The following is a 112353-nucleotide window of genomic DNA, read 5'->3' as shown; positions in this document are numbered from 1 at the left end:
CCTCGATCTCGCGAACCCCAGCGTTTTCGCCTACCTTCTCGACCGGCTGTCCGTCATGGTCACCGAGGCGACGGTGGACTTCATCAAGTGGGACCACAATCGCGACCTCATCGAGGCGCCGCAAGTGCACGACCAAACCCTTGCGGTGTACCAGCTTTTCGCCGCGCTGAAGCAACGCCATCCGCATCTGGAGATCGAGTCTTGCTCGTCAGGCGGAGCACGGATCGACTTCGGCGTCCTCGAACACACCGACCGTGTGTGGACCTCCGACACCAACGATCCTCTTGACCGCCAGCAGATTCAGCTGTGGACCGGCCTGCTTCTGCCGCCGGAACTCATGGGCGCGCACGTCGGCCCGGAGAAGACACACATCACCGGCCGGGTCACCAGTCTCGGGATGCGTTGCGCGACAGCGCTTTTCGGGCATGCCGGGCTGGAGTGGGATCTGACGTCGTGCTCGCCAAGGGAGCTCGCGGAGATCGCGGACTGGATCACGCTTTACAAGCGCTCCCGGGAGTTGCTGCACACAGGGGCGGTCGTGGTGCCTGACCGCGCCGATGAGTCGTCTGTCGTCATCGGAGTCGTCTCGGCCGATCAGGCGCACGCGTTGTTCAGCTATGCCCAGCTCACCTCAACGCCGTCGAACACGCCGCTATCGCCTGCCCCGATACGGTTGCGGTTCGCGGGGTTGGCGCCGCTCATGGAGTACACCCTGAAGGTTGTTTTGGGGCCTGATCTTGATTTTGATGGTGCTGTTTTCGGCGGACGGGCGCTGGAAACCATAGGCGTGCCGGTAAGAAGACTCAATCCAGCCGAGGCAATGGTGTTCGAGATACGTAAGGTGGGCTCATGAGCTGGATCGACAACGCCGTTATCTACCAGATCTACCCCCGCAGCTTCGCCGATGGAACGGGCGATGGCATTGGAGACATCGCCGGGATCCGTTCCCGCTTGCCCTATCTCGCTGAGCTTGGCATCGATGCCATCTGGCTCAGCCCTTGGTATACCTCGCCGATGGCCGACGCGGGCTACGACGTGGCCAACTATCGCGACATCGATCCGCTCTTCGGCACGCTGGCCGAGGCGACATCATTCATCGCCGACGCCCATGCGGCGGGCATTCGGGTGATCGTCGACATCGTTCCCAATCACTGTTCCAGTCAGCATCCGGATTTCCTCGCCGCCCTCGCCGCGGGACCGGGCTCCCCCGAACGCGAGCTGTTCCACTTCTACGACGAGCCGGTCAACGACTGGCAGTCGCACTTCGGCGGCTCCGCCTGGACTCAGGTCCCCGACGGCCAGTGGTATCTGCACATGTTTGATCCCGGCCAGCCCGACTGGAACTGGGAGCACCCGCATGTGCGCGCCGATTTCGAGGCGACGCTTAAATTCTGGCTCGACCGTGGCGTTGACGGCTTCCGCATCGACGTCGCCAACCATCTGATCAAAGATCTTCATGCCGAAGGTGGGTGGGTGGATCAGGAAGGCGTGCATGAGATATACCGTTCGTGGCGCAAAATCCTTAGTGGGTACGCCCATGAGCCCGTCTTTGTCGGGGAACTTTGGTCTGAGCCATCCGCCCTCGCGAAGTATCTGCGCCCAGATGAGCTCAACACGGCCTTCAATTTCCCGTTCCTGATCGCCTCCTGGGAAGCGTCCGCTTTGCGGGAAGTCATCGACGTCACGCTGGCTGTCCCGGCGACGCCGACGTGGGTGCTGTCCAATCACGACGTTGTCCGTGACGTGACCCGCTACGGGCGCACAGCCACCGAGCACATTTGGATCATGCCGCCGACGGGCTGGGAATCTGACCTGACGCTCGGCACCCGCCGCGCGCGGGCGGCGGCGTTGCTGCTGCTGGGGTTGCCCGGCTGTGCCTATATCTACCAGGGCGAGGAGCTCGGCCTGCCCGAGGTCGAAGACCTCCCGCGCGAACTGTTGCAGGACCCGCGCTGGGAACGTTCCGGTCACACCGACTACGGCCGTGACGGCTGCCGCGTGCCGCTGCCGTGGTCAGGAACCGCTCCGCCGTTCGGGTTCTCCTCAGGTGAGCCTTGGCTGCCGCAGCCTGCGTCCTGGGCATCGCTGACCGCTGAGGCCCAGGCGGCTGACCCAACGTCGATGCTGTCGCTATATCGCGCCGCTTTGCGGCACCGGCCTAGCGGACCGTTCGCGTGGCTTGCCAGCACCCCCGACGTCCTGTCGTTCACGCGAGGCGACATCACGTGTCTCGTGAACTTCGGCTCCACGCCCGTGGAACTGCCGCCACATCAATCCGTCCTGTTGTCGAGCACTCCTCTCGTGGACGGACACCTCCCCACCGACACCTCCATCTGGCTCCACACGCCGTAGCCCCTGCACCGCTATCCCGCGCGGCGGACCCTCACCCGGCCCGCCGCGCTTTTCCTTCCCTTCCCACGGTCCGGGCCCGCATCGCCGACGGCTCTCAGGCTTGCCCGCCTTTCCCACCTCTGGCCGCCTTCCCGCCTCCTCGCCCTCCCACCTCCCGCGGCCTTCCTGCCTCCTCGCCCTCCCACCTCTCGCGGCCCTCCCACCTCTGGCCGCCTTCCCGCCTCCTCGCCCTCCCACCTCCCGCGGTCTTCCCGCCTTCTCGCCTTCCTGCCGCTTGCCTTTCTGCCGCTTGCCCCCGCTTGCCCGCTGCTCGCCCCGTTTGCCCGCCCGCCGCTTGCCGCGCTGCCCATCTCAGTGATCCACATCCCGTGGGACGTGATCAAACAGCCTATTGATCACGTCTGGGCGGATGTGGATCTGCATTCGGGATGTGGATCACGATTAGGTAGCTGGCGCGCAGGCCCTGCGAAAGCGGCTGACGCCCGGGAAGCGACTGCCGGGCGAACAGCGATGGTCGTGAGCAGCGGCTGACGCCAGCATGCGGCTGGCCGGTGCCAAGCGGGTGAGCGCGGGAAGCAGCTAGGTGTCCGGAAAGCGGTCGGCCGCAGGAAAGCAGTCGGCCGTAGGAAAACGGTCGGCCGACGACAAGCGGTCAGCCGCAGGAAAGCAGTCGGCCGTAGGAAAGCAGGTGACGCCAGCGGCAGATGAGCGAGGGTGGGCGGCCGGTGCGCGAGGTCAGCAGGGAAACGATGGTCGGCCAGAAGCGATGGCCCGAGGGCAAGTGTGTAGGGCCTGGGCTAAGCGGTGGGGGCTAGGCGGCGGGGCGAGTTGTCGTGATGCGGGCGGTGGCTGTGGCGACGGCTAGTTGTTTGCCGTCGGCGTCGTAGAGTTCGCCGGCTAGGAAGCAGATTTCCCTGCCCCGCTTGACGATGCGTCCCTTGCCGACGATCCGGCCTGGCCGGGCGGGGCGAAGGTATTGCACGTGCAGGTCAAGCGTCGGGGCGAACTGGTCGCCGGGCAGCGTTGCCACTAACGCGGGACCGAGGGTGTCGTCGAGCATGGCGGCGAGGAATCCACCTTGGATGTTTCCGACCGGGTTCGTGAACTGCTCCGACGCCTTGAAGCCGACCGAGATCGTGCCCGCTTCGGGATCGATATCGATCAGTTCCCAGCCCAGTAGCTCGGCCGCTGGAGGGGCCGGTGCCTTTCCGGCCACGAAGTCCCAGAACGGCCCGGTCCGCTGAACGTCTCCCATGCGCCCATACAACCACGCAGGGCAGTTGACAAAGTTGGCGCGCTCCCGCAGTATCGGCGCGGTAAACGGTTACCGAAACGGGCGGGGGAATTATGCCGCGTAGGGCTGCCGACCAGGCTGATCCTGAGCGACGCTCAACGATTCGCGATGTCGCGACCCGTGCTGGCGTTTCTGTCGCCACGGTGAGCCGGGTGCTCGCGGGCAATTATCCGACCGCTCCAGCGACGCGCGCGAAGGTCATGCGGGCCGTTAAGGAACTGGATTATGTGGTCAACGTGCACGCCCGGGCGCTCGCCGGGGTCACGCAGAAGACGATCGCGATCCTCACGCGCGAGGTGGTGACGCCCTTCTACGCCTACATCATTCAGGGCGTTGAGCAGCAAGCCGCGCAAGATGGACGGCTTTGCCTCGTCTGCACGACCGGTTCGGACCCTGATCGCGAGCTCGCCTACGTCAAGATGATGCGCGAGCAAGGGGCCGACGCGGTGATCATCGTCGGCGGCATGACGGAAACCCCGGAATACCGCAAGCAGCTCGGGCAGTATGCACAGGCCCTTGAGTCAGCGGGAACGAAGCTCGTCCTTTGTGGACGGCCGAGCATGGGGCCAGATGTTCCAGCCCTTATCGCGCACTACGACAACGAAGGTGGCGCTTACGCCGCGACGAGCCACGTGCTCAGCGCCGGGCACGAGCAGATCATGTTCCTGGGCGGCGTGCCTGGCTTTACCACCAGCGAACCGCGCTTCGCCGGGTGGCGGCGCGCGCTGAACGACCGCGGGATCGATCCCGGCCCGGAGCTGTTCCAGACCGGCTCGCACGGCACCCACTTCGGCTATGAGCGGCTCAAGGAACTGCTCAAGCGCAAGGCTTTCAAGGCCACCGCGATCGTGGCGAGCGATGACGGCTGTGCCGCGGGCGCGATGATGGCGTTGCGGGAAGCCAACATCAAGGTGCCGGATGAGGTCTCGATCGTTGGCTACGACGATGTGCCCATGGCCGCGCACATGTGGCCGCCCTTGACGACGGTCCGCATTCCGGCCGAAGAGCTGGGCCGCACGGCTGTTCGCATGGCGCTTGACCCGCGCGCCAATCCCGCCCGGGAAACGATCCTCGGCACGCATGTCGTCGTTCGCGAGTCGGTAGCGAGGAGAGTCCGATGATCCCCCAGCCAGTAAGTGTCACGGCCAAAGAGGGCCGCTTGACGCTGGACGGCCCGTTCAGTGGGCCGGAAAGCATCCGCGAACTCTTGAAGAGCTACGGTCTGCCGGAAAGTGGCACATGGTCCATTGTGGAAGGTCATGGCGACGAGGGCTATCACCTCAAGGCAGACACCGCGCTGACCGTCGAGGGCAGCGAGCTCGGCCTCAAGTGGGCTGTGCAAACGTTGCGCCAGCTTGTCAGCGACGGCACCATCGAACGCACCGAGATCCAGGACGCGCCGGACTATCCGTGGCGCGGCAGCCTGCTCGACGTCGCGCGCTGGGCGCTGCCGCTGGACTTTCTTTACCGCTATATCGATTTGCTCGCGCTGCACAAGCTGAACCGGCTGCACCTGCACTTGACCGACGACCAAGGCTGGCGGTTCGAGGTCAAGCGCTACCCGAAACTGACCGAGGTGGGCGGGTTCCGCAGCGAATCGCCGGTCGGGCACATGCTGCTAGAGCAAGGCTTCGATGGCACGCCGCACGGCGGTTTCTACACCCAGGACGAGCTGAAAGCCTTGGTGCGCTTCGGTCAAGAGCGGGGCGTGGAGATCATGCCCGAGATCGATCTGCCGGGGCACACTCAGGCCGCCATCGCGGCGTACCCCCAATTGGGTTCTGAAGAAGTGAAGGTCTCAACGAAGTGGGGAATCCACGACATCGTGGTGAACTCCGAACCGGAGACCCTTGAGTTCTTCAAGCACGTGCTCGACGAGGTGGTCGAGGTCTTCCCGTTTGAGTTCGTGCATCTTGGCGGCGACGAGGTACGCGGGATGCCCAACGAGCAGCTCGGCTGGTGGATCGGCCAGCTGCAGGAGCACCTGGCGGCCAAAGGACGCAAGACGGCCGTGTGGGATGAGCTGCTCGAAGCGAACCCGCCACAAGGACTCTTGTTCTTCGGCTGGCGGGACGACACGAAAGCACCAGAAGCACGTCAGGCGGGCTTTGAAGCGGTTTCTTGCCCACAAAACTACGCATATTACGACTGGGCCGAGTCCGACCGCGAGGATGAGCCGCTGGCCATCGCCGGATACGTTCCGCTGGAACAGGTCTACGAGTTCGAGCCTGGTGACGTCACCGGCGTGCAAGGTCAATTGTGGACGGAATACCTGCCCCGCCCGGAACTCGTCGAGTGGCGCGCTTTCCCCAGGCTGTCCGCGCTAGCGGAGCTCGGGTGGCGCAAACAGACGCTGGAGAGCTTCAACGAACGTCTTCCGCGCCACCTTGAGCTTCTCGACACGATGAATGTGAACTACCGGCCGAGGTAAAACGATCGCAAATCGCATCGCACCAGGCATTTTGCCTCTTGTGTGATCGCGCCCACGTGTCTAACTTGTGTCCCATCGGTAAACGCTTTCCTAGCAGACCGGAGGGACATCAATGGAGTTGTCTCGTCGCAACTTCTTGGCTGCAACCGGGGGAACAGCTGCGGCAATGCTGGTGATCAACGCATCACCGGCCTTCGCCGCAGATGAGTACGACACGCTCCGCATCCGCTGGGCGAACTACGTTAAAGGAAGCGGTTACGATCCGGCGGCCGAGCCGTTCGCATCCGCACTGTCCTCTCAGGCCACCGTCGCTTCCGACTTTCGCAGCACGATGGCACCCACCACCGGATCGCTTTGGCCCGACCTTCCTATCGGGACAGCCTCCACGAACGTCACACAAAGCTACGGCCGCCTCAGCGGCATGGCGAAAGCGTGGGCCATGCCCGGCACAGCGCAAACTGGCAACGCCGCCATGCTCACCGCTGTCCTAACGGGACTCGACTGGCTCAACGCCAACGCTTACACGGCCGGGCGCGCGACCTACAACAACTGGTGGGACTGGCAAATCGGGTCACCGCAGACCCTGCTCAGCATCATGACGCTGGTCTATGACCACCTGAACAGCACGCAGATCAGCAACAACCTGGCGGCCGTGGACCACTACATCCCGGACTCGCGCTACAACAGTTACAGCGGCACGAGCACCGGCGCCAACCGCACCGACCTGTGCCAGAGCACGATTCTGCGCGGTGTCATCGGCAAGAACTCCGCCAAAATCACGCTGGGCCGCAACGCCCTGTCCCCCGTTTTCCCGTTCGTCACCGATGGCGATGGGTTCTATGTGGACGGTTCGTTCATCCAGCACAGCGTCATCCCCTACACCGGAACCTATGGCGCTGAACTGATCCGAAGCCTGTCCAGCCTGTTCATGTTGCTCAATGGGTCAACGTGGGCGGTCACCGACCCGAACCGCCAGCTGTTCCTGGACATGGTGGACAAGGGCTACGGACCGTTCCTGTTCAATGGGCTCATGATGGACGGCCAGTCGGGCCGGGGCATCAGCCGCGGCATCAACGCCGCCGACCCGCTCGCGATTCAGCACGACGACCACAGGCGCGGGCACGGCATCATCAACAGCATTCTCGTACTGGCCGACGGGGCCTCAGCGACGGAACGCGCACGGTGGCGTGCCGCCGCCAAAGGCTGGCTGCAACGCGATTACTGGAGCCCGCCGCTGCAAGACCAGTCGATGAGCATCCCCGCCTTGGCGCGTTTCAAGGCATTGCTCGACGACAGCGGCGTGAGCGCCACGGCCGAACCGGTCAACAGCCGCATCTTCACGGGCATGGACCGGGCGACGCACCGTCGCGCGGGCTGGGCCGCCTCCATCAGCATGTGCTCGACCCGCACGTCGTTCTACGAACACGGCAACGGTGAGAACGTGCGTGGCTGGCACACCAACAACGGCATGCTCTACACCTGGGGTGCCACTAGCGGCAACGGACAGTTCTCCGACGCCTTCTGGTGCACGGTCGACCCCTACCGCCTGCCCGGGACAACGGTGTCCCGCAAGCCTTTGGCCGACGGTGCCGGGGCCGCCTGGGGCGGGTTGATGCCCACGAACGCCTGGGCCGGAGGTGCCACCGACGGAGAGTTCTCCATCATCGGCCACAACACCCAGGGGGCACAGTCGACGTTGCAGGCCAAGAAAACCTGGGTCTGCCTCGACGACACCATCATCTGCCTCGGGGCCGGGATCAGTTCCACCGACGGGTACGCCGTTGAGTCCATTGTGGACAACAAGAACCTGGGACCGGGCACCGGCACGCACACGTTCCTCGTCAACGGAACGGCCCAGCTGCCCACGGTCGGGTCGTCCGGCACCTTTACCGGCACCCAATGGGCGCACCACTCCTTCGCCGGCTACGTGTTCCCCGGTGGGGCGACCGTTAAGGCGATCCGCGAGAACCGCAGCGGAAAGTGGCGCGATATCAACGTCAACGGCAGCACCACCGTGCTCAGCCGCAAGTACTTGACGCTCTGGTATGACCACGGCACCAATCCCACGAGTGGGACCTACGCCTACCAATACCTGCCCTACGCCACGAGCGCGGCCACGTCGGCCCGTGCCGCCGACACGGCGTGGATGACGGTCTACAACAACTCCACCTGGCAGCAAGCGGTGCACATCCCTTCGCTGGGCGTTACCGCGATTAACTTCTGGACCGCTCCCCTGGGCGCGATCGGCAACATCTTTGTGGATATGCCAGCCAGTGTGCTGCTGCGCAAGAACGGCAACACGGCGACGGTCTGCCTGTCTGACCCACGGCAGAACCAAGGCGACATCACGCTGACTTACAACAAGCCCGTGTCAGCGGTGACGTCGGCGGATCCCGGTGTGACAGTGGTGTCCACGGGCGCGTCGCTCGTCCTGCGCTTCGCTACGGCCGGCTCGGCCGGCAAGACCTTCAAGGCCACGTTCACGCTCGCCTAGTACTCCCGCTGTGTGTTCCTCCAAAACACACAGCGGGACCCTCATGGAGGCAAGATGTCCCGAAAGTTTGGGCTTGTTCTCGCGGCGGTGGTGGCCACAGCCGCTATCGCCGTGCCAGCCCACGCCGCTAATACGGCCTATTACGTCGACTGTTCCGCGGCCACGAATGGCACCGGAACCCAAGCGAGCCCTTGGCACAACCTCGCCACTGTCAACGGCCGCACCTTCCAGCAAGGCGACACCGTCAACTTCAAGCGGGGAGCCACCTGCAACGGGCAGTTCAAACCGCTCGGCTCTGGCGTCGCGGGCAATCCCATCAAGGCTCAGGCCTACGGCACCGGAACGCTGCGGCCGGTCATCGCCGGTGGCGGCACGGTCTATGCGGCCGTGCACCTTTATAACGTGCAGCAGTGGGAGATCCGCGACCTCGAAGTGACCAACGACGCCGCGACCGCGGCTGAACGCAACGGCATCCTGGTGCAACTGGATAACTACGGCACAGGAACCCACTATCTGCTGTCCAATGTGTACGTTCACCACGTCAAAGGCAGCGACGCGCAGAACAAGCTCAGCAACGGCATCCAGTTCCGCGTCTCCGGAACGGCTGTGCCGACCCGTTTTCACGACGTCATCGTGGAAAACAGCGAGATCTACCACGTGGACCGCGAAGGCCTGACGACACGGTCCGATCAGATGTGCCGGCCGATCTATGGCACGGGTGACGGCTGCGGAACGACGCAGAACTGGCTCGCCTCAACGGGAGTCATCTTCCGCAACAACCTGCTGCACGACATCGGCGGCGATGGCATCGTCATCCGGGTCACCGATCACGCGCTCGTGACCGGCAATGTCGCTCACCACATCAACATGCGCTCGGCCTACAACAACGCGGGCATCTGGACCATCAACACCGACTACACGACCGTTGAGTTCAACGAGGTCTACCGGGTGCGGCGGCCCGCCGGGCAAAACGACGGCAACGCCTTTGACTCAGACTTCGGCGTGCGCTGGGCGACGTTCCAGTACAACTACAGTCACGACAACGAAGGCGGCTTCATTCTGTTCTGTGGCAGCTGCGGTGCCGGGTCCAGCTCGACCGGGACTGTCGTGCGCTACAACGTTTCCAAGAACGACGGTTCGCGGTTGTTCTTCACCGTCGGGGAACAGTCGGCACAGGTTTACGGCAACACGTTCATCATGCCGGCCGGGGGCACGACGAAAGTCATCGAGCAAAACGGCAGCCACACCTACCTGACGTTGAGCAACAACATCTTCCACAACACCGGCACGGGTGGCTACGGCGGAAGCAACTACTTCCCCACTGACTTCACGTGGCGTAGCAACGTCTTCTACGGATACCACCCGGCGAACGAGCCCGCCGACCCCGGCAAGATAACGGCCGACCCGTTGGTGGGCACCGATTTCCGGATCCCTGCCAATAGCCCCGCGGCCCTCAACGGCGTGCTCATTAGCAACAACGGCGGGCGGGATTACTTCGGCAATAGCGTATCGGGCACCTGCCGGCCTGACATCGGCGCGCACCAGGTCAGCGGTGGCAACTGCAACCTGGCCGCCAACGGCGGTTTCGAGACCGGCTCGATCAGCCCGTGGACGCAATACCTGCGTGGCGTGATCGACACGTCAAGCCCGCATTCGGGAAGCTACAACGTCAAAGTGGGGCCATACCCGGGCTCGGTTGAGCAAGTCGTCACCGTGACTCCAAACACGACCTATCGTCTCGATGGCTGGGGCAAAGTCTCCAGCACGGACACTCAGGTCGTCATCGGCGTCAAGAACTACGGAGGCACCGAAACCCGTGCCCCCGCGTTCACCACGTCTTCTTATACCTACGGCAGCGTCACGTTCACTACCGGTTCCACGAACACCACGGCGAGAATCTATTGCTACGCCAGGGTTGGCACCGGCTATGGCTATTGCGACGACATCACCTTGACGAAGCTGTAGCAGCCTGCCATTCCTTGAGCCGGTTCAGAATCTGCTCCGGCGGCTCAGACGCACCACCGATGGGCACGAAGAGATTCGTGCCCAAATTCTTCCATCGCCGTTTTTGGGCGACCTTCACTCCACTACCCGAACCTGGAATCAGGAAGGCCTCCTCCAATCTCTTGTCGACGGGAGGAAAGCACAGGTTCGGGCCGTGGAGCTTGCCGAAGCGCATGCCTTCGATCTGGTCCCAGCGCAGGAATAGGTGACGCTTGGCGTCCAGCGCTGGCCGCAGGTAAACGCCCTCCTTGTTCGCACCAAGGGCCGGCCCGGCATTGACTTGCCGCACGGTGCCCAGCGCGAACCTAATCATGACGAACAGGCCTAACGCGCAGCACAGCCAGCCGGCGACAGGGCCGGGCACCTCTCCGATGCCGTATTTCTTGACATAGACCGTATCCGGGCCAGCGATGGCAAGCATGGCACCAAGAACGGCCATGCTGAGCCCGATCGGGACGAATATCAGAAGCTGGGCGAGGCAGTGCTTGAGGAGGTGAGGAACCAGCCGCACCTGCACGGTGCAGGGGAGGGTTTCTGGATTCACGGTGGCACGGTAACGCAAAAGGGCGGGTTGGGGGACCCGCCCTTTTGCTTTCTGGGGTGTGACAGTTAGGCCTTCTCGGCCGCGGCCTTTTCCTTCGCGTATTCCTCGGCGGCCTTGTCGGCACCGGCGGACTTGAAGGTCTTGACCAGACCGTCCCAGTCGGACAGCGGACGGCGGCCCATGACGATCGCGGCGATGGCGTCCTCGACTGGCTTGCGGAACGCCGCACTCTGGCTCGTCCAGGTGTTGGACATCAGACCGTTCGAGGGGTCGGCGATCGAGTTCTTCAGCGCCGCCTTCTCCCAGTCGTAGATTCGCTGCGCGGTCTCGCCACCACCGGGGTAGTACAGAACGCTTGGTGCGGCGGCGATGTACTTGACCGGAACGTTGGTGTTGTTCTCCGTCTTGGCCAGTTCTGTCTTGACGATGCCACCGTCGGTGCCACGGGTGAAGTGCGTGCCCTCGACACCGAAGTTGACGAGTTCGTACTCCTGCGTGCCGAACGGTGCGGCGAGGTAGTTCATGACGCGAAGCAGCATCTTGATGCGCTCGGCCGGGGCCTTCTTGAGCGTGACGTAGCCGAACCGGCCCGAGCCCTGCCAAACCTTGGCGTCCTTGGTGTACGGCAGCGCGAAGTCGATGGCGAACTTGCCCGCCACCGCGTCGGAAGCGGCCGTCCACGCGCCGTAGCCGTCGGTGAAGGTGGCCACGGTCTGGTTGTAGAAGTGCGTCTTGAGGTCGGTCTGGCTGACGGTCGACGAGTCGGGGTAGTACAGTCCCGCCGCGGCCATCTTGATCATGACCTCGAGGCCGGCTTTGAACTCGGCCGTCTCCCACATGTGCACGAACTTGCCGCCGTCGGCCTTCCACGTGTTGGGAGCACCGAAGGAGGACGCGTGGTAGTTCGTCGCGCCACCGGTGAGGCTCTGCGCCGACGCGCCGATCGCGTACTTCTTGTCGCCGTTGAGCTTCTTCATCGACGTGACGAACTCGTCGGCCGAGCTCCACGTCTTGGGGACCCCAGCAGCGTCCAGCGCGGTCCGGTTGACGATGAGCTGGTTGCCTGGCATCGGGCGCTCGATCGGCACACCGTAGATCTTGCCGCCGATGCGGCCCATGCCCTGCCAGCTGTAGGGCGGGATGTTCGCCAGGGCCGGGTAAGCCTTGACGTTGTCGCCACCGAGGTGGGCCGACAGGTCCTCGCACTGCGCGGCGATGAACTGCTGCTCGTCGCCGAGCTGGTAGCCGCCGCCGAACATAATCATGTCGGGCAGGTCGTTGGAGGCCATCATCGTGGCCATCTTCTTCTTGAAGTCCGCGTCGGGCACCAGGATCAGCTCGATGTCGACCCCGAGCGCCTTGTTCACCGCGTCCCAGAACTTGTTTTCAGCGGCAGCCTTCGGCGGCGTGCCGTAGGTGATGACCATCGCCTTGATCTTCGAACCGTCGCCGGGCTTACCGTCGACAGCCTTAACGAGCTTGGCGGGGTACTTCTTGTACAGGGCCTGCACACCGGTCGCGTCAGGCGCGCCGTCCGGGGTCGGGCCAGCGAAGGGAACGTAGGTGGGCCAAGGGGTCAGCGCCTTGTCCACATTGGAGACTCCGGCGTTATCAGTGCCAGTGCCGCAAGCGGAGAGTAACGGAACGCCGGTCGTGGCAAGAGCGCCCGCACCGACCAACTTAAGCAGGGACCGACGGTCCATCTCAGTTTCCTTTCAAGGGGGTGGTTATTTAGCCCTTAACAGCGCCGAGGAGCACGCCCTTGGCGAAGTAGCGCTGAATGAAGGGATACACACAGACGATCGGCAGAGTCGCGAGGACGACGACGGCCATCTGCATCGATTGCGGGGCGAAGGCGAGGCTCTCGCTTCCGGCATCGCCACCGGCTCCGGCGTTGACATAGCTGCGCAGCACGGTGCCGAGCGGCCACATTTGCGAATCGTTGAGGTAGAGGATCGCCTCAAACCAGCGGTTCCAATAGGTCACGCCGTAGAACAGGCCAACCACGGCGACAACCGATTTGGACAGTGGCAGGACGACCCGCCACAGCACACCGAATTCACCCGCGCCGTCCATCCGTGCCGCCTCAAGCAATTCCGCTGGAATTCCCATGAAGAAGCCCCGCATGACGACGAGGTTGAACACGCTCACCAGGAACGGCAGTACGAGTGCCGCGTAGGTGTCGGTCAGCTGAGTGTTCTGCACGACCAGGTAGTTGGGGATCATCCCGGCCGGGAAGAGGAAAGTGAAAAGGATCAGTTTGAGAATCAGGCTGCCGCCGACGATCTGTGGGCGGCTCAGCGCGTAAGCGAGGAACACCGTGCACGCCAGCGAAATCGCTGTGCCGACAAGGGTTACGCCGGTGCTGATGAGCATCGCCTTAGTGACGACGCCTTCGTCAATCAGCGACTTATAGATGTCGAGGGTCGGGCGTTGCGGCCAGATCACGTAACCGCCGTTGGCGATCACTTCCTGAGGGTCGGCGAGGCTCGTGGCCACGACGATCCAGAACGGGAAGAGAACCAATAGCACCGTGACGATCAGCGCGATCGCCTTGGCTAGCTTGGTGACGGCCTTCGGTTCGCCCATCCAGGTGGGACGATGTTGCACATTGGCGCTCATCGCGAGTACACCCCCTGCTCGCCCAGCCGGTGAGCGACCTTGTTAGCGGCGAAGATGAGGATGACGCCGACGACACCCTTGAAAAGCCCTGCGGCGACACCGAATCCGTAGTCACCCGATTCGATACCGAAGAAGTAGACGAAGGTGTCGACTACCTCGGCGACTTCGGGGCCAACCGCGGTGCGCTGCAAGAAGAACTGCTCGAACCCGACGGACAGGATCTCGCCGAGGCGCAAGATGAGCAGCAGCACGATCACTGGGCGCAGAGCGGGCAGCGTGACGTGCCAGACGCGGCGCCACCAGGTGGCACCGTCCATGGCCGCCGCCTCGTACTGCTGCTCGTCAATGTTGGCGAGGGCAGCGAGGAAGATGATGGTGCCCCAGCCCGCTTCCTTCCAGATCACCTGGAAGACAGCTAGCGGCCGGAACAGATCGGGGTTGCCGATGATGCTGACCGGATCCATCCCGCCGTCGGCGAGCAGGCCGTTGAGCACCCCGGCCCCACCGAGCATCTGCTGGAACAGAGCGACCACGACGACCCACGAAATGAAGTGGGGCAGGTAGACCACACTTTGCACAAAGCGCCTGATCGTGTTGCGCGTCAGGCTGTGCAGGAGCATCGCCAGCGCGAGTGGCACCGGGAAGAAGAACACGATCTGCAGGAACGAGATGTAGAGCGTGTTGAAGAACGCGTGCCAGAAGTCCGGGTTGCTGAACAGCCGCTCGAAATTGGCGAAGCCAACGAACTTGCTGCCGGCCAGCCCGAGGAACGGTTTGTATTCCGTCAGCGAGATGGTCAGACCGGCGATCGCGCCGTAGTGGAACACCAGGAAGTAAAGAACTCCCGGAACCATGAGCAGAAGCAGGATCCGGTCGCGGCGGACGCGACCCCAGAACCCCGTCTTCGGCCTGGAAACACGCAACGGGGCAGCCGGCTTCTTTACCGGCGTTGTTGCGTCAGGCGGTGCGCTCAGCACGCTCACGGGACCTCCTCGTCTCCTTCAGCTTGTGACGGGCAACATAAAACGGTTACTACAGTTCGTCAAGCCCGTCGTTAACAGTTCGTTACCGTCGCGACCCAACTGCAACCCTCTCGAAGCTCTGAACTGGGGATTCATCTAGCTGTTGCCTTTTTGCTGCCCTTGGCCATAAGGTGCTCGGTCATAGCAACCGTTTACTAGATCGCCCGCCGAAAGGACGACCACAGTGGTCCCGCCTGCACCAACGTCAGCCAGCCGGCCTAGCGCCGCGTTCGCGCTTTCCGTCGGCCGGCTCTTCCCGGATTTGTTCCCGGAAGAGGTGCACAAGCGGATCAACAATGTAGCTGAAGTGGCACCTGTGCTGCTAACGGAGTTCGACAGCGAGCAAGCGCGGGAAGTGCTGGCGCACACGGAAATTCTGCTCACCGGCTGGGGTTGCCCACGGCTTAGTGAAACCGTTCTCCTGAACGCTCCGCGACTCAAAGCGGTCATTCACGCCGCAGGGACCGTCAAGCACCACATCACCCCCGCGGTCTTCGAGCGCGGCATCCTCGTTTCGTCGGCCGCTGACGCCAACGCCCAGCCGGTCGCTGAATACACCGTGGCGATGCTGGTGCTAGGCCTCAAGCGGGCGTTCCGCTACGCCAACGAGTACGCGGCGGGGCAGCCCAAGCACGCCCACGAACTCGGCGACCCAGTCGGGCTGACCGGCACGACGGTCGGCGTCATTGGCGCCTCACGCATCGGGCGGATCGTTATCCGGATGTTGCAGGCCTACGACGTCAGGGTGCTCGTGCACGACCCGTATGTCAGCGCCGCTGAGATCACGGCGCTGGGCGCCGAGCCTTGCGATCTGGACATTCTGTGCGCGAGTTCGCACGCTGTCAGTGTGCACGCGCCCGAGCTGCCCGAGACCCGCCACATGGTCAACGAGGAGCGGCTGGCCCTCATGCGCGACGGCACGCTGCTCGTCAACACCGCCCGCGGCTCACTCGTGGACACGGCCGCACTAGCCAGACATTGCGCGACCGGGCGCCTCGATGCCGTCCTCGACGTGACCGAACCCGAACCGCTGCCGGCCGGCCACCCGTTGCTGGGCCTGCCCAACGTCATCGTCACCCCGCACCTGGCCGGCTCGCGTGGCCGCGAACTTCGCCTGCTCGGCGCCTTCGCCGCCGCCGAGCTGGAACGCTACGCCGCCGGGCTTCCGTTGCGCGGTCTCGTGGCACAGGCTGACCTTCACCGCATCGCTTAAGGAGAAGACTTGAAACACATCGTGGTTTTCGGCGTCGACGGTGTGCGCACGGATACGCTGCGCGCGGCGCACACGCCCCGCATTGACACGATCGAGGCGGCCGGATTGTTCAGCGAATTCGAGCTGAGCACTGACGCGCCAACGATGTCCGGGCCGACGTGGGCGACTGTCGCGACTGGACAGTGGCCAAGCCGGCATGGTGTGTTCAACAACAACTTCCCGAACAACCGTTTGAGTTCCTTCGCGGATTTCCTGACGCGGGTGCGGCAGAGGAAGTTGCTGACCTATCTCGCGACCTCGTGGAGTCCTTTGGTGGCAACGGAATGGGGCGGCCCCATTTTCCGGTGCCCGAGCTACGCCACCTTCATCAACGGTGACGATCTCGATTACGGCGCGGTCGATGAGGCTCTCGCTAACGACGCCGCCCGTGTGCTGTCCACTTACGACATCGCGGCATCGTTTGTGTACCTGGGCAATCCGGATCATGTCGCGCACCACGTGGACACCGAGTCGAGCTACGTCAGCGCGATAGAAGCGGCTGACCGTCAGATCGGCCGGGTTATGGATGCCATCGCCTCGCGCCCCGCCTATGAACAAGAAGAGTGGACCTATCTCGTCGTGACCGACCACGGCCACCTCGACGGTGGTGGACACGGTGGCCGCAGCAAGTGGGAGCGCACGGCCTGGATCGCGGCCGCGGGACCCGGCGTCGCCGGTGGGCAGCAGGCATCCCACGTTGATGTCGCCCCAACGGTTCTGGCCGCACTCGGCTTGCCTATCTATCCCGAAGACGGCTTCCCAGGCAACGCCTTGGTCAGCTCCCTGGCGACGGCCGCGCACTGATATGTCGCTCACGGCTTTTGGTTTAGTCGCCGCGTCGGTGCTGTGCCACGCGACGTGGAACCTTATGGCCAAGCGCGCCGCGAACGTCGGCGGCACGGTCTTCACGGCCCTGTGGTCACTGGTCGCCGCCATCATCTGGGCCCCGCTCGGCATCTACACTCTGGTGTCGAGCTGGGACCAGCTCGGAACGTCCACTTTGGTCTTCATCGGCGGCGCGCTGGTGCTGCACACGGGCTATTATCTGTTGCTGCAGAAGGGTTACTCCAGCGGTGACCTCGGCGTGGTCTACCCCATCGCCCGGGGCCTCGGTCCCGTGCTCACGTGCCTGGTCGCGGTGCCGTTCTTCCACGAGGATCCGGGTTTGCTCGGCTGGGCCGGCACCTTCGCGCTCGCGATCAGTGTCGCCGTGCTTGGCCGCCCACGGCTGACCGCGTTGAAACCCGTGTTCTACGCGATCGGTGTTGGGGTGTTCATCGCCGCGTACACGTTGTGGGACAAGCAAGCCGTCGCGGTGGCTTTCGTGCCACCGATTCTGGTCAACTGGGGCACCGACACGGGTCGCGCGATCCTTTTCCTGCCCTGGCTCATCAAGCGCCGGGCCGAAGTCAAACGCATCTGGAAAGAACACCGCACCCAGGTCATCGGCATCGCCACCTGCTCCCCCGCCGCCTATATCCTCGTGCTGACCGCCTTGACCATGGCCCCGGTCACGATGATCGCACCGCTTCGGGAAGTCAGCGTGCTGCTCGTCGTCTTCCTAGGCGCCAAATTCCTTGGGGAACAAGACATGTGGCGTCGTCTCACCGCCGCCCTCGGTGTCGTCCTCGGCGCCGTCGGGGTCACTCTTGGCAAATCATGAGGGTGTACTCAGTGAGCCCGCCCGCTAGCCTGAAGGAACCATGATGGCCGCACATGTCGACAGTCCGCTCGGGCGCTATGGCGCCCTCGAGCCAGGGCGTGCTGGCTGGCGCCAGGCCTTGCTGGCGCTGACGACGCCGGCCGTGCGGCGGGCCGCGCTCGGGCCGTGGCAGCAGCCGGCGACGAGCAGCACCAGCGACGGTCTCGCGACGTGGTGGGAACTGCTGACAAGGCCGCTGTGGGGTTTGGCCGCGTTACGCGAGCACGACCTGTGGCCGACGATTCGCGCGACGATCGCCCGTGCTGTTGACCCGGATGATGACTGGTATATAGGCGGCCCGCGCGACCGGCACCAGTGCCTCGTGGAGTCAGCCGCCGTGGGCTATGCGCTGACTCTTGCCCCGCAACACCTTTGGGACCCGCTGACGGACCGTCAGAAGAAGCACCTCGGCACCTGGCTCGCCAAGGCCGCCGCTGCCGACCCGGTCGACAACAACTGGCACTACTTCCCCGTCCTAGCCGGGCACGGGCTCGATCACGTCGGCTTTCCCCGCGATACGAGCACGGACAAGGCACACCTCGCGCGGCTGGATTCCTTTGCCCTGACCGACGGCTGGTACCAGGACGGCTTCACCGATCGTTGCGACTACTACAACCCGTTCGGCTTCCACTTCTACAATCTGCTCCTCAACCGTGGGCACGAACAGGCGGCCGCGTTCGCCAGACAATTCCAGTTCTGGTTCGCCGCTGACGGTTCGGCCGTCCCGTTCGGGCGCAGCCTCGGTTACCGGATGGCGCAGGGCGCGTTCTGGGGCGCGCTCGCTTACGCTGACGTGGAAGCGTTGCCTTGGCAGGACATCCGTGGTCTGGCGCAGCGGCAGCTGGAGTGGTGGTGGCAGCAGCCGGTGCTCGATGGCGACGGCCTGCTGTCAGTCGGCTACGTCTACCCCAATCACGGCGTCGTCGAGCAATACATGGGCGGCGGGTCTCCTTACTGGGGCACAAAGTTCTTCCTGCCGCTGACACTTGAGGACGACCATCCGTTCTGGGCCGCCGAGCCGCGTCCCGTGCTCGATGGTGTAAGCCCGCAGCCCGCTCCGCGCGCGGTGCTGTCGCGTTGCGACGGTGAGGTCACGCTGCTCAATGGCCAAGGCTGGGCCGACTGGGCCCGTGGGGGCACCGCGAAATACGCCAAGTTCGCCTATTCCACCAGCTCTGGCTTCAGCGTTTCGCTCGGTGAGCACACGCTGGAGCACGGCGCGTTCGACAGCACCCTTGCGCTAAGCGACGATGACGGGCGCCGCTGGCGCACGCGCGAGGAGGCGCTGGAGTCCTATGTGGACGGCGATGTTGTCTACTCGCGCTGGCGGCCCTGGCCCGACGTCGAGATCGAGACGTGGCTCAAGCCTGGCCCCCGAGGCTGGCATGTGCGCCTGCACCGGATCGTCACCGCACGGGCTTTGCGGACAGCCGAAGGCGGCTTCGCCCGCCCGTGGACGGACCGCACCCCACCATCGCGAGCCACCGGCTTGGTAGATCTGCGCCGTGAACGCCACCGCACCGTGATCACACCGCTCGCAGGCACCAACGTGCTACACCCCCGCACGGCTTTGCCAATGCTGCTCGGCGAGCTTTCCCCTGGCGTCCACTGGCTATCGACCGCCGCCCGCGCCTAACGCGAAATAGGTCTATCCTCGCGGCATGAGCGCGGGGACGAAGCCGGTTTGGCTGCTGGACATCGACGGGGTGATCAACGCGATCACCAAGAAGCCAGACCCCAGCGTCTGGCCCCGCGACCAGTGGGTGCGCACGACAGCTTTCAGCGGTGACGACATCGAGTGGCCGATCCTCGCCGCGACACCGGTTCTTGACTTCCTGCGGCGGGTGCACGAGAAGGGCAGAGCCGAGATCTGGTGGCACAGCACGTGGCAGCACTACTCGGTCAACGTCGGTAAGGCGCTGGACCTGCCCGAGTGGCCGGTCCTTGACTGCCCTGAGTTCGCCGGGCAAGAGACCTTCATCGCGACTGCACTCGTGGAACGCGAACGCGTTTGGTGGAAGTTCCCTGCGGTGCAACGACTTCTGGCGCAAGGCAAACGTCTGCTATGGACAGACGATGACGCGAAGTTCCAGCTGGACTTCAGGAAAAAGCGTGAGTGGGAGCCGCAGGCGCTGGTGGTCGCCCCGCACGAAACCACGGGACTCGCGCCCAGACACCTGCGGCACATCGACCGCTGGCTAGCCTAGGGAACTTGCCAGGTGTAGGCCTGCACGGGACGCGACTTCACCGATTCACCGGCTGAGTTCAGGCCGGTGATCTCAAAGGTGTAGAGCGTGCCGTGCCGCAGGCCGGTCACCTGGAACGCCGGGCCGTAGGACCAGCCGACCAGGACGCCGTCCTGATAGATGTTGTAGCCATCGGTTGCCGTCATGACCGCTTCCCACGCGAGCCACACGTGATAGGCGTTCGGGGTCGCGACGACCGACCGCACTTGGTGGGGCACCTCGTCATAGCGTTGCGCCGTCCGGACATCCACCACTTCGGACGGTCCCGACTCACCGGCCCGGTTCAGCGCTGTCACGTGAAAACGGTAGGAGGTCGCTGGTGTGAGCCCGGTGACGAGAGCCGATGCCGAACTGACCGACGCGACAACTGTCCCGTCTCGGTAGACGCGGTAACCCGTAGCGCCGGGGGAGCCAAGCCAGCTGAGGCGTTGCGTAGAACTCGTGGTTTGCGTTGGTGCCACGTGCGACGGCGGCACCGGGCGGCGGACGGCACTGTCCAGGCCGGACAGCACGACATCGTCGACCTCGATAGCGTCCGCGGCGTACCAGCCATGGAGGTAGATCTGGATCTGATCGCCTGAAGCCGTAAAGGTCGTCGTCAGCTGAGTCCACGCCGATGTAGGCGGAGTCCAGATGACGCCGAAGTCGTGGCCAAGGAAGGCATACCCACCGCGTACCCAGGCGGACAAGGTATAGGTCTGCCCCGGCTGGACCGGCACGTGCTGAGCGCAGCGGCCGTTGGCGAAGCCCGACGGTGTCGAAAGCAGCGACCGAGTGCCAGTGCGCGGTGAACCGGTGGCAACCGCGCCCGCGTCGCAGGTCCAGCCAGACGCGACCGAGTCGTGCTCAAAACCACCGTTCGCGGCCAGGTTTCCATAAGCGGCGACAGCCGGGCTGGGAGCCGCGAGCGCCGTAGTAATGAGGAGCAGAGGAACGAGCAACCGGCGCATGGGACGCTCCAACTGTAAGGATTGCTATCAGTTAGCCGCACACGCTAAGCCGGATCATCCGCGAATGTCAATGCGACCAGTGGACTAAGGTGGTCCGGTGCTGTTCAGGACATGGGAGTCGGCCGCTCCGGCACAGGCCGTCACCGAGGTGACCGATCACGTGGGCGTCACCCACGCGGTGGTCACGTCCCATGCGCTGATCAAGCAGATCCTGACCGATCCCGAGACGTTCCGCCCGGACAACGCCTTGGACGCGATGACGCCCTTGCCGGTCAGCGTGATGCGGGTGCTTGCTGGGCACCGGTTCAAACTGCCTCCAACGCTGGCGAATAACGGTTCGTTCTCGCATCCGGGCATCCGGGAGATAACGGCCCGCGCGCTCGCACCCGCGCGAGTGGAAGAGCTCAGGCCCTGGCTGACCGACCTCGTACGCGAAACAGTGGCATCACTGGAAAAACGACTCGAAGCGGGCGAACCTGTTGACCTCTATGCGGATTTGGCGGCAGACCTCCCGTTGCTCGTGCTCGCGAAACTGGTTGAGCTGCCGATAGAGAGCGCCGCCACCGTCAAAGAGTTCTCCAGAGCGGCGCTTGAGCTGTTCTGGGCCCCGGTCGAGGAGCCGCGCCAGCACGAGCTAGCGCATATCGTCGGCGCCTTCCACGAAGTGTTGCGTGAACACGCCGCGACCGCGGGTGGCATGGTCGGCGAGTTACGTGCGCACACTCGTCTCCATGGCTTACCCAAAGACACCCCGATCGGCGCCTTGTTCTTCCTATTAGTAGCCGGGCAGGAAACGACGTCACAGTTCCTAACGCTTTTGCTGCACCGGCTCATGCAGGAGCCACACGTGCTCAGCGGCCTGCTCGACGGAACCGTCCGGCCCGATGACGTGGTCGAAGAGGGGCTTCGCCTCGTGCCACCCATCCCAACCTGGCGGCGCGTAACCGGCCGGAAAGTCACCTTGGACGGCGTAACCCTCCCTAGTGGACGCAGCGTCGTCCTCTGGCTGGCACAAGCTGGACTGGACCTCAACGGCCCACGATTCCAGCCGGGGCAAAAAGGATCACGGCGTCACCTGGCTTTCGGTGCCGGAGCACATCGCTGCGCCGGAGCACATCTGTCGCGGATGGAGGCATCGGTCGTCGTCGCCGAAACGGCATCCATTCTCGGCAATGCAAACGTCATCCGCGCGCCATGGTGCCCGGATAACCTCAGTTTCCGGATGCCTGATTCATTCATGATCTGCCGCTAAAGCGCAGAATCCCGACACAATCGGCCGGCCGTCAACTTAATCCAGCTACTTTCGTCGGGTGCGGATTTGGGAGCAGCTCATGCGGCCAGAGGGCCGCACTCACCGATTACTCGTGATCGGGGTGGCCCTGGTCTCCGTCGCCGCTGGAGCTTTCGTCATCCAGCGTTCCGTGCAGGGCCGCGACAACGCCGCAGCGAACGATCCCGCTGCCTCGGCGTCCGTCATCCCCAGCGAAGGCATCAGCGCCACAACAGAACCTTCCCTTGAACCGTCGCTGACGCCTTCGGCCTCACCATCGCCGAGCAAGAAACCATCGCAAAAGCCTTTGCCACCACGCCCAGACGTTCCGATCCCGGCCGGTTTTCCCACGAAGCAAACGACGGGCTGGCAACACACCGGCGTCACGCTCTCGCCCGTCAACGGCATCTACTACGCCTCGACCGCGGGCGAAGTCCTTGACAGTAAAGACTTCACGGGCGGCATCGTCGTGCGCGCCAACAACGTGACGATCAAACGGTCCCGGGTCAAATGCGGCACGACCGACCTCAAGTGCCCTGGTATCTGGGTCGAGCAGCAAGTCAGGGGCACCACGGTTGAGGACGTTGAGGTCACCTCGAAGTCCAAGACCGAACGCATCGACCGCGGCATCACGGCCGGAAAGACTTGGGATCTAACGATCCGCCGCACACTCGTGCACGAAACCCAGCGTGGCATCGAATATGGCTACACCGCGCTGATCGAAGACTCCTATGTGGACGACCAGTACAACCCGACCGACGCGCACGTGTCAGCGGTTGGTGGCAACACCAACAAGGGCATGAAGCTCGTCATCCGCCACAACTGGATCGCGGGCAAGCTAGGCAACAACAACTCCGGTGCGCTGCTGTTCTATCCGGGCGGCGAGTTCCCTCAGGTCGTCGACATCACCATCGAGCAGAACATCGTCAACGGCGGCACCTACTCGATGTGGCTGTCCTCGCACGCGCAGATGACCGGCTCAGTCACGGTGCGCAGCAACCTGTTTGGCACCAAGTATTCCGACCTGTGCGGCGCCTACAACACGCATTTCATTGACAACCTGGACAAGGTTTCGGGCATGCGGCTGACGTGGGAAGGCAATTACTGGTACGCCCCAGGAATGGCCAAGGACGGCAAGGAAGTCACCAAAATCATCAAGTATTAGACGTCTTCACGTGGATCGTCGGATGTGCCGTAAAGGGCTGGCGTCAGCCAGCCCGGCGCGGACCGGCGGAAGACTCCGGGCTCAAGCCCACCTGCCCCTTCCGGCAGCACACCGTGCAGTTGCCCGGGCATATCGTCGAGATTGGTGTAGTGCACCAGTTCCGGCTCGGCCGGCCACGCTCCAATGACGACATATCCAGCGATGCCTCGCCGCTGTAGCGCCTCGAGGGTCAATGCCGTGTCGCTGAGGGTACCCAGTCCCGCGCGCGCGACCACAATGGCTGGAGCGCCCGTCTTCTCGGCGAAATCCGCCATCGTCCATCCCGGCCCCATCGGCACGAGCAGGCCTCCCGCACCCTCAACGAGAGTGAGGTCAAACGACTCGTCGAGCGCGTTGATCACGTCGTCGAGATCGAGCGGCGGCAGGCCTGACACGCGTGCCGCGGCGGCAGGCGCCAGCGGATCGGGATAACTGACCAGCGTGGCCGCATGCGCCGGGGCGGCAAGTTGCCGGATGGTCGTTTCGTCGGAGTCCCCGCCCGTCTGGCCCGGCTTGAGCACAGCGACGCGCTTACCCGCCGCTGCCGCGGCTGCCGCGACCGCCGCCGTGACAATGGTTTTCCCCACACCCGTCCCGGTGCCGGTCACGAGCACTACTCCGCTGATGGGCGGCACTGCTCAATCACCTCCAGCGCATGCTCGAAGTCGTCTAGGGGCACTCCCACATTCACCGTCAGCCGCAATCGCGACCGGTTGTCCGGCGTGGACGGAGGCCGGAAACACCCTACAGCGACCCCTTTGTCCCGGCATCGCTGCGCCCACTCCACCGCCTCAGCCGCGCTCGGAGCCGCCAGCGACACCACTCCCCCCGCCGGCGCCCGGCCTTCATCCCCCGCCAAATCGGCGCCTTCAACGCTGACGCGATCGCCGCTCAGGGACGCCGGCGGCCGCGCGAAGGCGCCGTCACCTTCGCCCGCGGAAGCGGAATGCGGCACGGAAGCGGGATAGCGCGGCGTTAGGGAGCCGGGCAGCGCGGCGATGGCGGTGGCGCGGCGGTGCAGCTCGGCGCGCAGGTCGTCGGCGGAACGTGTGATGTCAAGGGCCGCAAGGACTCCGGCCATCACCGCGGGCGGTGGTGCCGTGTCGAAGATGAAGGTGCGGCTCGTGTCGATGAGGTGGCGGATGAACTCTGGCGGTCCGCCCACGACGCCTCCGGCACCGCCGAGCGATTTGGACAGGGTGGCCGTGACGATGACATCGGGCTCGCCCGCGAGACCGGACAGGAACGGACCGACGCCGAGACCGTGGGCGTCGTCAACGAACAGCAGGGCACCGGCTTGCCGGGCGACGGCGTGCAGCGCGGCCAACGGAGCCAAGTCCCCGTCCACGGAGAACACCGACTCGGTGAGGATGACCGACGGGCGTCCGGGCTCGATGAGCGAGGCCGCATGAGATACATCACCGTGCTTGAAGACGGCGACCTCAGCGCCAGCCAGACGGCAGCCGTCGATCATCGACGCGTGGCAATGGGCGTCGGAGATCAGCAGCGTGCGCGGCGACAGTGCGGCCAGGGCGCGGATCGCGCCGAGGTTAGCCAGGTAACCAGAGGAATAGACGAGCGCTGACTGAGTACCCATGAAAAGGGCTAAGGCTTCTTCGAGGTGAGCGTGCAGCGACGTGGTTCCCCGGACCAAACGCGAGCCTGTCGCTCCAAGCCCATAGGAAGTAAGCGCCGAAGCAGCCGCCGAGAGCACCAAAGGGTGCTGCGACAGGCCGAGGTAGTCGTTGCCCGCCAAGTCGATCGCGGTGGCACGCGGCACCGCTGACCTGGAAAGACCCGCCCGCGAACGCAGGTCTGCCTTGCGCGTGAGCGTCGCGAGCCAGTCGTTGTAAGGTACCGGCATGGCCTCCATCCTTGACCATGCCCGCATACAGGTTCTCGAGCAGGGGGTAGGCCTCGATGAGGCTGGCATCCTCGAAGTGCTCCAGTTGCCTGACGATCAGCTTGAAGCGGCGCTACAGCTTGCCCACGAAGTGCGCATGAAGTGGTGCGGGCCCGAGGTGGAGGTCGAAGGGATCGTCTCCCTGAAGACCGGAGGATGCCCGGAAGACTGCCATTTCTGTTCGCAATCGGGGCTTTTCAGCAGCCCGGTGCGCTCCGTCTGGCTCGACATCCCCTCGCTCGTCGAAGCCGCCCGCCAAACCGCCGCGACCGGAGCGTCTGAGTTCTGCATCGTCGCCGCCGTGCGCGGACCCGACAGCAAGCTGATGCAGCAGATGCGCGACGGCGTGAAGGCGATCAAAGAAGCGGTCGACATCAACGTCGCCGCCTCGCTCGGAATGCTTAGCCAGGAACAGGTTGACGACCTCGTGGACATGGGCGTGCATCGCTACAACCACAACCTGGAGACCTGCAAGTCCTACTTCCCCAACGTTGTCACCACGCACACGTGGGAAGAGCGCTGGTCCACGCTTCGCATGGTGCGCGCCTCCGGCATGGAAGTCTGCTGCGGCGGCATCATCGGCCTGGGCGAGACGATCGAGCAACGCGCCGAGTTCGCCGCACAGCTCGCTTCGCTTGACCCGCATGAGGTTCCGATGAACTTCCTCAACCCGCGCCCCGGCACGCCCTTGGGCGACGTGCCCGTTGTCGAGCCCAAGGACGCCTTGCGTGCCATCGCCGCGTTCCGCCTCGCGATGCCGCGCACGATCCTGCGGTTCGCCGGCGGACGTGAGATCACCCTCGGCGACCTCGGCACACGCGACGGTTTGCTCGGCGGCATCAACGCCGTGATCGTGGGCAACTACCTGACCACGCTCGGCCGCCCAGCCACCGCCGATCTGGAGCTCCTCCAGGAACTCAAGATGCCAGTCAAGGCCCTGAGCGCGACCCTATGACCGCTTACTGTGACCGCTGCGGCGAACCGGGCGTCCACGAACCCTGCGTGGCCGCCCGTCAGCTTGAGCCGCCACGGTTTTGCACCCACTGCCGCCGCCGGATGAAGGTCCAGGTCGTCCCCACCGGCTGGACCGCCACCTGCGTCGAACACGGCGAGGTCAGCTCCCTAGCGTCACGGTGACGCGGGCGGTGCGGGGGTTGTCGCGGTTGGTCTCGTGCAAGAGGCCGAGCGGATTGCTTGTCATCTCGAGCGTGTAGTCCTGCTTGGGCAGTTTCATCAGCTCGGTGACGTCGAATGACTGGCCGGGAAGGTCTTTGCCGTAGATGTCCATCCAGCCCGGCGAGATGCCCATCTTGACGGTCGACGCGTCGCGGCTTGGCGTGCACTGGAGGTAGACCGGCACGCCGCCACCGCTGACCGGCTCGGAGTCGGTGAGGCAAAAGGTTACCTTCGGCGCGGCTCTAACGACGTCGCCTGAGGCGTTGAACAAGCGGTAACGCGAGACGCCGTCGAGGTGATAGTGGTTGTGCTCGTCGTGGTAGACGATCGTGCCGATTTTCACTTCCCGGGTGCCGCCGCCGGACTGCTCGATTTGCTGGTACGCCGTCAGCGACAGGTCGCGCGCGTTACGGCGGCCGATCACGTGCAGGCCGCCTTTTCCTTTGTTGGCAACGGTTCCCGTGAACCGAAGGTATGTCTTGCCGCCTGACTCGCGCAGGTCGTGCCGTGCCAGATCGGAGCGGACCGGCTCCAGCGATGGAAGCACATCAGACGCCGCGTGTGCGGGAGCAGGGACAAAGACGGCCAGCAATAGTGCACTTAGGACAATTCGCATGTCCTCATTTTGTCTGACAGATCGCGTTGTCCAGGGTTTGGCCCGCTGGCGCGCTGACGTCTCCCACTTGCGACATCCACAGGATCGCGCCGCGGCTGCCGTCTAGCGTGAAGCCGTTGGTGCCGTATGTCCCGAAGATGCTGCCGTTGTGGCCCCAGACTTCTTCGCCACAGCTCGCCATCATCTTGAAGATGCCCAGCCCGTATTCGGTGCCTTCGGGCGCGCCCAGCTCGGCCGGGATCGGCACCGTCGTCATCATCTCGGCCAGTTCGGCCGGGGCCAGGATCTTGCCGCCCAAGAGGCTCTGCCAGAAAACCATAAGATCATCCGGGGTGGACACCATCTCGCCGGAAGAGCCAGCCATCGACGGATTCAGGGTCGTGGCATCGACTGGTACACCGAACTCCGGCGGGAAGTCCTGATAGGCCCGAGCGTGCGGACCGTTGAGCCCGGTTTCCTCGGCGGGGGCGTAAGTGCGCATCAGCCCGAGCGGACCGATGATCCGTGTCTTGACCGAGTCAGCCCACTCCTTGCCATCCACGTTTTCCAGGATCATGCCGAGCGCGACGTAGTTGGTGTTGGAATACATCCAGCTGGTGCCGGGAGCGAACAAGGGCGGATGGGCGGTTCCCAGCTCCAGAAGCTGGTCGAGGGTATAGCTAGTGAGCTTGTTGGTCTCGAATTCCTGTTTCGTACCACCAAAAACCGGCAGGTCTCGCAGATAGTCGTCGATGCCGCTGGTGTGTTGCAAGAGCATGCGGACCGTGATGGCGTTGCCGTCAAACGGTGGGCTCAGGAAACCTGGCAGCCACTTCTCAACGGGGTCTTCAAGCGTCAGCTTGCCCTCAGCGACCGCTTGGAGCAGGGCCGCCGCGACGAATGGCTTGGTAGTGCTGCCAATGCGGAACGAGGCGTTTTCTGGCACGGGTGAGAGAGTCCCCTCAACGGCCGTGCCAGACTTCGCGGAAAGCCGCCCTCTCCCGGTCTCGACGACCGCCTGAACGCTGACCGCGCCCGCCTGGCGAATCGCGTCCAGGTCAGCTTGCAGCGCCGCCTGGTCGTAGTCGACCGTCCAGCCAAAGATCAGGTTCGATACCAGGAGCATCGGCATCCACATAAAACGGAGCATATGCCGCCCAATACGAACATGTATCGTGTTCTCTCGTGTCACGCCAGGTAGCCGGAGCACTAATCTTCGATCCGCACGGCAGGATCTTCGTCCAGCGCCGCTCCCCTGAGCGCAATCTGCTGCCGAATTGCTGGGACATTGTTGGCGGCCACTTGGAGCCGGGCGAGACCTCCGAAGAAGCCATGCGCCGTGAGGTGGCCGAGGAGACCGGCTGGGAGATCGACACCATTCACGGATCGCTCGACCCGATCGTGTGGACCGGTGACGACGGCGAAGAACGCGTCGAGATCGATTACCTGGTGTCCGTTAAGGGCGACCTGGACGCGCCACGGCTAGAAGTTGGCAAGCACACGCAATGGCGCTGGCTCGCCGTGTCTGAGCTGGCTCTGGTGGACCAAGACGGGCGCTACGGCGACCAGCTCATCCGCGAGCTGATCGAACTCGGCTTCGCCAAAGCTCAGGAACTGGGGCTAACAGCGCCAGAAACGGCTGACCTGAGCGTGGCAAGGTTTGCCGCGGCGATCGCTCCGGTGATCGACAGGCTGTTCCTGAGCGTCATGCAAGAGTCCCGGCCACGCGGCCGCGAAGCGCTCACTGAACTCGGCCTGACGGCGCCTTGCCCACTGATCGACTACCGGATGATCCTGACGGACCGTCCACTGTCGCCGTCCGAACGCGACGCCATCAACCGCTACGCCGACCCCGCCGCCCTGCACCAAGGTTTCGTGGACTACCAGTCAACCGGTGCGGTCACGGTCGCCGAAGACGGCACGGTCACGGCAACGGAGCTGGGAAAGGCGTTCCTGCACCGCGTCTGGGCGATCCACGACGACATCACCGAGCAGCGGTTCACGCAAGTACCAGCGCTGGCCAAGGTGCTGCAAGCCGCCTCGCCCGGTCCCGCGTTCAGCGCGGTACACCCGTCGTGGCTTCCGGATGGAGCGTCACCAGGGCTGATCACGTTCACGCAACTGAATGCCTTGCGGTATCACCGCTCTGACGCCCACGCTGCCGCGCGGGCTGCGCACCACCACACGCCGCTGGAGTTCCACGCCGCCGTCGAAGCCGACACGAACCGCCGGGCGGGCCTGCCTTACGGCGTCCTGACCCCAGACGAGCGATTCGACCTGCTGAGCCAACTCGCCCGCTGGTAAGCAGCGGCCCGTTATGGCGCGGGGATGCCACCGGGCGGCAGGCTGATCAGCTCGACGCGGGCTTTGAGCCACGGCAAGAGCGTCGTGAACGCGGCGACCGTATCTGGCTTGTTGAAATCGTGTGCCAGCACAACGGAACCGGGCTTGGTCTGATTCTGCACTTCGTGCACGATGTGGTTGATCATCGACTGGCCTTTGCCATAGCGCGAGTGGTCCCAGTCGCTCGTGTCGACATCCCAGTGCAGCGGGGTCATGCCCAGTTTGCGGGCGACGATGATGTAGTCCTCGGTCCAGCGGCCCCCGGGCGCGCGGAAATAGCCGATGTTCGCCTCGGGGACGATCGCCTTGATCGCGTTGTTGGTGTCGGCGAGGTCCTGCTCGATGAGTTCTTTGCCGTAGCTGCCGAGCTGGGTGATGTGGCGCCACGTGTGATTGCACATCGTGTGTCCTTCGTGGACGATCCGCCGGATCAGCGTGGGGTTGCTCTGCGCCTTGATGCCGTTGACGCAAAACGTGGCCTTCACGCCGCAGTTGCGCAGCAGATCGAGCACTTTGGGTGTCGTCCCCGGGTCGGGCCCGTCATCGAACGTGAGCGCGACGGCCTTTGATCCCGTCGTCGTGACCGTGCCCGGAAAGTTGGTGCTGCTGGCCATCGGCCGGTCAAATTCGGCTCTGCCGGTGCACATGACACCGTCACCGGCAGTCGGCTTTCCTGGCACGGAGCTCGGTGAGTTCGATGGCGGCGCTACCGCGGGCGACGACGGCGCCGATGTGGGCAGCGCGCTGGACGACGCACCCGTTGCCGCGCAGCCACCAAGCGCCAGCCCTGCGGCCAGCGCGGCGAACGCGCGCCTCACGAACGCGCGGCGGGTAGCGGAATCAGCTTGTAGCGCTGTTTCAGCCACGGCACCAGCGTTTTGAACGCGGTGACCGTGTCTGGTTTGGACTTATCGTGCGCCAAGATGATCGACCCCCGACGGCATTTGTCCTGAACCGTGCTGACGATGTGGTTGACCATAGTCTGACCGTGGCCGTATTTCGAGACTTCCCAGTCACGCGTGTCGACATGCCAATAGATCGACGTCATTTCCATACTCTTGGCGATCGCCACGATCTCAGGCGTGAAGTTGCCGCCAGGGGCCCGGAAGTAAGAGATCTTCGCATCGGGGGCGGCGTCGCGGATCGCCTTGCTGGTCGCCGCGAGGTCGTCACGGATAGCCGCTTCCCCGCGCGTGCCGAGCTCCAAGTCGTGGCGCCACGAGTGATTACACAGCGTGTGCCCTTCGGCCAGGATGCGCCGGATCAGATCCGGGTAGACCTGGGCGTGCTTGCCGATGACGCAGAAGGTCGCCTGAACTCCGTGCTGTTTAAGGAGGTCAAGCATCTGCGGGGTGTGCTCTGGCCACGGCCCGTCATCGAAGGTGAGCGCGACGGAGTCAGAACCTGTGGTGAGCACCGAGCCAGCGGGACCCGTGCCCTTGGCCGATCCGGAGCCGCCTCCGGAGGAGGTCTTGCTCGGTGATGGCTTGGGTGGGCTCTTCGACGGAGAAGGCGAGGGGGACGCAGAAGGCGAGGGAGACGGAGATGGTGACGGCAATGCCTCTTGTTTGGCGGGCGTATTCCCGCAACCAGCGACCAAGCCAGCTATCAGGACAATCACAGAAAGCCTGGTGCGCACGGTTGACCTCCCGGGGGTTGAGGCGTGCGGACACTGACGATAGCGTGCCCGGGCAAAAACTCCAGCGATGACAGAGAGCTTCGTCACGATCGATGGGATAACCGCAGCTCAGCGGGCCGCCACGGGTCCCGCATCCTGGACCGGCTATTGCCAGCCATAGCTGTGGTCGGCAAAGTACGCCCATGAAGCTGGCTTCCGGGACCGACTGGCAAACGACACTGAACCGTGCGACCACGGTCGCGCCGGAGGCGTTCAATGGCGACGTCCTCCTCAACCTCATTCAGGGGCAGTGGACGGCCGCGGGCCGCCCCTCGCCGCTGACGACCCCGATCGATGGCACGACGATCGCGCGGCTGTCGCGTTTGGACGCCGCCGAGGCGCAAGCCGCCGTCCACCACGCGGCCCGCACGCACGCTGAGTGGGCACACACCCCGCTCGCGGAACGCAAAGCCCGCGTAGAAGTCGCCCTCGACCTGCTCACCGAGCACCGCGATCTGCTCGCGATGCTGCTCGTGTGGGAGATCGGCAAGCCGTGGCGGCTCGCTTGCGCTGACGTGGACCGGGCCCTCGACGGCGTGCGGTGGTATGTCGGCGAGATCGAGCGCCAGACCCAAGACCGCGAACCGTTGCCCGGCCCCGTGTCCAACATCGCCAGCTGGAACTACCCGATGTCGGTGCTGGTGCACGCCGAGCTGGTTCAGCTTCTGGCCGGCAACGCGGTCATCGCCAAGACGCCGTCGCAGGGCGGCGCGGTCTGTTTGACCGTCGCTCACGCGCTGATGCATCGCGCGGGACTGCCTGCCACACTCGTGTCCGGTGGCGGCGAAGAACTGTCCGAAGTGCTGGTGCGGGCTCCGGAAATCGGCGCCGTCGCCTTCGTGGGCGGACGCTCCAACGGTGGCAAGGTCGCGGCTGCTCTGCTCGACACTGACAAGCGTCACTTCATCGAGCAGGAGGGCCTCAACGCCTGGGGCATCTGGGAATTCTCGCAGTGGGACACGCTCGCCGCTCACCTGCGCAAGGGGTTCGAATACGGCAAGCAGCGCTGCACCGCGTACCCCCGGTTCGTGGTTCAAAGAGAACTTGTCGATGAGTTCCTCAACGTTTATCTGCCGGTGGTGCGCAGCATCCAGTTTGGACACCCGCTGGCCGTGGAAAACGACGGAGACCCGTTGCCCGACTTGGACTTTGGCCCACTGATCAGTGCCACCAAGGCCGATGAACTGCGCCGCAAGGTCGACGAAGCCGTTAAGGCGGGCGCGGTCCCGCTCTACCGCGGAAAGAACCGAGGTGGCCGCTTCCTCGACGGGCAGGACACAAGTGCTTACGTAGCACCGGTTGCGCTGCTCGCCCCGCCCGGGCGAAGCAGGCTGATGCACGCCGAGCCGTTCGGTCCCGTGGACACGATCGTTGTCGTGGACACCGAAGACGAGTTGCTCGCCGCGATGAACGCCAGCAATGGCGCCCTCGTCGCCAGCCTCGCGTGCGACAACGAGGAGCTGGCCGCGAAGCTGGCGAAAGACTTGCAGGCCTTCAAGGTTGGCATCAACAAGCCGCGCAGCCGTGGCGACCGTGAGGAGCCGTTCGGCGGCCGCGGCGCTAGCTGGAAGGGCGCTTTCGTCGGTGGCGATCTGCTCGTGCACGCCGTGACCGTTGGCGAGCCGGGCGAGCGGCTCTACGGCAACTTCCCTGACTACAGCTCATACCCCGCGACGTGAGAACCATTTGCGCTTAACCGCTTGCTGCGGGATCTGAGCCGCGACGACGGGTGTGTGCACGTGTGCCACCGGGCACACACCCGAGTTCACCGGTCCGTGCCCCACGGCCAGGCGGTTGGCGTAATCGTCGAGATAGAAGTTTGGGCGCAGGTCAGCTTCTTCGTAGTACTGATGGAAAACGGGGGTCAGCCCACCGGAAAGCGGTGGCACGATCCACGTCCAGTCAGCCGGAGCGGGTCTGCCCGCATTCGTTTCCCGCTCAACGTGTGTCATGAAAAGCCGTGACTCGGTGTGGTGATCACTCATGCGCACTCCGGCTTTCTCAAAAGAGTGCAGCACCGCCCGGTTCAGCTCGATCAGCGCCCGGTCCCTCCACAGCGTGCTTTCCCGCGAGGTATCAAGTCCCATGCGGGCAGCGACAACCGGGATCTGGTCATAGCGATCCTTGTCGGCGAGATTACGGGCGCCGATCTCGGTGCCCATGAACCACCCCGAGAACGGCGCCAGCGGATAGTCCACTCCACCTATCGACAGGCGCATGTTGGAAATAGCCGGGACCGCGTGCCAGCGCAGACCGAGTTCGGCGAACCAAGCGAACTCTGGATGGGTCAGCGGGACCTCTAGCACCGCGGTCTCCGGCAGCTCAAATAATTCCGGATCCTGCTGTCCGGTTTGGAGGATCAACGGCAGCAAATCAAACGCGCTTCCCTTGCCCTGCCACCCTAGCTGAGTCGCCACGTCTGTCAGATGCCGGTACCTCGGGTCGCCCCGATCCTCATATCCCGCATAGCGAATCAGCTGGTCGTTCCAAAGTCTCGTGACAGGCCTGCCGGGAATCGCCTGGCCGAAGACGCTAATAACCGGACGCAGATGTCCGCGCTTGTCACCCTCACCGGTCGCCATCTTCAAGTGGGCCACCATGTCGTCAAAAATTTCCTCGTGGGTACGAGGTGAGCGCCGGTCAAGCACCGTAAGAGAACGCCAATACACGCGCCCGATGCAGCGGCTGGCGTTGCGCCAGGCCATCCGCGCGCCGTGGGTCAGTTCTGGTTTCGTGTGCGTATAGGTTCCGAGAGCGGCGATCTGTTCTTTGACAGCCGCGATCCGCGGTTCCACGGCACCTAACTTGGGCACCTCGGCGTAACACTGGCGCAGAAATTCCTCGGCTTCGTCCACATTGACCGGCTGATCGGGCGCCCAATGTGTCAAAGGGGCATCACGATAGCCTGCTGGCGGAGGGGTAACCGTCATGAGACAGATGCTGGTTCACGCCGTTCATTCACCGTCGCACACTGTGTCCGTCTAGTCACCCCTCCTTTAGAGCGGGATCAGCTAGCGGTGCAGGTTAGGGCAGGGTTTGTATTGACCCCATTCCATGAACCGAGGAAGCCCCAGGTCGCACTCGCCCCTGCGCCCAGGTTTGCGTTGTAAGGCATGTTGACCGCGGTCACCGCGGACCCACTCGTGGTCACAGCGGCGCTCCAGAACTGGGAGATCGTCTGGCCGTTAGCCCACGTCCACGTGACGCGCCAGCCGCTGATCGCGGAACTGCCGGCCGTGACTTTGACGTCGGCCTGGAAGCCACCGGGCCACTGGTTGATCTTTGAGTAGGTCGCCGTGCATGACTTGCCCGGTTGCGGCGTGCTCGGGCTCGGCGATGGCGACGAACTGTTCGACGGCGACGGTGAAGGAGACGACGGTGACGGTGTCGGCGAGGAAGTGGAGCTTCCGTAGATGGTCGCCTGCACCGAAGTCGCGCGAATTCCGTTGGCGCCGTTGAACAACCGCTGGCCCCATGTCGTCAGCTGGCTGACGTTGAAGTTCGTCACCTGGTCCAGATATTCAACGCCACCACCGTTTCCGCTCCACGACCACCCGAGGTAGCCGATGCCGCGCGCGACGGACTGCGCCATGATGGTGTCCTCATCGGGGTTGCCGTCGGAGTGGTTGTGCCCGAACTCGCCGATGATGAGCGGCAGCCCGCGTGAGGAGAAGGAATCCAGGTAGGCGTTGATTTCCGCGGCCGTGTCGAACACGCCGTACATGTGAATCGAGAACAGCAGATTGCGGTCCGGGTCGCTGTTGAAGACCGCGGGAGCGTTGTCCCGCATCAGGAATTGCCAGTCCTGGCCCCAGTTTGGGGCGTCCACCACGAGGGTGTGGTCAAAACCAGCGTTGCGCAGCTTGGTGATCGCGGCTGTCGTCGCCGCGGTCCAGCCGCTGATGTTGTTGTTCCCATACGGTTCGTTCCCGATGTTGACCAGGACGTAGTTCTCTTGCCCTTGCAGGGCACTTTGGACGCTGATCCAGTAGTCGGCCGCGCGGTCGAGTGTCCACTCGTTCTGCTGTTCACCGTAACCGGTGGTGTCGTGGTTTTCCAGCACGCAGATGAGTTTCGACGCCTTGCACAGGCTGACCACGTTGGCCACATCGCTGGCCCCGTTGGCGGGCGACCAGCGCCCTCCACTGAGGACAACACGAACCGTGTTGGCGCCCAACGACTTGATATTCGCGAACGAACTGGTCTGGCTCTGATACCAGACGTGGGCATGGCTCGTGCCGCGCATGATGAACGGCGTGCCGTTGGCTTCTACCAAGCGGCCGTTGCTGATGCGCAGCCCGACGGCGGCTTGGGCGGGCTGAACCGCCACGAGAAGGGAAACGATTAGGCTGGTTACCGCTGCGAGAGCTACGGAGATAGCCAGACGGAATCTCACAATGTCACCTCAATGAGAGCAGGCAGAAATGGCTAATGCCCTTTTGACTGCCACCCGGCTCCCGATGGGTGTCCGCCGCAGCGTATCACAGCTGTGCTTAACCGAGTAAGCTTCCTATCGCGACAGTCATCGTCGCCGACACGATGGCACCGTCCACATCGAACTTCGCCGCCTGGGGCATGCGCTTGACGGTCCGCAGCATGGGCTCATTGTCGGCCTGAGTGTGCAAGACGACAGCCTGAAAGCCATACGGGGTCGCGAGAGTCAGCATGCGGCGCAGCAGGGCGGTGCCGATGCCCCGCTTCTGCCAGCTGTCCTCAACCAGGATCGCCGCTTCGGCTTGCTGTCCCTCGCCGATGAGGTTGGCCAGCGCGACGATTCGTCCTTGCCCATCTTCGGCGATCAGGGTCGTCCCGTGCGCGGGGCTGACGAGACGGCGCAACTGTTCCTGGGTCGGCCCACGCGTTCCGGCGAGATAGCGGCGAAAGAGGCTGCGCTGTCCACAGCGCCCGTGCATCTCGGTCAGCGCGTCGATGTCCGCGACCGAACCCACGCGGACCGTCAGCTCCTGTCCCTCAGGTAACAGCAGCGTGAGGTTGCTGAGCTGCCGGGTCACGACCGCACGCGCGACTTCAGCGAGCGCCTGCGCACGGGCGAATTCGGCCGGGGTGAACACGGGCGCCAGCCGGGTCAGCACGAGCATGCCACCGGCCGGGTCGGGCAGGCGCATGACCGAAAGCCCATGTCCGGCAACGGTTGCCGTGTCCTCCCGGCGCACCAGGCAGCCGCCGAGCAGCGTGCTCAGCGCGCTCGCCAGTTGCCCCGGGTCGCTGGCGAGGCGTGCCGCGAGCCCGGCCATCTGCGCGGGAGGGTCAACGAGGTCATAAGCGTCCGCCTTGGACACCCACGCGTCACGACCGCGGCCCTTCTCGATCGCTTGCAGCAGCTCGGGTTCCGTGAGGTGATCCGGAGCGTCGAGGAGAAAGTCATCGACCGCACCGGCTTCCGTCGTGTGCACCTGGACGGCCAGAATGTTGATTGACTTCAATGCCAGGCTGGCTGTCAGCACTGCCAGAAAGCCTGGTCGGTCATCAACGGTGGCCCGCACCCGCCAAAGCGTCATGTCGTTTAGGCTGCTCTCGCCAAGTTACAAAGCCGTTACCAGTAGTTATACAGATCTTGCGGGCTCCATGACCCTCGCCACGCCATTCACACCTGTAAGTGTTGCCGGATCGAACGCGGCCGCGATCACCAGGCGCTCCAGCCCCCGGCAGGCTTCCTCGAGTTGCTCTGGAGAAACAGCATGGGTGTCGGCGTGCATGATGCACTCGAGCGTGCCCGGCACGTTATTCAGCGTCAGGTAGAAGGTCGTGTCGAAGGCGTCCCACGAACGCGTCCACTGAAACACACTGTCGGCCATCGCGGCGTCAACCTGCTCGCGCGTGGGCAGCGGTCCTTCGGGCGTCGCGGCGGCAAGGCCCCGGCGGCGGTCGTTGTAGAGCACGAGCAGGTCGATCTCGTCGCCCTTCTCCGCACCGATCTGGTCGATCAGCGCCCAGGCGTCGCGCGGGTCGTAGTAGCTGTTCAACCCGGCCGCGAGCTGACTCTTGAAGGCACGCGCGATCGCCTCGTCGAACGTGCAGTCAGCCACATCGATCAGACACAGGCCGCCCTGGGCCAGATTGCTCACCGAGTCACGCAGCCCCGGCCGGAACCGGTTGCTGACAAGGGTACGGACCATGACCTCGCGGTCCCCGGAAATCTTGCCGAGGGCGACCGCATAGGCGGCCAGCATGATCGCTCCAGAGTGGACATTTGTGCGTTCCGACAGCACATGCAAAGCCATGTTCATCGCCGTGGAGCGCAAACTGCACTCCCAGTAACGCGGCTCCCGTTTGTCCGGCGACTCCCCGAACCGCTTCGGCGGGATCGCGCGCAGAATCCTTTCCACATAACGCAACGAGGCCCGGCTCTGCCGCTGCCCGGACGGGCCCTGCTGATTGCGGGCGATCTCCAGTGGCGATAGTCCTGGCACAGGAGCGAGCGCGGCACCTGTCGCGTTGTCCATATTGGGCAGATCAGCGCGGATCGCATCGATGCCATACCCATCAACGCAAAGGTTGTTGTACATCGCGACCAGATGAGTGGCCATGCCGTTTTGCCGGACGACAGCCCAGCGCACCGGCCACTCGCCGGCGAAGTCCCACTTGGCGCTCTCGTAGACGACCCGCAGCGCCTCGGCGATCACCGCCGGATCCGCCGCGTCGTCGGCGTCAACCACTTCGAGGTCGATGACACCTGAGCGCAACACTTCCTGCCGCGGTTTCCCCTCCGCGTCAGGGGTAATCCTGGTGCGCAGCGCGCCGTGCCGGCTCATGAGGAAGGCCAGCAGTTTGGCGATGTCGTCGACTTTCATGCCGTCGGCTAGCTTCACCATCCCGCCGGCCGACTCGGTGATGCCGCTGAGTTCTACGTTGCGCCAGTGGTTTCGCTGTGCCCAGGTAAGTTCCTCGACCCCAGAGTCGCTGCCCTCGAACGGGATCGATATCCGTTGCGCCATGGGGCACAGGGTAGCGAGAAGCCTACCTATATAGAAGCGTCAGAATGTTGATCCTATTCGGTGGCAATAGCGAAGGCCTGCGAAACCATGACCGAGGCGGCACGGACAATCTGTGCCAGACGGTCCACTTCGGTGGCGTGGAAAGCCGCAACGGGCAGCTCGTCATCAGCCGTGCGGGCAACCGCGAGCACGAGACCGTCATAACCGAACGGCACCAGGGCATAGCGCGTCTCGTCACGGCCCGTCATCGCCCTGGGACGCAACGGGGTTATCTCCGGAAGGTCTAGCTCCGCAGGAGCACGCCAGCTTCGGTAAAGCACCTCCGGCGGCATCCGGCGGGTGGCCCAGTCCGCTTGAACGGTAAGGACAGCGGCCCAGTCAGCGGCGAGCAGTCCCGGGACCGCGTCGACCAATGTGGACAGTCCGTCGGCCGGCTTGGCGGCGACCTGGGCGAGCAACTCGGCGTCGTGTCCACCGGAGACAGGCGAACCGATGGCCCGCCAGATGCCGTCGACACGTACCCCCGGCATGGCAGCCAGACCCGCGCGAAGCCGCTCCACACCGGAGCCGCCTGGCCACACGACGGTGAAGTCGTCAATCGCGCGACCGCCTAAGCGTTCGAGCACGATGACCTGGACGATATCCGCACCCGCGACACCGAGCGTGCGGGCGACCTGGCCCAGTGAACCTGGACGATCAGGCAATGCGACCCGAACCCTTAGCAACATGCGGCTAAGCATGCCCCCCGGGCGTTACGTCCGGATTTCAAGACAGTGTCAACCCGACTGGCGTTTGACGAGGTGGGTGTCGAGCAGAACGTGCCCGCCCTCATCCTCGCCCTTGATCCGGGCGAGCAGCAGCCGGACCATCTCGCGGCCCATCTGCTCAACTGGCTGATAGACAGTCGTCAGCGGTGGGTCGGTCTGCCCCGCGATCGGTGAGTCTTCGAAGCCGACAACGGCCACGTCCTGGGGCACCCGCCGGCCCAGCTCGCGCAGGGCCCGCATCGCCCCGGCCGCCATGAGGTCGGAGGCCACGAAGACACCGTCGATGTCGGGGTGCTTCGTGATCAGCTCACGCATGGCTTCGGTGCCGCTGGCCTCGCCCCAGTCGCCGAAGGCGACGAGCGGCTGAGCCGATCCGATGGCGTGCTGATAGCCGGCAAGCCGGTCGACACCCACGCCCATGTCCTGGAGACCGGCGATGGTGGCGATCCGGCGGCGGCCCGAATTGATCAGGTGCTCGACCGCCGCCCGCGCGCCACCGACATTGTCAATGTCCACATAGGAGATCTCTTGCCCGGGGCCGATCGGGCGCCCGCCCAGCACGGCAGGCAACCCACGCTCGCGCAACAGCCGGGGCAACTGGTCGGATTCGTGCAGCGACAGCAGAAGCACGCCATCAACGTGCTGACTGGTGAGGTGATGCTCGACCCGCTGTTGCTCGGCCGGAGACTGCGCCATGGCGAGCCATAGCTGCAACGGAGTGTCGGCCAGAGCGGAGCTGATTCCGCGCACGAGCCCGGCGAAGTAGGGCTGGGCGAAAACGCGGTCCTGCGACTCGGAGACGACCAGCGCGACCGAGTCGGTCCGCTGGGTCACCAGAGCCCTCGCCGCCCGGTTGGGCACATAGCCGAGTTCCTTGATGGCGTCCTGAACCGCGGCACGTGCCTCCGGGCTAACCTGTGGCGAACCATTGACCACCCGGGAAACCGTGCCGCGTCCCACTCCGGCAAGCGCTGCGACCTCATCCAGCGTCGGCCGCCCGGCTGATCGCGTGCGCTGCGTCGTCATCTATCTCACCTCAAGCCGATCGAATCCGCTCCGCGTACCAGTGTGCGCTTGCCTTCAGCGTTCGCGCCTGCGAATCATAGTCCACATGGACGATTCCAAAGCGCTTTGAGTAACCCCAAGCCCATTCAAAGTTGTCCATCAAAGACCAAAGGAAATAACCCTTTAGGGGTACGCCTTCAGCCCGCGCCTGATCACAGACTTTCAGATGGCTATCCAGATAGGCAATCCGCTCCTGGTCGTCAACCGCCTCCGGATAGGCGGCGCCGTTCTCCGTGATGTAGAGCGGAAGCGGCCCATACTTCTCGTTGACCCAGCGCAGCTGAACGAGCAGGCCCTCCGGATCGATCTCCCAGCCCATGTCGGTGCGGGGCAGATCGCGCTCGACGACCGTCACGTGCTCGCTGCCTGGCCACGAGGTCGGCAGGTGGTGCAAACCTTCGCCGTCTTGTGGTTTGTCACCGAGCTTCACGAGCGCCCGCGTGTAGTAGTTCATGCCGAGGAAGCTCATGGGCTGCTTGATGAGCGCCAAGTCGCCGTCTTGCACGAAAGACCAGTCCGTGACGCCACTGGTGTCATCGAGCAGGTCGGCCGGATAGTTTCCGCGCAGGAGCGGGTCCAGGAAGATCCGGTTGCCCACGGCGTCGAGGCGGCGCACCGCGTCGGCGTCGCTTGGCGACTCGGGCAGGAACTCGTGCAGGTTCAGGCTGATGCCAACGGAACCACTGAGCCGCGGAACCGCGAGCCCATGCGCCAGGTTGAGGTGGTGCGCGGCGGCCAGTGCGTCGGCACCGTTGCTGCGGCCCGGGGCGTGCTGACCGCTGCCATAGCCCAAAAACGCCGAACACCACGGTTCGTTGAGCGTGATCCAGTTCTGCACACGGTCACCGAGTGCGTCGTGCACGATCGACGCGTACTCCGCGAACCGGAAAGCGGTGTCCCGCGCGGGCCAGCCCCCGGCGTCTTCGAGCTCCTGCGGTAGATCCCAGTGATAGAGCGTCACGAAAGGCGTGATGTTCTGGGCGAGCAGATCGTCGACCAGACGGCTGTAGAAGTCGAGCCCGCGCTGATTCGCCGGCCCCGAGCCACCAGGCTGGACCCGTGGCCACGACACCGAGAAACGATAGGCACCCAGGCCCAGCTTGGACATCAGCCGCACGTCGTCGGCACTGCGGTGGTAGTGGTCGCACGCCACGTCGCCGGTCTCGCCCCGGACTACTTTGCCCGGGGTGTGGCTAAAGGTGTCCCAAATAGAGGGTGTGCGCCCGTCAACATTGGCCGCACCCTCAATCTGGTACGCCGCTGTCGCTGCTCCCCACAAGAACGTCATGCCTTAACTGCGCCTTCCATAATTCCGCCGATGATCTGGCGGCCGAACAGTATGAATATCACTAGCAACGGCAGCACGCTGAGTGTAGTGCCGGCGAAAACCTGTGCGTAGTCGTTGTAATAACCCTGCGAGAGCCGCTGAAGCGAGAGCTGAACGGTTGGGTTCTCCGGGTCACCCAGAGCGATTTGCGGCCAGAGGAAGGAGTTCCACTGGTCCATGAACGTGAATAGGCCGAGCACCGCCACCGCTGGCCGCAAGGCGGGAAGCACCACGCTCCAGTAGATGCGAAACGTTCCGCACCCGTCAACGCGAGCCGCCTCAATCAGTTCGTCAGGCACGGCCTGACTGGCGTATTGGCGCATCATGAACACGCCGAACCCACTCACCAGGAACGGCAGCATGACCGACCACAGGGTGTTGTGCAGGCCCCACTCGAACATCATCTGGTAGAGCGGCACGAGACCCAGCTGAGCCGGAACCATCATGGTCACGAGGATCGCGAGCATGAATCCGTTGCGGCCCTTGAACCGCAGCTTCGCGAACGCGAACCCGGCCAGGGACGAGAAGAACACCACCGAGATGGTGACGCCCGTGGCCACGACGGCCGAGTTGATAAGGCCCGTCATGAAGTTGGCGCTCTCATTGGCGAGCAGACGGTCCACATTGGACCCCAGTTCGCCGCCCGGAATCATCGGCGGTGGAATCTTGTTCACGGAATCGTTGTTCCGTGTGGCCACCACAATCATGTAGTACAGCGGGAAAATGGACAGCAGCAGCCCGCCAATGAGCGTGAAGAAGGTCAGTGGGCTGGCCCTCCACATGCGCTCCGCCGCACCGAGACCGCGTTTCATCGCGATGCCACCTTCTTTCGCTTTGCGGGCCGGTCATTTTGCAGACGGCTGGTGAAGAAGAAGTTGATAACGCTGAAGATCAGGATGAGCAGGAACAGCAGCCACGCGACGGTAGCGGCTTGGCCAAGCTCAAAGTCCATATAGAACTGTTCCATCAGGAACATCGTCACCGTCTGGAATTGGCGGTCAGATCCGCCCAGCAACGGGTTTCCCCCGCCGGCGAACAGCAATGGCTCACCGTAAAGCTGAAGCCCGCCGATCGTGGAGATGATGACGGTGAAAATGATGGTGGGCCGCAACATCGGGACGGTCAGCGTCCAGAACTGGCGCGATTGCGACGCGCCGTCGATAGAGGCCGACTCGTAGACGTCCTTGGGAATCGACTGCATGGCGGCGAGATAGATGAGCGCGTTGTAGCCGATCCAGCGCCAGTCCACCATCGTGGCGACCGCGATCCATGACGTCCAGGCCTGTGCCTGCCACTCGATGGGACCGATGCCCACAAGTCCCAGGATCCAGTTGATAAGGCCAAAATCCCGGCTGTAGAGCTGAGTGAACACAATGGACACCGCGGCGACCGAGGTGATGTTGGGTACGAGCACACCCATGCGGAAGAAGGTGCGGGCACGGATCTTCTTGTTGAGCGCGTTGGCCAGCACCAGCGCCAGCAGCAGCTGCGGCACCGTCGACAGAAGGAACATCATGACGGTGTTGAGCACCGCGTTCCAGAAATCATCGTCGCCCAGGAAGCGCGCGAAGTTGTCGAACCCGACGAACGTCGCCTCGTTCAGCTTTGACCCGAGATCCCAGTCATACATCGACATGATCAGGGTGTAGATCAGCGGCCAGAGGCCGAAGATGCCGAAGACGATGAAAAACGGTGCGATGTAGAGATACGGCGAGTACTTGATATCCAGCCTGCTGAGGCGCCGCATAACCACTCCAATACAAGAGGTTGAGGTGCACGGCTTTCGCCGTGCACCTCAAGTTCGAACGGTTATGAACCGGCCTTCTTGCCGTCTTCGACGGCGGCGGCCCAGCCTGCGGCAGAGTTCTTCTGTCCTTGCTCCACCGTGCGCAGCGCGTTCTCAACCGCGGTGCGGACGGCCTGGTTCTTCGAGCCGAGGTAAACGGGCTTGAGCTCAAGGGCACCCTTGGCGAAGATCTCACCTGTCGGGGCCTTGCTGAAGTACTCGTTCACAGCGGCGGCGACAGCCGGGTCCTTGAGCGCCTGCGGCGAGGACGGCAGGTTGCCCTTGGACTTGAAGGCGGCAGCCTGACCGGCCGGGTTCGTCAGGAACTTGATCAGCTCGGCGGCTTCCTTCTGGTGCTTGCTGGTCTTCGGGACGGCCAGCCACGAGCCACCCCAGTTACCCGAACCGCCGGGAACCGAAGCGATGTCCCACTTGCCGGAGCCCTCGGGACCGTTCTGCGTGGTGATGTAGCCCGTCATCCAGGCGGGGCAAGCGATCGTGGCGAACTTGGCCTGCTTGAAGCCGGCGTTCCATTCGTTCGACCACGCGGCCAGCTTGGCGGACAGTCCAGCGTCGAGGATCTTGTTGGAGATCTCCCACGCGTCCTTGACAGCCGGGTTCGTGTCGATCACGGACTTGTCAGACTTGTCGAAATACGTGTAACCAGCGCCCTGACCGGCCTTCTGCATCAGGATCGTGTTGTAGGTGTTGGTCACCGCGTCGAGGAAGCCCGCGTCGGGAACCTTCGCCTTGAACGTCTTGCCGGTCTCGATGTAGGCGTCCCAGGTCGGCCACAGAGCCGAAACGGCCTTGCGGTCGGTCGGCAGGCCCGCCTTGGCGAACAGGTCGGTGCGGTAGCACATGGCCATGCCACCGACGTCGGTGCCAAGGCCGATAACCTTGCCACCCTTGACCGCCGCCTCGTACTTCCACGGCATGAAGTTGCCCGCGAGGTCCCTAGCGCCGTGCTCACCGAGGTCAACAAAAAGGTTGGCCTTGTCGAGGTACTGCAACAGAGTGCCCTCTTCGATGGCGACGATGTCACCGGCACCCGCGTTGGCTGCCATCCGCTGAGCCAGCTGCTGGTTGTGCGCGTCGAGCTGCGATCCGGTGCCCCGCTCCACGATCTTCACGTTCGGGTGGGAGGCCTCGTACTGCTTGTAAAGCTCCTCGTAACCGAAGTTACCGAAGACATCGATGTTCAGTGTGATCTTCTCGTCGGTACCCGGTGCCGGGTCCGATCCGCACGCGGTCGCGCCCAGCGCGGTCGCCGCGGCTAGCGCTACGGCCGCGATGGCGCGGCGGCGCGTAAAAACCCTCATGATGGCCCCTCTCAGGCAACCATTTTTGCGAATCATGGGAGCGCTCCCGTAGGAGCGCTCCCATGATTGCCAGGAGGTTACGTAAGTGTCAATAGAGCGTTGGGAGCGATCCCATTCCGTTATCTTGAGACGGCCGGACCAAAGCCCCAAAAGTGGATATTCTTCTTATCATGGCGATAACGGAGAAAGTCTCGGCCCTGGGTCTGTCCCGGGGCTGGATTTTCCTGCCGGAGAAACGCTTCGATCCCGTCCGCCAGATTTGGAGACGGGTGCTCTACGCCCTGGCTGTGCTGTCCGTTGTCGCGACGATCGTGATCATTGAACGAAGTGGCTATAACGACAACTCAGACGGCGAAGTCGACTGGCTCGACGCGTTCTATTACGCCACCGTGACGCTATCGACCACGGGCTATGGCGACATCGTGCCGGTCAGCGACACCGCACGGCTGACGAACATTTTGCTCATCACCCCGCTGCGGATCGCCTTCCTGGCCATTCTCGTGGGCACGACTTTTCAGGTCCTCACCCGCAGCTATCGCGAACAGCTGCGCAAAGACCGGTGGAGGGACACGTTGCGCGATCACACTGTCGTCATTGGATACGGCACCAAGGGTTACAGCGCCATTCAGCAACTGGCCGCCTCAGGCGTGCCCAGCGATCAATTCGTGATCGTCGACCAGCGCCCCGCGCTCGTCGAGGAAGCCAACCGCGATGGTTACGCGGCCATCCTGGGCGACGCGACCCGCAGCACCGTGCTGCGTAAAGCGGGAGTCCCCAACGCGCAACGGGTCGTCATCGCGACGAACCGTGACGACACAGCGGTCCTCGCGACGCTCACCGCACGGGAACTCAATCCCCGCTGCGTGATCGTCGCGTCCATCCGCGAATCGGAGAACGAGGCGCTACTGCTTCGCTCGGGGGCCAACGCGATCGTGACGTCTTCTGAGGCCGCGGGACGGCTGCTTGGCGTCGCGGCCAACTCCCCTGCCGTTGGCGAAGTGTTCACGGATCTGCTCGTGCACGGCGACGGTCTCGAACTCGTCGAGCGCCCGGTCGAGCCAAGTGAAGTGGGCAAGCGCCCCGATCAGCTAGCCGAACCAGCGATCGCTGTGCTGCGGGGCGGGCACGCCCTGACCTATCGCGAAGTCTCCAGCCTGCTCAGCACCGACCGCGTGGTCGTCGTCGGGTGCCGTCCGCGCCTGAGTGACCCGCATCCTGAGGCCGACTCCGGCGACATCGCCCCGCAAGGGTTAGGGTGAAGGCATGATTTGCCGGCCCTGCCGGGAAAAGCGTCACGACGATTGCCCCGGCCACAACTGGTGCGACTGCCAGCACAAGGCACCCGAGCCCACCCCGCCAGCGACCGGTGCGGCGGGCGAATAGGGCGTGCTGCGCGTCAACTTTGTGTCCAGTTTGGACGGTGCTGTCGCGGTCGATGGGCTGTCGGCTGGACTTTCCGGCGAGGAAGACAAGAAGCAGTTCCGGTTGCTGCGGCGCGATTGCGACGCTCTGCTGGTCGGCGCCGGGACGTTTCGTGCCGAGAACTACCGGCCGCTAACGCTCGACGCGCAACGCAGGGCCTGGCGACTGGAGAACGGGCTCACTGAGTACCCCCGATTGGTTGTGGTCTCAAGGTCTTTGAACCTTGACCCGAACCATCCCGCACTGGCCCAGGCGCCCGTGCGGCCGATAATCCTTACGCCAAGCGAAGGTGCGGTCGCGGGAGCTGACACGATCCGGTTCACGACACTCGCGCAAGGGCTGGAAAAGCTTGCCGCGCTTGGGTTACAGCACGTGCTCTGTGAAGGCGGGCCCTATCTTTTCGGCGCGCTGACGGGCGAAGACCTTGTCGATGAGATGTATCTGACCCTGTCACCCTTGCTCGCGGGTCCCGGTTCTGGCCGGATCATTGAGGGTACGCCGCATGAGCCGCGCCGAATGCGTTTGGTGCACGCCAACGCGGCTGAGGATGGAACGCTGTTGCTTAAGTACGAACGGCAACGAGGCTCTTGACCAGCCCCGCCATCCGCTCCTTCCAGATCTCACCCTCGGGAAAGAGCCGCTTCATCTCGGTGATGGTGACGAGTTCGACCTCTTGCACGTGGTCATAGGCGGTGGCGTAGTCACGCGCGCGGCGGTAACCCATCGGCCAGTGCTGTGTGATTTTGATGCGCACCGGCAACGGCAGGAACTGGAACCCGGGGAAGAACCAGTGCGGCTCAACGGGGAAATAGCGGTAGGGCGTCTGAATCCACCAGCGGTTTGACGCTTGATGCACGACGTTGGCGAACTGCGCCCGGCGCGCGACGCCGCCCAGGTGCTCCAGCAGACTGTTCGATATCACGAGGTCAAACGTCCCGTGCGTCCACCGTTCGGCACAGGCGTCGGCGACGAGCGTCGTGATCCACGGCTCGTCCGCGGGCAGGTCAACGATATTGACCGTCGTCACCGCAGCCGGTTTGACGGGAGCATCGCGCCAGAACTGGGGGCGGCCGCCAAGGTCGAGGACCTTCATCTGATCCAGCTCCGGGAAGCGGCGCATCAGCTCAGCCCAGCGCTTGCCTCGCGCTTTCGCCGAAACTGAGTTGGGATTGGCACCGTCAAGGATGCGGTTGGTCAGCTTGCTCGCCACCGCTGCACCGTACCGGCCCATCGCCTTTCTTACTGTCATCAACCCGACGTCGGATCCGTGGTATGAGTAGGGCGTGGGCATTGTCTCGCCCGGCTTTCAGGGCCGGCCACGATCATCAGGGCCAGCGCTGCCGCCAGGGCAGTATCTGACCGAGGACTTTCCCGTGCTGTCGGCTGGGCCGACGCCGCGAATCCCGCTGGAGTCGTGGCAGTTCGCCATCACGACCGAGGCCGGGCAGCAGCACCACTGGTCGTGGCTCGAGTTGCTTGCCCTGCCCAGCCAAACGCCAACGGTGGATCTGCATTGCGTCACCAAGTGGTCCAAGCTGTCGACCTCGTGGCGTGGGGTGTCCCTGGACGTGCTGCTCGAAGAAGTAGAGACCGCCGCCGATTTCGCGCTGGCCCATTCCTACGGTGGTTACACGACCAACCTGCCGTTGGAGGACCTTCTCGATGGGCAGGCGTGGATCGTTTACGAATACGATGGCGCGCCTTTGCCGCCCGAGCACGGAGGCCCGGCGCGGTTGCTGGTGCCGCATCTGTATCTGTGGAAGTCGGCCAAGTGGGTACGCGGCATTCAGCTCCTGCTCGAAGATGAGCCCGGATTCTGGGAAACGGCCGGCTACCACGACTACGGTGACCCATGGCGCGAACAGCGTTACCAGGGCGACTGACCTGGCGCGTGGCGACGCTATCGTCGCTTCACGACGAAACCGCCACCGCCCGCAGCCTCGTCTTCGACGTGCCCGGCTGGCCCGGCCACTTGGCCGGACAGCATGTTGACGTTCGGCTGACCGCCGAAGACGGCTACAGCGCGCAGCGAAGTTACTCGCTCGCCTCGGCCACCGACGGCGACCGCGTCGAGCTGACAGTGCAGAAGGTGCCCGATGGCGAGGTGTCACCCTACCTCGGTGACGTGCTCAAACCCGGTGACCAAGTCGAGCTGCGCGGCCCGGTCGGGGGCTGGTTCGTTTGGCGCCCAACGGATACCGCCCCTGTGCTCTTGGTCGCTGGCGGCTCGGGGATCGTGCCCTTGATGGCGATGATCCGCGCTCGCCGTGCCGCGTCCAGCCGGGTTCCCTTCCGGCTCATCTACTCGGCCCGCACACCAGACGATGTGCTCTACGCGGCCGAGTTGCGGCGTCTGGAAGGCGGCCTGGACGTGAGCTATGTGTTCACGCGAGCTGGCGGGCAAAGGCGGCGGATCGGCGTCGCCGACGTCAACACCCACGGCTGGCCGGCTGACTTTCAGCCCGACTGTTTCGTTTGCGGCCCAACGGGTTTCGTCGAGACGGTAGCCGACATCCTCGTCGCGCTCGGGCATGAGCCCCGCAAAGTGAAAACGGAACGCTTCGGTCCCACGGGAGGGTGAAATGACCTATGTCGATGGAAACGCCCTTGCCGGGCCACTACGCGAAATCTTCGCCGTCGATCTGACCGCCGCTTCGGGGCAGTGTGTCGCTTGTGGGCAGACCGGCCCGGTCGCCGCGCTGCGCGTCTACACCAGCGCCCCGGGCTTGGTCGCTCGCTGTCCGGGCTGTGACGAGGTCGTGCTGCGTCTCGTGCGCGGCCCCTCCGGCGCCTGGCTGGACTTGCGCGGGTGCGTCAGCCTTCAGATCCCGCTGTGACGATGCGGGCCAGCGTGCGGCGGCCCAGCTGACTCATCGGCGGGTTGCTTTCGGCGTAGTACCAGACGAGTCCCATGGCCTGATGGAAAGCCCAGGCCCTGCCCCGTTCCCATTCCAGGTCATCAGATTTCAGCGCCCGGCGAAGAGCCGCTCGTGGACCAGGCTCGAACAGGTGCCAGGCGCTGACGAGATCCAGGGCCGCATCGGCGGGGCCAAGGCCGCCGACATCGATGATCCCGGCCAGCCTGCCCTCGGACACCAGCACGTTCGCGGGAATCAGGTCACCGTGGTTCATCACGTCGGGGGCGCTGCCGCGGGGAAGTTCCCGCATCTGAGTCCACATGCGGCGCAGGCGAGGCACGTCCAAGATGTTTTCGCTGTGCTGAAAGCACGTCTCCAGCCAGGCATCGTGGGTGCGCAGATCACCGCCGCGGCCTTTGCCACGAAACGTACGCCCGCCAGTAGGGATTGACCGGACATCGTGGATGAACTCGGCCAGGTCCTCGGCGAAGGCTTCCGGCTCACCGTCGCCGGTGGCCACGTGACCCGGCAGCCAGGTCTGCACCGACCAAGGTAGCGGATAGCCGTGCCCCGGCTGGCCCATCGCGACCGGCTCCGGCGTGCGAAAACGTGTCCTGCCAAGCAGCTCACGGGCGGCTGCCGCCTCGGTCCGCAGCCCTTCTCGCGCGGCGGCGGGATCTTGGCGTTGTAAGGCGAATCGGGCAGCCAGGCCGGCACCGATGCGGAAGATCGCGTTGACGGTGCCCTTGGCCGCGACCTGGGTGATCTTTAGCGCCCGCCACTCGGGAAATTGCTCATCGATCAGGGCGCGGACCGTGGTGAGCGAGACGTTTAGCTGATCAGCGTGCATGTCCACTCGGGAAGCTTCGCAGCTTTCCTGCCACGACGTCTAAAGCGGACGGTGGGACGGCGCGGGCGAAGTTGGTCTGTCGGTGGCAGGCGGTAGGGTCGTCCGCGTGAGTGAGCCAGTGGGCAGGGTGCTGGGCACCGAGGACGCGAGTCCGCTCACCTTCTGGGTGGCGGTCACGGATGGGCAATATCTCCAACTAGATGACGTAGTCATGACCAAGCGAAACCTCGCCGACCGTGGTGAGGTGACGATCGCTGGTGTCGTCACGAGTGTTCGGGCCCGGCATGAGGGCGCGACCTTCGATTCAGACGTGTTCGCCATCGCTGACGGCATGCTGCCCGCGATGGTTCAGGAAGCCGCCGAGGTCACGGTCACCCGGGTAGAGCCCGAGGTCTTTGTTCCGCCGCTGCCGGGCGCTGTCGCCTACCGCGCTGAGGGCGAGGCCCGTGACAGTGCGCTGTCCTTTGACCGCATGCACCGCCGGCTGCCGATGGGCCTGGGCCGCGACGGCCTGCCCGTGTTCCTCAACGCCGACTTCCTCGATGGCAGCCGCGGCGCTCACGTCTCGATCTCCGGCATTTCCGGCGTGGCCACCAAGACGAGCTTCGCGACGTTTCTCCTCTACTCCGTGTTCCGGTCGGGTGTGTTCGGCAACGACGCGATCAACACCAAAGCGCTGATCTTCAACGTCAAAGGCGAAGACCTGCTGTTCCTCGACCATCCAAACACGAGACTCGATGAGCGCACGCGCGAGCAATACCACCGGCTCGGGCTCGAAGCCGCGCCGTTCCCACAGGTGAGCGTCTATGCGCCGGCCCGCCAGGGCGACCGCACCGGCAGCCCCGACGTGGCGAGCAGGCTCACCGGGGTCGACCCGTTCTACTGGACGCTCAGTGAATTCTGTGGCGACCGGTTGCTGCCCTATGTCTTCGCCGACGCCGACGATGAACGCCAGCAATACACGATGGTCGTGCATGCCGTGACCGCGCAGCTCGCCCGCACAGCGGTCGACAAAGACGGCAGCGTGGCCATCGATGGCACGGCGCTGCACAGCTATGAGGCGCTGGTCGATTACCTCGTGGACCAGCTCAACGACGAGGCGTCCCGCATGACCTGGGCTGGCACCTCCGTCGGGATTGGAACCATCAACGCGTTCGCCCGCCGGCTCATCTCCAGCAAACGCGACCTAGCCCGGCTGATCCGCGGTGACCTGTCATCGAAGAAGTCCCACCGCATCTCCACCACCGAAGGTGCCCAGGTCACGGTCGTCGACCTGCACAACCTGCCGGACCGCGCACAGCGCTTCGTCGTCGGGGTGACGCTCAAGACCGAGNTCGAGCGCAAGGAGAAGGCCGGCTCCGCCAAGCCCCTGCTCTTCGTCGTGCTCGACGAGCTGAACAAATACGCCCCGCGCGAGGGCACCAGCCCGATCAAAGAGGTGCTGCTCGACATCGCCGAGCGCGGGCGGTCCCTGGGCGTCGTGCTCATCGGGGCACAGCAGACCGCGTCCGAAGTGGAGCGGCGGATCGTCGCCAACTCCGCGATCCGTGTCGTGGGCCGGCTTGACCCGGCTGAAGCGTCACGGCCGGAATATGGCTTCCTGCCGCCCGCCCAGCGCCAGCGGGTGCTGCTGGCCAAACCGGGCACGATGTTCGTGGCCCAGCCCGAGATCCCTGTCCCGCTCGCGGTTGAGTTCCCCTTCCCCGCCTGGGCGACTCGCCCCGGTGAGGCCGGCCCCGCTCCGCGCGCCACCCTCGCCAGCATGATCAGCTCGACCGATCCGCTTGAGGTTGTCAAGGCACCCGACGACGGGATTCCTTTCTGATGAAAATTCTGCACACGTCTGATTGGCATGTGGGGAAGGTCCTTAAAGGACGGTCCCGGCTCGATGAGCAAATCACCGCGCTAGCCGGTGTCATCGAGATCGCGAAAAACGAACAGCCCGACCTGATCCTGGTCGCGGGCGACCTTTACGACACCGCGCAGCCGATCCCCGAGGCGACCCGCGTGGTGACCCGTGCGCTGACAGCGTTGCGGGCGACCGGTGCCGATGTGGTCGTCATCGGCGGCAACCACGACAACGCGGCCGGGCTTGACGCCCTGCGCTCGTGGGCCGACGCCGCTGGCATCACGCTGCGCGGCAGGGTCAGCGAGAAGGCCGAAGACCACATCATCCGCGGCACGACCAAGAGCGGCGAGAAGTGGCGCTGTGTCGCGCTTCCGTTCCTGTCTCAGCGCTATGCCGTGCGCGCCCTGGAGATGTTCGAGCTGACCGAGGCCGAAGCTCAGGCGACCTATGCCGATCACGTGAAGCGGCTGGTCTCGCGGCTGTCCGAGGACGCCCGCGCCGACGAGGTCAAGCTCATCATGGCTCACATGACCGTCGTGGGTGGACTGATGGGCGGCGGGGAACGGGAAGCGCACACGATCCTGGGCTATGCGGTGCCGGCGAGTGTTTTCCCGTCGGACACGCACTATGTCGCGCTAGGGCACCTGCACCGGGCACAGGTCATGATGGGCGCCTGCCCGATCCGTTACAGCGGCTCACCTATCGCCATTGACTTCGGCGAAGAAGAAAACGTCCCGTCCGTCACGATGATCGAGGTGAAGGCCGACACGGCGGCGACGACACGGCCGGTCGCTGTTCCGGTAGCGGTGCCACTGCGCACGATCCGCGGCACGCTCGCCGATCTGTCCACGTTGGACACTGGTGACGCGTGGCTGCGGGTCTACGTTCAGGAACCAGCCCGCGCCGGGCTGCGCGAAGCCGTGCAGGAGTTGTTCCCGCGCGCCCTGGAGATCCGGGTTGACGTGGGCCAGCAAGACAAAGGCGAGGAACGCATCGCCCGCGCTGGCCGCAGCGCCTCGGAACTGTTCGCTGACTACCTCACCCACAAAGGCAGCACCGACGTCGCTACGCAGGCCATGTTCGACCGCCTCTACGACGAGGTCTCGTCATGAGGCCGCTGCGGCTGGACATGCGCGGGTTCGCCGCGTTTCGTGAGCAGACCGTCGTCGACTTCACCGATGCTGACTTCTTCGCGCTCGTCGGCCCGACCGGCGCGGGAAAGTCAACCGTTCTCGACGCGATGTGTTTCGCGCTCTATGGCACGGCTCCGCGCTGGGGCGTGCGGTCGGTGGCACACGCGCTCGCACCGTCGGCCACCGAAGCGGCCGTGCGGCTCATCTTCGAAGCCGCTGGAGCGCGTTACGCCGTCACGCGCGTCGTGCGCCGCGACAGCAAAGGACGCGTCTCGACGCGATCGGCTGCGCTGCAGGCACTTTCGCCGGGTTTCGATCCGTCCACTCTGGACAGCGGCGAGCTGACCACCGAGCTCGGCGAAGCCATGGCGGGCAGCCCGGCCGAGCTGGACGGGGCGATCGGCAGCGTCGTTGGCCTGCCCTACGACCAGTTCATCAAGTGCGTCGTGTTGCCGCAGGGCGAGTTCGCCGCCTTCTTGCACGCGAAACCCGCTGAGCGCCAGGAGATTCTGGTACGCCTGCTCGGCCTCGACGTCTACGAGAAGGTGCGCGACCGGGCGACAAGCATTGTGTCCGAGGCAAACGCGCAACTGGCCGCGACCGAGCCCGTGTTGCTGGAGCTGACCACGGCCGGCTCCGACGAGGCCCTGGCTGATGCCAACGAGGCGCTCAAGCACGCTGAAGAACTCGTGGCTCAAGTCGACGCGTCACTGCCAGCCCTTGCCGCCGCACACGAAAAGGCCGCCACCGTAACGGCAGCGGTGGGCGAGGCCGACAAACGGCTGGCCCTGTTCGCCCTCGTGCGTGCTCCTGGCGACGTGGCCGGCCTGGCAGCGGCGGCGCAGCAAGCTACTGCCGCGATCGCTGACGCGGCCGTCGCCGCGGGTGCCGCCGAGGAGCGGGAAGAAAAGCTGCGCAGTCAGCTCGACCACGGTCCCGACCCGGCCCAGTTGGCCGCGGTGCTCAACATGCACGAGGAGCGGGTCAAGCTCGCCGCCCGGCTGTCCACCCTCGACACCGAGGTCAAGAAGGCACGCGATCTGAGCGAGAAGGCAGCCAAGCTGCTGGAGCGCGCTGAGCGTGACGTCACGGCGACCGAGGAGAAGGTCAACGCCGCGAAGGTGGCCCTTGACGCCGCTCAGCATGCCGACCGCGCCGCGTGGATGCGCCGTGATCTGTTGGCCGGCCACGCCTGTCCCGTCTGCGAGCAGATGGTCGAGACCGTGCCACCGCAGCCGGAAAAGCCCGCGATGGCGGCCGCCAAGCAGGTCCTCGCGAGTGCTGAAGAGCTTGCCACCAAAGCGAAAGCTCAGCTGTCCAAAGTGGATAGAGAGCATCGCGAGGCCGACCGTAAGCTGACCACCGCCACCGCGCAGCACGATCCGCTGGCCTCGCGCCTGGCCGAGATCGACGCTCTGCTCGCCGGAACAGAAGCCCCCGAGGAGTTGCGCAAGCAGCTCAAAACCGTTGAGCTCAAGCGCCGTGAGCTGACCGAGGCGACAAACGCCTTGCGCACCACGCGTGAAGCGCACCGGCAAGCCACCGCTAGGGCGCAGCAGGCCGAGGAACGCATGCGCAAAGCCTGGCGCGACTTCGATTCCGCCCGTGACACCGTCGCCGCGCTCGCTCCCCCGGCACCCGATCGCGACGACCTGGGCAAGGCCTGGGCTGGCCTCACCGCTTGGGCCGCCAGTCAAAAGGCGGCCACCGAGGAGCAGCGCAACCGGCTGCGGGAAGACCTCGACAAAGCGCAGGCGCAGGCCAGCCAGCTCGCGTCAGCGCTCGACCGGCTCTTCACCGACAACGGTTTGCCCCGGCCCCGCACAGGTGAGCATCAGCGCTCCGCCGCCGTGGCCGCCGAACGCGCCAGCGCGGCCCGTGAACGGATTCTGCAGATGCGCACGCAGGCCGCCTCATTGCAGGCGCAGCGAGCCACCATCGAGCAAGAACGCCAGGTCGCAGCGACTCTTGCTCAGCACTTGCGCGCAAACAACTTTGAGGCCTGGCTGCTCCAGGAGGCGCTAGAAGCCCTGGTCGCTGGAGCATCGTCGATCCTGCGGCAGCTTTCCGGCGGGCAATACGACCTGATTCACGACGACCGCGAGTTCTTCGTCGCCGACCATCACGACGCCGGGCTGCGGCGTGCTGTCAGAACATTGTCAGGCGGCGAAACCTTCCAAGCCTCATTAGCGCTGGCCCTGGCCTTGGCCGAACAATTGGGCGGCATGTCCGCCAACGCCAGCCTGGAATCCATCATGCTCGACGAAGGATTCGGCACCCTCGACGCGTCCACTCTGGACACTGTCGCGGCGACCCTGGAAAACCTTGCCGCCCAAGGAGATCGCATGGTTGGCGTGGTCACGCACGTGCAAAGTCTCGCCGAGCGCATCCCGGTCCGCTTCGAAATTACTAAGGACGCCCGTAGTGCCAGAGTTGAACGCATAGGCTAGAACTACAGTCATGTTATTTTACGTCGATGCGTGGAACCCGGGCTTCGGGTCCAGCCGCGACGCAAGCGACGGTCCGGCAGAGACGAGCAGCGCGAAGCTCGATCTCGCTATTGAACTGGGCGAGAAACAATGGCGCCCTATGGATCCGCCCGCAGGGCTGGCCGCGCCACAGCGGGTCCTGCTCGTTGACGGAGTCCGCCGCACCGATGCCCGCCTGTGGATCGGCGAACACCCCGGGCTCGCGTGCTCCTATGCCGCTGGCGTCGTGGAGTGCACGCCAGGGTCCGCCAAGCTCACCGAGGCGCGCGTGGAGCGCACCATCTTCACCTCCGCCGAGGATGTGTCCGATGTGGGCACCGCTCCGGCTCGTTACCGGGCTGAATCCATTGTCGGGGCTGACGAAACCGACCTGTCCAACGCCGTTCAGCGCTCGCTCATCGAGCTTGAGATCGCGGTGTCGGGGCTGACGCGTACGCCCGATGATTTGCTCATTGTTGATGGTCCTCTGCGCAGCCGGGACGCTTTGCCACGGACGCTGGGATACGTTAAGACGCAACAGAAGCAATACCTTCCCGAGCGGCTCATCCCGGTCGTGACCTCGCTAACCGCGGGGCAGCGCACGCCGGTCTTCCGCATCGCTGGAGTGTATGAACGCCTAACGTGGTATTTGCGCCTGCCCGGTGTCAAAGGCGCGCCCTGGGCGGGCATCGTGCGGGTCGAGTGTTCGGCGGAGTTGCCTGAGCACGAAGCGATCCGGCTCGCTGACCTGTCAGCCGTGACGCTGCCGAGGTTCGCTTCCGTGCCCTACAAGGACCCTCGCGCGCCCCAAAATCTCGTCCCGATCGCCGGGCTGGAGAAACGCTTGCGCCAGTTGCTGGGTGACGCCAAGTTCCTCCACCGCGCGCTCGTCAAAGCCGCCGCGTCCTAACTGTCCACTTTCGGGGGACGCCGAAATACTTAGATGACGAACCAAAAGACGACTGCTCCGTGACGTCATCAGGATTACGTTCAGCTGCGTGCCCAACACCATCAGTGATCAAGTCCTGGCCTTCTTCAAGAAGCCGGTGGGCGTTATCGTCCTTGTCCTCGTGGCGATCGTCGCCATCTGCTGCGGTGGAAGCGCTGTCCTAGGCGGACTGATACCGGATGCGCCGGAGCCGAAGACTTCCGTGACCCCGGCAGTGCGCACTAAGTCCCCGGAAGCGGTCGTGTCTCCCACTCTCGAACCGGTTGTCGTCGTCACGACGACGTCCGCTGCCGCACCAGCGCCCGCCCCGACGACGAAGTCGCCCACACCCAAGCCGGTGAAGACAAGCAGCGCGCCAAAACCCGCCTGCCACCCCAATTACAGCGCCTGCCTGCCGATCCGCGACGACGTCGACTGCGGCGAGATCAGCCACCGCAACTTCCGGGTCATTGGCAGCGATCCCTACAGGCTGGATGGCGACAACGACGGCATCGCTTGCGAGTCTTAGGTTTACGTCAGGGGCTGGATGAGGTCGGGGCCGTTGTTGCGGACGGCGTTGACGAGTTTGGCCACCTGATAGACCTCGAGGTCGTGGGCGGGAACCATGAGGCCGTGCGCTTGCTCCACATTGGACATGCGCGGATCGAGCCAGGTGTCCCAGTTTTGCGCGTCGATTACCATCGGCATGCGGTCGTGAATGTGGCCCATGGCGTCGCTGGCCTGCGTGGTGATGAGGGTGAAGCGCAGGTCGGATTCCTCTTCGGAATCCTTCCACAGCTCGTAGATGCCGGCGAGGGCGAGCACGCTGCCGTCGTTGGGGCGCAAGAAGAATGGCTGTTTTTCGCCGTCGACCTGGAACCATTCGTAGAAACCGTCCACGGGCAGCAAGCACCGCCGGCCCGCGAAAGCCTTCTTGAATGTTGGCTTCTCGTGCACCGTTTCGGCGCGGGCGTTGTTGATGCCCTGCTTGCCGTCCTTGGCCCAGCTGGGAATGAGGCCCCAGCGCAGCAATCGAAGCTCGCGCACCGGGTCGGCATCCTCTGGCAACGTGGCCAGGACAGCGGGAGCCTTCTTCGTCGGCGCCACGTTGTAGTCCTGACGCGACACTTCAGCGGCGTGAGGTTCTTCGATCTTGAACGCTTCCATCAGCTGGTTCCGGCTGCGCGCCGAGGCATAACGTCCGCACATGATCCCTAGCCTAACTATTAAGGCTTTCGAAAGGTTACCCCGACGCTAGTCGATGTAACGTCATCTCTTAGTTAAGTTTCCTTAATGAGAGAAGGTACGTCTACATGCGAGCTTCGCGCGTGGCCTTCGCGGCGGCAGTCCTCGCCGCGGCGCCGGCCCTCGCGGCGGTCGTGCTCAATGGCGTCGCGGAAGGGCACGGCACCGCGATCAATCCAGTGAGCCGGATCTACCAGTGCTTCCTGGAGGGGCCGGAATCCCCAGACTCCGCCGCCTGCCAGGCCGCGGTCGCCACCGGTGGCACCCAGCCGGTGTATGACTGGAACGAGATCAACCAGGCCAACGCCGGCGGCAACCACAAGGCGATCATCCCGGATGGACGGTTGTGCAGCGGTGGCCGCGACAAGTACGCCGGTTTCGACCTGCCCCGTGCCGACTGGGTCGCCTCCCCGATCAGCGCTGGCAGCTTCACCTTCCGCTTCCGGGCGACCGCTCCCCACCTGGGCACGTTTGAGCTCTACATGACTAAGCAAGGCTGGAACCCGGCGGCCCCGCTCAAGTGGTCCGATCTGGATTCCGTCCCGTTCGCACGTGTCACCGACCCGCCGCTCATCAACGGGTCTTACGTTTTCAACACCACCATCCCCAGTGGACGGACGGGCCGTCACCTGATCTATACGATTTGGCAACGGACCCCGGGCATCAGCACCGAGGCGTTCTACGCCTGCAGTGACGTCACGTTCGGCGGTGTGCAGCCAACGACATCCCCGTCTGTATCACCGTCTGCTTCGCCAACGTCCTCACCGACGTCGTCGCCCACGGCCAGCCCGACACCGACAGCCACGGGCCAATACCCGGCTTGGGCGGCGGGCGTGGCCTACACCGCGGGGACGCGTGTCACCTACAACGGCGTGACGTACCAGTGCCGCCAGGCACACACGTCCCTGCCCGGCTGGGAGCCGCCCTATGTAGCGGCGCTCTGGCTACCGGTCTAACCCCCCTCGCACCACCCCGGCGCCTGGTCCCGCAGGCGCCGGGACTTCGCGCGCGACGGCGAGCATGTCCTCGACGCTCCACTGGTCGTCGGCGTGCTCGCCATACTTCACCGCCAGAACCAGGCCGACGCGGTCAATGAGCAGGTCAGCCGGCAGGCCATACCGCCCACCTTCAGGAAATATTGGGGGTACGCGGTGACCGCGCTTGAGCACGCCAACGATGCTGACGCCGATAGCCTTCACGATCGCCCCGAAAGCACGCGGATCAAACAGCGCGCGTTTGCCAGTCTCCGCCCCAAACTCGGCGTAGTAATGCTTTCCCGGATCGGCGATGACCGCGAACGGCAGATCCGCCGCGTGCTCCAACAACTCGTCTTGCGCGGAGTGGAAGAACACGACCTCCCGCACGCCAGCATGGGTGATCTCATCGTGCCTGCGCACAAAGGAACGCAGGTGCAGATTGCACACAGGACAGCCCGCGAAACGGCGGAACTGAAGATGCGTCAGCCAGGCGGAATCGGGGATGGACACTGTCGCGGCATGAATGGTTGACAGGGTTCGTGCGGGAACGACATCTCCCGCCTTCCAGTGCGTCATAGGTGTACACCATACACCTACAGGGTACGTAAGTATACGGCGTATGCTCATGAGCTGTGCCACGTCCCCGTTCCCTGACGCCCGAAGCCATCGCGGCCGCCGCCCTTGCCGTGATTGACCGTGACGGCTTGAGTGCTCTGTCCATGCGCACTGTCGCGACAGAGCTGGGTTTGACCACAATGGCGGTCTATCGCTATGTAAAAGACCGCGAGCAACTGGAACGCCTGGTCGTCGACCTCGTCCTGGGCGATCTCGACGTGACGCCCCCGGCCCGGGCGAAGTGGCAAAAGCAGCTGACCGTCCTGCTGGACCGCGCCCGGCATGCGGTCAGCGCACATCCCGGGATCACTCCGCTGACGTTGGCGCACAGGCAAAGCAGCGATGGCGTTCGCCGTCTCGGCGAGGCGATCCTGAGCGTCCTGGCGCATGCTGGTTTCTCAGGACACAAGCGCGTTATCGCGTTTCGCGCGTTACTGAGCTATTTGATCGGCAGCCTGCTCACCCAGCACCTAGGTTCCCTGAGCGGACCGGGGACGGCAAGCCTTGAGGCGCAACAGCTTTACCCCATGCTGGCGGAGACCGCCAGCATGGCACGGTCTGTTTCGGCCGACCTCGAATTCCATGGTGGACTGGAACTCATCTTGTCGGGGCTCGAAGCGGATCAGAAGCGGCCGTAGATGCCCCAGAAACCGGCGAGCACGATGGCCATGACGAGGATGCCGACGACGATCTTAAGGACGATTCTCGCGCCTTTGCTGCGGTAGCTGCTCGTCGCACCGTCAGCGAAAGCGGACATGCCGGCGATCTGGCCGGCCGGGGAAAGGAAATTACTGTCCTCGGTCCACGGCACCAGGCGCGGAGCCTGTGATGGCGGGATCTCTTCGAACCGCTCGGGAGAGGTCATAGCTCCATGATAGAGATGACAGTCTTAATATCGCCGTCCTGCGGCTCGAAGGTCTCCGGGGCCTGCTCCAGCGGAACGCGCCGGGTAATGAGGCGATCTAGCCAGGCGGGGTCCGCTTTGGACAGTCCGTCGACCGCGGCCGCGTAATGCCTCTGGTTGGCGTTCACTGAGCCAACGATCGCATCGTTTTCCAGCACGATCGAGGTGCTGATGCCACCGACGTCGAGCAACCTTCGCTTGCCCGATGAGATGCCGGTGAGGCACACGACGCCATAGGCTGGCGTGCCGGCGATGGCGCCCAGGACGACAGGAGCGGCGCCGGTCGCCTCGATGATGATTTCCGGCTTGATCCGCTCGGTCACTTCTTCAACGGGCTCGGCGTGATACGTCGCCCCTAGGGCGCGGACGAGATCGGGCTTCGGGCCATCGGTGCCGCGGTCCAGCACGTGCACTTCAAGGCCACGCTGAATGCCGAGCAAAGCTCCGAGCAGGCCGATCGGCCCAGCCCCGGTGACCAAGGCCCGCTTGGGGTCAAACCAGGCCCGGCCGCCGATCCGCTCCACCTGCTCCCACGCCTTGGCCACGACCGAGGCCGGCTCGACCAAAATGCCAAGTGCGCCAAGGGATGCGGGCACCTTGATCGCGTATTCGGGCTCGATCCACCAGCGTTCGCTGCCGAAACCATGCACCTCCTTGATGCCGCGCTCGGTGTAACCGCCGTTGCGGCACATGTCGAACTCGCCCACCGCGCAGGCGCCGCAGGGCTCGGGATCGGGCCGGCGCACGACACCAGCGATCAGATCTCCCGCGGCGAAGCCGCTTCCGGCCGGGGCCGACCGCACCCGGCCCAGTGACTCGTGGCCCAAAATCAGCTTCTGCTCGCCCGGCGGCGCCGTGCCATATTCGGCCGCCGCGATCTCCCGGTCGGTACCGCAGACGCCTACCGCGATCCCATCGACCTGCAATGACCCCTCGGGCGGGGTGGGCTCAGGCATGTCCTGAACCGACAGCGACCCGGCTACTCCTGCTGTGACCGTGAGCGCTCGCATAGTCCCTATCCTCGCAAGACCGGTAAAGTTGCCGGGTGCAAATCGATCCCACCCGGTTAGAAATCTGCCTCGACGTGCTTGCCGAGGTGGAGCAGCTTCCCCCTGAGCACCCGGATGCCGTCGCGGTCCGGCGCGCGACTGCGGCGATCTTCAAGGCGGTCAAGCAACAGCGCCGTAAAGATGCCCGCGCGGCCGTCTTAGCAAACGACAACGCGGTGACTCACGCCACCGCGACCGGCGCCCCAGGGCGCATCGACGACGAGACCGCTGGGATCCCGCTCGTTTCCCCCACTGCGGGTGCCACAGCGGGCGAACTCAAGCGCGCTCGTCCCTGCTACATCTGCAAGGAGCGCTACACGCTGGTCGATGCGTTCTATCACCAGCTGTGCCCGGAGTGTGCCGGTTTCAACCGCGCTCGCCGCGACGCCAGGACCGACCTGACCGGCAAGCGGGCCCTGCTCACCGGCGGCCGCGCGAAGATCGGCATGTACATCGCGCTGCGGCTGCTTCGTGATGGTGCGCACACCACGATCACGACGCGGTTCCCGAACGACGCGGTCCGCCGGTTCAAGGCGATGGAAGACAGTCACGAGTGGCTCGACCGGCTGCGCATCGTCGGCATCGACCTGCGGGACCCGGCACAGGTCATCGCGCTGGCTGACTCGGTGGCCGATCAGGGACCGCTCGACATCTTGATCAACAACGCGGCGCAGACCGTGCGCCGCAGCCCCGGCGCCTACGCTCCGCTCGTCGCCGCCGAAGCCGCTCCTCTGCCCGGCGGTCAGCTCCCCGAGCTGATCTCGTTTGGGCACTACACGGGATCGTCCCCGGCAGCTGCCGCGATTCAGTCCATGCCACACGACATGCTGACCCCGCAGCAGGTCACCGCGCTCGCTCTCACCAGCCGCAACACCCAGATCGACGCTGGCGGCCTCGTGCCGGACGTCGTGTCCACGAACAGCTGGGTGCAGGTCGTCGATGAGGTCGACCCGATCGAGATGCTCGAAGTGCAGCTGTGCAACGCGACAGCACCGTTCGTGCTGATCAGCCGCCTGCGCGCGTCGATGGCCAAGTCCATGTCCCGCCGTAAGTACGTCGTGAACGTGTCCGCTATGGAGGGTCAGTTCTCCCGCGGTTACAAGGGTCCTGGGCACCCGCACACCAACATGGCCAAGGCGGCCTTGAACATGCTCACGCGCACGAGTGCGCGGGAAATGTTCGAGACCGACAACATCTTGATGACGGCCGTCGATACCGGCTGGATCACCGACGAACGTCCACACACGACCAAGGTCCGCCTGGCCGAGGAGGGCTTCCACGCCCCACTCGACCTCGTCGACGGTGCCGCCCGCGTTTACGATCCGATCGTGCAAGGCGAGCTCGGCAACGACCTGTTCGGCTGTTTCCTGAAGGATTACCAGAAGTCAGCCTGGTGATATGGCCGCCTTCGATCTGATCGGGTTCGGCCGTCACGACCCGTGTGCCCGCTGGATCGACGGGCAGTACTGGCTCGCGGCGCGTACCCCCGAGGGTCCTGGAAGCATTTGTTTGCACCCAGAGGTAGCGGCGTTCGGGCCCGGAGCGGCGTGGCTCTTGGCCCGGGCCGACGGCATGCGGGGCTTGCACGACAGCGAAGCGGGCTTCACACCGGAAAAGCATCCGCTCGTGCAGCGGCTGGCCAAGACACCGCTGCGTTTCCCGCGCACTGGCATCGTCTTCCCCCGGTTACTCAAGGCGATCTGCGAGCAGAAAGTCACCGGCAAGGAGGCCTACCAGGCCTATTCCGCGATCGTGCGGCACTTCGGCGAGCCCGCTCCCGGCCCGGCGGAAAGGCTGTTGCTGCCCCCTGATCCCCTGCGGATCGCGACCTCGCCCTACTACGTGTTTCACCCGCTTGGCCTGGAGCAACGGCGGGCACGGGTGGTCATCGGCGCCGCGGCCAAAGCGGCCACGCTTGAAGCTTGCCCCGACTCGCCATCGCTGTCCCAGCGCCTGCTTTCCCTGCCCGGCATCGGCCCCTGGACGGTCGCTGAAGTCGTGCGGGTCGTGCACGGCGACGCCGACGCGGTCAGTGTGGGCGACTTCCACCTCAAGAACACGATCAGCTGGGCCTTGGCCGGGGAACCGCGCGGCACCGACGAACGCATGCTGGAACTGCTGGAACCGTTCGCTGGCCATCGTGGGCGCGTGTGCATGATGATCGAGCAGGCTGGCATCGCGGCCCCGCGTTATGGGCCCCGGATGCCGATCCGCAGCTTCCGGTCCTTTTGACGGACCCCGCTCCTAGGATGGGGGTCATGGCCAACAGTGTGGTTCATTTTGAGATCCCCGCTGACGATGTCGACAGAGCGAAGAAGTTCTACAGCGATGTCTTCGGCTGGAACATCGATCCATACCCGGGTATGGACGCCAAGGACTACCAGGGCGTGACGACCGCTGAGGTCGATGAGACCTTCATGCCGAAGGAGCGCGGCGCCATCAACGGCGGCATGACCACGCGGCAATTGCCCGTGAGCAATCCTGTCCTCACGATCAGCTGCGATGACGTCGACGAAGCGCTCAAGCAGATCGAAAAGGCTGGCGGCAAAGTCGTGCAGGGCCGCCAGGCCGTCGCCGACATGGGATTCACCGGCTACTTCTCCGACCCCGAAGGCAACATTATGGGCCTATGGCAGAACGCGCAGAACACATGACGTTACCGGTTAACCCGCCCATCGAGCCGATGCTCGCCAAGGCGGTCGACAACCTGCCCGAAGCCGAGGGCATGTCATATGAACCGAAGTGGGATGGCTTCCGCTGCATCATCTTCCGCGATGGCGACACCGTCGAGTTGGGCAGCCGGGGCGAAAAGCCCATGACGCGCTACTTCCCCGAGGTAGTCGAGCAGGTGCTGGCCCAGTTCCCGCCGCGCTGTGTGGTCGACTGCGAGCTGGTCGTCATTGTGCGGCGCGACGGTGAGCTGCCCAAACTCGACTTCGACACGCTGCAGCAACGGATTCACCCGGCCGCTTCGCGCGTGAACAAGCTGTCCGTCGAGACTCCCGCCGACATCGTGCTCTTCGACATTCTCGCCCTAGGCGACGAAGACTTGACGAAGAAGCCTTACGCGCAGCGCCGCGAGGTGCTGGAGCAGGCGTTCGCCAAGGTGCGGCCTCCCGTGCACGTCACTGCGATCACGACAGACCCGCAGACGGCACGCCGCTGGTTCGGTGAGTTTGAGGGAGCGGGCCTCGATGGGCTGATCGCTAAGCCCGCCGATATGGAATACCTTCCGGGCAAGCGCGTCATGTTCAAGGTGAAGCATCAGCGCACGGCCGATGTGGTCGTGGCCGGATTCCGTTACCACAAAAGCGGTCCCGTCGTCGGATCGCTCCTGTTAGGACTCTATGACGACAACGGGCGGCTGCATCACGTTGGTGTGGCGTCATCGTTCACCGCCAAGCGCCGTGCCGAACTGATCGATGAGCTGGCGCCTTACCGCGATCCCAAAGACCACCCCTGGGCCGCTTGGGCGACCCAAGCCGAAGGCGTCAACGTGGGCCAGCGCATGCCTGGAGCGGTCAGCCGGTGGAGCGGCACCAAGGACCTCTCGTTCGAAGCGCTCGATCCCAAGCTCGTGATTGAGGTGGCCTACAACGCCATGGAAGGTGACCGGTTCCGTCAGGTCGCCCATTTCCAGCGGTGGCGACCCGACCGCACTCCGGAGTCATGCACCTATGACCAGCTGGAGCGCCCGTTGCGGCTTAGCGTCGACCACGTGCTCGCACCCGTAGATTAGAGTCACCAGCGTGTTGCGCCTCCCCTCTCGCGTCGTCAAAGCCCTCAGCCTGGCGGTCGCGGTCGTGTCGACCGCCTCCGCGTGCTGCATCCCGCCAGTGCTGAATGGTGGCCAGGCGAAGGAGGCGAGCCCAGAGCCGGGCTGGTCCTCGTGCACCGAGGAAGCCCGCAAGGTGCTCGGCCGCGTGCCGGAGAACTATTCGTTCCAGTGCCGCACCGTTCAGGTGCCGCAGGACTGGAACAACCCGGGCAACGGCGCGACGATGAACATCTCCGTCGTCCGGGCCCGGGCTGGCGACCAGCGCGACCGAATCGGCTCCCTCCTGGTGAACCCGGGCGGGCCGGGCGGGTCTGGAGTGGACCTCGCGATGTTCCTGACACGTGGGCTTCCCGCTGAGATCACGCGCCGGTTCGACATCGTCGGCTTTGACCCGCGCGGGGTCGGCCGCTCCGATCCCATTCAGTGCTACTCAGCGTCCGATTTGGACGCCCTGTTCGCCGCCGATCCCGATCCGGCGACGCAGGCCGATTACGACGAGGTTGTCGCGCTCAACAAGAAGATGGCCGACGCCTGCGCGGCGAAATACGGTCCGCGACTGTCCTTGTTTTCGACCGAGCAAGCGGCCCGCGACATGGATCAAATTCGCAAGGAGGTCGGCGACGAGAAGCTGACCTACTTGGGATACTCCTACGGCACGTTGCTGGGCGCGACCTATGCCCAGCTTTTCCCCGACAAGATCCGGGCCCTGGTGCTCGACGGCGCTGTCGATCCGACGCTTGACTCACAGTCCTCGGCGGAGGGACAGGCCAAGGGTTTCGAGCTTGCCTTCAGCAACTTCGCCACGTGGTGCACGACGAACCGCGGCCGCTGCCCCGTCAGCGGTGACGCGGAAGCGGTGGTGCTCAAGGTGATGGAGCAGGCTCGCGAGAAGGCTCAGGTCAACCGCGACGGCCGGCGGGCCACCCCGGGATGGATCCTTTGGGGCGTCGTTTCCGCGATGTACTCCAAGGCCAGCTGGCCTGAGCTCGGCGAAGCCTTGGCAGACCTTGAAGACGGCAACCCAGCGGGCATCTTCGCGCTGGCTGACGACTATGCGAGGCGTGACGCATCCGGTGAATACACCAACCTTTTCGATGCCAACTCGGCTGTGAACTGTGCTGACGACGGCAAGCCCGCGTCGCTGACGCAGATCCGTGGCCTGCAAGCTCAATGGCGCGAGCAATATCCGGTGTTCGGCACGGCCTTGGCGATGGGCATGCTCACATGCTCGGTCTGGCCCGCCGCCCGCGACCCCTATCCGGCCGGTGCGGCCCAGGGCGCACCACCGATCCTGGTGGTCGGCACGAAGGGCGATCCCGCGACTCCTTATGAGCAGACACCAAAGCTGGCCGCGATGCTGGGCGTTGGGGTGGTCCTGACGTGGAACGGCGAAGGCCACACCGCTTATCCCGAGACCTCGTGCATCACAGGCATCGTGAATAAGTACCTGGTGAATCTGGAAGTGCCCAAGGCCGGGACGACCTGCCCGGCCTAGGGCCTTAGGCGGCGACGGTAGTTCGCCGGACGCCGCCAAGCGAAGCCGCTCCCACGATCCAGCCGACGAACAGGCCATAGATAGCACCTGTGCCAGCAGCCTGGAAGGCGTTCAGCAGCGTCGGTCCAGTTTGGACGAACGCGGCCAGCAAACCGGCCGTGGCGGCGGCGAAGATGTAGGCGGCCCACCCTTGCAGGAACTGGCTTCCGCTGCGGGCAGCGGGCAGGATCGCCAGGAAGGCAAAGGACAGGATCACGAGCAGGATGGCCTTTATGTCGTCCGCGATAACCTGCTGCACGGAGTCGTCAGCATCGAAGCGCCACGCGGGCCACGCGAGCAGGCGCATGAACCAGCCGCCTGCGGTGTTGCTATCAGTTGAGCTCTGCGCCCAGTTCACGTAAGCGGGGCTGCCGAAGACCAGCACTAGGAGCAGTGCCGCCAGGGTCCCCGCGCCGGGGGCGGTGCGATAGCGCGAGAGGTATGCCATGGCCCTCAATGTCCCCGTTGGACAGTCACGCTAAACGCGAGGCCACCCTATGTGCGATGGTGCCGAGGACGTCAAGCTCCTCTTCCGTCAGGAGATCGATGAGGTGCTCGCGCACGGAGGCGACGTGCCCCGGGGCAGCCTGCTCGATGGTCGAAAGCCCTTGCGGTGTCAGCGTTATCAGCGATCCACGCCCGTCGTCGGCGCACTCATCGCGGGTCACGAGCCCCCGCTGTTGCATGCGCGTCACGTGGTGCGAGAGCCGGCTCTTCGACCAGCGCATGTGAGCGGCCAGTTCACTGAGCCGCTTGCGGTGATCCGGGGCGGACGAGAGGTTCGACAGCACGTCATAGTCGGCCTCCGACAAGCCGCTCTGCGCCATCAACTCACGGCCCAGCCGCAGGTCAAGCAGCAGCCGCATCCGCCGGTAGCCGAGCCAGGCGTGCATCTCCTTGTCGGTAAGCCACTTGGTCACCTCATGACCGTAGCACTCTTGTTGACATGTCACCAATCTCTTGCTTATGTTGGTGACATGTCAACCAAATCTCGGCTGAACGTCATTTCAGCCAGCACCCGGACCGGACGCGCTGGTCCCGCCATCGCCAGCTGGTTTACCGAGATCGCCCGAGCCGAGTCCGGCTTTGATGTGCACCACGTCGATCTCGCCGCGCTCAATTTGCCTTTCCTCGACGAGCCCGAAGCGGCGGTCGAAGGGCTGTCCTATGCCCACGAGCACACACGCCAGTGGAGCGCCATGACCCGGGCCGCTGACGCTTTCGTCTTCGTACTTCCCGAATACAACCGCGGCTATCCCGCGTCGCTAAAGAACGCGCTCGACTTCCTCTACTACGAGTGGAACGACAAGCCCGTCGCGTTCGTGAGCTATGGCATGAGTTCCGGTGGCATGCGCGCCGTCGAGGCCATCAAGCCGGTCGTCTCCACGCTGAAGATGATGCCTATCAATGAGGCCGTGACCATCCACCTGCGGCAGACGATCGACGACGAGGGCGCACTGCAGCCGACGGCAGCGATGGAAAAGGCTGCCGCGACGCTCCTGACCGAACTCGGCCGGGTCACGGCAGCCTTCACCGCTATTCGTCCCAGTTAGCCGCGACCTTCTTGCTCGGCTGCACGCGCGGCGGCTCACCCGGCATCTTCGGGTAGTCAGGTGGCCACGGCATCTCGCGTGGATCCGCCTCCCACCACTGCAGCAACGTGGACAGATCGCCCGGCTGACTGTCCAAGTCAGCGTAGCCATCTCCTTTGCTGGCAAGCCTTTGCGGCACTGACTTCAGGTCGAAGTCGTTAGGCTCGACGTCGTTGAGCTCATCCCACGTGACCGGGGTGCTCACGGTCGCCCGCGGGTTGGCCCGAAGCGAATAGGGGCTCGCGATCGTGCGGTCGCGCGCCATCTGGTTGTAGTCAACGAACACGCGCTCGCCGCGCTCCTCTTTCCACCACGCCGTCGTGATCCTCTTGGGATCACGTTTCTCCAGCGCGCGAGCGAAGGCAATGACGGCACGCCTCGCGTCGATGAAAGTCCACTCCGGACGGATCCGGACATAGATATGAACCCCTCTGCCCCCAGAAGTCTTGGGGTACCCAACGAGCCCGGCCTCCTCAAGAACCGCCCGCGCGTGGTCAGTCGCGATGCGGGCGGCGTCGTGATAGTCCGTGCCCGGTTGCGGGTCTAGGTCGATCCGCAGCTCATCTGGGTGATCCACGTTAGGGGCGCGCACCGGCCACGGGTGAAACACCACGCCGTTCATCTGCGCCGCCCACAGGATGTGCGCGGGCTCGGTGGGGCACAGCTCGTCAGCGTCACGGCCACTCGGGAAAGTGATCTTCGCCGTGTTCATCCAGTCAGGCACACCACGGGCCGGGATGCGCTTCTGGTAGAACATCTCGCCATCTATCCCGTCCGGAAACCGCTGCAGCGCCGTCGGGCGATCCCCGATATAGCGCAGCATGGGTTCCTGGACGGCCAGGTAATACTCAAACACGTCTTTCTTCGTGAACCCGCGCTCGGGATAGAAGATCTTGTCTGGACTGCTGAGTCTTACGGTTCGCTTACCAACTTCGTATTCCAGTGCCTCGGCCTTGGGCATGGTCCGACGGTACCGCGTAAGGTTTCCTCATGGAGGAGATCTCTGAGCAAGAATGGAAGATCCGCCTGAACCCGGAGGAGTTCCGGGTGCTGCGCCAGGGCGGCACCGAACCAGCGTGGTCCGGCGAATATGTCGACACCAAGACGGCCGGCATCTACGCGTGCCGTGGCTGCGGGGCGACGCTGTTCGACAGCGACACGAAGTTCGACAGCCACTGCGGCTGGCCCTCCTTCGACCAAGCCATCCCGGGCGCGATCAAATACATCGAGGACCGCTCGCACGGCATGGTCCGCACCGAGGTTCGCTGCACCAACTGCGACGGGCACTTAGGACACGTCTTCTACGGCGAGCACTTCACACCCAAAGACGCCCGCTATTGCATCAACAGCGTGAGCATCAAGCTCCAGCCCGCAGAGTAAGCCCTAACGCTTCCGGCGGGCAAACCAGCGTCCAATGAGGACGGCGGCGATGATGCCCGGGACACAGTGAACGGCAAGGACGCCAATAAGGCTGGGGCCGCCCCAATCGTCGCGGTAAGTCGACGGGTCGGAAAAATCAATCGTGAACGGTTCGATAATCGCCCGCACGATGAGATATCCGCCCAGGAGCAACCCCAGCCCAACCAGGATCTTCTTCACCCGCCGAGCCTATCGGGCCAACGGGATCAGATGTTGTTGTTCCAGCCGCGTTTGATGTCGCCCGCCGAACGCGGCACACCAACGCGCACGACATCCCACCGCACCGTCGGGTCGCCGGAATTCTTCAGCGTGATCTGGTCTCCCACTTTGACCTTCGGCTCGACCCAGCACGTGAGCAAGCGGTTGTCAGACCTGAGATCCACCTGCACCAGCATTGTCATGCCCTCAACGCTAACAGCGCCCGCAACCTAAAATGACCCCGTGACTCCACAGTGGACCGTCTGGCGCCAGGACGACAACGGCAACCAATTCGTGGTCGCGCATCACGACGACAAGGGTGCCGCCGAGGAACCAGGCACGCGCCATGGAAGCACGTGGGCACAAGCAGACTTACTGGGTTGCTGAGCGCGCCTACCATCGGCCGCATGACTCTCGCTGAAGGTTTCTACCTCCATGTCGAAGGCTGGGGCTGCTGCTGTTGTCTCATCGTCGTCGGGGGCATCGCGGCGGCGTTCTACGCGATGGGCAAGCGCACGACAGAATGAGTGTCATGCGGCTGGACGACATTGAGATCGTGCCCTATGACGGGCAGTGGGCGGAACTGTTCGCCCAGCAACAGGAGCGGGTGGCGGGAGCGCTGCGACCGTGGCTCATAGGGCCGGTAGAGCACATCGGCAGCACGTCTGTCCCGGGGCTGCCGGCTAAGGCGATTATCGACATGATGGCTCGCGTGCAGGACATTAATTCCGTTGAGCCACAAGCGATGCAAGCGATCGGCTGGGTGCCCGCGCCGGAGCCGGGCGACACGGACCAGCGCAAGCTTTCCTTTTGCTACCCAACCGTCGAGGAACGCAGCCACCACTTGCACCTCGTTGAGCATGCCTCCGAGGGGTGGAAGACATGGCTCGCGTTTCGCGATCATCTAAAGGCGCACCCGGACAAAGCAGCCGAGTACGCACGGATCAAAAAGGAGCTGGCGGCAAGGGATAGCCGGGACCGAGTCGCCTACCGGGCAGGCAAGGCGCCCTTCATCGAAGATGTCCTAAAAGGACTCTAGCCGCAACGCCATCTCGCGATAGCGGGCAACCGGGATCAGGTGCACGCCCTGGAACGCCCCGCTATCGCGCAGCCGCGAGATCTGCTCGCACGCCGCGTCGACACCCGCTTGACGGTCTGCCGCGACGCGCTCCACCAACGCGGGAGGGATCGCGATGTCAGGGATCCAGGCTGCCAGCCGCTCGGCCATCCGGGCGCTCGCCAGGACCATCACCCCGGCATACACCGGCATGTCAACGGAAACCGAGTCACGCCAACGCAATAAAGCCTCAACCGAGAAGCTCACCTGCGCGAACATGAAATCAGCAGACCTTTTCCACGACGGTACTCGCCGGAGCCCGGCCGCGACCCCAATGCGCAAAGGAGCGACTCCGGGAAAGTCCAGCGCCCGTGCTTCGTCCATCATCGCCCGCACGGTCAGTTCGCTCGTACGGTCGCCGACCACTGGCTTGTCACCGTGCACGAACAGAAACTCACTCACGCCGTAGGCGGCTGAGGTGAGCATGTCGCGGTGAAAGCCGAGCAGGTTGCGGTCACGGGAGTTGAGACACGCGATGCTGCGCCCGCCCATGGCGGCGACTTCGTGCGCGACGGCGATGCTGGAGACGGTCGCCCGCCCGATGTGGTTGTCGGGGATGAGGAACGATTGCGCGACCGGGGATAGCACGCCGATCTGGTGCCGCACATGGCGCAGGTCGGGTTTGGTCGGCGGCTCGATCTCGCAGACGATATCGAAGGCTGGGGCGCTCACGCGCCAAACCCTACACAGCCTGGCGCACCTGAGCGACCAGCTGCTCAAACTGTGAGCGCGACCGAGACTCGAAGCCGGCGAAGAACTTGCTGGCCAGCGGCACGGCCCACCTGCCCCAGGTCGCGGCGTTGTAGACGCGCTGCGTTAGGCGTGCTCCCCCGGGCACGGCGGCGACCTGGTATTCGGCGCGATACCACCATCCACCTTGGACAGCGAAGAACCCTTGGTGCACCTGCGATTCGACCGTCATCTGGTGGCCTGGCGCCGTCGCCGCGTATTTGCCCGGGCCGAGCGGTGAGAGCACGTAACCACTGTCACGCAACAACATGGAGTCTGGTGCGCACACCAGGGCGGCGACACGTTCGGCGGGCGCGTCAACGACGGCAGTGAACTCGCACATCAGCTTCTTCATGAGGCTGGCACCGTCTCGGGCGCGAACTTGAACGAAACCGACTCCATCAACGGCTTGCGCTGGGTGTTCTGAAACGAGACACACAGCCCGCGCACGAACACATAGGTCTGCACCTTCTTCAGCTTCGCTGGACGTTTCGACCGGTAGACATCCCCTCGCGTGAGCACCACCGTGACGTCAGCGGACAGTTCCTGCACGGAAACGATCTCCCACGCGAGCTTCGTGCCCGCTAGGAACTTAGTGAACAGAGCTTGATGTGATCGGGCTATCTCCGACCGGCCACGGTAAAGGGTCCCGATGTAGGTGACGTAGGTCGCGTCTTCGGTGAAGCACTCGCCATAGGCGCCAGCGTCACCACGCTCCCATGCGAGCGCCATCCGGCTGATCAGCTCATCCATGATATCTTCCTCCAAGCATTAGCTGCACTGAGACGTTATCTGCACCCGTGCAGATATTAGATTAGGGAAGGTATCGCGCTGATGTCAACTCCGCGTGGGATGAGACAGGACGCCTCCGAGGTCTACCGGCGTTATCTGAGCGCGGTCATCCTCAACGGGCTCGCGAGCGCCGACGCGACGGGGCTAAACGCCACGGACTATGCCGCGATGAACCTGCTCAGCCTCAACGGCAGCATGACGTCAGGCGAGCTGGCCGAACAGACGGGACTGACGACGGGCGCGACAACCCGTTTGATCGACCGTCTCGAGCGCGCCGGCCTCGCCCAGCGGACCGCCGATCCAGCGGACCGGCGCAAAGTCATCATCGAGGCGGTCGCTTCGCCCAACGGGCCGGAGATCGGGCCCGCGGTGACCCCGGCCCGCCAGGCGCTCGCCAAAGTGTTCCGCCGCTACAGCAAAGCGGAACTCGACACCCTGTTCGACTATTTCGAGCGAGCCGCCGACGCCTATCTGGAAGCGACGAAAACGCTTAAGGAGCAAGCAGCGAATAAGTCGCCGCGATGAACTGACCCTGCTGCTCCACCTTCTCCAGTTTGAGCCGTGAAGCCGTGATCCGGCGTGGGAGCAAAGGCGCGCCAGCGCCGAGGGTGACCGGAGCGATCCCGAGGATCAGCTCGTCGAGCCGGCCGTGGTCAGCGAACATGCCGGCGAGCTCGCCGCCGCCGACCACCCAGATGTTGCGATCACCGGCGACCTCGCGCATCTCGTCGTGCACCGGCACCACGTCACCTGACACGAAGTGCAGATTCGCCCCTGGGATCGCTGGCAGATCACGGTGCGTGAAGACCCAGCAGGCAACGTCGCCGTAGTATTCCTTCCACTTGTCAGCGTTGGTCAGCAGCTGATCGTGGTTGAGCACCCACTCATAGGTCGTCGCTCCCATGCAGAACGCGCCGACTTTGGCGAAGAAGGCCGGGAAGCCCTGGTTGCCAGGCTCATCAGGGGTGCCCGACTCAAACAGCCAATCGAGGGAATTCTTCTCGTCAGCGATGTATCCGTCGATGCTTGTCGCGGTGTAAAACTGCGTCTTACCCATGCTCTTCACCCTGCCACAAGGCACCGACACTCTTGCGCTCGATGCGGTAACGCAGCACGAGGAACGGCCAGCCGAAGAGCCAGAAGGCGTGCTCAGCGCGCAGAGCGCCCGCGGCATCGACGTAGACGTCGAGCTCCTCGGCGAACCCGTGCACGGCGACCGTCGTCAGCCGCTGGTCCTCGGGATCCACATAGGATAGATAGTGCCCGGCTTGATCGCCTTCAGCCCGGCTCGACAGGATCAAGCCACCGCCGGAACGCGAGCGGGGCTCCAGCGTCGCCGTGAAGCTCGCCTGTGGCAGCGGAAAGCCAACGCTCACAAAGCCTGTGTCGCCGCGGCGGTAGGTCGTGTAGATGCCGACATAGATCGGCTCATCCGTGTCGGCGAAAGACCGGATCCAGCCGCGGACACTGATCGCCCCGTCCGCGCCGGTGATCGTGTCGATGCGGCTGCGCACGCCACGTTGCGTCTCACGCTGGTTCATCGGCACGTTGGCCTGACCGAGTGGCCGCGCGACAAGGTTGCGGTAGAGCAGGTAGCCGGGCCGCACCCACAGCCGCCACTTCGGAACGATGTCGAGGGTGAACCTGGTGGTGTGCTCGTAGAACTCGCGCACGAGCGGGTGCACTTCGGCTGGGTCGAACCGAGGCCCGATCAGGTCATCGAGCGAAGCCACGATGCCAACGTCGGAGGCGTCCGATTGATAGGTGCCGCCGGTCAGGGTTTCCACATAACTGGTGCCCACGTAACGGGTTTGGGCGGGCAACGGGACGACGAAGGGCAGTTCGCTGGCGTCAACGCTTTCGGCGAGCAGGCTCACCTGGGCGTCGCGAAACAGCACGCGCGACACGATCCGGAAAACGACCACCGTCACGGCAGCGACCACGGCGGCGGGAGCGCCCACAAACGACAGTGCCCAGCCCGTCAACAGCCCAACGACCGGTCCCAGCACCACCTTGAGCGGCCGGATGCCCAGAAGCCCAGCCACCAATCCCGCGACGACTCCCGTGAGCACGGGTCCCGCGTCAAAGAGCCAGCCAAACACCCCGCCGAGCACGGCCGCGAAGGCGCCACTCATGACGATGCGAGACCAGAGCGCCGGGATCTGGCCGGGCTGCTGCCGTTTGCGGGCAACACTTTCGCTTAGCGCTAGCAAGATGGCACCGGCTAAGGCGCCCCAGCCGTTCTCGGTGAGCGCCAGCCCCGCGATCGCGCCCGCCACCAGCGGGAAGCCCACATGTTTCACCCCGCGACTGTAGCGGTTAGCCCAGCAGCGAGACGGCGTCGCCAACGGCTACCGCACCTGGCGTCTCCACTGCCGCGTAAACCCCGAAGACGTTGCGCTGATTTTGGGCCACCCATCGCAGCACCCGTTTGTCGAGTTCACTGCGCAAGGTGGCCTGGTTGATCATCACACACCGCACGCAGCCCTCGGTCACGCGCAGGACCGCTGCCCCGACCTGAACCCGGCTTCCGATCCAGCCTTGTTCCGGGAACCCATCGCCGGGCACGTCGACCAGGATGTTGGGACGAAACCGGGTGACCTCAATGGACACCTCGGGCAACGCCGACGCCAGGCTGCGCAGCGACGCCGTGCTGAGCAGGTGGACCGCTGCTTCGATCCGGTGCGGTTGATAGTCCACAAGCGACACCGGGCGCCCCGCTGCCTCGGTCAGCAGACGGTGCCTGTCCGGACCGCTGAACGCGACGCCACCCGCAGGCGTTGCCAGCCATACGGATCCGTCGGGCAACGTCGCCGCTTGCAGCCGCATGAGCGGTGGCGTCTCCCCTGCCCAGGTGATTTCGCCATCCTCGTCTCGCACAGCGAGCGCACGATCGCCCGCGATGCCATGCGCGCCAAGGACCGCGGTCGTGAGCCGCTCTCCCCCTGCCGACTTCACCGGGTAGCGCCACAGTTCAGCCACGTTCACGGACGCAGGTTAGCAGTCCGCGAGAGCGCTCTCTAGGACTATTGCGCTGAGGTTTCCGATGCGCTTCAATTGCTCGACAGTGTGCGAGAGCGCTCTCTCGCCCCGGCTCCGGAAGGCTCGCATATGTCCTTGTCCCGACGGCACCTGATCGCCTTGACGGCTGGCGCAGCCGCGGCCGCACAGCTAGGACTTCCCTCCGCAGCGTCCGCCACGGCGAAAACTGGCGTGATCGACCGCCGGCTGTCCGGTTCCACCGGGCGGGCCTACGCCTACCTCGACTTCGTCATGGACGCCTATGAGCAAGGCAGCACGCCGCGGCTGCTGCAGAGCTACAACAACGAATCCGGGCTCATGACGACCGGCTTCATCTACGACAACGCGCTCGCCGCGATCGCCTATCTCGCCCGGCCCACGGCGGTCAACGTCCAGCGCGCCAAGCTCATTGGCGACACCATCATGTGGATTCAGGCCAACGACGAAACGTTCACCGACGGGCGGATCAGGCAGGCCTATGCCACCGGCCCGATGATCTTCTACGGCTGGTCGCCCGAATTCACCGGGCTCGTGCGCGGCGACGGGAAGGCCGCGTTCCTTTGGCCCTTTGGCTTTAGCGGCACCTCGACCGGCGACGCCGCGTGGGCCGGGCTCGCCCTGGCTCAGCTCTATGGGCACACGCGCGAGCGGCGCTACCTTGATGGGGCCGTCGCTTTGGGATCGTGGATCACGCAACGGCTCACTGGGTACACCCATGGAGGTTTTCATGGTGGTGTCAAAGCCGATGGCGTGACGCCACAGACGTGGTGCTCGACGGAACACAACATCGATATCTACGCGCTTTTCAAGCTGCTGAACCGCTACACGAGAGATCGCTTGTGGAACGAGGGCGCCCGCACGGCCCGCTCCTTCGTCGAAGCCATGTGGAATCGCGAACAAGGGCATTTCTTCACTGGTACTCAGGAAGCCTCCCCCGACGAGATAAACAAATCGATCCTGCCTGAAGACGTCAACCCGTGGGCATACCTGAGTCTTGGCGACCACTGGATCGCCCGTTCCCTGCGCTGGAACGATGAGAACCTGTCCAATGTGGACCTCGGCATCAAGGGTGTCACCTTCAGTGATGTAGCCAAGAGTCTGAGCCCAGCGGTGTGGCCGGAGGGCAACGGTCACATGGCAGCGGCCTATTACCAGCACCACGACAAGCGCGCCGCGCTGCACTATCTGTTCGAGACGGTCAAGGCGCAGGAGCAGCTGGGCGCGGGGCAGACCGTTGGCCGCACGAGCGATCCCATCAACGGGCGGCTGTCGAATCCGGGTGAAGGTGGCGACTGGACCGGATCGGTGCTGCCAGCCAAGTCCGGAATCGTCTCGGCGACAACGACTTTCGACACCGGGTTCGGCTTCAGCTACTTCCCGAATCAGCACGTGGGCGCGACAGCGTGGTTCCTTATCGCCGCGCACGGCGTCAACCCTTACCGGGAGCTTTAGCGGCAGCGCGGTAACGGTCCGCCAGGTGCAGCAGGTGTGCCCGCAGTTCGGGCGGATCGAGCACCGTGAACGAAACGTCAAGGCTGCCAACGAATCCGGCGAGGTCGTGCAACGAGTCCGATCCGGTTTCGAACAGGCACGTGTCATCGTCGATCGCCGTGAGGCTGCCCGCACCGACGGGCAGCCTCTCCACCATGGCGGCTGCGGGTGCGCGAAGGACGATCCGGGCGCGAAACTTCCATTGCAGCGAGCCGACTCCGCGTAGCACGTGTTCGATAGCGCCACCGGGCGGGAGTTCGCGAGGCGTGAAGCGCGGTCCGTTGGGTGTGCGGGGCGTGATGCGGTCGGCCCGAAACGTACGCCAGTCCGCTCGCTCTCGATCCCACGCCAGCAGATACCACCGCCGTCCGGTGTAGACGAGCTGATGCGGCTCCACCTGACGCAGGCTGGGCTGACCGTCGCGCCCCACATAGTCGAACCGCAACAGTTCGTGCTGATGCGAGGCGCTAGCGATCGCGGTCAAAACCGAAGCGTCGACGGTCGGCCCGCTAGCCGCCGCGGAAACGGTCGCTGAGCGCAGCGCATCGACCCGGTGGCGCAGCCGGGAAGGCAACGTGCGCTCCAGTTTCGCCAGCGCCCGCAAAGAGGCGTCTTCGATCCCGGTGACCGAGCCGGACGCCGCCGCGCGCAAACCAAGCGCCATCGCGACAGCTTCTTCGTCATCGAGGAGCAACGGAGGCATCGCCGCCCCGGAGCCGAGGCGGTAGCCACCCGCGGAACCGGTCGTCGAGTCCACGCGATAGCCCAGGATGCGCAGGCGCTCAACATCGTTGCGGACGGTCCGGGTGGTCACTCCCAGCCGATCGGCGAGTTCCGCGCCCGGCCAGTCCCGGCGCGTCTGCAGCAACGCCATCAGTTTGAGCAGGCGTACCGAAGTTTCCAGCATTTTTTGATAATGCCAGGTATTGAGGAACCGTAGGTTCCGCAATGCTCGCTAGGTTTGGGTCATGACTGAGACACAGACCTTGCGAGGATTCGCCACCCTTAACTTCTTCGCCGACGACCTCGAAGCCGCCAAGGATTGGTACGCCGAGTTTCTGGGCATGGACCCCTACTTCGCCCGGCCCGGGTATTACGAGTTTCGCGTGGGCGACTATCAACATGAGTTCGGTTTGATCGACGGCAAGTACGCCCCGGCCGACCGCCAGACCGGCGGCGCCATCATGCACTGGCACGTCGACGACCTGGAGGGCACGTTCAAGCGGCTGCTTTCCTTGGGCGCGACCGAATATCAGCCGCCCACAACCCGCGGCGAGGGCTTCGTCACCGCGTCGGTGGTGGACCCGTTCGGCAATGTGCTCGGCATCATGTACAACGCGCACTACCTAGAGGTGTTGTCGTGGAAGAAGTCCTGACCTTTCAGGACGCCGCTCAGTGGGAGGCCTGGCTGGCCTCCCACCACCACGAGCCGGGCGGCGCCTGGATAAAGATTGGCAAGAAGGGCTCCACCAAGAAACTCATCGGCATCGCCGACGCTGGCGATGTCGCCCTGTGCTACGGCTGGATCGACTCCATCCGCAAGTCCTATGACGCCGATTGCTTCGTGCAGAAGTATTCGCCGCGCCGGCCCAAGGGCTCGTGGTCAAAGGTGAATGTCGACCGGGCGGAAGCTCTCATCGCCGCGGGCCGCATGCGTGAGCCCGGCTTCGCCGAAATCGAAGCGGCGAAAGCGGATGGGCGCTGGGACACCGCCTATGTGTCGCAAAAGGAGTCCACGGTGCCGCCGGAGGTGGCCGCCGCGCTCGCCGCCAATGGGCAAGCGGGGCAAGCGTTCGCCAAACTCGGCAAAACCGAGCAATACCTGCTGATCCTGCCATGGCTGAAGGCCCGGACGCCGAAGACCCGGGCCACTCAGCTCACGAAACTGCTCGAAACCCTGACGCGCTAATAAGGCAGCACGGGTGGGTGCAGCACGGCGGGGCGCAGCGGGGAGTCGAACCTGGGTTCCCGGGTGCGGCTGCGCTTGATTTCGAAGAAACCGTCCGTTCCGGTGACGAGGAGAACGCCATCCCAGAGACGGCCGGCGGCCTCGCCACGCGGGGCGGGCGTCACCACGGGACCGAAGAAGGCGATCCGCTGACCGTCAGCGTTGGGGACGTGGATGATCGGGGTGCCCACGTCCTGCCCGACCGGCTCCATGCCCTCAGCGTGACTCAAGCGCAGCAACTCATCGAAACCCGTGACCTCCGCCGCGTCTGCTAGTTCGCCAGGCAGGCCAACGGCTTTCAGGGCGTCAACGTAAAGGTCGTGTCCCAGCGCCCACTTCTCGTGGTGAATCCGAGTGCCGAGCGCAGTGTACAAACTGGACAGACAGGCGTTGCCGAACTGCTGCTCAGCCGCGATGGCCACACGCACCGGACCCCACGCACGGTCGCCGGGGTCGTAGTTGTTCAGCACAGCCAGGCTCATGACGCGGAAGCGAACCTGAACCTCACGCACGCGCTCCACTTCGAGCAGCCACCGTGAGGTCACCCAGGCCCAGGGGCAGGTGGGGTCAAACCACATGTCAGCGATCGTCACGTTTAGCTACCCTAGGAGCTCACGGCGGCCCCGTGCCCACTTATGTGACGTGCACGACTCCCCCAATCCTCAGGTCAGCAAGGCTATGACCGGCGTGCACGAGGTATTCGCCAGGCATGGTCTGCCAACCTTCAGCCCACTGCTGGAAGGTGCGTTTGGGCAGGTCAATGGTCACTGTGACGACGTCACCGGATTCACCTTCGGCGATGGCGAAGCCAGCGAGCCAGCGCTTCGGGCGTGCTGGCATTTGCTCACTCGGCTCGACATAGATCTGGATGACTTCCCGTCCAGGGCGGGTGCCGTCGTTACGGACAGTGACGCTGACGCTTTCCTCTGTGGCGACGAGGGTTTCGTAGACCCACTGGGTATAACCAAGCCCATGCCCGAAGGGATACAACGGCTCGACGGCCGCTGCGTCCCAGGCTTTATAACCAATGAACAATCCTTCCTGGTACGCGATGAGCCCGTCCGTGGTTTCGACATCCCAGACCGGAACGTCCTGCTCGGCACGGGGCCATGTCGTTGGCAATCGCCCACCGGGCTCGGCCCGGCCATAGAGCACGTCAGCCAAAGCGTTTCCGCCTTCCTGCCCTGGGAACCAGGCCAGCAAGACGGCAGCGGCTTCATCTGCCCACGGCAAGAGCACCGGCGCCCCCGCGTTGACGATGACGACAGTGCGCGGATTGGCCGCGATCACGCGGGAGACAAGCTCGTCCTGACGGCCAGGCAGGGCGAGGCTCGGCCGGTCGTAACCTTCGGACTCCACGTCTTCGGTCGTGCCGACGACCACCACGGCGACATCGGCGGCTGCCGCCGCCTCAATCGCCTGCTCCATAAGGTCTTCTGGCTGCGGCGGGACATGGCCCAGCTGGAAGTTGATGGCGGGAAAAGGCGACTCGGTCATGACGTCGTGGCTAAGCCGCACTTGTTGCGCGCCTTGGACGATGGCAGCGACGCGCTGCTCCGGCGGTTTGAGGAACCCGATCGGGTCGCTCATGTCGGGCCAGATCGTGTCGTCGAACAACACCTTGGAGTCGACGCTGAGCTTGAAGGCACCCAGCCCGCGCACGGAAAACGTATGCGTCCCAGGAGCATCGGACAGTGTCCCGGAAACCTCCACCCGGGCGAGGTTTTCCACCGGGAACTGGCCTATCCAGCGGATCGCGGCGGTTTCCAGCGGCTGGCTCAGCAGAACGGTCCGTTGCTCGTCAAAGCACGTCACCGTCAAGTCTGTCCAAAGCGGACCGGCGGCTGGCGGCAACGTCGCCCGCGGATCGGTCGCCAAGTGTGCTTTTTGCCCCAGCGCTGTTTCCAGCGTGGTGACATATTCCGGGTTCACCTCGGCGCTGCCGCCACCCATGATCCGCAGCTCGTGTGCCGGGACACCAATCAGGGCAACGGTTTGGGTCTCCTGGAGCGGTAACACGCCATCGTTGCTCGCCAAGACGAACGACCGCGCCGCGATCTCGCGGGCTGCTTGCCTGCCATCAATCTCGGTGACGTCGGCTGGTTTGGTGACCCGCTCGGCGAGCCGGATCACCCGGCGCACCTTGTCGTCGATGACCTCATCGGGAACCTGTGACGCGGCAAGCTCTTCGCCCCACGGGCTGAACAGCTGTGGCATGACGATGTCGAGCCCCGCTAGCGCGGTCTCCTCCGTCGACCGCGCCGCGGTCCAGTCGGAGACCACGATGCCATCAAATCCCCATTCCCCTTTGAGTACACCGCTGAGGAGCTCGCCGTGCTCGGTCATCGTCTTGCCATTGACCATGTTGTAGGCCGCCATGACAGCCCACACTCCAGATTGGACAGCCATCTCGAACGGGAGCAAATAGAGCTCGCGCAACGCCTGCTCGCTAACCTGCACGTTGGCGGTCATCCGGTCGGTCTCGGAGTCGTTGGCCACGAAGTGTTTCGCCGTCGCCGCGACACCCTGGCTCTGCACCCCATCGATGAACGCGTTGGCTATCAGCCCGGTCAGCAACGGATCCTCGGAATAACACTCGAAGTGCCGCCCGCCGCGTGGGCTGCGGTGCAGGTTGATGGTCGGGGCGAGCAGCACGTGCACGCCCTTTCGCCGGGCTTCGAGCCCGAGCACCAGGCCCGCCTTCCGCACCAGGTCAAGGTCCCACGTGGCGGCCAGCGCGGTGGGGCTAGGCAGCGCGATCGACTTCTCGGTCCAGCCGGTCCCCCGCACCCCGACTGGCCCATCCGACATCGTGAGCGACGGCAGCCCGATCTCCGGCACCTCGGGCAGCGTCCACATGTCCTGCCCTGACAGCATGCTTACCTTGGTCTCGCGATCCATACCGCTATCTTGAACTGGTGCTCATACGCCGGGAAACCCCTAACGACATTTCCGCTGTAGCCGCCGTGGTCACGGCGGCGTTCGCCAAGCCCGAGACAGCCGAGCCGATCGAGACCACTCTGCTCGGCTGGCTCAGGGAAGACGAGGGCTGGATCCCGGAACTGTCCTTTGTGGCCACTGATGGTCCCGGCATCGTGGGACACGTCGTGTGCACCCGCGGCTGGATCGACAGCACTCCCGCGCTCGGCCTCGGCCCGCTGGCCGTCCACCCCACACATCAGTCCCGTGGCGTCGGCCTGGCCCTCATGCACACCGTCCTAGGAGCGGCCGACGCCCTCGGTGAATCGATCGTCGCGCTGCTCGGCGACCCCGGTTACTACTCCCGCTTCGGTTTTCGGCCCGCGTCCAGTCTCGGCATCAATGCTCCCGACCCCGCGTGGGGCGACTACTTCCAGGCGCGCCCACTAGCCGTTTACGACGGTTCCCCGTCCGGCCCCTTCACCTATGCCGAACCCTTCTCCCGCATGTGAAGGAGGTGTGCGCTGACCGCCGCGGCCCAGAGCCACAGCAAGCCACCGCCCGCCAGCACAAGCCGGAAGTCGCTGGTGCCAAACCCAGTGCCTGCCACGACGAAGTACCCGGCTGCCGCGGCCCAGCTCAGCACCGCCCAGCCGGTCTTGCCCTGACGCCGGAACGCGCGAGCGAAGACGAAACAAGCGGCGATGAGAGACAGTCCCATGGCTGGAGCGGCGAAGGCGTGCATCCAGCTGTGCCAGCTCCACGTCGAGGGGTCAGGCACACCCATGGCCGCACCGGCTGGGAACCCGGAGGCTGGATCGGCCACAAAGACGCCGCCCCAGACGAGAGCAACTCCGTAGACCGCTATGAGAATCGGGCCCCAGGTGCCGGCTGGGCCGCCACGCAATGTTCTGCGGATCCCCACCGCCGAGGCGAGAACTAGTAACCCGGACACGATGAAATTCGTGATCTGAATCCAGCCGTTTTCCCCTAGTGACAACAGGCTCAGCGGCTGGGTCACGGGATCGACCCCGGCTCGCGTGGCCTGCTGAATGAGAATGGTCACCAGGAACAAGGGCCCGGCTAGGACGCCGGCGGTAAGCATGAGCCGCGTGGACGGGCGGGTGATCGCCGGGAGGGCGCCCGGCGAGGTGACGATGGTCGTTGTCATTGGTTCTCCGTAATCGAAGGAACTAGATGTCGCTGGCTTGGGTGAGCCAGGCGGTGAACAGCGCTGTGTCGATATCGTCGAGGCCGCGCAGCTTGACGCTTGCCATGGCACGGGAGCCCGGCTCCAGCCGGCCCGAACTGTCGGCGATTTCCTGGCCGTGCCAGAAGCCGAACGTCACATACTTCGGATAGGCCTTGAGATAGCAAATCGGATCCCGGCCAGGCTTTTCGCCACGTCCCCAAACCGGGTGCCCTTGAAAGAGCGCTGAGCTGCCGTCGCTAAACAAGCCATCGATCAGCTGTCGCAGCTTGTCAGCGATCTCGCGCAGCGGCTCCGGCTGCTGGGCAATGTATTCGGCAATCGTGGTGGGCTTTGCCATGGTTGTTAGCTCCCTCATCTAGGCATGGATAGAACTCATCGACGAGGCCTGCCTGTAGCAGCGATCGCGTCAGGGTGATGCCCCCGCATATGTGGATGTCCGCGCCCTGTTCCTCCTTGAGCAGGGCCAGCGCGGCGACAGTCTCGCTATCCAGGGAAGCCGAGTTGTCCCACTCGGCACTGTCCAAAGTGGTGGCTGGCAAGCCGGCCACGATCTTTCGCCGGCCTGAGCCGGGTGCTGAAGTGTTCGTCATTGATCTCGAGGATTCACCGAATGGAGGAGGTCAACAATCCAAGATCGAGTTACGTTCGTTTAGCGAGAGGAAACGACGGAGGCAGAATGCTTGAGCGGCACGAGATCGAGGCATTTCTGACCCTCGCCGAAGAACTCCACTTTGGGCGCACCGCGGATCGGCTAAGGGTCACCACCGGCCGGATCAGCCAGACCATCAAGAAACTCGAACGCCGTGTCGGGGCTCCCTTGTTTGAGCGCACGAGCCGCCAAGTGCAGCTCACACGGATCGGCAAGGCGCTCGCCGAAGATCTGGCGCCGCTGGTCTCCGGCATCGACGATGCGTTCCGCAAGGCGATCGACGCCGGGCGGGGCGTTAGCGGCGTACTGCGGATTGGTTTCGTCAGCGCCGGAGCGGGACAGCTGCTTCTCAGAGCGGTCAGCCTTTTCGGCTCACGGCACCCCGACTGCGAAGTCCACATCCACGAGGCTCAAATTCACGAAGCCGTCACCCGGCTGCGCAACGGCGACATGGATGTCCTGATCACAGATATTCTCTTCGCCGATCCAGAGTTAGATCTCGTGAGCGGCCCGGTTTTGCTTGCTGAGCCCCGTGTTCTGGTGGTGCCCGCCGCACACCCGCTCGCCAAACACGACTCGATGTCGCTCGAAGCACTGGCCGGCTATCCGATGATTCAGGTCAACCTGCCCGAAGAGTGGCGCCGCGACCGCATCCCTAGTCACACGCCAGGCGGCAAGCCGATCCAGCGCGGGCCAAGCGCCAACACGTTCGCCGAGATTCTCTCCCTTGTGGCGACAGGCAAAGGCGTGTTCCCGGCAGGTGCTCATGCCGCCCAGTACTACCCGCGGCCCGACATCACCTACGTTCCCTTGCACGACGCCGCACCTATCCGCTGGGGCCCGGTATGGGTGGGCACCAACACCACGGAACGCGTGCGCGCATTCGTCAAAGCGGCCTACGACGCCAGCCCCGGAACCCTGAGCCTGCACCCGCCCACGGCCTCCTAAAAGGCGATCATCTGCTCACGGATGTATTCGCTCCACCGTTCTGGCTCGTCGACGCGGTATTGCGTCACAGCCGCGATCGCTTTGCCCTGCCACTGGACTTCCAGTACTCGCCGGATCGCCTCATCGGCGGTGACACCGCCGAAGTCTTCGGGCTGCATCGTTGGCCTAGAGCAACTTTAGCCTTACAGCAGGAAGGTGCGGATGGCGGTGAGGACGGCGGTGGGGTTGTCGAGATGGGCGTCGTGGGCGGCGCAGGGGATGGTGATGACGGTGGCTTTGGCCGAAATGCGGCTGGCCACATAGGACGGTCTGCTCGATGCCCAGCCTACGTAACACAAACAGGGCGTCGTCGGCGTAGGCCTGGCGGGACATGTCGCCGAGAAGGCTGCCGCGCTGGTCGAGCAGGAGCACACGGTGCGTCTCGCGCAAAGGTGCGGCGATGGTTTCGAACTCGCCCGCGTGACCCGCGAGGCCAAGCAGCATAAGGATCGCCGGGCCGGAACCGCCGGAGTCGTGCACCACGAGAGGCTGACCGTCACGGGTCAGAGATCGCATATGTATTCCACCAACGGGGTCAGCGCACCGTTGAGGTCCTGCTCCTTCGACTGACCGGATTGCCGCCAGCCCTCACGCTCATAGAATCGCCGGGCACGGGCGTTTCCGGCCACGACCCACAGGCGGGCTTGCGCAAAACCCATGTCCCGCAAGGCATTCTTACCCGCGTTTAGCAGAGCCAGTCCAACGCCGCCGCCATGCCATCGCGGCAGCACGTGGATCGACATCAGCCAGCCGTCGGCGACGTGGCAAAAGCCGGCCGGGGTGCCGTCGTCCTCGGCGATGAACAGACCGCTGCCCGGCGTGAAGTTCTTCTGCCAGGACCGCAGAAAAACAGCCGGGTCGAGCGAGTCCAGGTTGTCCTGCGGGATGATGCCGCGGTACGCGTGCTGCCGGCTCTGAACGTGCAACCTGCTGACGAGATCGAGATCGTCAGCACCCCCGTGACGGACCGAGGTCATAATGGGCTGTCCCAATTCACGGGCATCGTCGTGGGTGTCCACTGTGGATCGGGACGAAAGTCGACCCACGTGCCATCGAAGGGAAACGCTCCCGCTTCGGCTAGCGCGATCATGCGCTCGCCTTCGGCGCGGATGGCGGCTACTTCGCTGGCTTCCCAGTACAACGGATGGCCTGTTCGTTCTTCGAATTCGTCCTCGTCCTTCCAGCGCCAGCTGCGATCGGGCGCGACCCAGACGTCGAGGGCCTGATCCTGGGCGTCAATCCCGCCTTCCCAGCGGCCGCGATTGAGTTCGAGGTTGACATACCAGCCTTCGAAATGCCCTGCGGCGTCAAAGAACCACCACACGGAATGGTTCGCGTCCTCGGGAGTGAAGACGAGAATGCCGCCGCCATGCCAAGTCGTGGGAATCAGCATGGTGGGAATCTTGTCGCGTTCGGCGACGGGCATCTTGCGGATCGGCTCACGGGCGAAAGTCGCCCGGCGCATCACCGCCGAACCCGCACTTGTCCAGGTCAGCAGCCCTCGGTCGTCATCGCTGATGACCCGGGCTGACTCAACGGCTGAAATGCGACTATCCCGGTATAAACACCGTCGTACCACCGTTTGGCCCACCGTAAAACGCACGCGGAGACCCTATCGTGTCCAGGCTGTGATGAGAGTGACCTACGCTCAGTACCCGACACAGTGCAGACTGTCAGCGTGAAACTGCCCCTGTCTGGTCTGCCGTTTCAGCGCAAGGTCGCGCTGCTGGCGATCATCGCGGTTGGCCTGCTAGCTGGCATCGTCTGGGTCTGGCCCGGCGCACAAAATGCCCTTTTCAACCCGGGAGCGGCACCCAACCCCCAACAGTCGCAGGAACCACCGTTTGAGGGCTGGTGGGATGCCCGCCGGGTCGGCGATCCCTATGGCACTAAGGTCGACGGACTGTTGACCTTCCGCGGCAACCCGACCCGGACGTTCTACGGCACCGGGCCGGTCCCCCGCACCAAACCGCAAGAGCTCTGGCGCTACCCCAAGGGCGGCGGAATGTGTGCGATCTCCTCCGATGAGAACGGGCCGCGCGAGTGGTGTGGCACGGGCTATACAGGTCAGCCCGCGGTTTTCGAGCGCGAGGGGCGCACGTGGGTGGTCTTCGGCGCCTATGACAAGGCAGTGCATTTCGTCGATGCCAAGACGGGGACGGACATCATCCCCAAGTTCGAGACCGGCGACATCATCAAGGGCACGGTGACGATCGATCCCGACGGATACCCGATCGTCTACACCGGATCGAGGGACAACTTCTTTCGTGCCATCGCTTTCGACGGCCCCAAGCCACGCGAGCTCTGGAAGATTTCCGCGACCGCCGTCAAGCCGACGCTATGGAACGACGACTGGGACGCCAGCGCCCTGATCCTCGACGATTACCTCTTCGAGGGTGGCGAAAACGGCCAGTTCCACATCGTCAAGCTCAACCGGGGCTACGGTTCCGACGGCAAGGTGAGCGTCAAACCCGAGCTGGTGTTCCACACGCCCAGCTGGGATGACCAGCTCCTCAAGGACACCAAGGACAACAACGTCTCGGTCGAGGGCGCCGTCACCGTGATCGGCAACGTCATCTACTTCGCCAACTCCGGCGGTCTGGTGCAGGGCTGGGACATCAGCGGCCTCAAGGAGGGCAAGAAGCCGGAACGGGTGTTCCGCTTCTGGACCGGCGACGACACCGATGGCGCGCTCGTCGCCGACGATCAGGGATTCCTTTACGTCGGCTCGGAATATGAGCGTCTGAACCAGACGTCCAAGAACAACGGCCAGATGATGAAACTCGACCCGCGTAAGCCGGACAACCCGCTGGTGTGGAAGGTCGACGAGCAATTTCGCGATGGGGAGAAGAAGGGCGGCATCTACGGATCGCCCGCGATCTACAAGGATCTCATCATCTGGGGCACCAACCGTGGCAAGATCTTCGGCATTGACCGTGAGACCGGCCAGAAGCGCTGGGAACTCGACATGGTGCGAGTGCACATGTCACCGGTCGTCGTCGACGGCGTGCTGCTGGCGGGCGACTGCCGCGGCGAATTCAGCGCCTGGGACATCAGCGACACCAAAGCGGCGCCGCAACAGCTGTGGCAGATGAAACCTGGCAGCTGCATCGAGTCCACGCCAGCGGTGTGGAAGGGCAACATCTACTTCGGCACACGCGGCGGAGGGTTCCACGCGTTTGGCATACGCTGATCTCCATGAAGATTGGGGTCCTGGGGACCGGTGCGGTGGGAAAGCGTCTTTCCAGCCGTTTTGCCGAGGTCGGGCACGAGGTAAGTGTCGGCACACGAGACGTTGCTGTGACGAGTGAGCGGGATAGCTGGTTCGCCGAGCACCCAGAGTTGGCTTTGCGCACGCACGCCGAAGCGGCCGCATTCGCCGACGTGGTCCTCAACGCGACCGCCGGGGACGTTTCGATCACGACACTTCACCTGGCTGGCGCTGACAATCTGGCCGGCAAGGTGCTCATCGACGTTTCTAACCCGCTCGACTTCTCCAACGGGTACCCACCGATGCTCTTTGTCAAAGACACCAGCTCCCTCGGCGAACAGATCCAGCGGGAGTTCCCCGAAGCCCGGGTCGTCAAGACGCTCAACACGGTCAACAACACCGTGATGGCCGAGCCGAAGCAACTGGGCGGTGGCGATCACACGATGTTCCTGTGCGGCAACGACGCCGAAGCCAAGACTGTCGTGACTGGACTGCTGGCCGAATTCGGATGGGAGGACATCATGGATCTCGGCGGCATCGAGATGGCACGGGGCATGGAGATGTACCTTGCGCTATGGGTCCGGCTCTATCCAGCCGTGAGCCACGGCAATTTCAACGTGAAGGTTGTGCGCTGATGGAGATGATTTTCCGGGCCGCCGGCTTCGCTGACTTGGACGCGAGAACCCTTTATGGCTTGCTGAAGCTGCGGACCGACGTGTTCGTGGTGGAGCAGCAATGCGCCTATCCGGAACTCGATGGACGAGACCTCGAGGAAGGTACGCGGCACCTGTGGTTTGAACGCGACCGCACACCCATCGCGTACTTGCGCATCCTCACCGATTACGAGGAAAACGGCCCGGTCGCCCGCATTGGCCGGGTGGTCACGGCGAAAGACGCCCGTGGGCTGGGCCTGGCAGGCAAGCTAATGGTGGCGGCGCTCGCCGCGTCGGGTGACCGGCCGATCGTGCTGGAGGCACAGTCCGAAGTGGCCGGTTTCTACGAACGGTATGGCTTCCACGCCACCGGCCCGGAATATCTGGACGATGGCATCCCGCACATCCCTATGCGCCGCGAGCTGCCTTCTTAGGCGGACGCGTCGAGGCGCGCACGACGAGTTCGGTGTCGAAGAGATATTCGTCTGCGGCGACTTCGCCACCGTCCACTTGAGTCACGAGCAAGGCGACGGCTGTCTGAGCCATGTCCCCGATCGGCTGGCGCACCGTGGTTAGCGGCGGGTCGGTGCACGCCATGAACATCGAGTCATCGAAACCGATCACTGATGCGTCTTCCGGGACGGATAGCCCCATGCGCCGCGCCCCGCGGATCGCACCGAGGGCCATGATGTCGCTGGCACAGATCAGCCCGGTCACACCTTGCTTGAACAACCGCGTGGCCGCCGCCTGCGCGCCCTCCATCGAGTAGAGCGTGCGGGCCAGGGGCAGATCCGGGAACTCGGCCGCCTTGCGCTGCGACGGCACGTGGTCGGCCGGCCCGAGCAACAGCCCGATCGACGTGTGCCCGAGCGAGGCGAGATGGTTGTGCGCCTGGCGGACCGCGATGCGGTCATCAGCGGACACGACCGGAAAGCCAAGCCCGTCGATCGCCGCGTTGACGAGAACGACTGGCAGGCCGCGTTCCTTGAGCCGGATGTAGTGCTCATGGTCGGCGTCGGCCTGGGCGTAGTTGCCGCCCGCGAAGATCACTCCGGAGACCTGTTGCTCTAGCAAGGTGTCGACGTATTGCGACTCCGAGACCCCGTCCTCGGTGCGGGTGCACAGCACCGGGGTGAACCCACGCTGGGCCAAAGCCCCGGCCACGACCTCTGCGAACGCGGGGAAGATCGGGTTCTGCAGTTCGGGCAGCACCAGCCCCACCAGGCGTGCCCGTTCTCCGCGCAGCTTGACCGGGCGCTCGTAGCCCAGCACATCGAGCGCGGTCAGCACTGCCGTCCGGGTCGCCTCTGAGATGCCCGGCTTGCCGTTAAGCACCCGGCTCACCGTCGCCTCGCTGACCCCGACGTACTTGGCTACCTCTGCGAGTCTCCTCGTCACGTCGCCTAGCTTAGATCCCTTCACAGGCTGGCGTGTCGAGGCCGGTGCTGTCGGCCACGGTGAGGGTGAAGGGTAAGGCGTCCTTACAGAGGTACACGCCGCCTTCGACGCGGCTCTTGGTGACCGTGGCCGCGCCCATCGACTGGACCTGGATGCCGACGGTGCCGGGAGCCTGGACGGTCAGCCGCTCAACGGTTACCTGCGACATTGACGAGCCGTAGAGGTGCAGACCGGAAAACGAGCTGTCCATTGTGGAGTTGCCGGAGAGGGTGATCGCACCGGTGATCGCGGAGTCTTTGCCGAAGAGGAAGAACGCACCAACATCAGCCTGAATGCCGGCGAACTTCGACCCGCCTCGTAGCACGGTGTTGTCCTTTAGCACCGTCGTCGCGCTCAACGGCACCGTTCCGCTGAACCGGTTGGCCACCTGCACGCCAGCTCCTTCGATGAGAATGTCGGCGATGATGTTGGCTTCCACGGTGTTGTCATGGCCGCCGTAGATGCCGATTCCGTTGGCGAGCAGTGGCAGCTGGACGGTGTTGAAGCGGAACGTGTTGTGGTGATTCGCGTTCTGGTCCGACCACATAGCCAAGCCGTCATCGCCCGTATTGCGAATGACGTTGTGCTCGACGACCGTTTCGCTGATGCCCTGGTGCAGATTCAGCCCGTCAGCGGTCGTGTCGAAGATTCTGTTGTTTCTGACTGTCAGCCCACTGAACGGGCCGTCGAGCCAGAGGCCGACCTTGGTGTGCTGGATGAACAGGTTCTCCACCACCGAACCTCCGCCCAGCGCGCCCCCGATGCCGTTGACCTGGGCGTGGTCGTCACGCTCGGTGACTTCACCGATAATGGCGAAGCCGCTCAAGTGCACGCCTTGGCTGTGGTCGCCATAAACGCCGACGCCAGCTCCCGTTAGCGTGCTGTGCCACCCGCCCGCGCCGCGCAGCTTGGTCCTGTTGGCGATCAGGTGCCGGGTCACCTTGAATGTGCCCGCTGGGATCCAGGCGTCACCAGTGCTCAGGGCTTGCTGGATAGCGTCGCTGGAGTCCTTCGCACCCGTGGGGTCGGCACCGAAGTCCACAATGGACGTTGAGCCTTCCGGCTTTTCGAGTGCTGCTGGCGCCATTTCAAAGTCGGCGAGGTCGATCGTGCACTCACAGCTCAGGGTCACTTTGCCGCCAGCAGCGACGGTTTGGCCGAGCAGACCGCGCACGTGATCGTAGAAGTGATGCGGCGAACCCTTCGACGGGTCGTTGCTGAACGGGAATCCGCCATAGTACCAAGCGTATTTGGCCGTCAGCTTGAGCTCGGTGTCGTTGACCTTGAGCACGCCTTCGGTTCCGTCAGGCACGCTGTAGCGAACCGTGACGGCATTCGCCGGCTGCACAAGCGTGAACGTCAGGCTGTCGCCTTTGGACAATGTCACGGCCATCCGCCCGGACGCTTCGCCCGCAAGGGTTTTAGCGGTCCGGTCGGGCCCGATGCGTTTGCCCGTGAAGTCAGCTGACTCCGCCTCATATTCCACGAACGGGACAGTCGCGCCACGCCCCTGTTGGGCGAAGGCAAGTTTCGCTGGCGGCTCCTGCGCCGCCGGTGGCGCGGTGCTCTCGCAGCCAGCCACCAACAGCAGGAGGACGACAAGGCTTCGTCTCATGACGGCACATTCGCTTTCAGAAACGCGGTCACCGCTGTTCCGGCTTCGAGGTCGACACTCGGCACCATCAGCGGGACACCGTGAATGCTTCCGGCGACAATCGTCAGCCGCCGGTCTTTGCTGCCTTTGCTTAGCTCATATAGCTCTTTGGCTTGCTCGGCATAGGTCCCGTCCAGTTCCGCGGCCACATAGAGCACCGGCACGGCCAGTTTCGCTGCCGCCTCCCGGGCGTCCATGCCCGCGAACGCAGCCGGCGCCGAAAGGCTGACGACCGCATTGACCGGCGGGTCCACTTTGGAGCCCGCGGTGACGACAGCTGTGCCGCCGCGTGACGCGCCCATGAGCACCACCGCCGAAACACCTTGCTGTCTCAGGAACATCACCGCCTCGGCCACATCGAGGTCGTTCTTCCGCGCGGTGAACGCCGACGACCCGGCACCATTGAAGTCAAACGCGAGCACCTTGTAGCCGCGCTCCGCGATGGCACGACCGTAGGGCAGCCAGTCACAAAGGGAACCTGGGGCCATGTGTGCGAGGATCAGGCCGGTCTTCCCCTCGCCGATGAGAGCACCGGCGAGCGCGTTCTCTTTGCCGAACCGCACTTGTTCGCTGTCTAGCACCGCGCCCGGGCAGTTCGCCCCCGGCGCTTTCGCCGTCACACTCGGCACTGCCACCGGCTTCGCCGTGCTACATCCGGCGAGTGCGGCAATCACCAGCACTGTCAGTGCCATCCGCATAACGGCCCCCGTTGGGTAAGGCCTGGCGCTGCTCCCCTCCGCTCGTGGGGAGCAGCGCCAGGGGTTTCAGTACGGGTCAGCGGTGCATCCACGCGCCGACCCGCCTGGCTTATGAGGCGTACACCTCGAATTCGGAAACCTGTCCCGCCGGCCAGCCCGTGTTCGCCGTGAAGCTCAGGCGAATGAACCGCTGACTGGTCTGCGAGAAGGTGATGGTGACGACGTTGCCAGCCGCCTGGCTAAACGTGTACTGCGCTGAGCCCTGCACGGTCGTGAACATGGAACCGGTGGCAGAACCCAGAATCGACAGGGTCTGGTTGCGGTCGCCCCAGTTGGTGGGCAGCTTGAGCACGACCCGGCCGACCGTGGTGCTGGCGCCGAGGTCGACCGTGATTGTCTGCGGCCACGCGTTGTTCAGGCTCTCCCAATAGGATCCCTGGTTGCCGTCGACAGCATTGCCCGAGCCGTAGTTCTGCACGTGACCGCTCTCAGTCGTCGGCCTGTTCAGCGCCAGGTTGGTGTTGGCGACCGTGCCGTTGCCCGACAGATTGACCGTGTGCGGGCTGCCCGACGCGTTGCTCGTGAAGCTCACCGTGCCGGACTTCGTGCCCGCCGACGTGGGTGTGAACGTGACCGCGACCGAACATGAGGCACCGGCGTTAAGCGTCGCGCCACAGGTGGTGGTGCGGGCGAAGTTGCCGGTGACGTTGATGGCACCGAGACTCGCCGCGCCATTACCGGTGTTGGTGACCGTGACGTTCTGCGGCGCGCTGGTCGTGTTCACGGCCTGGTTGCCGAAGGCGAGACTGCTCGCGCTCAGCGACAGCTGCGGGCCCACCGGCGGCTGGCCACCGGCGTAAACCTCGAACTCCGACACCTGTGCCGCGGGCCAGCCCGTGTTCCCGGTAAAGGTCAGGCGCACCTGCCGGCAACTCGTGGACGGGAAGCTAAGCGACACACTATTTCCGGTCGCCGGGTTGAAAGCGTGCCCGGCCGGGGCCACCACCTGGGAGTAGGTGGAACCGTTGGTGGAGCAGTGCACGGAGAACGTCTGCGTCCTCGGTCCCCACGCGGCGGGCGGCGGCAGCTTCACCACGGCCCGGTTGACGTTGTATGCCGCGAGGAGGTCAACCGTGATCGATTGTGGCCACGCGTTGTTCGCGCTCTCCCAATAGGTGCTGGCATCGCCATCGACAGCGTTCGCTGGCGAATACGGCCCATTCTGGCTGGTCGCACTGGCGGGTTTGCCCTGTGCGAGATTGCCCGCCGGGTCGAAACCGGTGCCACTCAGATTGACGATATGCGGATTGCCTTGCGCATCGCTGCCGATGCTCAGCTGTCCACTGCGCGTGCCGCTGACCGTCGGGGTGAACGTGACGCTGATGACGCATGAAGCGCCAGCGTTGAGCGTCGCGCCACACGTGGTCGTCCGGGCGAAGTCACCACTAGCGGCGATCCCGCTGATGTTGACCGCGGTGCTGCTCGGGTTCGTGACCGTCACCGTCTGGGCGGCACTGGTGGTGCCGATGTTCTGCGTGCCGAAGATGAGCGAACTCTGCGACAGCTGAAGCTGGCCCTGGCTGGGCGGATTCGAGGTCGGCGGAGTCGTTGGAGGCGTTGGGGTGCCCCAGTTTGGCGTGTGCCACGGTCCACAGTAGGGAGTGGAGTCGAACCAGCCCGAGTTACCGGAACCCTGCGTGATGGTGAACCCGGATCCCACGCAGTTATGGATCAGGTTGTCTGGCCCCTGAGCGATGTTCGTGGCCGTCACGTTGGTGAAAGTCGCCGCACCCGGTGACTGGATCTGCAGCGCATACGTTCCCGCGCCGTCGATACGCACGTTGGTGAAATTGACCGTCCGCGTCTGCCCTTCGATCCACATCAGCGCCGCATACGAACTGTCAAAGATGTCCGTGTCGGTGACATTGACCGTCGCGTTGATCGGCTCGTTGAGCCCGCTGAACCAGATCGCCCCTACCCCGAACTGCCAGTTGTAGTCACTGTTTCCATTGCGGACCAGGGTGTTTCGGGCCACCGTGGTCACGCCCTGCACCGCGGTCGGGCCGTTGACCCCCGGATAGCGGTTGGCGACGTGGATGCCACCGCCGTTGGTCAGCGAGTCAGCCGTGACGTTGTCGGTGATCTCGATGTCGCGGCCGCCATAAGTCACGATGTTGTTGGCGAGGATCACCTGAACGACCGTGTTGCGGTTGAACTTGTTGCGCTCATTGGGAACGCTCTGCGCCCACATGGCCAGGCCGTCGTCACCGGTGTTGCGTACGAAGGTGTTGGTGACAGCCGAATCCGTGACGCCAACGTGGAAGTTCACGCCGTCAGCGATCTGGTCCACGATCACCGAATCCCGGATGATCAGGTTGTCCATCGGGCCGTCCATCCAGGCCCCGCACTTGGTGTTCTCCATCCAGACCCGCTCGATGACCGAGTCGGTCATCGCCCCGCCGATCGCGTTGACCTGGAAGTCATCGTCACGCTCGCGGATGTCACCGATGATGGCGAAGTCCTTGAGGGTCACGTTGCGGGAAGGCCCACCGCCTTCGTGCGGGCGAATCTCACCGGTGTACCCGCCGCCGTTGACGTATTTGCCGTAGACGCCAACAGCCCGCTTGCGATCCGTGGGGTGCCGGCCTTTCAGCTCCGAATGCCACATGCCCGCGCCGCGCAGCGTGACCTGGTCCACGACAACGTGGTCCCACAGCGTGTATTTGCCCGCCGGGATATAGACCTCGCGGCCCTGGGCCTGACCAGCGTTCACGGCCGCCTGAAACTTCGCCGTCTGATCGGCGGTGCCGCCGGTGGGGTCGGCTCCGAAGTCGGCCACAACGTCAATCGCGTTGGTGGGCTTGGCGATCGGGCCAGCGACGTTTTCAAAGTCGGCGAGGTCTATGGTGAAGCTTGGCGACTGGGCCGTCGACGCGACCTGAAGCCGGATCTTCGTCCCGGTCGGGTAGGTCGTGCCGAAGAGCGTGCGCACCTGGTCATAGAAGTGGTGCGGATTTGTGTCACCAGGGTTGTTATTGAACGGGTAGCCGCCGTAATACCAGCCAAAGCGCGATGTCACGGGCACGCTCTTAAGCACGTTTCCGTTGACCCGCACATCGATCGCGGCGTCACGCCCCGCGCCACCGTTACCGTCCGGAATGGAGTAACGGAACGCCATCGCGTTGGCGGGAGCCGACAGGGTGAACTCGACGTATTCCCCGACCGCGTCCAGCGTGATCGCCTGGCGTCCCGAGGCTTCCGAGGCAAGCGTCGTGTAGTAGCGGTCCGGGCCAACCAGCGTGCCGTTCGTCGGCTGGTATTCGGCCTCGTGCTCCGCAAAGGGAACGGTGGCGCCACGGCCCGGGATATTCCAGTAGGACCGGGCGGGCACCCCGGCAGCCGTCGCCGGCGAAGCACTGACAAGAACTGCGGTCACGGTCACCGCCGCGGCTGCCAGAACGGCAGCCACCGCGGCGGTGATCCTTCTATTGCGGCCTTGCATCTTGCACAACCCTTCTTGGGGGGACGTAAGGGCTTGCTATGACTAGGACACGTTGCTAAGAACCCGAGCGCAGCCAGACCGCTGCGTCCGGCGGCAGCCGGTCTCCAGCGAGGAAGCGGCTCGTCAGCAGAACTTCGGTGTGTTCAGGTAACTCCACCGCGTTGGGCGACAGGTTCACCACGATCAGATGCTCGCCGCGGCGAAACGCGAGGACGTCCGGTTCACTTGGCGCCCAGGCGAAATCGGCGTCCTGGAAGTCGCGCCGCAACTGCAAAGCCGACAGGTAAAGCTCCAGCATCGAGTGCGGGTCACCCGTTTGCGCCTCCACCGTGTACGCCTTCCACGCCGCTGGTTGCGGCAACCACGGCTTGGCGACGTCGGTCGGGCTAAAGCCAAAGGGCGGCTGATCACCCGACCAGGGCAAGGGAACGCGGCAGCCATCGCGGCCCGGGTCAGTGCCCGTGGAACGCAACCGCATCGGGTCCTGCCGCAGATCAGCCGGGATGTCCTCGACTTCCCACAGGCCGAGCTCTTCACCCTGGTAGATGTATGCCGAACCGGGCAATCCAAGCATCAATAGTGCCGCAGCGCGGGCTCGCCTAGTACCCAAATCAAGGTCTGTTGGGGTGTCATGGGTTTTGGTGGCGAAGCTAAAGGCGGTGTCTTCGCGGCCATAACGCGTGACCGGACGCGTCACGTCGTGATTGGACAGCACCCAGGTCGCCGGAGCACCAACCGGCGCGTGGCTGTCGAGTGTGTTGTTGATGACCTGCCGCAGCTTCTCCGGATCCCAAGCACAGCAGAGGAATTCCAGGTTGAAAGCGGTGTGCAGCTCATCGGGGCGCAGGTAATTGGCGAACCGCACCGGATCGGGCATCCACACCTCGCCGACGAAGGCACGATTGCCATATTCTTCAGCGATCTGCCGCCAGCGGCGGTAGATGTCGTGCACCTCATCGCGGTCACGGAACGGATGCGGCTGGCCTTCGGCATAGTCGGCGAGATCGGGCTCCTTGACGAGCAAGCCCGCCGAGTCGATCCGGATGCCGTCCACGCCACGGTCGAACCAGAACCGCAGCACCGCTTCGAATTCGGCGTGTACTTCGGGGTGCGTCCAGTTCAAGTCGGGCTGCGCCGGATCGAACAAATGCAGATACCACTGTCCATCCGGGACCTGTGTCCACACGTTTCCCGGCTGTCCCCCGAACTCTGAAATCCACCGGTTAACGGGCTCATCCACGAACCAGAACCGGTCTCGTCCCTTACCCTGCAACGCTTCCTGGAACCAGACGTGCTGATCGGAGATGTGATTGGGAACGATGTCGACGATGATGCCGATCCCCAGGGCATGCGCCTCAGCGATGAGCCGCTCCGCCTCCTCCAGATCGCCGAACAGAGGGTCGATCGCGCGATAGTCGGAGACGTCGTAACCGCCATCCGCCAGCGGCGAGGCATACCAGGGCGTGAACCAAAGCGCGTCTACCCCGAGCTTCTTGAGGTAGGGCAACCGGTTACGCACACCCGCGAGATCGCCGACCCCGTCGCCGTTGCCATCGGCGAAACTGCGCGGATACACCTGGTAAATGACCGCCGAGCGCCACCACTGTGGAGACATCTGCGAAGACATCAATTAACCTTTCATGCCGCCGGCCGACAGGCCGCTGAGAATGTGGCGCTGGAACAACACGAAGACCACGATCATCGGGACACTCGCGATGACCAGTCCCGCGAGCATCTGGTTGAACGGGGTAACGCCACTGGTGCCCGCCATGTAATGCAGCGCGACACTGATGTTGCGGGTTCCTTCTTCCTGAAGCACGAGCAAAGGCCAGAGGAAATCCTTCCAGGCGCCAATAATGGCGAGAATCGACACGACAGCCAGCACAGGGCGCGACAGCGGAAGCACAACGCTCCACAGCATTCTAATCTTGCCCGCGCCATCGATCTCCGCAGCGTCGAGCAGGTCCTTGGGGATCTGATCGAAGAAGCGCTTGAGCACATAGATGTTGAAAGCGTTGGCGGCGGCCGGAAGCCAGATCGCCCAAGGAGTGTTCAGCAGACCGAGGTTGGTCACGACCAGATATGCCGGAATGAGCAACGCGGTCATCGGCAACATCAGCGTCGCCAGCATCGCGCCCAGGACCAGCTTGCCACCCCACGGCCGCAGTTTCGACAACGCGTAGGCCGCCGGGACATCCACGAGGAGCTGAAGAATCCAGGCACCGCCGGCATACATCGCGGTGTTGAGCAGGAACTTGCCAATCTTCAGCTCACGCCACGCGTCAAGGTAAGTGCCTGGATAGAACGACTCGGGAATCAGCGTCGGCGTCGGCTGAATGAGCTCCTGCGGATCCTTCACCGCACCGGTAATCATCCAGTAGAGCGGGAAGAAGAACACGACCGCGAACAGCAGCACGAAGAACGTGAGCGTCGCGAAGTACAAGACCTTGTGCCGCTTGAGCAGGATCGGCGAGATCAGGGTGCGAACGTCGGATTCCATCAGCTACTCCGAATCCCGCGTCAGGCGCAGATAGAGGGCAGAGAACACACCCAGCACGATGAACAGGAGCACACTCATCGCCGCCGCCATGCCGAAGTCCTGATTGACCACGAAGGCGTACCGGTAGATGAGCACCATCACGGTGATGGTGTCCTGATTGGTGATTCCCGTCAGCTCGAACGGCTCGATGAAAACCTGCATCGTGGCAACGACTTGCAACAGCAGCAGCACCAGCATGATGAAGCGCATGTTCGGGATCGTCACGTGCCACAGGCGGCGCCAGATCCCGGCGCCTTCTATCTCGGCCGCTTCGTAAAGCTCACCCGGGATGTTTTGCAGGGCAGCCAGATACATGATGAACGCGCCACCCATATTGGCCCACGTCGACACGATCACCAGGCTGAGGATGGCCGTGGTCGACCCTTGGTGCCATTGCGATTCGGGCAGTCCGACGCCCCGCAGCGCCGCGTTGAGCACACCGTTGCCCGGATCGTAGAAGTACTTCCAGAGGATGACCACGACGATCGGCGGAAGCATCAGCGGCAAGTAGATCGCGGTGCGGAAGAAACCCTTGGCGTGCCTAGCCTCGTTGATGATTACCGCCAGGGCGAAGGGAACGACATAGCCGAGAGCCAGCGCGATAAGCGTGAACTTCAGCGTGTTCCACCAGGCTGTCCAAAACAGAGGGTCGTTGAAGATGAGCTCATAATTGTCCAGCCCCACGAATTCGGGGTCAGTGATGAAGTTCCACTGCTGGAAGCTGAGCACAATTCCGCGCGCCAGCGGATACCACGAGAACACCGCGAAGATCACGATGCCCAGTGCCATCAGCCCATAAGCGGTGAGCTGGTTCTTTAGCTTGACCACGGTCGGCTCCTAGGTAGGGCCACCGCCGAAGCGGTGGCCCTAAGTGGTTACTTAACGGTGGCCAGGATCGAGTTGACCTGCTTCTCGGCCTCAGCCAGGAGCTGGTCGACATTGGCGTTCTTGTCCGTCAGGACTTTCGCCATGCAGTTGTCGAGCACGGCGTAGATCTCCTGCGCCTTGGGCGGCTCGACTTTCAGCGCGACCGGGTTGGCCACGAAGGTCTTGTAGTTGTCGGCGGGAACGTTGCCGTACTGCTTGCGCGCGGCTTCGGTCTTCGCCTTGGCGTCACCGGCACCCCACAGGTTCGGCTCCGGCAGGCCAACGACAGCCTTCGCGTCAGCGGCCGACTTGTGCGCCTTCTCGATGCGGTCCGGGTTGGCGAACTTGAACAGGATCCACTTGATGCCAGCGCGGATCTTCTCCGGCGTCGCCTTCGCGTTGATCATGTAGCCAGCGCCACCGGTCAGCGTGCCCTTCGCACCGGGGATCGGGGCGATGCCGATGTCTTCCTTCTTCGCGTTGTACTGCGTGATCATCGGGACGAGGCTGTCCGGGGCACCAACGTTCATGCCAAGCTTGCCGCCGCCCATCATCTGCACGAGGTCGACCCACTCCAGAAGCTGCTTCTCACCCATGGAGTTGTCCACCCAGCGCATGTTGTACAGATCCTGCAGCAGGGCCTTGCCGGTCGCGTTGTTGAACGCGGCCTTGTAGGTGTCGCCAGACTTCTCGACGACCTCGCCACCACGCGAGAACATCTCGGCGGTGAAGTGCCAGCCACCGGTGTTGCTCTTGCTGTATTCGCCGTAGCCAACGGTTCCGTTGCCCAGCGCGGCGATCGCCTTGGCCGAGGTGCGGACTTCTTCCCACGTCGTCGGCGGCTTCTCCGGGTCAAGGCCAGCGGCCTTGAACAGAGCGCGGTTGTAGATAAGGCCAAGCGTGTACTGCTCGGTCGGGATGCCGTAGACCTTGCCGTCAGCGCTGCTGAAAATCTTCAGCAGGTCGGGGCGCAGCTGCTGGAAGGCCGGGAATTCCTTGGTGTACGGCGACAGATCAGCGGCCTGCTTACGCGCGATCAGGTCGGCTGGGGTGGTGAACCAGACGTGGAAGACGTCCTCAAGCTGCCCACCGGCCAGCTTCGCCGGGAACGTCTGGGCGTCCATGGTGCCTTCCTTGGCATCAATCTTGATGTCAGGGTTGGCGGCCTCGAACTCCTTGACGTCATCGAGGAAGGTCTTGCGCAGTTCAGCATTGGTCTCGGGCGGCAACCCGTTAACGGTAATCGTGACCGGACCCGACGGGGTCTCGGGCTCCTCGCTACAGGCCGCAGCCGTAGTCGCGAGGCTCGCGGCCAGCACGACGCCGAGCGTCCTGCTGAACGTCCTTCTGTCCATTAGTAGAAGTCCTCTCCTATTTCAGGGACGTCACCTTGAGGTTTCGTGCCAGCGACGTTGCGGAGAAGACTAAGACTGAAGTTCGCAAGAAGTCTAGAGGTCGTTGCAAAAACTTAATGCGCTGATGCCGTGCTTCCGCGAACAACTAGTTCTGGATCGAAGAGAAGCTCGTCGGCAACCACGGGACTGCCCGCAACCTCCGCTACCAGGAGCGCGACCGCCGCCTGGCCCATCGCCTCGATCGGCTGGCGGATCGTGGTGAGTGGCGGATCGGTACACGTCATCACCGCGGAATCGTCGTAACCGACGATGGAGACATCATCCGGAACGCTGAGCCCGGCTCGCCGCGCTCCTCTGACCGCGCCGAGGGCGAGCACATCACTGGCACAGATCAGGCCGGTGGCCCCACGATCGATCAGGCGGCTGGCGGCGGAGTGCCCGCCTTCCATAGAGAAAATGGTCCGCTCGACGAGCTTCTCATCGCCTTGGAACGCACGGAATTTGCGCTGCGAGGGCATGTGGTCACGGGGCCCGAGGATGAGCCCGATACGCTCGTGTCCCAGGCTCGTGAGGTGCCCATATGCCTGCTCGACCGCGACCGAGTCGTCGGCCGAAACACGTGGGAAGCCAAGCCCGTCAATCGAGGCGTTGACCAAGATCGCGGGCAGTCCACGTTGGAGCAAACGCCGGTAGTGCTCATGGTCGGCATCAGCCTGGGCATAGTTGCCACCAGCGAAGATGACACCGGAGACGTGCTGTTCAAGCAACATGTCAACGTAATCGGCCTCGGCCACACCATCCGTAGTGCGTGTGCACAGGACAGGCGTGAAGCCCTTCTTCGCCAGCGCTCCACCAACGACGTCGGCGAAGGCGGGAAAGATGGGATTGAGCAGGTCAGGCAGCACGAGCCCGACGAGCCGAGCACGCTGCCCGCGCAATTTCACCGGCCGCTCGTAACCCAGCACATCCAGCGCCGTCAGCACGGCGTTGCGGGTGGAGTCGGAGATCCCGGGGCGGCCGTTAAGCACCCTGCTCACGGTGGCCTCGCTGACCCCAACATACTTGGCGACTTCGGCCAGTCTGCGCGTCATGACCGCAAGCATAAAGCAAGCCCGTGCAAATAGCTTGCACGGTCTTGCAGAAATCTAGCGTTATGGGAGCGCGGCCACTATTTCGCTGATCGGCAGGCGGCGGCCGGTGTAGAACGGGACCTCTTCGCGCACGTGGCGGCGGGCGGTCGAGGCCCGCAAGTCGCGCATGAGATCGACGATGCGGTGCAACTCGTCGGCTTCGAACGCCAGCATCCACTCGTAGTCGCCGAGGGCGAAGCTCGCGACCGTGTTCGCCCGGACGTCGGGGTAACCGCGGGCCATCTTGCCGTGTTCAGCGAGCATGTCCCGCCGCTGTTCGTCGGGCAGCAGGTACCACTCATACGAGCGCACGAACGGGTAGACGCAGATATAAGCGCGCGGTTGCTCGTCGGCGAGGAACGCTGGGATGTGCGACTTGTTGAACTCGGCCGGGCGGTGCAACGCCATCTGCGACCAGACCGGCTTGAGCGTCCGCCCGAGGCTGGTGCGCCGGAACCGGGAGTAGGCCTCCTGCAACGCGTCTGACGATTCCGAGTGCCACCACACCATCAAGTCGGCGTCGGCACGCAAGCCTGACAGGTCATAGGTTCCACGCACGGTCACGTTCTTGAGCTCGCCGAACAGTCGCTCGACCTCGTCAGAAACGTCCTCACGGTAGGCAGGCAACGGATCGGACGCCTGGAACACCGACCACATCGTGTAGCGAATGGTGTCGTTGAGTTCCTTGATCCTGGCCGCGTTCGTCATGTGTCCCATCCTTCCAGAAGGCTCTGAGCCGCTCTTTCCCCGGAGGCGATACACGCCGGGATGCCAACGCCGTCATATGCCGCGCCTGCCAGCGCGATATTTCCTGGCAACAGGGCCCGCGCACGCGCCACCCGATCGACATGACCCGGGGCGTATTGCGGCAGCCCGCCACCCCATCGGTCCACCCGTGTGCGCACTGGTTTCGGCAGCGCGCCAAGGACTGTCTCCAGATCGTGCAGCGCGCGCTTGGTGAGGTCAGCGTCGTCGTGCTGCAGCGCCTCTGGCTCGCCGGCCCGCCCCAGGCTCAGCCGGACACGGACATGTTCCCCGGCCAGGTGGGCCCACTTCTGAGTGAAGAAGGTCGCGGCTTTAATAGCCAGACCTTCCGTTGCTGGTACGAGGAAACCCGTCAACTCCGGCACGTCAAAGCGGGGAAATTCCGCCGTCACGAGACCGACGCTCGCATATGGCAAGTCACCTAGCTCGGCCGCGATGCGGGGCTCCAAAAGGCGGCGTGCCTTACTCCCTGGCAAGGCCAGCACGATGCCGTCAGCGTCCACTTCGGACAGAGACCGCACCGGGACACCGGTTTTGATGCTAGGCAAGCGTTGCGCGATAGCGTTCACGAGCGTGGACAGTCCACTCGCGACCGTGCCGAAGACGTGCTTTTGCTGATGCGCCTTGCTGTTGGCCATTGCCTTCGCGACAGCGGCGGCAAGCGTGTGTTCGTGGAGGAGGTGCTGGTACAGGCCTGGCATCGTCGCGGCGATCGACAGCTCGTCAGCGCGTCCCGCGTAGACCCCGCCGAGGAGTGGATCGACAAGCCGGTCAACGACTTCGGCGCCAAACCTTTCGCGGACTAGCTTGCCGACCGCCGCGTCTGAGGCGAGCACGGGTTTGCCGCTGTCGGTGTCCGTCGCGGTGACGGTGGCGATGGTTTCCAAGGCGGCCTGCGGGCCGGGAATGCCTAGCAACGTGCCGGTGGGCAGGGGCCGCAACTGGCCGTTGACATAGAGCCCGGCCTTCAGCGGCTCCGGGTGGCGCAATTCGTCTTCTAACCCCAGCTCTTTCACCAGCCGGACCGCCGCGCTCGGGCCACCGGCCGGGTCGCGCATCAGGAAGTTCTCCGCGCCCGCTTCCCACCCGTCAACGGTTCTGAGCTTGCCGCCGAGGTGCCGCGATCCTTCGATCAGCGTCACTTTCTTGCCCGCCTGCGCCAGCCGCAGCGCGCTCGTCAGCCCGGCTATCCCCCCGCCGATGACAACTACGTTGTGCCCCACGCTGGCCACGCTACCCTGTGCGTATGGCCCTCGGACCGCTGGGACAGATCCATGTGAGCGTGACCGACCTCGCCCGCTCAGTGGCTTTCTATCGCGATGTGCTTGGCATAACACTGCTTTTCGAAGTTCCCGGCCAGGCGATGGCCTTCTTCGCCAGCGGTGACGTGCGGCTCTACCTAGGTGTGCCGGAGAAGCCGGAGTTCACGAGCAAGAACGTTCTCTACTTCACCGTCGCCGACATCGACGCCGAATACGCCCGGCTCACCGAGGCCGGGGTGTCGTTTGTGGACAAGCCACACGCGGTGCACCGAGACGATGCGATGGAATTGTGGATGGCCGCCTTCAATGATCCAGACGGCCATGTCCTCGTGCTGATGCAGGAGCGTTAAACGGCCGCGTTGGCGAACAGCGGAATGCTGAACATGGCGCCCATGAAGCAGCACATAAGCACATAGATGCTTGTCAGCACCCAGCCGATCACGATCGCCGCTGTCGCCAGCTCGACGCCGCGTTCCCCGGTCGCCGCGATCTGCTCCTTCGCCTTGTATCCAAAGTAGATCCCCAGCGGAGGCAAGACGGCGATCGCCAGCACCAACGCGAGAATCGCGTAGGTGTTGAACGGAGGCGCATAGGGATATCCGCCGTATTGCGGGGCGTAGGGTCCAGGCGGGGGCGGAGGCGGCTGCTCCGGGGGCACAGGCTGCGGCGAGGTGGGCTCGGTCATGCGTCACAGTGTCGCATCACCGGGCAATATGATGGGGCACGTGCAAGCTCCACTGGGAAACTTTGAGCAAGCCTGGCGGGCCGTTGAGCGCCCTGACCTGGTCGCCCCAGCCGTGTCGTCCGCGCTGGCCGCCTGGCCGGGCCACGCTGACGAGGTCCTTGTCGTCGACACCGATCCTGACCTCGCCGACACGGCCAACTTCTGCGCCGCCTATGACGTCGCGGCGGAGGCTTCGGCCAACTGTGTCGTCGTCGCCGCCAAACGCGGTGAAGCGGTGACCTACGCCGGATGTGTGATCTTGGCTAGCACCAAAGCGGATGTGAATGGCTTGGTGCGCAAGCACTTTGAGGCGCGGAAGGCTTCCTTCGCCTCGATGGACTACGCGGTAGAGCAGACCGGGATGGAATACGGCGGGATCACGCCGATCGGGCTGCCCGAGCCGTGGGCCTTATTGATTGACGCGCAGGTTTCTAGTACGCCCTATGTGATTATCGGCAGTGGCCGCAGGCGCGCGAAGCTGATCGTGCCCGGAAAGCTGCTTTCAGCTGTCCCGGGCGCGCAAACCTTGGTGGGACTGGGAATTTAAGCGATATAGCGGATCTGGTCTAAGCCGACCGCATCGTCCGGCACCTGGTGCGGGACTTCGGTCTCTGTCAGCTCGACATATTCCTCTGGCTGAACCCGCTCGGGCAGCTCTCCAAAACGCACGTGCCGTAAGTACGCCAGTTCCTCATCGGTGAACCGCTCGGTCATAGGCACAGTATGAGGCGGCTCCCCCAACCGGGGAAGCCGCCTTTTCAGCAGTGTTTAGAGCAGGTCAGGGCGGTGCGTAACGCGCAGCGCGCTGACGATCGGCTTACCGAACCCGGTGCGGGTGATGAACCGGATGTTCATCACACCGTCGGTGACCGTGACCGTGAAGGTCTTGGTCAGCGCCCGGTTCTTGCCCACCTCAAGGGAGATGTCAAGCGCCGGCAAAACGAGCTGGCCCTCGATGATGACATCGAAGAGCCGCTTGTTCGGGTCCTTGTTCGCGATCTCGGCGAAGTTGAGCTCCACCGTGTAGGTACCGTTCTCCAGACCGTCGCACCGGTACTCGTACATGCCTTCGCGAGCGTTGGCGAAGCGAGCCGGGTCGTCGGTGCCGGTGATGGTCTTGTTCGTCGTCACGATCGAACTGGTGCCTTGGTAACCGCAGCTGCCCCCAGCGGTCGCGACGTACTTACGGTCCTTCACCCACGTGTCACCAGACGGGTCGACGTGGCTGTTGTTGCTGCCCGCGTCGAGGCCGATCTGGAATCCGGGAACGATGAGCTTCACCGGGATTTGCAGGTTCGGTGACCGGCCACTTTCCGACGTGATCTGAAGCGCGCCAACGTAAACGGCGCCCGGGGTCAACCCGGTCGCGTCCACGGCGACGGTCAGTTTCGTCGTCGCGCCCGGAGCCAGTGAACTCGCCGCGAGAGAGCCGCCGAGCCACGGGATATCGCCGCCAACTTCGCTAAGGGTCAGCGGAGTGGGCAGGCCACCGGTGTTAGCGATGGTGACTGTCCGAACACGAGACTCACCGGCCGGCACCACGATTTCCAGCTGTGCCGGGTTCGCGGTGACGCGGGCGGTACGCAGGCTGATGTTCGTCACCGCGACAGTTCCGGCGGCCAGAGCCACCGCGACGGTCTTGGTTTCGTAACTGGCCTTGCTCGCGGTCAGGCTGCGGTCACCAGACGGGATCTGCGCGAGGTAGACCCCATCGGCACCGGTCGTCGCCGAGCCACCGGAGTCGAACGAGACGGTGGCACCGCTGACGGGCAAGCCGTCGTTGGCGTCCGTCACGGTGCCCCGGACCACACCGTGCTTCGTGGTGTTGAAACCGATCGCCAGCCCGTCCGTCACCACTGCGGTGTTGAACGAATACTGGAACGCGTCGGTGCCCGCGGCGTTCTCCAGACCGATGGTGGCACTGTTACCGTTCTCGAGACCGGCTCCAATGTCCTTGTAGCGGAACGTAACCGTGCCGTCTTCACCGATTTCGGCGACGAACGACAACCGCTGTGCGGCGTCAGCGTAGAAGCGCACGTTGCGCCATTCGATGGCGAACTTGCGGTTCGGTGCCGAGCCCACGACGCCCGTGTAAACACCGGCGCTAGCGTCAACGATGAAGTCGTCCCAGAACGGGTAGACCGCGCCGTTGGGCAGCGAGGTGCTCGGAAGCGCCACATTGGACAGTGACGTGGCTCCCGCGGCCAGTGCCGCGTTGCCGTTGGTGCTGATGGTGACGTTGTTGTACAAGGTGCCGTAGAACGGAATCGGGAACGGCAGTGGGACGGTCGCGATCTGGTCGTCACCGGTGAGGCTGACCAAAGTGGACAGACTCGGGTACGTGCCACCGGCCGAACCACAGGCGTAACCGAAGGTGTCGGTGCGCAGTGGCAGGCTGACGTTGACGGTCACGTCCGCCGTTAGTTCCAGCGCCTGGCTGACGGAGTCGGCGCAACGCAGGGTTGACGCGACGGACAGCGTATAGCTGCCCTGCGGTGCGGTCAGGCTGTAGAAGCCGGCCGCGTTGGTGGTGGTTTCCAGCGGCGTACCAACGAGTTTCACCGTCGCACCCGCGACAGCGGCACCCGAGCTGGTGACCGTTCCACTGACTGTGGCACTAGCGGCCGCGGTCAGGTCGAGGTTCAGCGTGGCCGTTCCGCCAGTCGTGATGGTCGCGCTGCCGGTCGCTGAGGCATAGCCATACTTCGACGCGGTAACGCTGTACGTGCCAACGCTCAGGTTCGGGAACGAGTACGTCCCGTCCGCGGCGCTGGTGGTCGTGCGCGTGATCGGCCCGGTCGCGACGACAGTCGCACCCGCCAACGGTGAGCCGCCACTGGTGATGACGCCAGACAGCGAGCCGAGGTCGCCACGCGGCGACTGCGTCACAGCCTGAAGGGCGTTGAGCCGGCCTTCACCGAACACGTTGTTGTCGGCCGCCGTGCCACCACAGGTCGTGGCGTCCACGTCGGTCGCGGTCGAGTCGATGAGAGCCCGGGTGGCGTTGATGTCTCCACGCAACGCTGGCGCGGCCGACCACATGAGCGCGACCGTTCCGGCGGTGTGCGGCGACGCCATCGACGTCCCGTTGAAGTTGCCGTAACCGCCACCGTCCACAGAGGACCGGACGTTCACGCCCGGGGCGGCCACGTTGGGCTTGATGTCGCCATTGAGACCCGGTCCCCGGCTGGAGAACGAGGCGATGGCGTTGTTGATGTCGTAGGCACCCGTCGAGTAGCTGTTGTTGTACAGACCCGGTGAGCCGCTGGAGTTACAAGAAGGGCCAGCGTTGCCGTTGGAGAACGCCGGGAAGATTCCGGCCGCGTTCCACGAATCAACGATGTCCTGGTACCACGGGTCGAAGCCCGCGCCACCCCAGGAGTTGTTCACGATGTCCGGTGCGAGGTCTGGGCGCGGGTTCAGCCCGGCCAGGTCCGTCGGGGCGACGATCCACTCACCGGAGGACAGAAGTGCGGCGTCGGAGCAGGAGTTGGTTTCACAACCCTTGGCCGCGATCCACTTGGCGCCGGGGGCAACGCCAATCTGGTTACTGCCACCGTCATCGCCGACCATGGTGCCCATGGTGTGGGTGCCGTGGTCGTTGTTGTCGCAGGGCACGTCGCCGGGACAGATGTTCGACGGGTCGTGCCAGTTGTAGTTGTGGTCGAGACCGCCACCGGCCTGGACCCCGCGGTACTTAGCCGCGAGAGCCGGGTGGTCGAAGTCGACCCCGGTGTCGATGTTGGCCACGACGATGCCTTCACCCCGCGTACCAAGGGTGGACCACACGGCAGGTGCGCCGATGTTGTCCAGGCCCCACTCGGTCGCGTTTGGCTCCTCGGTCGGAGACACGGTGGGTTCGGGCAGCGTGATGCTCTTCTGCTCCTCGATGGAAGCAACCTCAGCGCGCGAGGCGATGAGATCAATCAGTTTGGCGTCACCGGTCACGTGGATCCGGTTAGAGATCCAGAATGGCCGGTAATCAGCCCCCGCACTGTCCAGCAGCTGGCGTACCCCGGCCTGGGAGACGTTGGCGGTCTCCATCTTGGACCGGCGCACTTCGGCACCCTTTTCAGCCTTGGTGCCCTTGGCAGCCGCGCCCGCGAGACTGGCCTTAGCGTGGAACGTCACCCAGAAGGTGACCTTCTCGCTCTTTTCGGCAGCTGCACGCACCGCAGCCGCCACCTTGCCGTCTGTTGACGGTGCCGAGTGAGCAGCCGGTGGGCTGCCTAATAAGGCCAGGGCTATTACCCCGGTTAGGACAGTGCTCAAACGAACACGGGCGGTAAGAACAGTCATGCGCCGACACTGCCAACGTGGCATTGATCGCAGAAGATATTGACAGCGTCTCATATGTGACATGACACGAACGTGCCATCGCCGTAGAATCCAAACGTCCAGGGGGTGATGGATGTTCGAAGCGTTGGGGATCGACCGAACAGACGAGCAGATTTATCTGCAACTGCTCCGGTTTGGCCCGGCATCTGTGTCCACATTGGCCGTTGTCACCGGCATGAGCCGGCGGACGATCAAGGACTCCGTCGACCGGCTGACGGGCTTCGGTCTCGCGCAGTTTTCCGCCGACCTGGTGCTCGCGATTCCAGTCGAGATCGGGGTCGAACACTTGGTCCGCCAACGGCAGCAGGACCTTGAGCTCATCCGCACTAGCGCTTCCCAGCTGGGAGCCGAGTTACGCTCGCGCGCCCTCGACGAACGCGATGACCAAATCGTCGTGCTTTCCCTGTCGCTCGCCTTGCGGCAGCTTCACCTCGCCGCCAACGATGAGCTCCGCATGCTCGTGCGTTCGCCCGACCTGATGCCCTCCTCGATCGCTGTTCCCGGCTTGGCCATGCAGGTCGTCGTTGAGGCCTCTGCCGCGGCGCCGTCTTATGGCGAGGGCGTTCAAACCCGGTTACACCATGGGGTACCAGCGAATCTAGCGCTTGCCGACAATAAGAGTGCCCTGCTCCCGCTCGACCGGTCCGCCCTCATCGTGCGGCCAGGCAACCTGCTCAACGCCTTGCGTGCGCTCTTTGACGCCGTGTGGACCATCGCGACACCGATGGCTCATGAGTCCGCTTTGGACACTGTCGACCGCTCTCTGCTATCCCTGCTTGTCGCCGGTCTCACCGACGACGCGGCCGGGGCACGGCTGGGCATGAGCCGCCGCACGGTCGCGCGCCGGGTTCAGCGCTTAATGCAGGTGACCGGTGCACACTCGCGCCTCCAGTTAGGATGGTGGGCCAGAGAACGTGAATGGCTCTCTTAAGGAGCATGTGTTGACCAGTGCCTGGCGCCGTGACCTGATCACCTCCCTTATCGGGCTGTGGATCATCACCGGGATCTACATCGACGGCTGGGCACACGTGCACGTGCCGGAGCTCGAAACGTTCTTCACCCCGTGGCACGCGTCTTTCTACTCAGGCGTGCTGGCCTTCGCCGCTTGGATTGGCTGGCAGCTGCTCCGGGTGCGCGTGGCCGGAGAACCAGCCCTGAGCACGTTCTATCGCCTCCCACCCGGCTATCGCGGTGGCGCGATTGGCGTGACCATCTTCGCCGTCGGCGGAGCGGGCGACATGCTCTGGCACACCCTGCTCGGCATCGAAGCATCGATCGACGCCCTGCTCAGCCCGCCGCACCTGGTGCTGTTGACCGGCGTTCTGCTCATGGGCACGGTGGGATGGCGCTCGCAACGGGCCGTTTCCTCCACGCCGACGCTGCCGGAATTGATCTCGTTGACGTCAGTCACGGCGATCTGTGCTTTCTTCCTGAACTTCCTGTCCCCGTTCCGTTCCGCGACGCCGACCTTCCCTTACTTCGACGGCGACGAATTCGACGTCGTGATCTGGGTCGGTGCCCTGCTCGTGACCACGGTGCTGTTGCTCATTCCCGTGATGTGGCAGATCCGCGACGGGCGCCACCGCATCGGCACCTATGCCGTGTTCACCCTGGCCGCTGGGCTCGGCGTGTCCATCGCCATGTCCGAACGCTGGGGCTTGGCGCTGCTCATCCCGGGCGCAGTCGCCGCCGCTTTGGGCGCGCTCATCGTGGACATCTTCATCGCCCAGTCTCCCTGGCGCACCTGGCGCTATGGGCTGCCGATCATTGGGTTCGCCGCCGGTCTGATGCCGTGGCTGATGCAGCTCATCGCGTATGCGGCCGTCGAAGGTGTCGGCTGGCCGGCCACGCTGTGGGCCGGCTCGCTCCTGTTCGCCGCCGGCACCGGTGCCGCGGTCGCCTCGGTGCAATGGCAGCCGGTGCTTCCAGCAACCTCCGCACCCGTCGCTGAAACTAAGGCCGCGCTCGGGTAACGCAACTTCTGCAGTGGCCCGTGCGTCGTAGCAGGTATGAGAATGCGGCTACTTGCGATTTTGGCTGTCAGTTTGAGCTTGGTGGCGTGTGCGCAGCAGACCCCCGAGGCCGGGTCGCCCGGGCTGCCCGCGCCCGCGGAGGACAAAGCCAAACTTGATCAGCTCGCCAAGGAGGCCCTCGCCCGCTGGGACGCCGCTGTCGCCGCCAACAAGGGCAAGCCGTCCTTCGTGCCCGTCGGGGAACTGACCGACCAAATTGGAAACTGGGAAGACGCCGTCGGCGGCAACAACAAGATGGCGCTGAGCGCCGGTGCTCTGGTCGACAAAGCCGGGCTTTCCGAAAGCGCGCCTGCTGACGCTCGCGTGCAATGGGCCGACGGGAAGTCGTTGGAAGTGCCAGTGATGTCGGCGGCGCAGACCCTGCGCTCGATGCAGACAGGCCGTTCCTGTGACGGCTGCAAACCACTGGAAGTAGTGGACGCCCGGCTGTCCACAAAGGAGCTTGCCACCAGCCGCGGCAAGGCGACTGTTCCCGTGTGGGAATACGTTCTCAGCGGCACGCGCGTCATCGTCACCCGGGTCGCGGTCAGCCCCACCGCCGGAATCACTGTCACGCCACCACCGTGGGATCCCAACAACGCACCCGGCGGCCTGTCCGTCGAGTCAGCGACCGCATCGCCCGACGGCAAGAAGCTGACCGCCGCGTTCATTGGCTCACAAGGCCCCGCGAGCGAACCGTGCGGCACCGACTATTCCGCCTACGCCGTCGAATCCGCCAACGCCGTGGTGATCGTCATCCTCTCCACACCCTTCGCCGGGACCATGGGCTCCAACTTCGCCTGCACAGCGATGGGCTACCCACGCACAGCCGACGCGACCCTAGCCGCCCCGCTCGGCGACCGCTCCGTCCTCGAAGTCCGCCAAGGACTCCCCATCCCCGTCACCATCGCCTCCGCCGGCAAGTAACCCCACCCCACCTGTCCCGGACTGCCCACCCCTTTTCGTGATCCACATCCCTTGGGACGTGATCGAAAGGCTGTTTGATCACGTCGGTTGGGATGTGGATCTCGTCCAGGGATCTGGATCAAGACTGGGTTGATGATGGCTACGCCGGGTCGCGAGAATCCTCAGAGCTTCCGCTCTGACGGCATCAGGTTCAGTCATCAGCCGCGCATAGCTGAATCTCACAACGAGAATGCCGGCGGTTGCCAACAGCGCGTCGCGTTTTAGATCCCGCTCCCGCTGCACCGCATTGCCGTGAAAGGCCGCGCCGTCAAGCTCGAAGTCGACCGCCTCCGACTCGGCGAACGCATCGAGATAAAACGTCCGGCCGTCGATGCGGATCAGGTGTTGCCGCTTAAGGTGCCTGAATCCCGTGCCAGAGAAGACTCGGTCGGCGCCATAGATCTCAAGCAGGCTCCTGCACCCACCGTCGATGTGTGCCAAGACATTGCTGAGCTGTCCGCGCCCCGGAAGGCGCGGGGCTGACTCAAGACACCGGCGAATCTGCGCCGTCGAAGCCAGATTCGCTGTGATTACCTCCATCACGCAGCCGATCCTGGGCTCCGGTCGCATGAGTGGAAACGCATAAACCACGGCCTCGGCCGCAGTCGTCACGATGACGCCGCCGCGTGTTGTTCTTTTGAGTCCGGCTGGAAAGTGATGGTGCACAGCGATTCCCCGTGTGGCTCGCTGTCTGTTTCCACTCTCAACGGTCACGTGCACTTTGCCTGGCGGCGGAAGAAAGCCATAGATAGCAAGCGCTGACATGTGACTGACCGCACCGGTGCCACGCGTGTAAAGGACGGCAGCGCGACACCGGATCTGATGGTTGCCAGCAGCCGAGACGCGCATGAGCAATCCAGCATCTGCATAGATCCCTGGAAACAAACGCAACAAGTGCCCTGCACGGACAGCGTTGTCGAGGGCACGCTTCGGCAAGCCGATCCCAGTCACGACACCGTGACCACGCCTTAGCGCTTCAGTGAGCTGACGGTCCATGCACGTCAGCACAGATCACAAAGCGAACAGTCCGCCACACCGTCGCTTGGTCCACTGTGGACAAACGGGAGGGTGTGGATGACTGGCCGCCGTTGCGACTTAGTCGTGATCCACAGCCCGAACTGAGATCCACAGCCCAACTGACGTGATCAAACCGCCCGTTGATCACGTCTCAAGGGATGTGGATCACGAGAAAGGGGGGCGAGGGGCGGGGCGGGGCGCGGGCGAGGGGCGGGGCGGGGCGCGGGCGAGGG

General features: G+C 64.3%; 116 protein-coding genes (1 of these 116 only partly in view). 52 read left to right on the top strand and 64 right to left on the bottom strand.

The window, feature by feature from the left end:
• Positions 1–853 carry the 3' end of an alpha-galactosidase gene (locus A3E1_RS0116445; RefSeq protein ID WP_020521886.1) on the top strand. The gene continues 1190 nt to the left of window position 1, outside the view, so only the last 853 of its 2043 coding nucleotides appear in the window; its start codon lies beyond the left edge, outside the window; its stop codon occupies positions 851–853.
• Entirely contained in the window at positions 850–2352 is a 1503-nt protein-coding gene (locus tag A3E1_RS0116440) for a glycoside hydrolase family 13 protein (protein WP_020521885.1), read from the top strand. The genes A3E1_RS0116445 and A3E1_RS0116440 overlap by 4 nt, the downstream gene beginning before the upstream one ends.
• Positions 2353–3163: 811 nt before the next feature.
• Here the strand turns inward: A3E1_RS0116440 and A3E1_RS0116435 are convergent.
• Positions 3164–3607, bottom strand: a complete 444-nt coding sequence (locus A3E1_RS0116435) for a PaaI family thioesterase (RefSeq protein WP_020521884.1) — start codon at positions 3605–3607, stop codon at positions 3164–3166.
• A 92-nt stretch (positions 3608–3699) separates the two neighbouring features.
• Here A3E1_RS0116435 and A3E1_RS0116430 point away from each other — a divergent pair, with 92 nt between their 5' ends.
• From A3E1_RS0116430 to A3E1_RS0116415, 4 genes are all read left to right on the top strand, one after another.
• Complete coding sequence (locus tag A3E1_RS0116430) at positions 3700–4767, top strand: LacI family DNA-binding transcriptional regulator (RefSeq protein ID WP_020521883.1); 1068 nt, start codon at positions 3700–3702, stop codon at positions 4765–4767.
• Positions 4764–6077 (top strand): beta-N-acetylhexosaminidase, encoded by a 1314-nt coding sequence (locus tag A3E1_RS40595; RefSeq protein ID WP_020521882.1) that lies wholly within the window; start codon positions 4764–4766, stop codon positions 6075–6077. The genes A3E1_RS0116430 and A3E1_RS40595 overlap by 4 nt, the downstream gene beginning before the upstream one ends.
• 166 nt (positions 6078–6243) lie before the next feature.
• Positions 6244–8571, top strand: coding sequence for a polysaccharide lyase 8 family protein (locus tag A3E1_RS0116420; protein ID WP_020521881.1), 2328 nt, complete (start codon positions 6244–6246; stop codon positions 8569–8571).
• Between the two features lie 54 nt (positions 8572–8625).
• Positions 8626–10536, top strand: coding sequence for a carbohydrate binding domain-containing protein (locus A3E1_RS0116415; protein ID WP_020521880.1), 1911 nt, complete (start codon positions 8626–8628; stop codon positions 10534–10536).
• On the opposite strand, the gene A3E1_RS0116410 is transcribed toward A3E1_RS0116415, so the two are convergent.
• The 4 genes from A3E1_RS0116410 to A3E1_RS0116395 all read right to left on the bottom strand — a co-directional run bounded on the left by A3E1_RS0116410 (position 10517) and on the right by A3E1_RS0116395 (position 14724).
• Positions 10517–11119, bottom strand: coding sequence for a hypothetical protein (locus A3E1_RS0116410; RefSeq protein ID WP_040390933.1), 603 nt, complete (start codon positions 11117–11119; stop codon positions 10517–10519). The genes A3E1_RS0116415 and A3E1_RS0116410 overlap by 20 nt on opposite strands.
• 65 nt (positions 11120–11184) lie before the next feature.
• Positions 11185–12822: an extracellular solute-binding protein gene (locus tag A3E1_RS0116405; protein ID WP_020521878.1), complete on the bottom strand. Its 1638-nt coding sequence runs from the start codon at positions 12820–12822 to the stop codon at positions 11185–11187.
• 28 nt (positions 12823–12850) lie between these two features.
• Positions 12851–13741: a carbohydrate ABC transporter permease gene (locus tag A3E1_RS0116400; protein WP_026208505.1), complete on the bottom strand. Its 891-nt coding sequence runs from the start codon at positions 13739–13741 to the stop codon at positions 12851–12853.
• Positions 13738–14724, bottom strand: a complete 987-nt coding sequence (locus A3E1_RS0116395) for an ABC transporter permease (RefSeq protein ID WP_020521876.1) — start codon at positions 14722–14724, stop codon at positions 13738–13740. The genes A3E1_RS0116400 and A3E1_RS0116395 overlap by 4 nt, the downstream gene beginning before the upstream one ends.
• Positions 14725–14947: 223 nt before the next feature.
• Between A3E1_RS0116395 and A3E1_RS0116390 the strand changes: the two genes are divergently transcribed.
• The 5 genes from A3E1_RS0116390 to A3E1_RS0116370 are packed head-to-tail and all read left to right on the top strand — an operon-like array spanning position 14948 to position 19924.
• Positions 14948–15976, top strand: coding sequence for a hydroxyacid dehydrogenase (locus tag A3E1_RS0116390; RefSeq protein ID WP_020521875.1), 1029 nt, complete (start codon positions 14948–14950; stop codon positions 15974–15976).
• A 9-nt stretch (positions 15977–15985) separates the two neighbouring features.
• Positions 15986–16819, top strand: a complete 834-nt coding sequence (locus tag A3E1_RS40590) for an alkaline phosphatase family protein (protein ID WP_020521874.1) — start codon at positions 15986–15988, stop codon at positions 16817–16819.
• A gap of 1 nt (position 16820) precedes the next feature.
• A complete protein-coding gene (locus tag A3E1_RS0116380) occupies positions 16821–17678 on the top strand; it encodes a DMT family transporter (RefSeq protein ID WP_020521873.1) in 858 nt (285 codons plus the stop codon).
• Between the two features lie 43 nt (positions 17679–17721).
• The gene (locus tag A3E1_RS40585) at positions 17722–19353 is read left to right on the top strand and encodes a DUF2264 domain-containing protein (RefSeq protein WP_020521872.1); all 1632 of its coding nucleotides are present in this window, start codon (positions 17722–17724) and stop codon (positions 19351–19353) included.
• Between the two features lie 25 nt (positions 19354–19378).
• Positions 19379–19924: an HAD domain-containing protein gene (locus A3E1_RS0116370; RefSeq protein ID WP_020521871.1), complete on the top strand. Its 546-nt coding sequence runs from the start codon at positions 19379–19381 to the stop codon at positions 19922–19924.
• Here the strand turns inward: A3E1_RS0116370 and A3E1_RS40580 are convergent.
• A complete protein-coding gene (locus tag A3E1_RS40580) occupies positions 19921–20913 on the bottom strand; it encodes a fibronectin type III domain-containing protein (protein WP_020521870.1) in 993 nt (330 codons plus the stop codon). The two genes, A3E1_RS0116370 and A3E1_RS40580, sit on opposite strands and share 4 nt — an antisense overlap.
• 97 nt (positions 20914–21010) lie before the next feature.
• Here A3E1_RS40580 and A3E1_RS0116360 point away from each other — a divergent pair, with 97 nt between their 5' ends.
• The gene (locus tag A3E1_RS0116360; RefSeq protein WP_020521869.1) at positions 21011–22165 is read left to right on the top strand and encodes a cytochrome P450; all 1155 of its coding nucleotides are present in this window, start codon (positions 21011–21013) and stop codon (positions 22163–22165) included.
• A gap of 58 nt (positions 22166–22223) precedes the next feature.
• Positions 22224–23348 (top strand): hypothetical protein, encoded by a 1125-nt coding sequence (locus A3E1_RS0116355; protein ID WP_157631560.1) that lies wholly within the window; start codon positions 22224–22226, stop codon positions 23346–23348.
• On the opposite strand, the gene bioD is transcribed toward A3E1_RS0116355, so the two are convergent.
• On the bottom strand, positions 23345–24001 hold the full coding sequence (gene bioD, locus A3E1_RS0116350) for a dethiobiotin synthase (RefSeq protein WP_020521867.1): 657 nt from the start codon (positions 23999–24001) through the stop codon (positions 23345–23347). The genes A3E1_RS0116355 and bioD overlap by 4 nt on opposite strands.
• Positions 24001–25251, bottom strand: coding sequence for an 8-amino-7-oxononanoate synthase (locus tag A3E1_RS0116345; protein ID WP_020521866.1), 1251 nt, complete (start codon positions 25249–25251; stop codon positions 24001–24003). The genes bioD and A3E1_RS0116345 overlap by 1 nt, the downstream gene beginning before the upstream one ends.
• Between A3E1_RS0116345 and bioB the strand changes: the two genes are divergently transcribed.
• Positions 25250–26245, top strand: a complete 996-nt coding sequence (bioB, locus tag A3E1_RS0116340) for a biotin synthase BioB (RefSeq protein WP_020521865.1) — start codon at positions 25250–25252, stop codon at positions 26243–26245. The genes A3E1_RS0116345 and bioB overlap by 2 nt on opposite strands.
• Positions 26242–26427, top strand: a complete 186-nt coding sequence (bsaP, locus tag A3E1_RS49300) for a biotin synthase auxiliary protein BsaP (protein WP_083929520.1) — start codon at positions 26242–26244, stop codon at positions 26425–26427. The genes bioB and bsaP overlap by 4 nt, the downstream gene beginning before the upstream one ends.
• Here bsaP and A3E1_RS0116335 read toward each other — a convergent pair.
• Both A3E1_RS0116335 and A3E1_RS0116330 read right to left on the bottom strand, forming a co-directional pair.
• Positions 26405–27082: a lysyl oxidase family protein gene (locus tag A3E1_RS0116335; RefSeq protein ID WP_026208503.1), complete on the bottom strand. Its 678-nt coding sequence runs from the start codon at positions 27080–27082 to the stop codon at positions 26405–26407. The genes bsaP and A3E1_RS0116335 overlap by 23 nt on opposite strands.
• A gap of 4 nt (positions 27083–27086) precedes the next feature.
• Positions 27087–28199, bottom strand: a complete 1113-nt coding sequence (locus tag A3E1_RS0116330; protein ID WP_157631559.1) for a serine hydrolase domain-containing protein — start codon at positions 28197–28199, stop codon at positions 27087–27089.
• Positions 28200–28246: 47 nt separating this feature from the next.
• On the opposite strand from A3E1_RS0116330, the gene A3E1_RS45675 reads away from it, so the two are divergent.
• Positions 28247–29365, top strand: coding sequence for an NUDIX domain-containing protein (locus A3E1_RS45675; protein WP_020521862.1), 1119 nt, complete (start codon positions 28247–28249; stop codon positions 29363–29365).
• An 11-nt stretch (positions 29366–29376) separates the two neighbouring features.
• On the opposite strand, the gene A3E1_RS40570 is transcribed toward A3E1_RS45675, so the two are convergent.
• Together A3E1_RS40570 and A3E1_RS0116315 are read right to left on the bottom strand one after the other, a co-directional pair.
• A complete protein-coding gene (locus A3E1_RS40570; protein WP_020521861.1) occupies positions 29377–30222 on the bottom strand; it encodes a polysaccharide deacetylase family protein in 846 nt (281 codons plus the stop codon).
• Positions 30219–30821, bottom strand: coding sequence for a polysaccharide deacetylase family protein (locus tag A3E1_RS0116315; RefSeq protein WP_020521860.1), 603 nt, complete (start codon positions 30819–30821; stop codon positions 30219–30221). The genes A3E1_RS40570 and A3E1_RS0116315 overlap by 4 nt, the downstream gene beginning before the upstream one ends.
• Before the next feature lie 404 nt (positions 30822–31225).
• Between A3E1_RS0116315 and A3E1_RS0116310 the strand changes: the two genes are divergently transcribed.
• The gene (locus A3E1_RS0116310) at positions 31226–32761 is read left to right on the top strand and encodes an aldehyde dehydrogenase family protein (RefSeq protein ID WP_020521858.1); all 1536 of its coding nucleotides are present in this window, start codon (positions 31226–31228) and stop codon (positions 32759–32761) included.
• Here A3E1_RS0116310 and A3E1_RS40565 read toward each other — a convergent pair.
• The 10 genes from A3E1_RS40565 to A3E1_RS0116260 all read right to left on the bottom strand — a co-directional run bounded on the left by A3E1_RS40565 (position 32744) and on the right by A3E1_RS0116260 (position 44305).
• Positions 32744–34012, bottom strand: a complete 1269-nt coding sequence (locus A3E1_RS40565) for a nitric oxide synthase oxygenase (RefSeq protein ID WP_157631558.1) — start codon at positions 34010–34012, stop codon at positions 32744–32746. The genes A3E1_RS0116310 and A3E1_RS40565 overlap by 18 nt on opposite strands.
• A gap of 77 nt (positions 34013–34089) precedes the next feature.
• Complete coding sequence (locus tag A3E1_RS0116300; RefSeq protein WP_026208500.1) at positions 34090–35478, bottom strand: cellulase family glycosylhydrolase; 1389 nt, start codon at positions 35476–35478, stop codon at positions 34090–34092.
• Between the two features lie 97 nt (positions 35479–35575).
• Positions 35576–36601, bottom strand: a complete 1026-nt coding sequence (locus A3E1_RS0116295; protein WP_020521855.1) for a GNAT family N-acetyltransferase — start codon at positions 36599–36601, stop codon at positions 35576–35578.
• Between the two features lie 45 nt (positions 36602–36646).
• On the bottom strand, positions 36647–38038 hold the full coding sequence (locus A3E1_RS40560; RefSeq protein WP_020521854.1) for a condensation domain-containing protein: 1392 nt from the start codon (positions 38036–38038) through the stop codon (positions 36647–36649).
• Positions 38039–38091: 53 nt separating this feature from the next.
• Complete coding sequence (locus tag A3E1_RS0116285; RefSeq protein WP_026208499.1) at positions 38092–38766, bottom strand: ACT domain-containing protein; 675 nt, start codon at positions 38764–38766, stop codon at positions 38092–38094.
• Positions 38767–38814: 48 nt separating this feature from the next.
• Positions 38815–39831 (bottom strand): LacI family DNA-binding transcriptional regulator, encoded by a 1017-nt coding sequence (locus A3E1_RS0116280; RefSeq protein WP_020521852.1) that lies wholly within the window; start codon positions 39829–39831, stop codon positions 38815–38817.
• A 10-nt stretch (positions 39832–39841) separates the two neighbouring features.
• A complete protein-coding gene (locus tag A3E1_RS0116275) occupies positions 39842–41158 on the bottom strand; it encodes a GH1 family beta-glucosidase (protein WP_020521851.1) in 1317 nt (438 codons plus the stop codon).
• On the bottom strand, positions 41155–42009 hold the full coding sequence (locus A3E1_RS0116270; protein ID WP_020521850.1) for a carbohydrate ABC transporter permease: 855 nt from the start codon (positions 42007–42009) through the stop codon (positions 41155–41157). The genes A3E1_RS0116275 and A3E1_RS0116270 overlap by 4 nt, the downstream gene beginning before the upstream one ends.
• Positions 42006–42944, bottom strand: a complete 939-nt coding sequence (locus A3E1_RS40555) for a carbohydrate ABC transporter permease (protein ID WP_020521849.1) — start codon at positions 42942–42944, stop codon at positions 42006–42008. Before A3E1_RS40555 ends, A3E1_RS0116270 begins: the two co-directional genes overlap by 4 nt.
• Before the next feature lie 62 nt (positions 42945–43006).
• The gene (locus tag A3E1_RS0116260; protein WP_020521848.1) at positions 43007–44305 is read right to left on the bottom strand and encodes an ABC transporter substrate-binding protein; all 1299 of its coding nucleotides are present in this window, start codon (positions 44303–44305) and stop codon (positions 43007–43009) included.
• A gap of 170 nt (positions 44306–44475) precedes the next feature.
• On the opposite strand from A3E1_RS0116260, the gene A3E1_RS0116255 reads away from it, so the two are divergent.
• Positions 44476–45564: a potassium channel family protein gene (locus A3E1_RS0116255; RefSeq protein ID WP_020521847.1), complete on the top strand. Its 1089-nt coding sequence runs from the start codon at positions 44476–44478 to the stop codon at positions 45562–45564.
• 127 nt (positions 45565–45691) lie between these two features.
• Positions 45692–46318, top strand: a complete 627-nt coding sequence (locus A3E1_RS40550) for a pyrimidine reductase family protein (RefSeq protein ID WP_020521846.1) — start codon at positions 45692–45694, stop codon at positions 46316–46318.
• Here the strand turns inward: A3E1_RS40550 and A3E1_RS0116245 are convergent.
• Positions 46290–46937 (bottom strand): class I SAM-dependent methyltransferase, encoded by a 648-nt coding sequence (locus tag A3E1_RS0116245; RefSeq protein ID WP_026208498.1) that lies wholly within the window; start codon positions 46935–46937, stop codon positions 46290–46292. The genes A3E1_RS40550 and A3E1_RS0116245 overlap by 29 nt on opposite strands.
• Positions 46938–47010: 73 nt before the next feature.
• Here A3E1_RS0116245 and A3E1_RS0116240 point away from each other — a divergent pair, with 73 nt between their 5' ends.
• Genes A3E1_RS0116240 through A3E1_RS0116230 form a run of 3 tightly spaced genes read left to right on the top strand, consistent with a single transcriptional unit; the run spans position 47011 to position 48564 of the window.
• Positions 47011–47610, top strand: a complete 600-nt coding sequence (locus A3E1_RS0116240; protein WP_026208497.1) for a sulfite oxidase-like oxidoreductase — start codon at positions 47011–47013, stop codon at positions 47608–47610.
• Positions 47580–48308, top strand: a complete 729-nt coding sequence (locus tag A3E1_RS0116235) for a ferredoxin reductase (protein ID WP_026208496.1) — start codon at positions 47580–47582, stop codon at positions 48306–48308. Before A3E1_RS0116240 ends, A3E1_RS0116235 begins: the two co-directional genes overlap by 31 nt.
• Before the next feature lies 1 nt (position 48309).
• Entirely contained in the window at positions 48310–48564 is a 255-nt protein-coding gene (locus tag A3E1_RS0116230; RefSeq protein ID WP_020521842.1) for a DUF6510 family protein, read from the top strand.
• On the opposite strand, the gene A3E1_RS0116225 is transcribed toward A3E1_RS0116230, so the two are convergent.
• Positions 48542–49435, bottom strand: coding sequence for an aminoglycoside phosphotransferase family protein (locus A3E1_RS0116225; RefSeq protein ID WP_026208495.1), 894 nt, complete (start codon positions 49433–49435; stop codon positions 48542–48544). The genes A3E1_RS0116230 and A3E1_RS0116225 overlap by 23 nt on opposite strands.
• Before the next feature lie 82 nt (positions 49436–49517).
• Here A3E1_RS0116225 and A3E1_RS0116220 point away from each other — a divergent pair, with 82 nt between their 5' ends.
• The 5 genes from A3E1_RS0116220 to A3E1_RS44795 all read left to right on the top strand — a co-directional run bounded on the left by A3E1_RS0116220 (position 49518) and on the right by A3E1_RS44795 (position 56342).
• Positions 49518–51260, top strand: a complete 1743-nt coding sequence (locus A3E1_RS0116220) for an ATP-binding protein (RefSeq protein WP_026208494.1) — start codon at positions 49518–49520, stop codon at positions 51258–51260.
• Positions 51260–52396, top strand: coding sequence for an exonuclease SbcCD subunit D (locus tag A3E1_RS0116215; RefSeq protein WP_020521839.1), 1137 nt, complete (start codon positions 51260–51262; stop codon positions 52394–52396). The genes A3E1_RS0116220 and A3E1_RS0116215 overlap by 1 nt, the downstream gene beginning before the upstream one ends.
• A complete protein-coding gene (locus A3E1_RS0116210) occupies positions 52393–54867 on the top strand; it encodes an AAA family ATPase (protein WP_020521838.1) in 2475 nt (824 codons plus the stop codon). Before A3E1_RS0116215 ends, A3E1_RS0116210 begins: the two co-directional genes overlap by 4 nt.
• A gap of 10 nt (positions 54868–54877) precedes the next feature.
• Positions 54878–55795 carry a hypothetical protein gene (locus tag A3E1_RS0116205; RefSeq protein WP_020521837.1) on the top strand — a complete coding sequence of 306 codons (918 nt, stop codon included), beginning with the start codon at positions 54878–54880 and terminating at the stop codon, positions 55793–55795.
• A gap of 88 nt (positions 55796–55883) precedes the next feature.
• A complete protein-coding gene (locus tag A3E1_RS44795; protein ID WP_020521836.1) occupies positions 55884–56342 on the top strand; it encodes an excalibur calcium-binding domain-containing protein in 459 nt (152 codons plus the stop codon).
• 2 nt (positions 56343–56344) lie between these two features.
• Here the strand turns inward: A3E1_RS44795 and A3E1_RS0116195 are convergent, their stop codons facing one another.
• Entirely contained in the window at positions 56345–57022 is a 678-nt protein-coding gene (locus tag A3E1_RS0116195) for an SOS response-associated peptidase (RefSeq protein ID WP_020521835.1), read from the bottom strand.
• Between the two features lie 104 nt (positions 57023–57126).
• Between A3E1_RS0116195 and A3E1_RS40540 the strand changes: the two genes are divergently transcribed.
• Entirely contained in the window at positions 57127–58014 is an 888-nt protein-coding gene (locus tag A3E1_RS40540) for a lytic polysaccharide monooxygenase auxiliary activity family 9 protein (RefSeq protein WP_083929519.1), read from the top strand.
• Here A3E1_RS40540 and A3E1_RS0116185 read toward each other — a convergent pair.
• Positions 58003–58611, bottom strand: coding sequence for a thioredoxin domain-containing protein (locus A3E1_RS0116185; RefSeq protein ID WP_020521834.1), 609 nt, complete (start codon positions 58609–58611; stop codon positions 58003–58005). The genes A3E1_RS40540 and A3E1_RS0116185 overlap by 12 nt on opposite strands.
• A gap of 56 nt (positions 58612–58667) precedes the next feature.
• On the opposite strand from A3E1_RS0116185, the gene A3E1_RS0116180 reads away from it, so the two are divergent.
• Positions 58668–59288, top strand: coding sequence for a TetR/AcrR family transcriptional regulator (locus A3E1_RS0116180; RefSeq protein ID WP_020521833.1), 621 nt, complete (start codon positions 58668–58670; stop codon positions 59286–59288).
• On the opposite strand, the gene A3E1_RS0116175 is transcribed toward A3E1_RS0116180, so the two are convergent.
• A complete protein-coding gene (locus A3E1_RS0116175; RefSeq protein ID WP_020521832.1) occupies positions 59273–59515 on the bottom strand; it encodes a hypothetical protein in 243 nt (80 codons plus the stop codon). The two genes, A3E1_RS0116180 and A3E1_RS0116175, sit on opposite strands and share 16 nt — an antisense overlap.
• Entirely contained in the window at positions 59512–60564 is a 1053-nt protein-coding gene (locus A3E1_RS0116170) for a glucose 1-dehydrogenase (protein WP_020521831.1), read from the bottom strand. Before A3E1_RS0116170 ends, A3E1_RS0116175 begins: the two co-directional genes overlap by 4 nt.
• Before the next feature lie 35 nt (positions 60565–60599).
• On the opposite strand from A3E1_RS0116170, the gene A3E1_RS0116165 reads away from it, so the two are divergent.
• Genes A3E1_RS0116165 through A3E1_RS0116145 form a run of 5 tightly spaced genes read left to right on the top strand, consistent with a single transcriptional unit; the run spans position 60600 to position 65876 of the window.
• Positions 60600–62000 (top strand): SDR family NAD(P)-dependent oxidoreductase, encoded by a 1401-nt coding sequence (locus tag A3E1_RS0116165; RefSeq protein ID WP_020521830.1) that lies wholly within the window; start codon positions 60600–60602, stop codon positions 61998–62000.
• Between the two features lies 1 nt (position 62001).
• Positions 62002–62835, top strand: a complete 834-nt coding sequence (locus A3E1_RS0116160; RefSeq protein WP_020521829.1) for a DNA-3-methyladenine glycosylase family protein — start codon at positions 62002–62004, stop codon at positions 62833–62835.
• 26 nt (positions 62836–62861) lie between these two features.
• Complete coding sequence (locus tag A3E1_RS0116155) at positions 62862–63257, top strand: VOC family protein (RefSeq protein WP_026208493.1); 396 nt, start codon at positions 62862–62864, stop codon at positions 63255–63257.
• Positions 63254–64342, top strand: coding sequence for an ATP-dependent DNA ligase (locus tag A3E1_RS0116150; RefSeq protein ID WP_020521827.1), 1089 nt, complete (start codon positions 63254–63256; stop codon positions 64340–64342). Before A3E1_RS0116155 ends, A3E1_RS0116150 begins: the two co-directional genes overlap by 4 nt.
• A 10-nt stretch (positions 64343–64352) precedes the next feature.
• The gene (locus tag A3E1_RS0116145; RefSeq protein ID WP_020521826.1) at positions 64353–65876 is read left to right on the top strand and encodes an alpha/beta hydrolase; all 1524 of its coding nucleotides are present in this window, start codon (positions 64353–64355) and stop codon (positions 65874–65876) included.
• Positions 65877–65880: 4 nt separating this feature from the next.
• Here A3E1_RS0116145 and A3E1_RS0116140 read toward each other — a convergent pair whose 3' ends face one another.
• Entirely contained in the window at positions 65881–66363 is a 483-nt protein-coding gene (locus A3E1_RS0116140; RefSeq protein WP_020521825.1) for a hypothetical protein, read from the bottom strand.
• 25 nt (positions 66364–66388) lie between these two features.
• Complete coding sequence (locus tag A3E1_RS0116135) at positions 66389–66835, bottom strand: MarR family winged helix-turn-helix transcriptional regulator (RefSeq protein ID WP_020521824.1); 447 nt, start codon at positions 66833–66835, stop codon at positions 66389–66391.
• A gap of 57 nt (positions 66836–66892) precedes the next feature.
• Here A3E1_RS0116135 and A3E1_RS0116130 point away from each other — a divergent pair, with 57 nt between their 5' ends.
• Complete coding sequence (locus tag A3E1_RS0116130; RefSeq protein ID WP_020521823.1) at positions 66893–67468, top strand: NADPH-dependent FMN reductase; 576 nt, start codon at positions 66893–66895, stop codon at positions 67466–67468.
• Here A3E1_RS0116130 and ligD read toward each other — a convergent pair.
• On the bottom strand, positions 67452–68468 hold the full coding sequence (ligD, locus tag A3E1_RS0116125; protein ID WP_020521822.1) for a non-homologous end-joining DNA ligase: 1017 nt from the start codon (positions 68466–68468) through the stop codon (positions 67452–67454). The genes A3E1_RS0116130 and ligD overlap by 17 nt on opposite strands.
• Positions 68469–68497: 29 nt before the next feature.
• Here ligD and msrB point away from each other — a divergent pair, with 29 nt between their 5' ends.
• Complete coding sequence (gene msrB, locus A3E1_RS0116120) at positions 68498–68887, top strand: peptide-methionine (R)-S-oxide reductase MsrB (protein WP_020521821.1); 390 nt, start codon at positions 68498–68500, stop codon at positions 68885–68887.
• 3 nt (positions 68888–68890) lie between these two features.
• On the opposite strand, the gene A3E1_RS0116115 is transcribed toward msrB, so the two are convergent.
• Positions 68891–69106 carry a hypothetical protein gene (locus tag A3E1_RS0116115; protein WP_020521820.1) on the bottom strand — a complete coding sequence of 72 codons (216 nt, stop codon included), beginning with the start codon at positions 69104–69106 and terminating at the stop codon, positions 68891–68893.
• A gap of 26 nt (positions 69107–69132) precedes the next feature.
• Complete coding sequence (locus A3E1_RS0116110; protein WP_157631557.1) at positions 69133–69327, bottom strand: hypothetical protein; 195 nt, start codon at positions 69325–69327, stop codon at positions 69133–69135.
• Between the two features lie 40 nt (positions 69328–69367).
• On the opposite strand from A3E1_RS0116110, the gene A3E1_RS47710 reads away from it, so the two are divergent.
• Both A3E1_RS47710 and A3E1_RS0116100 read left to right on the top strand, forming a co-directional pair.
• A complete protein-coding gene (locus A3E1_RS47710) occupies positions 69368–69511 on the top strand; it encodes a hypothetical protein (protein WP_020521818.1) in 144 nt (47 codons plus the stop codon).
• A gap of 145 nt (positions 69512–69656) precedes the next feature.
• Positions 69657–70163, top strand: a complete 507-nt coding sequence (locus A3E1_RS0116100; RefSeq protein ID WP_020521816.1) for a GrpB family protein — start codon at positions 69657–69659, stop codon at positions 70161–70163.
• On the opposite strand, the gene A3E1_RS0116095 is transcribed toward A3E1_RS0116100, so the two are convergent.
• The 3 genes from A3E1_RS0116095 to A3E1_RS0116085 are packed head-to-tail and all read right to left on the bottom strand — an operon-like array spanning position 70149 to position 71723.
• On the bottom strand, positions 70149–70913 hold the full coding sequence (locus tag A3E1_RS0116095) for a methylenetetrahydrofolate reductase (protein WP_020521815.1): 765 nt from the start codon (positions 70911–70913) through the stop codon (positions 70149–70151). The two genes, A3E1_RS0116100 and A3E1_RS0116095, sit on opposite strands and share 15 nt — an antisense overlap.
• A gap of 10 nt (positions 70914–70923) precedes the next feature.
• Entirely contained in the window at positions 70924–71325 is a 402-nt protein-coding gene (locus tag A3E1_RS0116090) for a hypothetical protein (RefSeq protein WP_020521814.1), read from the bottom strand.
• Positions 71322–71723 (bottom strand): SgcJ/EcaC family oxidoreductase, encoded by a 402-nt coding sequence (locus A3E1_RS0116085; protein WP_020521813.1) that lies wholly within the window; start codon positions 71721–71723, stop codon positions 71322–71324. The genes A3E1_RS0116090 and A3E1_RS0116085 overlap by 4 nt, the downstream gene beginning before the upstream one ends.
• A gap of 81 nt (positions 71724–71804) precedes the next feature.
• Between A3E1_RS0116085 and A3E1_RS0116080 the strand changes: the two genes are divergently transcribed.
• The gene (locus tag A3E1_RS0116080; protein ID WP_040390928.1) at positions 71805–72287 is read left to right on the top strand and encodes a MarR family winged helix-turn-helix transcriptional regulator; all 483 of its coding nucleotides are present in this window, start codon (positions 71805–71807) and stop codon (positions 72285–72287) included.
• Here A3E1_RS0116080 and A3E1_RS0116075 read toward each other — a convergent pair.
• Genes A3E1_RS0116075 through A3E1_RS0116065 form a run of 3 tightly spaced genes read right to left on the bottom strand, consistent with a single transcriptional unit; the run spans position 72253 to position 74750 of the window.
• The gene (locus A3E1_RS0116075; RefSeq protein ID WP_020521811.1) at positions 72253–72819 is read right to left on the bottom strand and encodes a dihydrofolate reductase family protein; all 567 of its coding nucleotides are present in this window, start codon (positions 72817–72819) and stop codon (positions 72253–72255) included. The two genes, A3E1_RS0116080 and A3E1_RS0116075, sit on opposite strands and share 35 nt — an antisense overlap.
• Complete coding sequence (locus tag A3E1_RS40535) at positions 72812–74065, bottom strand: hypothetical protein (RefSeq protein WP_157631556.1); 1254 nt, start codon at positions 74063–74065, stop codon at positions 72812–72814. Before A3E1_RS40535 ends, A3E1_RS0116075 begins: the two co-directional genes overlap by 8 nt.
• A 16-nt stretch (positions 74066–74081) precedes the next feature.
• Entirely contained in the window at positions 74082–74750 is a 669-nt protein-coding gene (locus A3E1_RS0116065) for an MOSC domain-containing protein (RefSeq protein WP_020521809.1), read from the bottom strand.
• A gap of 123 nt (positions 74751–74873) precedes the next feature.
• On the opposite strand from A3E1_RS0116065, the gene A3E1_RS0116055 reads away from it, so the two are divergent.
• Positions 74874–76235, top strand: coding sequence for a hypothetical protein (locus tag A3E1_RS0116055; protein WP_020521807.1), 1362 nt, complete (start codon positions 74874–74876; stop codon positions 76233–76235).
• On the opposite strand, the gene A3E1_RS0116050 is transcribed toward A3E1_RS0116055, so the two are convergent.
• Positions 76213–77181, bottom strand: coding sequence for a helix-turn-helix transcriptional regulator (locus tag A3E1_RS0116050; protein ID WP_020521806.1), 969 nt, complete (start codon positions 77179–77181; stop codon positions 76213–76215). The two genes, A3E1_RS0116055 and A3E1_RS0116050, sit on opposite strands and share 23 nt — an antisense overlap.
• Positions 77182–77242: 61 nt before the next feature.
• Between A3E1_RS0116050 and A3E1_RS0116045 the strand changes: the two genes are divergently transcribed.
• Together A3E1_RS0116045 and A3E1_RS0116040 are read left to right on the top strand one after the other, a co-directional pair.
• The gene (locus A3E1_RS0116045; protein ID WP_020521805.1) at positions 77243–77650 is read left to right on the top strand and encodes a VOC family protein; all 408 of its coding nucleotides are present in this window, start codon (positions 77243–77245) and stop codon (positions 77648–77650) included.
• Complete coding sequence (locus A3E1_RS0116040) at positions 77635–78183, top strand: YdeI/OmpD-associated family protein (RefSeq protein ID WP_020521804.1); 549 nt, start codon at positions 77635–77637, stop codon at positions 78181–78183. Before A3E1_RS0116045 ends, A3E1_RS0116040 begins: the two co-directional genes overlap by 16 nt.
• Here the strand turns inward: A3E1_RS0116040 and A3E1_RS40530 are convergent.
• On the bottom strand, positions 78180–78800 hold the full coding sequence (locus tag A3E1_RS40530; protein ID WP_020521803.1) for a DsbA family protein: 621 nt from the start codon (positions 78798–78800) through the stop codon (positions 78180–78182). The two genes, A3E1_RS0116040 and A3E1_RS40530, sit on opposite strands and share 4 nt — an antisense overlap.
• 55 nt (positions 78801–78855) lie before the next feature.
• Complete coding sequence (locus A3E1_RS0116030; protein WP_020521802.1) at positions 78856–81123, bottom strand: beta-glucosidase family protein; 2268 nt, start codon at positions 81121–81123, stop codon at positions 78856–78858.
• A gap of 17 nt (positions 81124–81140) precedes the next feature.
• Here A3E1_RS0116030 and A3E1_RS0116025 point away from each other — a divergent pair, with 17 nt between their 5' ends.
• On the top strand, positions 81141–81653 hold the full coding sequence (locus A3E1_RS0116025) for a GNAT family N-acetyltransferase (protein WP_020521801.1): 513 nt from the start codon (positions 81141–81143) through the stop codon (positions 81651–81653).
• Here the strand turns inward: A3E1_RS0116025 and A3E1_RS40525 are convergent.
• From A3E1_RS40525 to A3E1_RS49160, 3 genes are read right to left on the bottom strand one after another with little or no spacing between them, the layout of a single operon-like run.
• Positions 81626–82312 carry a DUF998 domain-containing protein gene (locus A3E1_RS40525; RefSeq protein ID WP_020521800.1) on the bottom strand — a complete coding sequence of 229 codons (687 nt, stop codon included), beginning with the start codon at positions 82310–82312 and terminating at the stop codon, positions 81626–81628. The genes A3E1_RS0116025 and A3E1_RS40525 overlap by 28 nt on opposite strands.
• Positions 82313–82334: 22 nt before the next feature.
• Complete coding sequence (locus tag A3E1_RS0116015; RefSeq protein WP_020521799.1) at positions 82335–82691, bottom strand: DUF1801 domain-containing protein; 357 nt, start codon at positions 82689–82691, stop codon at positions 82335–82337.
• The gene (locus tag A3E1_RS49160; protein WP_157631554.1) at positions 82624–82944 is read right to left on the bottom strand and encodes a dihydrofolate reductase family protein; all 321 of its coding nucleotides are present in this window, start codon (positions 82942–82944) and stop codon (positions 82624–82626) included. Before A3E1_RS49160 ends, A3E1_RS0116015 begins: the two co-directional genes overlap by 68 nt.
• An 86-nt stretch (positions 82945–83030) precedes the next feature.
• Between A3E1_RS49160 and A3E1_RS0116010 the strand changes: the two genes are divergently transcribed.
• The gene (locus A3E1_RS0116010) at positions 83031–83951 is read left to right on the top strand and encodes a LysR family transcriptional regulator (protein WP_020521798.1); all 921 of its coding nucleotides are present in this window, start codon (positions 83031–83033) and stop codon (positions 83949–83951) included.
• Here the strand turns inward: A3E1_RS0116010 and A3E1_RS47135 are convergent.
• Genes A3E1_RS47135 through A3E1_RS0115990 form a run of 4 tightly spaced genes read right to left on the bottom strand, consistent with a single transcriptional unit; the run spans position 83948 to position 85593 of the window.
• The gene (locus A3E1_RS47135; RefSeq protein ID WP_020521797.1) at positions 83948–84109 is read right to left on the bottom strand and encodes a hypothetical protein; all 162 of its coding nucleotides are present in this window, start codon (positions 84107–84109) and stop codon (positions 83948–83950) included. The two genes, A3E1_RS0116010 and A3E1_RS47135, sit on opposite strands and share 4 nt — an antisense overlap.
• A gap of 7 nt (positions 84110–84116) precedes the next feature.
• Complete coding sequence (locus tag A3E1_RS47130) at positions 84117–84506, bottom strand: alpha/beta fold hydrolase (protein WP_157631553.1); 390 nt, start codon at positions 84504–84506, stop codon at positions 84117–84119.
• Positions 84494–84967, bottom strand: a complete 474-nt coding sequence (locus tag A3E1_RS0115995; RefSeq protein ID WP_020521795.1) for a GNAT family N-acetyltransferase — start codon at positions 84965–84967, stop codon at positions 84494–84496. Before A3E1_RS0115995 ends, A3E1_RS47130 begins: the two co-directional genes overlap by 13 nt.
• Positions 84964–85593: a DUF402 domain-containing protein gene (locus A3E1_RS0115990; protein WP_026208491.1), complete on the bottom strand. Its 630-nt coding sequence runs from the start codon at positions 85591–85593 to the stop codon at positions 84964–84966. The genes A3E1_RS0115995 and A3E1_RS0115990 overlap by 4 nt, the downstream gene beginning before the upstream one ends.
• 75 nt (positions 85594–85668) lie before the next feature.
• On the opposite strand from A3E1_RS0115990, the gene A3E1_RS0115985 reads away from it, so the two are divergent.
• The 3 genes from A3E1_RS0115985 to A3E1_RS0115975 are packed head-to-tail and all read left to right on the top strand — an operon-like array spanning position 85669 to position 88288.
• Positions 85669–87183: an outer membrane protein assembly factor BamB family protein gene (locus A3E1_RS0115985; protein WP_157631552.1), complete on the top strand. Its 1515-nt coding sequence runs from the start codon at positions 85669–85671 to the stop codon at positions 87181–87183.
• Between the two features lie 5 nt (positions 87184–87188).
• Entirely contained in the window at positions 87189–87836 is a 648-nt protein-coding gene (locus A3E1_RS0115980; RefSeq protein WP_020521792.1) for an NADPH-dependent F420 reductase, read from the top strand.
• The gene (locus A3E1_RS0115975; RefSeq protein ID WP_020521791.1) at positions 87836–88288 is read left to right on the top strand and encodes a GNAT family N-acetyltransferase; all 453 of its coding nucleotides are present in this window, start codon (positions 87836–87838) and stop codon (positions 88286–88288) included. The genes A3E1_RS0115980 and A3E1_RS0115975 overlap by 1 nt, the downstream gene beginning before the upstream one ends.
• Here the strand turns inward: A3E1_RS0115975 and A3E1_RS0115970 are convergent.
• The 11 genes from A3E1_RS0115970 to hemG form a co-directional block, all read right to left on the bottom strand.
• Positions 88263–89252 carry a LacI family DNA-binding transcriptional regulator gene (locus tag A3E1_RS0115970; RefSeq protein WP_026208490.1) on the bottom strand — a complete coding sequence of 330 codons (990 nt, stop codon included), beginning with the start codon at positions 89250–89252 and terminating at the stop codon, positions 88263–88265. The genes A3E1_RS0115975 and A3E1_RS0115970 overlap by 26 nt on opposite strands.
• A 10-nt stretch (positions 89253–89262) precedes the next feature.
• Entirely contained in the window at positions 89263–90906 is a 1644-nt protein-coding gene (locus tag A3E1_RS40520) for a right-handed parallel beta-helix repeat-containing protein (RefSeq protein WP_020521789.1), read from the bottom strand.
• Positions 90903–91643, bottom strand: a complete 741-nt coding sequence (locus A3E1_RS0115960; RefSeq protein WP_026208489.1) for an alpha/beta hydrolase family protein — start codon at positions 91641–91643, stop codon at positions 90903–90905. Before A3E1_RS0115960 ends, A3E1_RS40520 begins: the two co-directional genes overlap by 4 nt.
• Positions 91644–91752: 109 nt before the next feature.
• Positions 91753–95145, bottom strand: a complete 3393-nt coding sequence (locus tag A3E1_RS40515; protein WP_063825134.1) for a discoidin domain-containing protein — start codon at positions 95143–95145, stop codon at positions 91753–91755.
• Between the two features lie 55 nt (positions 95146–95200).
• On the bottom strand, positions 95201–96772 hold the full coding sequence (locus A3E1_RS0115950; protein ID WP_020521786.1) for a glycoside hydrolase family 13 protein: 1572 nt from the start codon (positions 96770–96772) through the stop codon (positions 95201–95203).
• Between the two features lie 3 nt (positions 96773–96775).
• The gene (locus tag A3E1_RS0115945; protein ID WP_020521785.1) at positions 96776–97645 is read right to left on the bottom strand and encodes a carbohydrate ABC transporter permease; all 870 of its coding nucleotides are present in this window, start codon (positions 97643–97645) and stop codon (positions 96776–96778) included.
• Between the two features lie 3 nt (positions 97646–97648).
• Entirely contained in the window at positions 97649–98512 is an 864-nt protein-coding gene (locus A3E1_RS0115940) for a carbohydrate ABC transporter permease (RefSeq protein ID WP_020521784.1), read from the bottom strand.
• 47 nt (positions 98513–98559) lie between these two features.
• The gene (locus A3E1_RS0115935) at positions 98560–99906 is read right to left on the bottom strand and encodes an extracellular solute-binding protein (RefSeq protein WP_020521783.1); all 1347 of its coding nucleotides are present in this window, start codon (positions 99904–99906) and stop codon (positions 98560–98562) included.
• A 113-nt stretch (positions 99907–100019) separates the two neighbouring features.
• On the bottom strand, positions 100020–100997 hold the full coding sequence (locus A3E1_RS0115930) for a LacI family DNA-binding transcriptional regulator (protein WP_026208488.1): 978 nt from the start codon (positions 100995–100997) through the stop codon (positions 100020–100022).
• Positions 100998–101057: 60 nt separating this feature from the next.
• Positions 101058–101753 carry a hydrogen peroxide-dependent heme synthase gene (hemQ, locus tag A3E1_RS0115925; protein WP_026208487.1) on the bottom strand — a complete coding sequence of 232 codons (696 nt, stop codon included), beginning with the start codon at positions 101751–101753 and terminating at the stop codon, positions 101058–101060.
• Complete coding sequence (gene hemG, locus A3E1_RS0115920) at positions 101741–103024, bottom strand: protoporphyrinogen oxidase (protein ID WP_040390951.1); 1284 nt, start codon at positions 103022–103024, stop codon at positions 101741–101743. Before hemG ends, hemQ begins: the two co-directional genes overlap by 13 nt.
• Before the next feature lie 23 nt (positions 103025–103047).
• Here hemG and A3E1_RS0115915 point away from each other — a divergent pair, with 23 nt between their 5' ends.
• Positions 103048–103413: a VOC family protein gene (locus tag A3E1_RS0115915; RefSeq protein ID WP_020521779.1), complete on the top strand. Its 366-nt coding sequence runs from the start codon at positions 103048–103050 to the stop codon at positions 103411–103413.
• Here A3E1_RS0115915 and A3E1_RS40510 read toward each other — a convergent pair.
• Positions 103410–103748: a DUF4190 domain-containing protein gene (locus A3E1_RS40510; RefSeq protein WP_020521778.1), complete on the bottom strand. Its 339-nt coding sequence runs from the start codon at positions 103746–103748 to the stop codon at positions 103410–103412. The genes A3E1_RS0115915 and A3E1_RS40510 overlap by 4 nt on opposite strands.
• 31 nt (positions 103749–103779) lie before the next feature.
• Between A3E1_RS40510 and A3E1_RS0115905 the strand changes: the two genes are divergently transcribed.
• The gene (locus A3E1_RS0115905) at positions 103780–104334 is read left to right on the top strand and encodes a YbaK/EbsC family protein (RefSeq protein WP_211215940.1); all 555 of its coding nucleotides are present in this window, start codon (positions 103780–103782) and stop codon (positions 104332–104334) included.
• On the opposite strand, the gene A3E1_RS47705 is transcribed toward A3E1_RS0115905, so the two are convergent.
• Both A3E1_RS47705 and A3E1_RS0115895 read right to left on the bottom strand, forming a co-directional pair.
• The gene (locus A3E1_RS47705; protein ID WP_020521776.1) at positions 104331–104501 is read right to left on the bottom strand and encodes a hypothetical protein; all 171 of its coding nucleotides are present in this window, start codon (positions 104499–104501) and stop codon (positions 104331–104333) included. The two genes, A3E1_RS0115905 and A3E1_RS47705, sit on opposite strands and share 4 nt — an antisense overlap.
• A gap of 54 nt (positions 104502–104555) precedes the next feature.
• On the bottom strand, positions 104556–108086 hold the full coding sequence (locus A3E1_RS0115895) for a S8 family serine peptidase (protein WP_083929518.1): 3531 nt from the start codon (positions 108084–108086) through the stop codon (positions 104556–104558).
• Positions 108087–108198: 112 nt separating this feature from the next.
• On the opposite strand from A3E1_RS0115895, the gene A3E1_RS44790 reads away from it, so the two are divergent.
• Genes A3E1_RS44790 through A3E1_RS0115880 form a run of 3 tightly spaced genes read left to right on the top strand, consistent with a single transcriptional unit; the run spans position 108199 to position 111064 of the window.
• Entirely contained in the window at positions 108199–109056 is an 858-nt protein-coding gene (locus tag A3E1_RS44790) for a helix-turn-helix domain-containing protein (protein WP_020521774.1), read from the top strand.
• A 10-nt stretch (positions 109057–109066) separates the two neighbouring features.
• Positions 109067–110098, top strand: a complete 1032-nt coding sequence (locus A3E1_RS44785; RefSeq protein ID WP_157631551.1) for a hypothetical protein — start codon at positions 109067–109069, stop codon at positions 110096–110098.
• Between the two features lie 42 nt (positions 110099–110140).
• A complete protein-coding gene (locus tag A3E1_RS0115880; RefSeq protein ID WP_020521772.1) occupies positions 110141–111064 on the top strand; it encodes a hypothetical protein in 924 nt (307 codons plus the stop codon).
• A 78-nt stretch (positions 111065–111142) separates the two neighbouring features.
• On the opposite strand, the gene A3E1_RS47125 is transcribed toward A3E1_RS0115880, so the two are convergent.
• A complete protein-coding gene (locus A3E1_RS47125; RefSeq protein WP_245571230.1) occupies positions 111143–111643 on the bottom strand; it encodes an endonuclease domain-containing protein in 501 nt (166 codons plus the stop codon).
• Positions 111644–112353: the final 710 nt, after the last annotated feature.

Origin of the sequence: Catelliglobosispora koreensis DSM 44566, assembly GCF_000379685.1 — a bacterium.
Classification (GTDB): Bacteria; Actinomycetota; Actinomycetes; order Mycobacteriales; family Micromonosporaceae; genus Catelliglobosispora; species Catelliglobosispora koreensis.
The sequence above is the reverse complement of the archived record's forward strand: the minus strand, read 5'-3'. Positions and strand labels throughout refer to the sequence as shown.

Bases quoted from the DNA above. Each gene is read 5' to 3' on its own strand.
- A3E1_RS0116440 (WP_020521885.1), top strand. From the start codon at position 850: ATGAGCTGGATCGACAACGCCGTTATCTACCAGATCTACCCCCGCAGC.
- A3E1_RS0116435 (WP_020521884.1), bottom strand. From the start codon at position 3,607: ATGGGAGACGTTCAGCGGACCGGGCCGTTCTGGGACTTCGTGGCCGGA.
- A3E1_RS0116430 (WP_020521883.1), top strand. From the start codon at position 3,700: ATGCCGCGTAGGGCTGCCGACCAGGCTGATCCTGAGCGACGCTCAACG.
- A3E1_RS40595 (WP_020521882.1), top strand. From the start codon at position 4,764: ATGATCCCCCAGCCAGTAAGTGTCACGGCCAAAGAGGGCCGCTTGACG.
- A3E1_RS0116420 (WP_020521881.1), top strand. From the start codon at position 6,244: ATGCTGGTGATCAACGCATCACCGGCCTTCGCCGCAGATGAGTACGAC.
- A3E1_RS0116415 (WP_020521880.1), top strand. From the start codon at position 8,626: ATGTCCCGAAAGTTTGGGCTTGTTCTCGCGGCGGTGGTGGCCACAGCC.
- A3E1_RS0116405 (WP_020521878.1), bottom strand. From the start codon at position 12,822: ATGGACCGTCGGTCCCTGCTTAAGTTGGTCGGTGCGGGCGCTCTTGCC.
- A3E1_RS0116400 (WP_026208505.1), bottom strand. From the start codon at position 13,741: ATGAGCGCCAATGTGCAACATCGTCCCACCTGGATGGGCGAACCGAAG.
- A3E1_RS0116380 (WP_020521873.1), top strand. From the start codon at position 16,821: ATGTCGCTCACGGCTTTTGGTTTAGTCGCCGCGTCGGTGCTGTGCCAC.
- A3E1_RS40585 (WP_020521872.1), top strand. From the start codon at position 17,722: ATGGCCGCACATGTCGACAGTCCGCTCGGGCGCTATGGCGCCCTCGAG.
- A3E1_RS0116370 (WP_020521871.1), top strand. From the start codon at position 19,379: ATGAGCGCGGGGACGAAGCCGGTTTGGCTGCTGGACATCGACGGGGTG.
- A3E1_RS40580 (WP_020521870.1), bottom strand. From the start codon at position 20,913: ATGCGCCGGTTGCTCGTTCCTCTGCTCCTCATTACTACGGCGCTCGCG.
- bioB (WP_020521865.1), top strand. From the start codon at position 25,250: ATGGCCTCCATCCTTGACCATGCCCGCATACAGGTTCTCGAGCAGGGG.
- A3E1_RS0116345 (WP_020521866.1), bottom strand. From the start codon at position 25,251: ATGCCGGTACCTTACAACGACTGGCTCGCGACGCTCACGCGCAAGGCA.
- bsaP (WP_083929520.1), top strand. From the start codon at position 26,242: ATGACCGCTTACTGTGACCGCTGCGGCGAACCGGGCGTCCACGAACCC.
- A3E1_RS0116335 (WP_026208503.1), bottom strand. From the start codon at position 27,082: ATGCGAATTGTCCTAAGTGCACTATTGCTGGCCGTCTTTGTCCCTGCT.
- A3E1_RS0116330 (WP_157631559.1), bottom strand. From the start codon at position 28,199: ATGTGGATGCCGATGCTCCTGGTATCGAACCTGATCTTTGGCTGGACG.
- A3E1_RS0116310 (WP_020521858.1), top strand. From the start codon at position 31,226: ATGAAGCTGGCTTCCGGGACCGACTGGCAAACGACACTGAACCGTGCG.
- A3E1_RS40565 (WP_157631558.1), bottom strand. From the start codon at position 34,012: ATGACGGTTACCCCTCCGCCAGCAGGCTATCGTGATGCCCCTTTGACA.
- A3E1_RS0116295 (WP_020521855.1), bottom strand. From the start codon at position 36,601: ATGACGCTTTGGCGGGTGCGGGCCACCGTTGATGACCGACCAGGCTTT.
- A3E1_RS40560 (WP_020521854.1), bottom strand. From the start codon at position 38,038: ATGGCGCAACGGATATCGATCCCGTTCGAGGGCAGCGACTCTGGGGTC.
- A3E1_RS0116285 (WP_026208499.1), bottom strand. From the start codon at position 38,766: ATGTTGCTAAGGGTTCGGGTCGCATTGCCTGATCGTCCAGGTTCACTG.
- A3E1_RS0116280 (WP_020521852.1), bottom strand. From the start codon at position 39,831: ATGACGACGCAGCGCACGCGATCAGCCGGGCGGCCGACGCTGGATGAG.
- A3E1_RS0116275 (WP_020521851.1), bottom strand. From the start codon at position 41,158: ATGACGTTCTTGTGGGGAGCAGCGACAGCGGCGTACCAGATTGAGGGT.
- A3E1_RS0116270 (WP_020521850.1), bottom strand. From the start codon at position 42,009: ATGAAACGCGGTCTCGGTGCGGCGGAGCGCATGTGGAGGGCCAGCCCA.
- A3E1_RS40555 (WP_020521849.1), bottom strand. From the start codon at position 42,944: ATGCGGCGCCTCAGCAGGCTGGATATCAAGTACTCGCCGTATCTCTAC.
- A3E1_RS0116260 (WP_020521848.1), bottom strand. From the start codon at position 44,305: ATGAGGGTTTTTACGCGCCGCCGCGCCATCGCGGCCGTAGCGCTAGCC.
- A3E1_RS0116255 (WP_020521847.1), top strand. From the start codon at position 44,476: ATGGCGATAACGGAGAAAGTCTCGGCCCTGGGTCTGTCCCGGGGCTGG.
- A3E1_RS0116235 (WP_026208496.1), top strand. From the start codon at position 47,580: ATGGCGCGAACAGCGTTACCAGGGCGACTGACCTGGCGCGTGGCGACG.
- A3E1_RS0116230 (WP_020521842.1), top strand. From the start codon at position 48,310: ATGACCTATGTCGATGGAAACGCCCTTGCCGGGCCACTACGCGAAATC.
- A3E1_RS0116225 (WP_026208495.1), bottom strand. From the start codon at position 49,435: ATGCACGCTGATCAGCTAAACGTCTCGCTCACCACGGTCCGCGCCCTG.
- A3E1_RS0116215 (WP_020521839.1), top strand. From the start codon at position 51,260: ATGAAAATTCTGCACACGTCTGATTGGCATGTGGGGAAGGTCCTTAAA.
- A3E1_RS0116210 (WP_020521838.1), top strand. From the start codon at position 52,393: ATGAGGCCGCTGCGGCTGGACATGCGCGGGTTCGCCGCGTTTCGTGAG.
- A3E1_RS0116205 (WP_020521837.1), top strand. From the start codon at position 54,878: ATGTTATTTTACGTCGATGCGTGGAACCCGGGCTTCGGGTCCAGCCGC.
- A3E1_RS0116195 (WP_020521835.1), bottom strand. From the start codon at position 57,022: ATGTGCGGACGTTATGCCTCGGCGCGCAGCCGGAACCAGCTGATGGAA.
- A3E1_RS40540 (WP_083929519.1), top strand. From the start codon at position 57,127: ATGCGAGCTTCGCGCGTGGCCTTCGCGGCGGCAGTCCTCGCCGCGGCG.
- A3E1_RS0116185 (WP_020521834.1), bottom strand. From the start codon at position 58,611: ATGACGCACTGGAAGGCGGGAGATGTCGTTCCCGCACGAACCCTGTCA.
- A3E1_RS0116175 (WP_020521832.1), bottom strand. From the start codon at position 59,515: ATGACCTCTCCCGAGCGGTTCGAAGAGATCCCGCCATCACAGGCTCCG.
- A3E1_RS0116170 (WP_020521831.1), bottom strand. From the start codon at position 60,564: ATGCGAGCGCTCACGGTCACAGCAGGAGTAGCCGGGTCGCTGTCGGTT.
- A3E1_RS0116160 (WP_020521829.1), top strand. From the start codon at position 62,002: ATGGCCGCCTTCGATCTGATCGGGTTCGGCCGTCACGACCCGTGTGCC.
- A3E1_RS0116155 (WP_026208493.1), top strand. From the start codon at position 62,862: ATGGCCAACAGTGTGGTTCATTTTGAGATCCCCGCTGACGATGTCGAC.
- A3E1_RS0116150 (WP_020521827.1), top strand. From the start codon at position 63,254: ATGACGTTACCGGTTAACCCGCCCATCGAGCCGATGCTCGCCAAGGCG.
- A3E1_RS0116140 (WP_020521825.1), bottom strand. From the start codon at position 66,363: ATGGCATACCTCTCGCGCTATCGCACCGCCCCCGGCGCGGGGACCCTG.
- A3E1_RS0116130 (WP_020521823.1), top strand. From the start codon at position 66,893: ATGTCAACCAAATCTCGGCTGAACGTCATTTCAGCCAGCACCCGGACC.
- ligD (WP_020521822.1), bottom strand. From the start codon at position 68,468: ATGCCCAAGGCCGAGGCACTGGAATACGAAGTTGGTAAGCGAACCGTA.
- msrB (WP_020521821.1), top strand. From the start codon at position 68,498: ATGGAGGAGATCTCTGAGCAAGAATGGAAGATCCGCCTGAACCCGGAG.
- A3E1_RS0116110 (WP_157631557.1), bottom strand. From the start codon at position 69,327: ATGACAATGCTGGTGCAGGTGGATCTCAGGTCTGACAACCGCTTGCTC.
- A3E1_RS0116100 (WP_020521816.1), top strand. From the start codon at position 69,657: ATGCGGCTGGACGACATTGAGATCGTGCCCTATGACGGGCAGTGGGCG.
- A3E1_RS0116090 (WP_020521814.1), bottom strand. From the start codon at position 71,325: ATGAAGAAGCTGATGTGCGAGTTCACTGCCGTCGTTGACGCGCCCGCC.
- A3E1_RS0116085 (WP_020521813.1), bottom strand. From the start codon at position 71,723: ATGGATGAGCTGATCAGCCGGATGGCGCTCGCATGGGAGCGTGGTGAC.
- A3E1_RS0116080 (WP_040390928.1), top strand. From the start codon at position 71,805: ATGTCAACTCCGCGTGGGATGAGACAGGACGCCTCCGAGGTCTACCGG.
- A3E1_RS0116075 (WP_020521811.1), bottom strand. From the start codon at position 72,819: ATGGGTAAGACGCAGTTTTACACCGCGACAAGCATCGACGGATACATC.
- A3E1_RS0116055 (WP_020521807.1), top strand. From the start codon at position 74,874: ATGTCCTTGTCCCGACGGCACCTGATCGCCTTGACGGCTGGCGCAGCC.
- A3E1_RS0116050 (WP_020521806.1), bottom strand. From the start codon at position 77,181: ATGCTGGAAACTTCGGTACGCCTGCTCAAACTGATGGCGTTGCTGCAG.
- A3E1_RS0116045 (WP_020521805.1), top strand. From the start codon at position 77,243: ATGACTGAGACACAGACCTTGCGAGGATTCGCCACCCTTAACTTCTTC.
- A3E1_RS40530 (WP_020521803.1), bottom strand. From the start codon at position 78,800: ATGTGGTTTGACCCCACCTGCCCCTGGGCCTGGGTGACCTCACGGTGG.
- A3E1_RS0116030 (WP_020521802.1), bottom strand. From the start codon at position 81,123: ATGGATCGCGAGACCAAGGTAAGCATGCTGTCAGGGCAGGACATGTGG.
- A3E1_RS40525 (WP_020521800.1), bottom strand. From the start codon at position 82,312: ATGACAACGACCATCGTCACCTCGCCGGGCGCCCTCCCGGCGATCACC.
- A3E1_RS0116015 (WP_020521799.1), bottom strand. From the start codon at position 82,691: ATGGCAAAGCCCACCACGATTGCCGAATACATTGCCCAGCAGCCGGAG.
- A3E1_RS49160 (WP_157631554.1), bottom strand. From the start codon at position 82,944: ATGACGAACACTTCAGCACCCGGCTCAGGCCGGCGAAAGATCGTGGCC.
- A3E1_RS0116010 (WP_020521798.1), top strand. From the start codon at position 83,031: ATGCTTGAGCGGCACGAGATCGAGGCATTTCTGACCCTCGCCGAAGAA.
- A3E1_RS47135 (WP_020521797.1), bottom strand. From the start codon at position 84,109: ATGCAGCCCGAAGACTTCGGCGGTGTCACCGCCGATGAGGCGATCCGG.
- A3E1_RS47130 (WP_157631553.1), bottom strand. From the start codon at position 84,506: ATGCGATCTCTGACCCGTGACGGTCAGCCTCTCGTGGTGCACGACTCC.
- A3E1_RS0115995 (WP_020521795.1), bottom strand. From the start codon at position 84,967: ATGACCTCGGTCCGTCACGGGGGTGCTGACGATCTCGATCTCGTCAGC.
- A3E1_RS0115980 (WP_020521792.1), top strand. From the start codon at position 87,189: ATGAAGATTGGGGTCCTGGGGACCGGTGCGGTGGGAAAGCGTCTTTCC.
- A3E1_RS0115975 (WP_020521791.1), top strand. From the start codon at position 87,836: ATGGAGATGATTTTCCGGGCCGCCGGCTTCGCTGACTTGGACGCGAGA.
- A3E1_RS40520 (WP_020521789.1), bottom strand. From the start codon at position 90,906: ATGAGACGAAGCCTTGTCGTCCTCCTGCTGTTGGTGGCTGGCTGCGAG.
- A3E1_RS0115960 (WP_026208489.1), bottom strand. From the start codon at position 91,643: ATGCGGATGGCACTGACAGTGCTGGTGATTGCCGCACTCGCCGGATGT.
- A3E1_RS40515 (WP_063825134.1), bottom strand. From the start codon at position 95,145: ATGCAAGGCCGCAATAGAAGGATCACCGCCGCGGTGGCTGCCGTTCTG.
- A3E1_RS0115950 (WP_020521786.1), bottom strand. From the start codon at position 96,772: ATGTCTTCGCAGATGTCTCCACAGTGGTGGCGCTCGGCGGTCATTTAC.
- A3E1_RS0115945 (WP_020521785.1), bottom strand. From the start codon at position 97,645: ATGGAATCCGACGTTCGCACCCTGATCTCGCCGATCCTGCTCAAGCGG.
- A3E1_RS0115935 (WP_020521783.1), bottom strand. From the start codon at position 99,906: ATGGACAGAAGGACGTTCAGCAGGACGCTCGGCGTCGTGCTGGCCGCG.
- A3E1_RS0115930 (WP_026208488.1), bottom strand. From the start codon at position 100,997: ATGACGCGCAGACTGGCCGAAGTCGCCAAGTATGTTGGGGTCAGCGAG.
- hemQ (WP_026208487.1), bottom strand. From the start codon at position 101,753: ATGGGACACATGACGAACGCGGCCAGGATCAAGGAACTCAACGACACC.
- A3E1_RS0115915 (WP_020521779.1), top strand. From the start codon at position 103,048: ATGGCCCTCGGACCGCTGGGACAGATCCATGTGAGCGTGACCGACCTC.
- A3E1_RS40510 (WP_020521778.1), bottom strand. From the start codon at position 103,748: ATGACCGAGCCCACCTCGCCGCAGCCTGTGCCCCCGGAGCAGCCGCCT.
- A3E1_RS0115905 (WP_211215940.1), top strand. From the start codon at position 103,780: ATGGGGCACGTGCAAGCTCCACTGGGAAACTTTGAGCAAGCCTGGCGG.
- A3E1_RS47705 (WP_020521776.1), bottom strand. From the start codon at position 104,501: ATGACCGAGCGGTTCACCGATGAGGAACTGGCGTACTTACGGCACGTG.
- A3E1_RS0115895 (WP_083929518.1), bottom strand. From the start codon at position 108,086: ATGACTGTTCTTACCGCCCGTGTTCGTTTGAGCACTGTCCTAACCGGG.
- A3E1_RS44790 (WP_020521774.1), top strand. From the start codon at position 108,199: ATGTTCGAAGCGTTGGGGATCGACCGAACAGACGAGCAGATTTATCTG.
- A3E1_RS0115880 (WP_020521772.1), top strand. From the start codon at position 110,141: ATGCGGCTACTTGCGATTTTGGCTGTCAGTTTGAGCTTGGTGGCGTGT.
- A3E1_RS47125 (WP_245571230.1), bottom strand. From the start codon at position 111,643: ATGGAGGTAATCACAGCGAATCTGGCTTCGACGGCGCAGATTCGCCGG.